This is a genomic window from Vibrio sp. 10N.247.310.23 (assembly GCF_041467155.1).
GTDB classification, from domain to species: domain Bacteria; phylum Pseudomonadota; class Gammaproteobacteria; order Enterobacterales; family Vibrionaceae; genus Vibrio; species Vibrio crassostreae_C.
Genome location: NZ_JBFSTZ010000010.1, coordinates 1 through 115,343 on the forward strand (window position 1 = coordinate 1; position 115,343 = coordinate 115,343).

General features: G+C 43.9%; 106 protein-coding genes, 3 pseudogenes and 1 riboswitch (1 of these 110 running past the window's edge). Of the genes and pseudogenes, 40 read left to right on the forward strand and 69 right to left on the reverse strand.

Translation table 11 applies throughout. From position 1 onward, the window contains the following. Window positions 1-311: 311 nt before the first annotated feature. The gene (locus tag AB6D93_RS09420) at window positions 312-611 is read right to left on the reverse strand and encodes a hypothetical protein (RefSeq protein WP_102332059.1); all 300 of its coding nucleotides are present in this window, start codon (window positions 609-611) and stop codon (window positions 312-314) included. A gap of 16 nt (window positions 612-627) precedes the next feature. Further along, window positions 628-1,401: a ParA family protein gene (locus tag AB6D93_RS09425; RefSeq protein WP_102332058.1), complete on the reverse strand. Its 774-nt coding sequence runs from the start codon at window positions 1,399-1,401 to the stop codon at window positions 628-630. Window positions 1,402-1,591: 190 nt separating this feature from the next. Between AB6D93_RS09425 and AB6D93_RS09430 the strand changes: the two genes are divergently transcribed. Continuing rightward, complete coding sequence (locus AB6D93_RS09430) at window positions 1,592-1,807, forward strand: Fic/DOC family N-terminal domain-containing protein (RefSeq protein WP_102332057.1); 216 nt, start codon at window positions 1,592-1,594, stop codon at window positions 1,805-1,807. Between the two features lie 576 nt (window positions 1,808-2,383). Here AB6D93_RS09430 and AB6D93_RS09435 read toward each other — a convergent pair. The 3 genes and pseudogenes from AB6D93_RS09435 to AB6D93_RS09445 form a co-directional block, all read right to left on the reverse strand. Then, window positions 2,384-2,641 carry a hypothetical protein gene (locus AB6D93_RS09435; RefSeq protein WP_102332055.1) on the reverse strand — a complete coding sequence of 86 codons (258 nt, stop codon included), beginning with the start codon at window positions 2,639-2,641 and terminating at the stop codon, window positions 2,384-2,386. Between the two features lie 54 nt (window positions 2,642-2,695). Continuing rightward, a pseudogene (locus AB6D93_RS09440) lies at window positions 2,696-2,989 on the reverse strand (type II toxin-antitoxin system RelE/ParE family toxin). Continuing rightward, window positions 2,977-3,234, reverse strand: coding sequence for a type II toxin-antitoxin system Phd/YefM family antitoxin (locus AB6D93_RS09445; RefSeq protein ID WP_102332054.1), 258 nt, complete (start codon window positions 3,232-3,234; stop codon window positions 2,977-2,979). The pseudogene AB6D93_RS09440 and the gene AB6D93_RS09445 overlap by 13 nt, the downstream one beginning before the upstream one ends. Window positions 3,235-3,374: 140 nt before the next feature. Here AB6D93_RS09445 and AB6D93_RS09450 point away from each other — a divergent pair, with 140 nt between their 5' ends. Continuing rightward, window positions 3,375-3,947, forward strand: coding sequence for a DUF2913 family protein (locus tag AB6D93_RS09450; RefSeq protein ID WP_102332053.1), 573 nt, complete (start codon window positions 3,375-3,377; stop codon window positions 3,945-3,947). Between the two features lie 11 nt (window positions 3,948-3,958). Here the strand turns inward: AB6D93_RS09450 and AB6D93_RS09455 are convergent, their stop codons facing one another. The 5 genes from AB6D93_RS09455 to AB6D93_RS09475 form a co-directional block, all read right to left on the reverse strand. Further along, the gene (locus tag AB6D93_RS09455) at window positions 3,959-4,195 is read right to left on the reverse strand and encodes a hypothetical protein (RefSeq protein WP_102332052.1); all 237 of its coding nucleotides are present in this window, start codon (window positions 4,193-4,195) and stop codon (window positions 3,959-3,961) included. Between the two features lie 174 nt (window positions 4,196-4,369). Beyond that, a complete protein-coding gene (locus AB6D93_RS09460) occupies window positions 4,370-5,536 on the reverse strand; it encodes a replication initiation protein (protein WP_102332051.1) in 1,167 nt (388 codons plus the stop codon). Beyond that, entirely contained in the window at window positions 5,533-5,850 is a 318-nt protein-coding gene (locus AB6D93_RS09465) for a hypothetical protein (RefSeq protein ID WP_102332050.1), read from the reverse strand. Before AB6D93_RS09465 ends, AB6D93_RS09460 begins: the two co-directional genes overlap by 4 nt. 335 nt (window positions 5,851-6,185) lie before the next feature. Continuing rightward, on the reverse strand, window positions 6,186-6,734 hold the full coding sequence (locus AB6D93_RS09470; RefSeq protein WP_102332049.1) for a phage regulatory CII family protein: 549 nt from the start codon (window positions 6,732-6,734) through the stop codon (window positions 6,186-6,188). 114 nt (window positions 6,735-6,848) lie between these two features. Beyond that, a complete protein-coding gene (locus AB6D93_RS09475; protein WP_029203682.1) occupies window positions 6,849-7,061 on the reverse strand; it encodes a hypothetical protein in 213 nt (70 codons plus the stop codon). 91 nt (window positions 7,062-7,152) lie between these two features. On the opposite strand from AB6D93_RS09475, the gene AB6D93_RS09480 reads away from it, so the two are divergent. Continuing rightward, window positions 7,153-7,779, forward strand: coding sequence for a phage repressor protein CI (locus tag AB6D93_RS09480; protein ID WP_102332048.1), 627 nt, complete (start codon window positions 7,153-7,155; stop codon window positions 7,777-7,779). Between the two features lie 331 nt (window positions 7,780-8,110). On the opposite strand, the gene AB6D93_RS09485 is transcribed toward AB6D93_RS09480, so the two are convergent. From AB6D93_RS09485 to AB6D93_RS09500, 4 genes are all read right to left on the reverse strand, one after another. Then, window positions 8,111-8,509, reverse strand: coding sequence for a hypothetical protein (locus AB6D93_RS09485; protein ID WP_235612476.1), 399 nt, complete (start codon window positions 8,507-8,509; stop codon window positions 8,111-8,113). Between the two features lie 516 nt (window positions 8,510-9,025). Further along, on the reverse strand, window positions 9,026-9,868 hold the full coding sequence (locus AB6D93_RS09490; protein WP_102332047.1) for a hypothetical protein: 843 nt from the start codon (window positions 9,866-9,868) through the stop codon (window positions 9,026-9,028). Between the two features lie 443 nt (window positions 9,869-10,311). Next, window positions 10,312-12,438 (reverse strand): P-loop NTPase fold protein, encoded by a 2,127-nt coding sequence (locus AB6D93_RS09495; RefSeq protein WP_102332046.1) that lies wholly within the window; start codon window positions 12,436-12,438, stop codon window positions 10,312-10,314. 315 nt (window positions 12,439-12,753) lie between these two features. Continuing rightward, window positions 12,754-13,134 carry a hypothetical protein gene (locus AB6D93_RS09500; protein ID WP_102332045.1) on the reverse strand — a complete coding sequence of 127 codons (381 nt, stop codon included), beginning with the start codon at window positions 13,132-13,134 and terminating at the stop codon, window positions 12,754-12,756. 133 nt (window positions 13,135-13,267) lie between these two features. On the opposite strand from AB6D93_RS09500, the gene AB6D93_RS09505 reads away from it, so the two are divergent. Further along, complete coding sequence (locus AB6D93_RS09505; RefSeq protein WP_102332073.1) at window positions 13,268-14,305, forward strand: tyrosine-type recombinase/integrase; 1,038 nt, start codon at window positions 13,268-13,270, stop codon at window positions 14,303-14,305. A gap of 111 nt (window positions 14,306-14,416) precedes the next feature. On the opposite strand, the pseudogene AB6D93_RS09510 reads toward AB6D93_RS09505, so the two are convergent. The 3 genes and pseudogenes from AB6D93_RS09510 to AB6D93_RS09520 form a co-directional block, all read right to left on the reverse strand. Next, window positions 14,417-14,557 (reverse strand): annotated as a pseudogene (locus AB6D93_RS09510) (L-threonine 3-dehydrogenase); the annotation flags it as partial. 139 nt (window positions 14,558-14,696) lie between these two features. Further along, window positions 14,697-15,728 (reverse strand): L-threonine 3-dehydrogenase, encoded by a 1,032-nt coding sequence (gene tdh / locus AB6D93_RS09515; RefSeq protein ID WP_017059546.1) that lies wholly within the window; start codon window positions 15,726-15,728, stop codon window positions 14,697-14,699. 110 nt (window positions 15,729-15,838) lie between these two features. Beyond that, entirely contained in the window at window positions 15,839-17,032 is a 1,194-nt protein-coding gene (locus AB6D93_RS09520) for a glycine C-acetyltransferase (protein ID WP_102332044.1), read from the reverse strand. 455 nt (window positions 17,033-17,487) lie between these two features. On the opposite strand from AB6D93_RS09520, the gene AB6D93_RS09525 reads away from it, so the two are divergent. Beyond that, entirely contained in the window at window positions 17,488-18,420 is a 933-nt protein-coding gene (locus tag AB6D93_RS09525; RefSeq protein WP_065584581.1) for a LysR family transcriptional regulator, read from the forward strand. Next, the gene (locus AB6D93_RS09530; RefSeq protein WP_017069423.1) at window positions 18,420-18,803 is read left to right on the forward strand and encodes a VOC family protein; all 384 of its coding nucleotides are present in this window, start codon (window positions 18,420-18,422) and stop codon (window positions 18,801-18,803) included. Before AB6D93_RS09525 ends, AB6D93_RS09530 begins: the two co-directional genes overlap by 1 nt. 111 nt (window positions 18,804-18,914) lie before the next feature. Here the strand turns inward: AB6D93_RS09530 and AB6D93_RS09535 are convergent, their stop codons facing one another. From AB6D93_RS09535 to AB6D93_RS09550, 4 genes are all read right to left on the reverse strand, one after another. After that, window positions 18,915-20,450 carry a PepSY domain-containing protein gene (locus tag AB6D93_RS09535; RefSeq protein ID WP_102332043.1) on the reverse strand — a complete coding sequence of 512 codons (1,536 nt, stop codon included), beginning with the start codon at window positions 20,448-20,450 and terminating at the stop codon, window positions 18,915-18,917. 111 nt (window positions 20,451-20,561) lie between these two features. Continuing rightward, window positions 20,562-20,912, reverse strand: coding sequence for a hypothetical protein (locus AB6D93_RS09540; RefSeq protein ID WP_102332042.1), 351 nt, complete (start codon window positions 20,910-20,912; stop codon window positions 20,562-20,564). Between the two features lie 270 nt (window positions 20,913-21,182). Continuing rightward, window positions 21,183-21,578 (reverse strand): cytochrome b562, encoded by a 396-nt coding sequence (locus tag AB6D93_RS09545; RefSeq protein WP_010428861.1) that lies wholly within the window; start codon window positions 21,576-21,578, stop codon window positions 21,183-21,185. Between the two features lie 144 nt (window positions 21,579-21,722). Then, window positions 21,723-22,469, reverse strand: a complete 747-nt coding sequence (locus AB6D93_RS09550; RefSeq protein WP_017059533.1) for a phosphatase — start codon at window positions 22,467-22,469, stop codon at window positions 21,723-21,725. Window positions 22,470-22,790: 321 nt separating this feature from the next. Between AB6D93_RS09550 and AB6D93_RS09555 the strand changes: the two genes are divergently transcribed. Beyond that, complete coding sequence (locus AB6D93_RS09555) at window positions 22,791-25,814, forward strand: HD domain-containing phosphohydrolase (protein ID WP_102332041.1); 3,024 nt, start codon at window positions 22,791-22,793, stop codon at window positions 25,812-25,814. A gap of 42 nt (window positions 25,815-25,856) precedes the next feature. Here AB6D93_RS09555 and AB6D93_RS09560 read toward each other — a convergent pair whose 3' ends face one another. After that, window positions 25,857-26,882, reverse strand: a complete 1,026-nt coding sequence (locus tag AB6D93_RS09560) for a DMT family transporter (RefSeq protein ID WP_102332040.1) — start codon at window positions 26,880-26,882, stop codon at window positions 25,857-25,859. A 91-nt stretch (window positions 26,883-26,973) separates the two neighbouring features. Between AB6D93_RS09560 and AB6D93_RS09565 the strand changes: the two genes are divergently transcribed. Together AB6D93_RS09565 and AB6D93_RS09570 are read left to right on the forward strand one after the other, a co-directional pair. Beyond that, complete coding sequence (locus AB6D93_RS09565) at window positions 26,974-27,921, forward strand: LysR substrate-binding domain-containing protein (RefSeq protein ID WP_065584578.1); 948 nt, start codon at window positions 26,974-26,976, stop codon at window positions 27,919-27,921. Between the two features lie 36 nt (window positions 27,922-27,957). Then, the gene (locus tag AB6D93_RS09570; RefSeq protein WP_004730185.1) at window positions 27,958-28,278 is read left to right on the forward strand and encodes a heavy metal-binding domain-containing protein; all 321 of its coding nucleotides are present in this window, start codon (window positions 27,958-27,960) and stop codon (window positions 28,276-28,278) included. A gap of 209 nt (window positions 28,279-28,487) precedes the next feature. Here the strand turns inward: AB6D93_RS09570 and AB6D93_RS09575 are convergent, their stop codons facing one another. Continuing rightward, window positions 28,488-29,753, reverse strand: a complete 1,266-nt coding sequence (locus tag AB6D93_RS09575) for a peptidoglycan DD-metalloendopeptidase family protein (protein WP_065584577.1) — start codon at window positions 29,751-29,753, stop codon at window positions 28,488-28,490. A gap of 161 nt (window positions 29,754-29,914) precedes the next feature. Further along, a complete protein-coding gene (locus tag AB6D93_RS09580) occupies window positions 29,915-30,754 on the reverse strand; it encodes a tetratricopeptide repeat protein (RefSeq protein WP_017067625.1) in 840 nt (279 codons plus the stop codon). A gap of 324 nt (window positions 30,755-31,078) precedes the next feature. Between AB6D93_RS09580 and AB6D93_RS09585 the strand changes: the two are divergent. Beyond that, window positions 31,079-31,547: pseudogene (locus AB6D93_RS09585) on the forward strand (cytochrome b). Window positions 31,548-31,627: 80 nt separating this feature from the next. On the opposite strand, the gene AB6D93_RS09590 reads toward AB6D93_RS09585, so the two are convergent. The 5 genes from AB6D93_RS09590 to AB6D93_RS09610 form a co-directional block, all read right to left on the reverse strand. Beyond that, window positions 31,628-32,062, reverse strand: a complete 435-nt coding sequence (locus AB6D93_RS09590) for a hypothetical protein (protein ID WP_017064806.1) — start codon at window positions 32,060-32,062, stop codon at window positions 31,628-31,630. Window positions 32,063-32,178: 116 nt separating this feature from the next. Further along, complete coding sequence (locus AB6D93_RS09595) at window positions 32,179-32,445, reverse strand: hypothetical protein (protein WP_017067627.1); 267 nt, start codon at window positions 32,443-32,445, stop codon at window positions 32,179-32,181. 235 nt (window positions 32,446-32,680) lie between these two features. Next, window positions 32,681-34,465, reverse strand: a complete 1,785-nt coding sequence (locus AB6D93_RS09600) for an ABC transporter ATP-binding protein (RefSeq protein ID WP_102332039.1) — start codon at window positions 34,463-34,465, stop codon at window positions 32,681-32,683. Beyond that, complete coding sequence (locus AB6D93_RS09605; RefSeq protein ID WP_102332038.1) at window positions 34,459-36,222, reverse strand: ABC transporter ATP-binding protein; 1,764 nt, start codon at window positions 36,220-36,222, stop codon at window positions 34,459-34,461. The genes AB6D93_RS09600 and AB6D93_RS09605 overlap by 7 nt, the downstream gene beginning before the upstream one ends. 228 nt (window positions 36,223-36,450) lie before the next feature. Beyond that, window positions 36,451-36,969 (reverse strand): NUDIX hydrolase, encoded by a 519-nt coding sequence (locus AB6D93_RS09610; protein ID WP_102332037.1) that lies wholly within the window; start codon window positions 36,967-36,969, stop codon window positions 36,451-36,453. A 302-nt stretch (window positions 36,970-37,271) separates the two neighbouring features. On the opposite strand from AB6D93_RS09610, the gene AB6D93_RS09615 reads away from it, so the two are divergent. Next, a complete protein-coding gene (locus AB6D93_RS09615; RefSeq protein ID WP_102332036.1) occupies window positions 37,272-37,532 on the forward strand; it encodes a DUF333 domain-containing protein in 261 nt (86 codons plus the stop codon). Between the two features lie 154 nt (window positions 37,533-37,686). Here AB6D93_RS09615 and AB6D93_RS09620 read toward each other — a convergent pair whose 3' ends face one another. Continuing rightward, complete coding sequence (locus tag AB6D93_RS09620; protein WP_102332035.1) at window positions 37,687-38,565, reverse strand: YdcF family protein; 879 nt, start codon at window positions 38,563-38,565, stop codon at window positions 37,687-37,689. A gap of 356 nt (window positions 38,566-38,921) precedes the next feature. Between AB6D93_RS09620 and AB6D93_RS09625 the strand changes: the two genes are divergently transcribed. From AB6D93_RS09625 to AB6D93_RS09635, 3 genes are all read left to right on the forward strand, one after another. Then, window positions 38,922-40,292 (forward strand): L-serine ammonia-lyase, encoded by a 1,371-nt coding sequence (locus tag AB6D93_RS09625; RefSeq protein WP_017059518.1) that lies wholly within the window; start codon window positions 38,922-38,924, stop codon window positions 40,290-40,292. A 415-nt stretch (window positions 40,293-40,707) separates the two neighbouring features. Beyond that, window positions 40,708-42,186, forward strand: a complete 1,479-nt coding sequence (locus AB6D93_RS09630) for a peptide MFS transporter (protein WP_102332034.1) — start codon at window positions 40,708-40,710, stop codon at window positions 42,184-42,186. Between the two features lie 200 nt (window positions 42,187-42,386). Continuing rightward, window positions 42,387-43,169, forward strand: a complete 783-nt coding sequence (locus tag AB6D93_RS09635) for a siderophore-interacting protein (RefSeq protein ID WP_102332033.1) — start codon at window positions 42,387-42,389, stop codon at window positions 43,167-43,169. 134 nt (window positions 43,170-43,303) lie between these two features. Here the strand turns inward: AB6D93_RS09635 and AB6D93_RS09640 are convergent, their stop codons facing one another. From AB6D93_RS09640 to AB6D93_RS09665, 6 genes are all read right to left on the reverse strand, one after another. Continuing rightward, complete coding sequence (locus AB6D93_RS09640) at window positions 43,304-44,206, reverse strand: multidrug transporter (RefSeq protein ID WP_102332032.1); 903 nt, start codon at window positions 44,204-44,206, stop codon at window positions 43,304-43,306. Window positions 44,207-44,358: 152 nt separating this feature from the next. Continuing rightward, a complete protein-coding gene (gene phnR, locus AB6D93_RS09645; protein ID WP_029235340.1) occupies window positions 44,359-45,063 on the reverse strand; it encodes a phosphonate utilization transcriptional regulator PhnR in 705 nt (234 codons plus the stop codon). Between the two features lie 68 nt (window positions 45,064-45,131). Further along, on the reverse strand, window positions 45,132-46,841 hold the full coding sequence (locus AB6D93_RS09650; RefSeq protein WP_372050087.1) for a putative 2-aminoethylphosphonate ABC transporter permease subunit: 1,710 nt from the start codon (window positions 46,839-46,841) through the stop codon (window positions 45,132-45,134). A gap of 21 nt (window positions 46,842-46,862) precedes the next feature. After that, window positions 46,863-47,972, reverse strand: coding sequence for a putative 2-aminoethylphosphonate ABC transporter ATP-binding protein (locus tag AB6D93_RS09655; RefSeq protein ID WP_017067332.1), 1,110 nt, complete (start codon window positions 47,970-47,972; stop codon window positions 46,863-46,865). Window positions 47,973-48,199: 227 nt separating this feature from the next. Further along, window positions 48,200-49,621 carry an FAD-dependent oxidoreductase gene (locus tag AB6D93_RS09660; RefSeq protein ID WP_102332030.1) on the reverse strand — a complete coding sequence of 474 codons (1,422 nt, stop codon included), beginning with the start codon at window positions 49,619-49,621 and terminating at the stop codon, window positions 48,200-48,202. A 200-nt stretch (window positions 49,622-49,821) separates the two neighbouring features. Further along, window positions 49,822-50,832 (reverse strand): putative 2-aminoethylphosphonate ABC transporter substrate-binding protein, encoded by a 1,011-nt coding sequence (locus AB6D93_RS09665; RefSeq protein ID WP_102332029.1) that lies wholly within the window; start codon window positions 50,830-50,832, stop codon window positions 49,822-49,824. Between the two features lie 350 nt (window positions 50,833-51,182). Here AB6D93_RS09665 and phnW point away from each other — a divergent pair, with 350 nt between their 5' ends. The 4 genes from phnW (at window position 51,183) to AB6D93_RS09685 (ending at window position 56,129) form a co-directional block, all read left to right on the forward strand. After that, on the forward strand, window positions 51,183-52,286 hold the full coding sequence (gene phnW, locus AB6D93_RS09670; protein WP_102332028.1) for a 2-aminoethylphosphonate--pyruvate transaminase: 1,104 nt from the start codon (window positions 51,183-51,185) through the stop codon (window positions 52,284-52,286). Next, entirely contained in the window at window positions 52,286-53,707 is a 1,422-nt protein-coding gene (locus tag AB6D93_RS09675) for an aspartate aminotransferase family protein (RefSeq protein ID WP_102332027.1), read from the forward strand. The genes phnW and AB6D93_RS09675 overlap by 1 nt, the downstream gene beginning before the upstream one ends. A gap of 92 nt (window positions 53,708-53,799) precedes the next feature. Further along, the gene (gene phnX, locus AB6D93_RS09680; RefSeq protein WP_102332026.1) at window positions 53,800-54,618 is read left to right on the forward strand and encodes a phosphonoacetaldehyde hydrolase; all 819 of its coding nucleotides are present in this window, start codon (window positions 53,800-53,802) and stop codon (window positions 54,616-54,618) included. Window positions 54,619-55,058: 440 nt separating this feature from the next. Continuing rightward, complete coding sequence (locus tag AB6D93_RS09685) at window positions 55,059-56,129, forward strand: OmpA family protein (protein ID WP_017064823.1); 1,071 nt, start codon at window positions 55,059-55,061, stop codon at window positions 56,127-56,129. Window positions 56,130-56,281: 152 nt separating this feature from the next. Here AB6D93_RS09685 and AB6D93_RS09690 read toward each other — a convergent pair whose 3' ends face one another. Continuing rightward, window positions 56,282-56,680: an OsmC family protein gene (locus tag AB6D93_RS09690; RefSeq protein WP_102332025.1), complete on the reverse strand. Its 399-nt coding sequence runs from the start codon at window positions 56,678-56,680 to the stop codon at window positions 56,282-56,284. Between the two features lie 200 nt (window positions 56,681-56,880). Between AB6D93_RS09690 and msrB the strand changes: the two genes are divergently transcribed. After that, a complete protein-coding gene (msrB, locus tag AB6D93_RS09695; RefSeq protein WP_102332024.1) occupies window positions 56,881-58,023 on the forward strand; it encodes a peptide-methionine (R)-S-oxide reductase MsrB in 1,143 nt (380 codons plus the stop codon). A gap of 98 nt (window positions 58,024-58,121) precedes the next feature. On the opposite strand, the gene AB6D93_RS09700 is transcribed toward msrB, so the two are convergent. Beyond that, window positions 58,122-59,489 carry a TrkH family potassium uptake protein gene (locus AB6D93_RS09700; protein ID WP_017065604.1) on the reverse strand — a complete coding sequence of 456 codons (1,368 nt, stop codon included), beginning with the start codon at window positions 59,487-59,489 and terminating at the stop codon, window positions 58,122-58,124. A gap of 19 nt (window positions 59,490-59,508) precedes the next feature. After that, on the reverse strand, window positions 59,509-60,165 hold the full coding sequence (locus tag AB6D93_RS09705; protein WP_019820412.1) for a TrkA family potassium uptake protein: 657 nt from the start codon (window positions 60,163-60,165) through the stop codon (window positions 59,509-59,511). A gap of 186 nt (window positions 60,166-60,351) precedes the next feature. On the opposite strand from AB6D93_RS09705, the gene AB6D93_RS09710 reads away from it, so the two are divergent. The 3 genes from AB6D93_RS09710 (at window position 60,352) to AB6D93_RS09720 (ending at window position 64,583) form a co-directional block, all read left to right on the forward strand. Further along, complete coding sequence (locus AB6D93_RS09710) at window positions 60,352-61,521, forward strand: mechanosensitive ion channel family protein (RefSeq protein ID WP_065585022.1); 1,170 nt, start codon at window positions 60,352-60,354, stop codon at window positions 61,519-61,521. An 86-nt stretch (window positions 61,522-61,607) separates the two neighbouring features. Next, on the forward strand, window positions 61,608-63,143 hold the full coding sequence (locus AB6D93_RS09715; RefSeq protein WP_102332023.1) for a mannose-1-phosphate guanylyltransferase/mannose-6-phosphate isomerase: 1,536 nt from the start codon (window positions 61,608-61,610) through the stop codon (window positions 63,141-63,143). A 15-nt stretch (window positions 63,144-63,158) separates the two neighbouring features. After that, a complete protein-coding gene (locus tag AB6D93_RS09720; protein WP_102332022.1) occupies window positions 63,159-64,583 on the forward strand; it encodes a phosphomannomutase CpsG in 1,425 nt (474 codons plus the stop codon). Between the two features lie 110 nt (window positions 64,584-64,693). On the opposite strand, the gene aroG is transcribed toward AB6D93_RS09720, so the two are convergent. The 4 genes from aroG to AB6D93_RS09740 all read right to left on the reverse strand — a co-directional run bounded on the left by aroG (window position 64,694) and on the right by AB6D93_RS09740 (window position 67,414). After that, window positions 64,694-65,746, reverse strand: a complete 1,053-nt coding sequence (aroG, locus tag AB6D93_RS09725; RefSeq protein ID WP_017061746.1) for a 3-deoxy-7-phosphoheptulonate synthase AroG — start codon at window positions 65,744-65,746, stop codon at window positions 64,694-64,696. A 313-nt stretch (window positions 65,747-66,059) separates the two neighbouring features. Then, window positions 66,060-66,275 (reverse strand): DUF3820 family protein, encoded by a 216-nt coding sequence (locus AB6D93_RS09730; protein WP_004730103.1) that lies wholly within the window; start codon window positions 66,273-66,275, stop codon window positions 66,060-66,062. Between the two features lie 13 nt (window positions 66,276-66,288). After that, window positions 66,289-66,960 (reverse strand): DUF3313 domain-containing protein, encoded by a 672-nt coding sequence (locus tag AB6D93_RS09735; protein ID WP_102332021.1) that lies wholly within the window; start codon window positions 66,958-66,960, stop codon window positions 66,289-66,291. A gap of 100 nt (window positions 66,961-67,060) precedes the next feature. Continuing rightward, window positions 67,061-67,414, reverse strand: coding sequence for a hypothetical protein (locus tag AB6D93_RS09740; RefSeq protein WP_017061749.1), 354 nt, complete (start codon window positions 67,412-67,414; stop codon window positions 67,061-67,063). 323 nt (window positions 67,415-67,737) lie between these two features. Continuing rightward, window positions 67,738-67,827, forward strand: a riboswitch (cyclic di-GMP riboswitch). Between the two features lie 72 nt (window positions 67,828-67,899). Between AB6D93_RS09740 and gbpA the strand changes: the two genes are divergently transcribed. Continuing rightward, window positions 67,900-69,366 carry an N-acetylglucosamine-binding protein GbpA gene (gene gbpA, locus AB6D93_RS09745; RefSeq protein ID WP_102332020.1) on the forward strand — a complete coding sequence of 489 codons (1,467 nt, stop codon included), beginning with the start codon at window positions 67,900-67,902 and terminating at the stop codon, window positions 69,364-69,366. A gap of 111 nt (window positions 69,367-69,477) precedes the next feature. Here the strand turns inward: gbpA and cyoE are convergent, their stop codons facing one another. From cyoE to AB6D93_RS09765, 4 genes are read right to left on the reverse strand one after another with little or no spacing between them, the layout of a single operon-like run. Then, the gene (gene cyoE, locus AB6D93_RS09750) at window positions 69,478-70,452 is read right to left on the reverse strand and encodes a heme o synthase (protein ID WP_102332019.1); all 975 of its coding nucleotides are present in this window, start codon (window positions 70,450-70,452) and stop codon (window positions 69,478-69,480) included. Beyond that, window positions 70,442-71,497 carry a heme A synthase gene (locus AB6D93_RS09755; RefSeq protein ID WP_102332018.1) on the reverse strand — a complete coding sequence of 352 codons (1,056 nt, stop codon included), beginning with the start codon at window positions 71,495-71,497 and terminating at the stop codon, window positions 70,442-70,444. Before AB6D93_RS09755 ends, cyoE begins: the two co-directional genes overlap by 11 nt. A 48-nt stretch (window positions 71,498-71,545) precedes the next feature. Then, complete coding sequence (locus AB6D93_RS09760; protein ID WP_016793603.1) at window positions 71,546-72,154, reverse strand: hypothetical protein; 609 nt, start codon at window positions 72,152-72,154, stop codon at window positions 71,546-71,548. Next, window positions 72,147-72,980 (reverse strand): SURF1 family protein, encoded by an 834-nt coding sequence (locus AB6D93_RS09765; RefSeq protein WP_029235784.1) that lies wholly within the window; start codon window positions 72,978-72,980, stop codon window positions 72,147-72,149. The genes AB6D93_RS09760 and AB6D93_RS09765 overlap by 8 nt, the downstream gene beginning before the upstream one ends. Before the next feature lies 1 nt (window position 72,981). Here AB6D93_RS09765 and AB6D93_RS09770 point away from each other — a divergent pair, with 1 nt between their 5' ends. Continuing rightward, entirely contained in the window at window positions 72,982-73,212 is a 231-nt protein-coding gene (locus tag AB6D93_RS09770; RefSeq protein ID WP_017066085.1) for a DUF2909 family protein, read from the forward strand. A gap of 19 nt (window positions 73,213-73,231) precedes the next feature. Here the strand turns inward: AB6D93_RS09770 and AB6D93_RS09775 are convergent, their stop codons facing one another. From AB6D93_RS09775 to coxB, 4 genes are read right to left on the reverse strand one after another with little or no spacing between them, the layout of a single operon-like run. Then, window positions 73,232-74,116, reverse strand: coding sequence for a cytochrome c oxidase subunit 3 (locus AB6D93_RS09775; RefSeq protein WP_009845661.1), 885 nt, complete (start codon window positions 74,114-74,116; stop codon window positions 73,232-73,234). Window positions 74,117-74,154: 38 nt separating this feature from the next. Beyond that, window positions 74,155-74,784, reverse strand: coding sequence for a cytochrome c oxidase assembly protein (locus AB6D93_RS09780; RefSeq protein ID WP_017064839.1), 630 nt, complete (start codon window positions 74,782-74,784; stop codon window positions 74,155-74,157). A gap of 11 nt (window positions 74,785-74,795) precedes the next feature. Beyond that, entirely contained in the window at window positions 74,796-76,457 is a 1,662-nt protein-coding gene (ctaD, locus tag AB6D93_RS09785) for a cytochrome c oxidase subunit I (RefSeq protein ID WP_102332016.1), read from the reverse strand. Further along, entirely contained in the window at window positions 76,454-77,656 is a 1,203-nt protein-coding gene (gene coxB, locus AB6D93_RS09790; protein WP_102332015.1) for a cytochrome c oxidase subunit II, read from the reverse strand. Before coxB ends, ctaD begins: the two co-directional genes overlap by 4 nt. A 454-nt stretch (window positions 77,657-78,110) precedes the next feature. Here coxB and AB6D93_RS09795 point away from each other — a divergent pair, with 454 nt between their 5' ends. Next, window positions 78,111-79,817, forward strand: coding sequence for a phospho-sugar mutase (locus AB6D93_RS09795; RefSeq protein WP_102332014.1), 1,707 nt, complete (start codon window positions 78,111-78,113; stop codon window positions 79,815-79,817). 107 nt (window positions 79,818-79,924) lie between these two features. Here the strand turns inward: AB6D93_RS09795 and AB6D93_RS09800 are convergent, their stop codons facing one another. From AB6D93_RS09800 to yegD, 4 genes are all read right to left on the reverse strand, one after another. Further along, window positions 79,925-80,557 (reverse strand): LysE family translocator, encoded by a 633-nt coding sequence (locus AB6D93_RS09800; RefSeq protein WP_017068640.1) that lies wholly within the window; start codon window positions 80,555-80,557, stop codon window positions 79,925-79,927. 150 nt (window positions 80,558-80,707) lie between these two features. After that, window positions 80,708-81,340 (reverse strand): fumarylacetoacetate hydrolase family protein, encoded by a 633-nt coding sequence (locus AB6D93_RS09805; protein ID WP_065585012.1) that lies wholly within the window; start codon window positions 81,338-81,340, stop codon window positions 80,708-80,710. A gap of 348 nt (window positions 81,341-81,688) precedes the next feature. Continuing rightward, window positions 81,689-82,765, reverse strand: coding sequence for a porin (locus AB6D93_RS09810; protein ID WP_102332013.1), 1,077 nt, complete (start codon window positions 82,763-82,765; stop codon window positions 81,689-81,691). Between the two features lie 491 nt (window positions 82,766-83,256). Next, window positions 83,257-84,609: a molecular chaperone gene (gene yegD / locus AB6D93_RS09815; protein WP_017064846.1), complete on the reverse strand. Its 1,353-nt coding sequence runs from the start codon at window positions 84,607-84,609 to the stop codon at window positions 83,257-83,259. Window positions 84,610-84,769: 160 nt separating this feature from the next. Here yegD and AB6D93_RS09820 point away from each other — a divergent pair, with 160 nt between their 5' ends. Further along, window positions 84,770-85,078 (forward strand): DUF1289 domain-containing protein, encoded by a 309-nt coding sequence (locus tag AB6D93_RS09820; protein ID WP_080582242.1) that lies wholly within the window; start codon window positions 84,770-84,772, stop codon window positions 85,076-85,078. Between the two features lie 134 nt (window positions 85,079-85,212). Here the strand turns inward: AB6D93_RS09820 and AB6D93_RS09825 are convergent, their stop codons facing one another. Beyond that, window positions 85,213-85,563 (reverse strand): HopJ type III effector protein, encoded by a 351-nt coding sequence (locus AB6D93_RS09825; protein WP_017061764.1) that lies wholly within the window; start codon window positions 85,561-85,563, stop codon window positions 85,213-85,215. A gap of 194 nt (window positions 85,564-85,757) precedes the next feature. Here AB6D93_RS09825 and AB6D93_RS09830 point away from each other — a divergent pair, with 194 nt between their 5' ends. Then, window positions 85,758-86,417 carry a PilZ domain-containing protein gene (locus tag AB6D93_RS09830; protein WP_102332012.1) on the forward strand — a complete coding sequence of 220 codons (660 nt, stop codon included), beginning with the start codon at window positions 85,758-85,760 and terminating at the stop codon, window positions 86,415-86,417. A gap of 59 nt (window positions 86,418-86,476) precedes the next feature. Here AB6D93_RS09830 and luxQ read toward each other — a convergent pair whose 3' ends face one another. From luxQ to AB6D93_RS09855, 5 genes are all read right to left on the reverse strand, one after another. Beyond that, entirely contained in the window at window positions 86,477-89,050 is a 2,574-nt protein-coding gene (gene luxQ / locus AB6D93_RS09835; RefSeq protein WP_102332011.1) for a quorum-sensing autoinducer 2 sensor kinase/phosphatase LuxQ, read from the reverse strand. Next, window positions 89,050-90,144: an autoinducer 2-binding periplasmic protein LuxP gene (locus tag AB6D93_RS09840; protein ID WP_029235787.1), complete on the reverse strand. Its 1,095-nt coding sequence runs from the start codon at window positions 90,142-90,144 to the stop codon at window positions 89,050-89,052. Before AB6D93_RS09840 ends, luxQ begins: the two co-directional genes overlap by 1 nt. A gap of 308 nt (window positions 90,145-90,452) precedes the next feature. After that, complete coding sequence (locus AB6D93_RS09845; RefSeq protein WP_102332010.1) at window positions 90,453-90,767, reverse strand: GIY-YIG nuclease family protein; 315 nt, start codon at window positions 90,765-90,767, stop codon at window positions 90,453-90,455. After that, window positions 90,768-91,424, reverse strand: a complete 657-nt coding sequence (locus tag AB6D93_RS09850) for a YceH family protein (RefSeq protein ID WP_017061769.1) — start codon at window positions 91,422-91,424, stop codon at window positions 90,768-90,770. Between the two features lie 56 nt (window positions 91,425-91,480). Next, window positions 91,481-91,681 carry a hypothetical protein gene (locus AB6D93_RS09855; RefSeq protein ID WP_017068647.1) on the reverse strand — a complete coding sequence of 67 codons (201 nt, stop codon included), beginning with the start codon at window positions 91,679-91,681 and terminating at the stop codon, window positions 91,481-91,483. 195 nt (window positions 91,682-91,876) lie between these two features. Here AB6D93_RS09855 and AB6D93_RS09860 point away from each other — a divergent pair, with 195 nt between their 5' ends. From AB6D93_RS09860 to AB6D93_RS09870, 3 genes are all read left to right on the forward strand, one after another. Further along, entirely contained in the window at window positions 91,877-92,191 is a 315-nt protein-coding gene (locus tag AB6D93_RS09860; RefSeq protein ID WP_004742367.1) for a DUF496 family protein, read from the forward strand. Window positions 92,192-92,388: 197 nt separating this feature from the next. After that, window positions 92,389-93,015, forward strand: coding sequence for a D-Ala-D-Ala carboxypeptidase family metallohydrolase (locus AB6D93_RS09865; RefSeq protein ID WP_017066096.1), 627 nt, complete (start codon window positions 92,389-92,391; stop codon window positions 93,013-93,015). Window positions 93,016-93,181: 166 nt separating this feature from the next. Beyond that, complete coding sequence (locus tag AB6D93_RS09870; protein WP_017061772.1) at window positions 93,182-93,418, forward strand: hypothetical protein; 237 nt, start codon at window positions 93,182-93,184, stop codon at window positions 93,416-93,418. Window positions 93,419-93,449: 31 nt separating this feature from the next. Here the strand turns inward: AB6D93_RS09870 and AB6D93_RS09875 are convergent, their stop codons facing one another. Continuing rightward, window positions 93,450-96,014, reverse strand: a complete 2,565-nt coding sequence (locus AB6D93_RS09875; RefSeq protein WP_102332009.1) for an ATP-binding protein — start codon at window positions 96,012-96,014, stop codon at window positions 93,450-93,452. Window positions 96,015-96,980: 966 nt separating this feature from the next. On the opposite strand from AB6D93_RS09875, the gene AB6D93_RS09880 reads away from it, so the two are divergent. Next, the gene (locus tag AB6D93_RS09880; RefSeq protein WP_017068649.1) at window positions 96,981-98,417 is read left to right on the forward strand and encodes a glyceraldehyde-3-phosphate dehydrogenase; all 1,437 of its coding nucleotides are present in this window, start codon (window positions 96,981-96,983) and stop codon (window positions 98,415-98,417) included. 239 nt (window positions 98,418-98,656) lie between these two features. On the opposite strand, the gene AB6D93_RS09885 is transcribed toward AB6D93_RS09880, so the two are convergent. Together AB6D93_RS09885 and hcp are read right to left on the reverse strand one after the other, a co-directional pair. Then, entirely contained in the window at window positions 98,657-99,718 is a 1,062-nt protein-coding gene (locus AB6D93_RS09885; RefSeq protein WP_102332008.1) for a hybrid-cluster NAD(P)-dependent oxidoreductase, read from the reverse strand. Between the two features lie 101 nt (window positions 99,719-99,819). Then, complete coding sequence (gene hcp, locus AB6D93_RS09890) at window positions 99,820-101,481, reverse strand: hydroxylamine reductase (RefSeq protein WP_102332007.1); 1,662 nt, start codon at window positions 101,479-101,481, stop codon at window positions 99,820-99,822. 273 nt (window positions 101,482-101,754) lie between these two features. On the opposite strand from hcp, the gene AB6D93_RS09895 reads away from it, so the two are divergent. Both AB6D93_RS09895 and AB6D93_RS09900 read left to right on the forward strand, forming a co-directional pair. Next, the gene (locus tag AB6D93_RS09895; RefSeq protein ID WP_017061777.1) at window positions 101,755-101,985 is read left to right on the forward strand and encodes a hypothetical protein; all 231 of its coding nucleotides are present in this window, start codon (window positions 101,755-101,757) and stop codon (window positions 101,983-101,985) included. Window positions 101,986-102,038: 53 nt separating this feature from the next. Next, the gene (locus AB6D93_RS09900) at window positions 102,039-103,202 is read left to right on the forward strand and encodes a carboxylesterase (RefSeq protein ID WP_017061778.1); all 1,164 of its coding nucleotides are present in this window, start codon (window positions 102,039-102,041) and stop codon (window positions 103,200-103,202) included. A gap of 393 nt (window positions 103,203-103,595) precedes the next feature. On the opposite strand, the gene AB6D93_RS09905 is transcribed toward AB6D93_RS09900, so the two are convergent. The 3 genes from AB6D93_RS09905 to AB6D93_RS09915 all read right to left on the reverse strand — a co-directional run bounded on the left by AB6D93_RS09905 (window position 103,596) and on the right by AB6D93_RS09915 (window position 105,713). After that, window positions 103,596-104,210, reverse strand: a complete 615-nt coding sequence (locus AB6D93_RS09905) for a LysE family translocator (protein ID WP_017061779.1) — start codon at window positions 104,208-104,210, stop codon at window positions 103,596-103,598. Between the two features lie 127 nt (window positions 104,211-104,337). After that, complete coding sequence (locus AB6D93_RS09910) at window positions 104,338-105,258, reverse strand: LysR family transcriptional regulator (RefSeq protein WP_017061780.1); 921 nt, start codon at window positions 105,256-105,258, stop codon at window positions 104,338-104,340. Further along, window positions 105,252-105,713, reverse strand: a complete 462-nt coding sequence (locus AB6D93_RS09915) for an Lrp/AsnC family transcriptional regulator (protein ID WP_017061781.1) — start codon at window positions 105,711-105,713, stop codon at window positions 105,252-105,254. The genes AB6D93_RS09910 and AB6D93_RS09915 overlap by 7 nt, the downstream gene beginning before the upstream one ends. Window positions 105,714-105,967: 254 nt before the next feature. On the opposite strand from AB6D93_RS09915, the gene yjeH reads away from it, so the two are divergent. After that, window positions 105,968-107,239 (forward strand): L-methionine/branched-chain amino acid transporter, encoded by a 1,272-nt coding sequence (gene yjeH, locus AB6D93_RS09920; protein ID WP_102332006.1) that lies wholly within the window; start codon window positions 105,968-105,970, stop codon window positions 107,237-107,239. Window positions 107,240-107,285: 46 nt separating this feature from the next. Here yjeH and AB6D93_RS09925 read toward each other — a convergent pair whose 3' ends face one another. Continuing rightward, window positions 107,286-108,743 carry a PLP-dependent aminotransferase family protein gene (locus tag AB6D93_RS09925; RefSeq protein WP_102332005.1) on the reverse strand — a complete coding sequence of 486 codons (1,458 nt, stop codon included), beginning with the start codon at window positions 108,741-108,743 and terminating at the stop codon, window positions 107,286-107,288. Window positions 108,744-108,833: 90 nt separating this feature from the next. Here AB6D93_RS09925 and AB6D93_RS09930 point away from each other — a divergent pair, with 90 nt between their 5' ends. Beyond that, window positions 108,834-109,493 carry a pyridoxamine 5'-phosphate oxidase family protein gene (locus AB6D93_RS09930; RefSeq protein ID WP_017061784.1) on the forward strand — a complete coding sequence of 220 codons (660 nt, stop codon included), beginning with the start codon at window positions 108,834-108,836 and terminating at the stop codon, window positions 109,491-109,493. Between the two features lie 82 nt (window positions 109,494-109,575). Continuing rightward, window positions 109,576-110,532, forward strand: coding sequence for an urea transporter (locus AB6D93_RS09935; protein ID WP_372135143.1), 957 nt, complete (start codon window positions 109,576-109,578; stop codon window positions 110,530-110,532). 10 nt (window positions 110,533-110,542) lie between these two features. On the opposite strand, the gene AB6D93_RS09940 is transcribed toward AB6D93_RS09935, so the two are convergent. Beyond that, the gene (locus tag AB6D93_RS09940; protein WP_017061786.1) at window positions 110,543-111,550 is read right to left on the reverse strand and encodes an AraC family transcriptional regulator; all 1,008 of its coding nucleotides are present in this window, start codon (window positions 111,548-111,550) and stop codon (window positions 110,543-110,545) included. Window positions 111,551-111,683: 133 nt separating this feature from the next. On the opposite strand from AB6D93_RS09940, the gene AB6D93_RS09945 reads away from it, so the two are divergent. From AB6D93_RS09945 to AB6D93_RS09960, 4 genes are all read left to right on the forward strand, one after another. After that, window positions 111,684-112,034: an MFS transporter gene (locus AB6D93_RS09945; RefSeq protein WP_017066493.1), complete on the forward strand. Its 351-nt coding sequence runs from the start codon at window positions 111,684-111,686 to the stop codon at window positions 112,032-112,034. Next, window positions 112,028-113,251: an HlyD family secretion protein gene (locus AB6D93_RS09950; RefSeq protein ID WP_017066494.1), complete on the forward strand. Its 1,224-nt coding sequence runs from the start codon at window positions 112,028-112,030 to the stop codon at window positions 113,249-113,251. Before AB6D93_RS09945 ends, AB6D93_RS09950 begins: the two co-directional genes overlap by 7 nt. Before the next feature lie 680 nt (window positions 113,252-113,931). Then, complete coding sequence (codB, locus tag AB6D93_RS09955) at window positions 113,932-115,170, forward strand: cytosine permease (RefSeq protein WP_065585003.1); 1,239 nt, start codon at window positions 113,932-113,934, stop codon at window positions 115,168-115,170. A gap of 9 nt (window positions 115,171-115,179) precedes the next feature. Further along, window positions 115,180-115,343: the start of a cytosine deaminase gene (locus tag AB6D93_RS09960; RefSeq protein WP_102332003.1), read on the forward strand. It continues 1,114 nt past the right edge of the window; the window shows 164 of its 1,278 coding nt (coding positions 1-164); its start codon is at window positions 115,180-115,182; its stop codon lies beyond the right edge, outside the window.

A 115,343-nucleotide genomic window follows, 5' to 3' on the forward strand; every position in this document is an offset into this window, starting at 1 on the left:
GAAAACAAGCCCTTATTCGAACTTATTCAAAGACAGAGAGATCAACGAGGAGGGAGCGACAAGGCGCTAAGACTCTTAGGGCAGTCAGGCCTAGCCCATAGGGTGACGCCTAAGGCAACGATAAAAGTCGTGATAAGACACATTTAAAGTGTTTGTCTTTACAAGGAAATGAGGCTCAGAACAGGTGACAAGACTCTTCAAGTGTCATGTTCATCAGTGTTTGAAGTTAAGTCCGAGGTAGGCCCTATGACAACGCTTAAAGTCTATAACGAGCCTTTATATAAGATATGTAGTACATATGTAATACATATTTAATTCATTTTGTTGATCAACTCAATGAGATCTTCATCATCGATCTTATCTCGATATAAAGCCAAGGCTCGGTACAGTTTCGCTGCAGACACATTTCTCTCTGTCTGCTCTTGCAGATTTGCTACCCAATCAGTTATCCGTTCTTTATCAGTCAGTGACATTCTAAGAGTCAGAGGAGGCACCTTATAAGATGTCGTCACCTTCTTTTTGACAGTCGTAATTCCAGTCGACTTACTTGAACCCTCGTTCTTGTCACTAGAGATAGCTGTTATAGCTCCTCGTTTCTTTAACTTGCTCATGTGTATTACCTATGTATTACATTAAATTTAAAAGAAACGCAGCGAGTTTTCGGTAATCGTTATTAACAAGAGAGCCCGATTTATAAAAGCGCACAGGAGAAGAAACGGCATTAGCTTGTCCGACATGCTCAGAACGACGCACAGATACTGGTAGCAATTTATCTTGTACTACCTCCAATTCCTCATCAATGAACTCATTAATAATAGCGTTTCTTGAATCGACCTCGTTCCTCAGAATCAGATAGTTGCCCTCGTCATCCTTAATTTCAGAGACAGCTTCGAGTAAAGGACTAATGCCGTCCAGTGAAAATGCACCAGAATCAACAGGGATCAAAATAAGGTCTGAGGCCTGGATTGCGTTAAGAGTCGTTAGGGATAAGTTTGGTGGAGTATCAAGAAGAATGAAATCATAGGTATCACCTAACTTCGCCAATTGCTTCTCTAAAATTCGTTCACGATTAATCTTTGTCAGTGATGTTTCGATGACACGTGACAACTGAACATCAGCGGGAGCAACATAGAGGTTTTCAATGGAGTTCCCATTAAGCTTTGCAGGTTGAATTAGATCGACAATGGACACAACTTTAGGTTTATCAAACAAAGCAGCAACCGTATCTTCAAACTTAAAATCACGTTGTCCCGTTAACGTTTTGGAGCAGTTCCCTTGAGGATCAAGGTCAATGACTAACACTTTTCGTTTTCGTGCAAGCTCAGCTCCTAAATTGACAAGAGTCGTGGTTTTTCCAACACCACCTTTTTGGTTCGCTGCGCTGATGATCTTTGTTTTCATAGTAGACACCTAATGTATTACATGTGTAATACACAATAATAAACATACATCGCCCTGTCAATGTATTACATATGTAATACACTTTTCATTAAAAGTTATCCAGCCGTTACTAATCAATAATATCAAGGCTATAAAAACCCTAAAGAAGATGGCACCAGCCGCGAGAGCTCTATCCACGTTGAATTAAGTTATTAGGCTTCTCACCAACCAATACCTGTTGTTTAACCTAACCTCAAGACTAGAATCAAAGTCGAGTTCTGAAATTGAAAATATTGTAACTACGACTGGTACACTGTTTAAGCATAAATCTGATTCCTCAAGTGCCGTATTTGGAGCGAGCATATCGACAAACAAGTCGACGTCCGTAGATCATAAGAACGAGCTTAAAGAATCAACGTACGAGTGAAAGCATTTACACGCCACCAGTAATAAGGATAACCCAGGGAATAAACAGCCTTCTCGCGCATGGTTATTTACCGCTGGAGCATCATTGGGATGATTTTAAAATCAATGTCGACCGCGCGCGAACTTAATCCCAAAGAATTGCTCAGTTTTACCTACTGGCGTGAGAAGCATCGCCAACAGGTTGAGCGCCACAGCAAAATTGAGTCACGCCCCAACAAATCGCGCCTTGGGCAGAATTTGACAAAACCCTGGAAGTGAAATCCCATTGTTCATTGCGACTATTACAGAGTGCCAAGAAAAAGGAGTGAACCTTCTACCCCATAGATTTAACAACCAAACTCAGGAGCACCTGGCTGGCTCGCCATTGAGCACCATCGATTTCTCATTTCGGTTATTAATAAGACGGTATTGCAAAGAATGGGAAGACGGCGGATATAGTAAATAAACGCATTGAGTATTTAGACCACCCACACCCGATTCTCTGGTACTAAGGTTGACTACGCTGTAGTCTACAAGTTTCGGAAAAAATTTTTTGAAAGGCAATCCCCGAAAGAAAACATCCCAATGAGCAGCCCATTTAGTCTTCTACTCTTAACACGACCTCGCCCTGATCTAACAACTCGACAATCGCTTGTTGGTAAGCTTCTTCGACGATGGTTTGTTCCCATACACGTTCGTAATCGGGTAAGACTTGCTGTCTAGAGATGGTCGACACCCCGAAGCTTAATGTGCCCTCGATACGATGTCGTCGAATGGTGACTAGCTTGGCCTCCGTCCACGAAGGTCCTGGTTGGGTGATGCGTCTAGATTGGAGTGCTTTTTTCTTTTTCGCCACGCTCATGCCTTAATAGATGTAGGCCATCAGCTTATCAGAAGTGGCACAAACGCTTTACTGTTTGCTCAGCAAAAATCGACGTAAACCTCGCTCCGCGCGCCTTACAAACAAGATGTACACCTTGTCACCCTCTGCTTGTAAAAAACGCGACAAGGGTTGATACGACTTTACTATAATTAAGGTGCTCAGGAGGCTGGCGCCCAGACTCCGGAAAGTCATTGAGGCCTTCAACTTCGTCGAAAATATTTTAAACCAATTGCCTGGCCGCAACCCGATTTTCAAGGGCAATGTATTCCGCGATATCTTAAGGTCAGATAACGCGGGCTCACTCCAAATCACTTCAGCCATTTAGACATTTTGTCCTTAGCTTCATCATGTCTCAGTGACGTGCCTTCTGAGATGACGCGCTCACCGCGAGCGATCCCTTCAAGGATAGCCCAACGGTTTTGCATAAACTGATAGTCGTCCACATCAACCAAATACGCGGAAGGTTTGCCATATTCGGTGATTAACACAGGCTCTTTGGTATCGTGTAGTTCCGCGAGGGTTTTGGTGGCTTGACGCTTAAGGGAAGTAACGAGCTCGACTTTCATAAGTTACTCAAAAAGCAGACCAATAAAGTGATATATTGTATCGTTTTCACTGTAGCAAGTTGCGTCACTTTGGTTTCGACCTTAGAGCCTTGCTATTCTTATGATAAGATACCCTCACCAATAAATAGTCAATGTGAACAATGTCAGAACATTCATATCATCAACTTCTTAAGTCGACCTTCGAAAACACTCTTCTCCACCTTTACTTCAAAGTAAACGTTGCCAGTCACTTTGTTAAAGAAGAGCAACGAAACAAAATCATCATTGAATTCTTGAAGCCAAAAATCAAACAAGCTCGATATAGCATTATCAAGAAAAAGCTTAAAACGGTTTGTTTGATGAAGAATAAGTTTGGTTCAATCGAAAAACACTTAGAGAGCGTTTTATCTCAATATTCAGCGATAGAAAGTCAAAACGACGTTGATAAGCTTTACGCCTTGTTAGAACACTTCGAGAAGAGCGGATTAGAAACAAAACTTATTGAAGAGACCCCTAAACAGGAAATGGACGTTGTTTATATCGACAGAGCACATATCGATAACTGCTTCGATAATGAAAACCGTCAGATTGCACCAATTTCGCTGTTTATACATACGAATGAATTAGACAGGTTCACTCAGTGCTTAGTCACCCAGCCTTATTTCACATTTGAGTTGTGCCAAACAAGTGAAGAGTTGAAGAACTATCACTATCAAGTTCACCCAATTAGCTAACACAACCAAATCTAAAAAGCAGGGCACTTCCAACCCATATCAAGATGTGTTTGACGCGACTTACCAAGTGGTACTACCGGCCTTTTCCTTTTATCATCACAATCAAGGGAAATCTTTTGATCTTCGAGCAGTAAGCTGATCAGGTATAAGCCTAACGCTGAATGATCTTGGCCATTTGTCTTCACCGCCACGGCTTCAACAATGAATTCAATTCCTGTTGACAGTGTCTCTGTATCTTTAAAAGACATAAATCCCCCCTCTTTATGTACTGTATAGATATACAGCAATCTGGGGTGTGTAAATCCATATTTGCACGAATTGAGACATTAATCGCATAAAATGGGGTTATGTCGACTCAAACTCATTATTAAATTTACCAAGAGATCTTATTTTGACTCGATAGTTACTCATTATTCTTCAACTCAAGGAAAAGCTGACTCAAGCACCGCCTTCTTCTTCCCTACTTCATACTCCGCCCAGTATAACGTTATAGGGGCAGATATCTGATGAACAGCATAATCACCACGATGCTCTGGCCCATTTTGCCTATTTTCGGATAAAGCAGACTTGACCCATTCAAACAAATAGATGTAACGACTGACGGTCTGGCGACACAGGTCCGCATTACGCGCCACCAAACCAATGGTGAGCTCCTGATTTTTGCGTAACAAAACCTGACATGTGCGGATAATTCGGCGAGTGGTCTTCGTCCTACGAAGGTTATGGGTTCTTCTGGCCGCTCTACGCTGCTTTTCCTGCAGACTTAATCCACTATCCAACCTCATCACACCTCGTTGGCAGTCTGACCGAGCACAATATTTATCCCAGGTCCAACGGGAAACACTTTTCACCACCGCCAACACCTCACAGCACTTCAGAGGCGGCTTATCCGGGGTGCCGGTATTTTTATAATGAGCGAAACTCTCGACACGGCGTTTAAAGCTCGTATAACTGCCCTTTTCTCTTTCTTCGTCGACAATGTCATACGCGTATCGGCGAGTGTGTTCAAACAAAGTACAGTTTCGAGAATAAGAGACATCAGTATCTTGACGAAGCCATGGCCGCGTTGTCTCCAGCTCAAGAGAATCCGCTAACTCATTGAGTTCATAGACACTCCGATGGAGTTCGGTCGTCTGCCACCAAGGATGAAAGGGCGTTTTGGCAACAGGGCCTGAATAACTCAAGTCCGCCTCAAGTCGTAATGCTAAGGCGCGATAAATGGCTTTGAGGTACTGAATGGGTTTGGATCGTGCTTGATCGCTGGTGCAAACCGGCACAATAGCGTAAAAAAGGTGGGCTTTATTACTGGTGCGGTTTCGAACGATTAGATTAGGGGGTGGCAAGCCTTCATCTTGCCAAATATAGAGGTTGGGGACAGCTCGATGGTCATGATCGATGTCAAACACCATCCACGCCTGCATATCTTTACGATTAACCTGCATATACGGCCATCTGACCGCATAGTTTCGAGGTCTGATGAGCATCGCGGTTTTATTGTCACTGCACCTCGAAAAATAAGGCGCTTCCTCAAGTAGCCGACTCAAACACGAAATGGATGAAGACGCAGCGTATTCAGAGTGAGCCGTCATCTCATCACCCTCGGTGCACCTTGCCCATACTCACCTTTAGAAAAAACAAAGCAAGAGAGATTGTCTTGAGCGTTGAGCGCCGTTACTGAATCAGTCCTCTTGACTCTCTCTGACAAGATTTGAGAGCCAGTCAAAGCCATTCCTTTCGAGCTTTCGTAGCCGCCACGGGTGTCAATTTTTATCGAACGCCTTTTCGAAGGACAACAGACTGCATCACGCCACTCTTCTTTACCTTTTAAGACTAAATTGAAGACTGCTTCAATACTGGTTTGAATAACTTTACCCTGTACGACCGCAAACACATGATGATTCATAAAGTTGACCTCGGCTAAATAACGCTCACCTTCTGAGAAACCAATAACGCAACTCTGGAAAATTAAAATGCGTCAAAGCCAACGTTGTCTGATTCTTTGTATTCGCTTCTCAAGGCCGAATAAACGAATTCGCAGTCGTACTTGTTCAAACACATGGTTCGAACGCCTTAATTGGGTCATTAACCTCGCCTGCTCAACCCATAATGAAGAAAGTTGACGATCACATAACTCGCGTCGAATACGCCTGATATACCTAAGGCCTCTACGCTTATCTTCCTCCGTCAATCCATGACCAGACGTTTCAGGACATGACTTATCGCACGGAGTAATAGACATCATTGCTCCGAATTGATGTTTGAAACAAATAAACCATTAGCGTCTGCCGCCTCCTCTATGGCTTTAAGCAGACAACCACCTTGATTCAGTTTTTCCAGGCTCCTGATGAGTTTTACCTGAATGCTGATGCTGGTGTGCGCGGTATGAATAATCTTATGTTTTTGAGTGCGAGTTAGGCGATGATTTCCTGCATACTCCAACGCCATTCGAGACAATTCACCCGAATAGATCGAGTTCTCTAATGCGCTTTGAACAAAGGTGTCTTCCGTGCTATCAGATGTTATATGAGCGGTGACCACCCCCAACCCAAGAAGCAAGCTGTTTACGATGGTATGATTGCCACTCACTTTGGCGAGAGTGATGGCTTCAACACAACTCAGGACATGAGGCTGCTCAGGGTTAAGTTTATTCCGCAGCATGGTCGGACTCATCCCTATAACCTCTGCCAGCCTAGCCATATTCTCTGACCTAGCAAACACGCAACACGCCTCATTAAAGGCCCCTTGTTTTGTGCGAGAGAACTCGCCTATTGAGTCAGTTCCGTTCATAACCAATACTCACTTGAAGACAAACGAGACGACAACGAAACTCCAACCAAGAATGTTTAGCCCCAACGGACAAAAATCTTTGGACGAAATTATGAAAGATAAACACATGGCTACTTACCCCATTCTCTCCAACGTTTCACGCGTTGCCATTTCTAGCAACATGACCATATTGATGAGAGGGGTTTCTTTACCTTTTGCTTTAGTTTTAATAGGTAAGCGACCATCAGCGACCCAATCCATAATGGTGCGCTTCGGCATTCCAGAGAACTGAGAGTATTGATCGTACGTCATGAAAGGCGTATTTAGGACTACTTGATATGAGAGCATAATGATATCCTGTTTAGTCATTGAATGTTTAATTTCGGAATGACGAGTTGCACCCCACCATTCCGAACTCAATTGCGATTATTGATCACATATGAATAACAAGCAACTTAAAATAGACCAAATATCGTATTTGGGAGGTAGGGATATTATCAAGAAGTTGATAGATATCACGAATTCAGACCGCCAACAGGATGTAGCAGACGTATTTGGCATCCCAAAATCAACAATCGCGACTTGGCGACAGAGAAACCTTACTCCCTTTGAAATTGCAGTGAGGACTCATTTGAGCACTGGAGTCTCACTTGAATGGTTACTTCTCGATAAAGGCGAACCGTACCCTAAAACACCAACCCAAAAGCATATTAATAAGAAGAACGAATCGAAAACTCTTTTCGATATCGACTGTTTCTCTATTGACGACGGTAAATTGGTTGGGAAAGGGATACTTGCATTCGATAAAACTCTTCTAGACGAGTTAGATGTGAGTAATGTAATAGCAATCAAAGATGGAACTACTACGTTCCTTATAAATAAAGAATCTCACCAAGCAGTAAGCGGTACATACCTAGTTAATATGGACGGCCTACTCTCGCTAAACGACATCCAGCGCTTACCAGGCAAAAAACTAGCAATCAGCTTTAACGGTTCGATTCTAACCGTCGAAGAAGATGAAGTAAGGGTTGTAGGTAGAGTCGCGTTAGTAATGGAAAAGCGTTAACTGTTGCACTCACCTGTTTGAGAGCACTGCAGCTAATTTGATTAATAGCGTCACCGATACTTAACGAGCCTCTTATCAGCCTCCCCTCTTGGGGAGTGGCACTTGCAAAGAAAAAGGCTACCTTATGGCAGTCTTCTTCTTTGGCCCAGTATTGGTCGTTGTGCAATCTCTAAGTAGTTCTGAAACATTTTTGGACAGAAACGTGCTAGCACTTTTTCTAAATTAGCAAATTATCAATAAGTGCAGGGCGCACAATTTACTTATATAGAGGCTCGGGCTTGTTCAACACTTGGGATTTAACGTTGGCTACGCAACGCTTAATCCTTATTTGTTAGGGCTTGTAGCCATATATTCTCAACCCTACCTTGTCCATCTCTACTTCGAAACTCCCGAGCATATTTAAATGCTCTAATATTGGCGTTAAATCCTGCGTTTTGTATTGCGTTGGTGCATTTTTATATGGCTTAAACTCAACTCGATAAGGCAATAAAAGCCATTCAATACGCCTGAATTCAAAAGGACCATTCAAAGCGCCGCAGTCGCCTACGTAATTGTCACCAAGTTGTTCTAAATCGGGAACGAAGCCATTTCGGCATTGCTGTTCACCCACAAGTTTCCACGTACATTGTACCATTTTCAAACTTGAGTCATTAACAACCCCGAACAGTTTTCTCCATTTAGAATCGGACATGCACTTGTATGAAAATTTAGCGATATCTTTGTTTAACACCGTATTCTCCTAGAGCCCTAACGCTTATTAGACAACAAATTGTTGTCTTTCATCCTTAGGTGAGGCATTCATTTTCATATTAACTCAACTGACAATCAATACCTTATGCCACATAAAGGGGAGTTAGCGTACAAGATGTCACCTAGTAACGGAATGATGAGTTATCAGCTCAATCGAATAAGTTTTAGTAGGGTAAACGCACGCCCTCTTAATAGTGTAGAGTCTTTAATCTAAGTGATTTTGGGGCAGATCTGAGCTAGCACTTTTTAGAAAAGTGCCATAAGTAAAACTTTAGGTCTATGAAGTCTCTGCCATTCGGTGAGCTTACTCGCCTTGAGAAAAGCATCAAGGCCGCCAACCTTTAGAGCAGATTGCACAATTTACTTATATAGCAACTCGGGCTTGTTAAACATCTGGGATTTAACGTTGGCTACGCAACGCTAAATCCTTATTCGTTAACTGTATTATTTTTTGTCTCTAGGCGGGACACTTCCTAATACTGAACGTGTATCTGGCTTACTTGGTGGCGGCGGTGGTGGTGGGTTTTTCTTGTTCGACATTGTTCAAGTCCTCTTTAGCGTTTTGGTGGTTTACCATTTTCAATAATTTTTCTTGGTTTTGGAGCTGTTGGTGCATTTGGCGGAGGTGGTGTAACACCTGATTTTGAGTTTGTAGCCATTCTCTCTGATCCTCCTGGAAATTTTGGTTATTTGAGGCTGCCTGCTCTATGTTATGACTCAGTTTATCAACTTCTTCAACAAGCGAGCGATTATATATCAGGGTTTCTTTACGTGGTGATGATGTATCAAGGTCAAAGCTTACAAATAGCGCGCTCGCTATTAAAAAAGGAATAGCTGAAACTAAAAGCCACCTAATAGAGTTGTGGGTGTGTGCGAACCTAGAATCATTCACTTTGGTATTGTGAGAAGAACAATCTCTCAATTGTTCATAGATGAATTGTGAAACCATGTCATCTACATCGACTATCGGCTGCTTATTATCGGGATATTGTTCATTATATTCGAAAATCGAAGACGCGTACTTTTGCACCTCTAGGCGATAATTATCCGTTTCTAATGGACTCGACATTCCTTTGTATTCACTTCCCCAAAAAGCAATAACCAAATGTCGAACACCGATTAGAGAAATAAAACCACTTACAATTGTTAACGCTGCGAATGTTGTTGCCACCTCCTTATATGAGGTGAAATCAAGCATTCTTAACATGTAACTGGCGATTGAATACCCAGTAAAAAATAGAGCAAAAGTTATTTGAATACGGGTAAATATTTTTTCGCGTGTTTCCATTTCATGAAAGTAAATTTTTTCATAAAACGAAAACAGTTTTTCTCTATCCACGAAACCTCCTATACAGTCAGCGCTTTATCGACGGACTTTTTCTGTAATTATATGCAACCAATCATAACGCTAATGATACTCACGCTCAATCTAATGCCCGTATTGCCTTGCGCCTAGGATGTGAACTTCAGAACTTGCCGAAGTAAGTTCTCAATTGATTCCAGCGATATTGAGCAATATGATTTTCAACAAATTCATGCCTCAAGTACGCATGGTCTAATCCTGATGAATTGGATTAGATTTGATAGGGGAAATACACGCCGTTAAAATATATAGAGTATTAACTCTGAACGATCTTGGGGCATTTTCGAGCTAGAGAATGACAAATATTAAGATTCAGATTCAGATTCAGATTCAGACATTTTGGACAAAAATGAGCTAGATTAGAAGCTCTAGCTCGGTTGGTTAAGATGAGGGAAGTGAGATCTTGAACTCTTGTGTAGCTAATCTATAACTACCTCACCGTCAGCTAAGTAGTGTGCTTTTCCATCAACAATTGAACGTGCAATGACGATATCTTCTCGAGACAATTCACTTTCTTTCACAGTCTGAGATTCTTTTTTGAGCCTATCTAAGTTGAGTACACTACATGCTTTATCTAGATTTACCGAGAGATAATGGCCTTTCACACTATCTGAACCAATCTGCCCTAAAAGGAACCAGCCAACTCTGAAGACATTGTCTTGGCCTATTTCCTTAATAATACTTAGTGCTGCATCCTCATCATAACGCCACAATGGTTTAATTACTTGATATTCCAAAGCTTTTGATTGAAATACATCATCAAGTAAAACTGCGCGAGCTTTAGGAATATATTCTTTAATCATTTTGTTAATTGTTTCTTCATCTAGCCAAGGAGGTTCATAATTTCTTTCATTATATTGAGCTTTAAGCAGAACGATTGAACTAGCTACAAACGGTAACAGAACACACTCTTGCATGACTGAGCAAACAAAAGCTTCTCTGTTCTCTGATTCGCGTAAAGTTCGGTTGAGTAACCTACAGATATTGCCGTAAAGATTGCTCTCAGCAAATAGCCCTGAGTGTAAAATACCAAACCCATCAAGTAGATCTTCTGACAACAATGTGTCCACAATAACTCGAATTAATAGGAGAAGTTCATCATCATTAAACTTTCTTCTGTCCAAAAACATTTCGAATAACTCAAGAAACCTTTTGATAGCTCCATTGGAGATTGCGCTTTCAAGAATATCAATACGTTGACCAGAGCTTTCAATAAAAGTTGCCACATCTTGGTCTGAAACCGAGCCTCTTGGTGTACTAATATGGAGCGCTGTAGAGAGTCTACTGATATGATCCACTCTTCCTGAAGCATCAGCGTCATAAACTTCGTAAGTTTGGTAGCTTTTTGAATCTAGCGAAGGGAAAATTTCCTTCAGTAAGTCTTCATATACGTTGTTTTCATTAATCAAAAGTGCATTATAGATACTAAGGCGTTGCTGCTTACAAAGGTCTGCCGCTTTTTCCTTGTCAAGTGACCCATAATCAAAATAGCCAGAGTTGCGTTTACCTGCATACAGAGCTGGATTTGACTTTATATGGCTATATATCTTGTGGGCTTTTGTTGCGACAACTGATAAAACAAAGAGATCAGTGACACACACTTGATTTTGAACAAGGTTGTAGACGAATTTAAAGTGGTTAAACACTCTCTTAACGTCACGCGGGCTGGTGATTATGTATCGTAGATATCGTTGATAAATATATGCTAATCGATTCTGTTCGTCTTGGTAGTGGGCAAGAGAGAAGTTATCTCCCATCATATCAAAATGTCTATCTACAAGCGCATCTAGATCTTTACTTGTGATTGTTGGTAGTGGAATCCTCAACTGCACAATCTTGTCTATATACTCATTTGCATTGTCGATATTATTAGAAGCCAATACCGACTCTAGGTAATTAGGTTCAAATGCTAAAATGAACGCTGTTCTAGGAAAGTCAGCCACAGCTTTTACCAGACGAAGAACTTGAAAGCACTCCTTAGGAGTTAAACGATCTATGTCATCGATAATGACCACGATTGGCCTATCAATTTTTCTTAAGCTTTCTTCTACTCGTGCCTTTTTACCTGCAATATCTAATTCCTTTAAGTCACTAAGCGATTGTGTTGCATCTCCGACACCCTTGAATACGTTTTCGACTAAACTGCCCCACGGCTCCACACCAGGAACCAATTTAGCTACGCTAAACAACTTAGAATAAGAAAGAAGTTCTTCAGCTACTCGCTTTCCTTCTTCTGCATGATCTGCAAGGCCCAATTGAGAAGTAAACTGAATTAAAAAATCCTGAAGTAACGACTCGGATTGACCGTTCGCCCAAGCGTTGTATTGAACTAAAACAGGGGGAAAATCCATTTGACTAAAGACTTCCTGCACCATGTTCAATATTGAGGTCTTTCCTTGTCCCCACTTCCCTTCCAGAGAAACCGTCAAACATGGAGCATCGGCTTCAAGAACTAAAAGGCTAGCTATTTCTTTTGCAAAATGTTGTCTATTTAGTTTATCTTCGCATTCAGACGCAATAGGTTGGTCATTGTTATAACTAGTCATATATCACACAAAATAAGGAGTATAAGAGCTTTAATATCTCATTAAAGCAATTATCAAGTTTTCGATAAAAAGTTCAGTGACTGGATATGCATATCCAGAACTAAGCAGCTCAACATAGTAACATGCACAACCAAGTACATAAGTATGCGTGAGAAAAATTAGAGCAAACAGATTACAAAATAAATGTTACGAGCAATTACTCTAAACAAGTTTGGGGCAAAAATGAGCTAGCCAACTTGCTAATTTAGAAGATCAAGCCGACAGTACGGACTGTAAGTTTCTGGTCTAACTGATTTATAAATTATCACCTCTACATTAAAACAACCCAAACACATTGTTTTTCCCATCTTGTTCAAGACCTTTAATCTGATGGTGTTTTGGCTCTCCACCAAACAATAAAATATACAACTTCCGGTCTTGATACGTCCCCACTACATAGTGGTCTTTTTGTATCACGTACTCGATAGTTTCGGCTTCCTCATCGGTGCACAGATATTTAATATCAACTAGCTTCACCCATTTCAAACCGATCACGTTCTCTGCTTCTATAAACCCACCAAATGGCGCAGTAAAACGGTTACCTAGCTTCAAAACTGCATCAATCATCCCTTGGTTCTTCTTACTTACCCCAATTGGACCATCACTGTTAATTTTGAAGTGACTGTATCCAGCAGTCACATGAATTGATTGATACATAGCAATAACCTATTAGCTTTCTTAGCACTTTGAGATAGGAGCCTAACCTGTGCTTTTTGTCCGATATAAAACATTGTTCTACGTTCTAGCCCCAATTATACTGTTTTTATATACAGTAATTTTAGGCTTTATTATGTCTATCCGCAATTTAAAAGATGGTTCTACTAAATCTTGGCTCTGCGAATGTTACCCGAATGGGCGAACGGGGAAGCGTGTTCGTAAAAAGTTTACGACTAAGGGCGAAGCAAAGGCTTTTGAGCTTCACACTATGAAGGAGATTGACGATAAGCCATGGATGGGAAGTAAACCCGATCACCGTAGAATGAGCGAACTGTTAGACACTTGGTGGACCATACACGGTCATACGTTGAAATCGGGTAAACAAGCTCGGGATCTAATAGCCAAGACAATTGAAGAATTAGGAAATCCAATTGCCTCCCACTTTAAAGAACGAGACTACTTAGACTATCGTGCAGCGCGAATACCCTACCGTGGCAAAAATAAATCTATTAAGATTTCACCAACAACACATAACACGGAATTGATTTATCTAAAGGGAATGTTCAAGAAACTAATTAAGTACAATCAATGGAAATACCCCAATCCACTTGAAGCTATCGAAACAATCAAAACAAGTGAGAAGAACCTAGCATATCTAACCAAGCCACAAATTGAAGAGTTCTTAGTTAACCTGAAAAATTGCAATCGAGTCATTACAGTCTCAATTCCACAGCTCATTGTAATCTCTAAGATTTGCTTAGCCACCGGTGCCCGTATAAGTGAAGCTCTAACTCTTACCCGTTCACAGGTAGCTGAATTTAAACTGACTTACACCGAGACAAAAGGTAAGAGAAATCGAAGTGTGCCCATCTCACCTGCTTTATATCAAGAGATCTTAGATATCGCGGTGAGCAACCATGAAATTTTCAACACTACTTACAAGGATGCCTGGCGCTACATTAAAAGGGCTCTACCTGGCCACGTTCCGAGTGGACAAGCGACGCATGTTTTACGGCATACTTTTGCTTCGCATTTTATGATGAACAAAGGGGATATTTTGGTGTTACAGCGTATTCTTGGACACACTAAAATTGAGCAAACAATGGCGTATTCACATTTTGCACCAGAACATTTGATACAAGCGGTACACCTCAACCCATTAGAAAATTAATGGCGACAAAATGGCGACACACACTGTAATCGACCGTTATTTAGCGGTTTTATTAGTCAAAAAGGCGACAGTTTTCACTGTCGCCTTTTACTATTTAGAGCCTGAGTTTATCTATTCCCAATCAAGAATAACCTTGCCAGAAAGCCCACTACGCATAGCATCGAAGCCTGCTTGGAAATCATCAATTTTAAAGTGATGAGTAATGATTGGTGACAGGTCTAACCCTGACTGAATCAAACTTGCCACTATATACAAAAACAAAAATAACCATTAAATATCAATAGATTAAATTTATCACCAATTAAAAATGGCTACAGAATGGCTACAGAATGGCGACAAAAAAGGCAACAGTTTTACCTGTTGCCTTCTGATATTCAAAACCGGTAGTAACCTACTCCCAGTCTAAAATCACCTTACCAGACATACCAGATCGCATCATGTCGAAGCCTTTCTGGAAGTCGTCCACTTTGTAATGGTGAGTAATAATTGGTGTTAGATCTAGGCCAGATTGAATCAAAGAAGCCATCTTGTACCAAGTTTCGAACATCTCACGACCGTAGATACCTTTGATAACCAAGCCTTTAAAGATGACTTGGTTCCAGTCTACTGCCATGTCTGATGGTGGAATACCTAGTAGAGAGATCTTACCGCCGTGGTTCATGTTAGTCAGCATGCTGTTGAACGCAGATGGGTTACCAGACATTTCTAGGCCTACATCGAAGCCTTCAGTCATGCCAAGATCAGACATTACGTCTTCAAGCTTCTCTTCCATCACGTTTACTGCGCGAGTCACACCCATTTTCTTAGCAAGATCTAGGCGGTATTCGTTTACGTCAGTGATTACAACATGACGAGCACCAACGTGCTTAGCAACAGCTGCAGCCATGATACCGATTGGACCAGCACCAGTAATTAGCACGTCTTCGCCAACTAGGTCGAAAGAAAGTGCTGTGTGTACTGCGTTACCAAACGGGTCAAAGATTGAAGCTAGATCGTCAGAGATTTCTGCAGGGATCTTAAATGCGTTGAACGCAGGGATCACAAGGAACTCAGAGAACGCACCAGTGCGGTTAACACCAACACCTGTTGTGTTACGACAAAGGTGAGTACGGCCGCCACGACAGTTACGACAGTGACCACATGTGATGTGACCTTCGCCAGATACACGGTCGCCGATTTCAAAACCACGAACTTCTTGGCCAATGCCAACAACTTCACCCACGTATTCGTGACCTACTACCATAGGTACTGGGATTGTGTTTTGTGACCACTCATCCCAGTTGTAGATATGTACGTCAGTACCACAAATTGCGGTTTTCTTAATACGAATAAGAAGATCATTATGACCCATTTCAGGTTTTTCAACCTCGGTCATCCAAATGCCTTCTTCAGGCTTTAGCTTAGAAAGTGCTTTAATTTTCATAATGTTACCTAGTTCATCTCGCCTAACTGTAAGGCGAGAATCAAAAATCTATATGTTCTACTGGGTGTTGCTCTATCTAATTAAAGGATGCTCGTGGCATCCCTTTAAAATTAGATGATACCCATGTCTTTACCAACTTGAATGAACGCATCGATTGCGCGGTCTAGTTGCTCACGAGAGTGTGCAGCAGACATTTGCGTACGGATACGAGCTTGACCTTTTGGTACTACAGGGAAAGAGAAACCTACAACGTAGATGCCTTTCTCTAGTGCGCGCTCAGCGAACTCAGCCGCTACTTTTGCATCACCAAGCATGATTGGGATGATTGCGTGGTCTGCACCGCCCATAGTGAAGCCAGCTTCTTCCATGCGAGTACGGAAGTGAGCAGAGTTTTCCCATAGTTGAGTACGTAGGTCGCCAGATTCCGCAAGAAGATCTAGAACGCGGATAGACGCAGATACGATTGCAGGAGCAACAGAGTTAGAGAATAGGTATGGACGAGAACGCTGACGTAGCCAGTCGATCACTTCTTTCTTACCAGAAGTGTAACCGCCTGAAGCGCCACCCATTGCTTTACCTAACGTACCAGTGATGATATCGATACGGTGTACAACGTTGTGGAACTCGTGAGTGCCCGCGCCGTTTTCGCCCATGAAGCCCACTGCGTGAGAGTCATCAACCATTACTAGTGCATCGTACTTGTCTGCAAGGTCACAGATAGCAGGAAGGTTAGCCACTACGCCGTCCATTGAGAACACACCGTCAGTTACGATTAGTGTGTGACGAGCGCCAGCTTCTTTAGCAGCGATAAGTTGCTGCTCTAGCTCTTCCATGTTGTTGTTCGAGTAACGGAAACGCATTGCTTTACACAGACGAACGCCATCGATGATAGATGCGTGGTTTAGTGCGTCAGAGATGATTGCGTCTTCTTTACCTAGAATTGTTTCGAACAAACCAGCGTTTGCATCAAAACAAGATGTGTAAAGGATAGTGTCTTCTTTACCTAGGAACGTAGAAAGCTTTTGCTCTAGTTCTTTGTGAGAATCTTGAGTACCACAGATGAAACGTACTGAAGCCATACCAAAACCGTGCTGATCCATACCATCTTTAGCTGCTTCGATAAGAGCTGGGTGGTTAGCAAGACCTAAGTAGTTGTTTGCACAGAAGTTTAGTACTTCTTCACCAGTCGAGATAGAAACCGCTGCTTTTTGTGCAGAAGTAATAATGCGCTCAGACTTGTAAAGACCTTCTTCTTTAACTTCTTCGATTTGAGTTTGAATCTGTTGGTAAAATGCAGAAGACATTGTCTCATTCCTTCCTAGTTATAATTTAGCAGCATCGCGCGCCGCTTTATGTAGGGATGTAAACGATCTCAACACGATCATTTACACTGTAAAACTTATGCCTATATTCTAGTTGAACATCCCCGTTCCGATTATCCCTTTAGTTGGAAAAACATTAATGAATCACAGGCACTAATAATAGTTCATCCCAGTGACATAGGGCACATTAACGCCCTTCACCTGCTTTTTTAAACGCCAAATTAGCTATAATTTCCGTCTAATTTCGCTTTCATATCAAATCTCAATTTTTCATCTCAGAATGCGCAGCAGCAACGCCGCTATACAGATGAGCTTCAAACACAACAACCTATCAGAGCAATCAAGTCAATCAATTAATGAAATTGATTCACAAATCAAAGTAAATCGCTCACAATGACCATTAAGTTCATCGTTGAAACTAGCTTAACTGGATACTTATGATTAACCCAAAACTCATCGCCCTGCTTCCGGATCTCGCCTCGTTCATTTTGGTGGTTAACGAAGGTAGTTTTACGGCTGCAGCAAAACAGTTAGGCGTGACACCATCAGCCTTGAGTAAGCTCATCACCCGCTTGGAAAAAGCGCTATCGGTGAAACTGTTTGAGCGTACCACTCGTACCCTTATCATTACGCAAGCGGGTCAATTGGTTTATGATCAGAGTGTGGTGATGATCAACGCAGCGCAACAAGCCGTTGAACTGTCTACCTCCGACCATACCGAACCTGCAGGCTCGATAACGGTAGCGGCGCCTGAAGCCTTCTTGAATTCGGTATTGCAGCCTTTCGTTGTTCCATTCTTAAATCAGTATCCAGAAATCCAACTTAAATTGAGAGCGGCTGACGGCGACATCGATATTTTACGTCAAGGCATCGACATTGCTTTCCGCCTGACTGATAAGCCCGACGAAAGCTTAGTATTGAAAGAGTTAGGAAAAACAAACCTCGTGTTGTGTGCAAGCCCTGACTATTTAGATGCCAAGGGGATTCCTCACCACCCTACCGAGCTGTCTGAACACGACTGTTTGTATCTTGCAGAGACAGACAAAGATCACATTTGGGATTTTCTTAAAGATGATGAATTTCACACAGTACCCGTCAGTGGACGTTACGCAGTTAACCACTCGCAGATGCGACTGAAAGGTGTGAAAGAAGGTCTAGGCGTCGGTATTTTCCATGACTTCGTGATTCAAGATGCGTTGGCTGAAGGCTCCGTGGTACAAGTGTTGGAAGATTGGACCATCAAGAGTAACTACCATGGTGCTATCGCGATGCAATTTGCTCAAACCAAGTATATGCCCGCACGACTGCGTGTATTCATTGATTACGCCATGAAGCACTTAGGTGACAAGTTGGCAGGAGAAATAAACTGATGCTGAAAGGAATACACCACGCGGCCATAATCTGTTCAAACTACGACGCGTCGAAACACTTTTACACTGAGATTTTGAAACTTGAGATAATTGCCGAAAACTATCGTGAGGCTCGCCAGTCGTACAAACTTGATTTAGCGCTACCTAATGGTGCTCAAATAGAACTATTCAGCTTCCCTAACGCGCCAGAAAGGCCTAGCTTTCCTGAAGCTCAAGGGCTAAGACACTTAGCTTTTTGTGTTGATGACGTTCAACAAATCAAAAGCTATTTGGAAGAACAAAGAATCGAAGTCGAACAGATCCGAATTGATGAATTTACAGGTAAAGCATTTACTTTTTTTGCCGATCCTGACGGGCTTCCGTTAGAGCTTTATGAAATCTAGAGCTTTATCAAATATAGAGCTGTACAAGTCTAACGTCTTCTTAATAAACAGAGCATGTCATCTGAATAATGAAACTGACCTCCTCAAAAAGGAGGTCAGTTTGTATATCAATTAACTCAATGCCGTCTTGAATTTCTCAACGCGTGAAAATAGTAACCAATCCAGCAGCATTGCTGTCACGATCGTCGCTCCCGCCAGTGGAAACAGTACTGAAATAACTATCACGATCACTAAACCTGTCTTCCAAAGCCCTGCATCGCCAAACTTCGGTGGCGTGCCAAGCTTTCTTTGACCTGAAGGTCTACGTATCCACCACATCACACCGCCAGTCACGGACACAACAATGAACGCCAAACAAAACAAAGCATTTAGAAGCTTGTTAATGATGCTGATGTCACCTTGATGCAATGAAATACCTACCGCTAACGTTTTGGCAATGAAGTTATAATCTTGCCATGTCACCTCACCCAGAATACGACCTGAGTATTGGTCGAGGTGCGTAGTACGATCCTGCGTTGGATCGATGATGTCACCGCCCATAGTGTTGGCTGTGACCGTGTAAACACCTGTTTCTGAACGCGGGAAATTCACCTTGTATTGAGTGAAACCAAGTGAGTATGCTTTTTCAGTAACGTCATCAATGTCGAAGTTGCTTGCTGACAACACATGTTGAGAGTGATCTTCACCCATCTTAGAGTGATCATGAGGTTCCGTCGCCTCTTCCACATAATGAACGTGTTCTGCTGGCTTATCTTGAGACAAAGGCAATAGTGTTTGCTCCAAGTTCCAAGGTAGCTCTTCTTCTGAGCCATGGTTGAGGGAAGCGTGCGTCTTATCAGACAACGGAATATCGTCCCACATTTGAGCAGGGAAAGTGCTCCATGCTTGAACAAGCTTACCGCCCCAAAAACCTGTCCATGCCAATCCAGACAGAATAAACAACAACAGAACGAGCGATAACACACCTCCAATGTTCGCATGCAGATCACGCATTAAAATACGCGTTCCTGAACCAAATCGAAGCTTAAGAAAACCAGCGCGGCTCGCGTTATCTCTAGGTAACCATAAGTAAATACCACTGATGAGCAACAGAATAGACAAGCTTATTGCGACTTCAATTAGATAATCACCCCAATCACCAATCAACAAAGTGCCGTGAATGTCATTCGCGAGTTGGTACAGGCTGTCGCTACGCGGAATCTCTCCGACCACTTCGCCCGTATATTGATTTACCGTGGCGAAGACCGATGTGCCGTCTACAAGTGCTACCGAAAAGCGGTTAGCCAGATCAGGAGCTTTGCTCGGAACAAACTGGGTAACCGAACCTTGTGGGTATTGAAGTTGTACTGCAGCTAACTGTTGTGACACTTTAATCGGCTCGCCCGATGCAACAATCTCTAGGGCTTCGTGGTGGAAAGTCAATTCGATTTCATCATCAAACAGCATCACCAAACCTGTAATGCTCAGCATTAACATAAACGGGATAACAAATAGCCCAGCATAGAAGTGCCAGCGCCATGTGAGGAAATAGAGGGTTTTATTGCGGTCTTTGCTTTTTATATTGGTTTCCGAACCGGTTGTTGCACTGCTTTTAGACTGCGAAGTTGCTTGTGCTTTCGCAGGGGTTTGAGATTCATTTCTCAACATTATAATTTCCTTTGACACACGCAAACATACCTTCTGAAAAATCAGAAAGTAATCTGAGCATGTTTAACTTTACTTAATACTTTATTTTTTAATTATTTTAATGGGTTAGGTTTAAGCAATAACAAAGGGAGGGCCGCGCGGGGCTTGCCTCGTGTAGCGTTCGCTTAGAGCCAAAAAAGCGTAGCTGTCGGAGACAATAGAACTCAGTCGAGTTGTCAGTAGTGTAGTGGGAAGTTCATCTTGGTGAAACGTGGATAAATGGCTAAACGGACACGGCTTTCCTTTATGAGTATTAGGTTCGCCTTCTTCGATTTGAACCAATTCAAAGCCATTGACCGTACATAACGACGCCCATACTCCCGCACTATTACCATGAGCATTGATAACAGGCATTAATGTTACCAACGCCCAGCTTAGTGCTGTTGCAAGTAACATAGAGAAGTTGAACGAGGTTCGGCGCATCATTCCAAATTTTTATAAATTTCCCTTATTATGAGGCACTTGGAATATAGGTACACGTAAAGATTAACATCAGGTTAAAAAATTGAAGCTAACGCACACTCTTTTTCGTTATAAACCGGTTACAGCATCAGAGCTAAGAAAGTATTGCGTATTTCTTTGCAGTAAGCCTTCGGGAAAATAGGCAATAAAAAACGCCGCCTTACTTCGTCCTCTCAAGAAGGAGATGTAAGTCGGCGCTATATACGTTACTTGTTTTTAGTCTTGGTTTGTTTAACCGAAGATCTTGCTCCAAATACTCGGATTACGCTTCTCGTGATACTCTTCACGAAGGCCGTCAATAGTACGAAGTTCTTGCTGTGCAGATTCAAAGTCACCTTGGTCTAGCTTCTGCTCAATGCTATCAATTGATACACTAATTTTTTTGAAGCCTTCCATGAAGTGTTCTTCTTTTTCAATTGGGTAAACACCCGTTTTCAGCTCAGCAACTAACGTGTCGATACGTACTATAGGCTTTTGCATCTCTTCGATGCTTTGAGCTTCAGCCGCTTGTTTGAATGCAAGCTTCATTTCTTGCATATTTTTCTTAAGATCGACATTAGCAAATGCGTTGCCAGACAATAACGCAGCAGCGATTAAGCCAGATAAAAGGATTGAGCGAGTTTTCATTGTTTCTCCAAGTGAAGCGGTGTCTTTGAAGTTAGAGCCGTCATTACTGTGGCACTTCGACTTTATTATTTTCGGCTAGTGTATACAAAAATCTTTCAGGCACAAAAATTGATTGTGTCGAAATGCAAACCCGCCGACATTCTCTTAAACAAGATCTGAATATTCTGGGATTTCATTACGACCGCGCAAGGCCAAAAAGGCTAGGAACTGCTTTGGCGAATGGGTAATCACTTTACTCGAATCTACGCCCACTTCATCTAACAATGCTGCGACTAAGTCTAAGCCACCGACATCTAAACAGAAATGCGCATCGCTGCCTGTTGTAATAAATGCACCCTTCGCTTTCGCTATTCTTGCAATCTCATAGCAGCGGTCAACACTGCCAACTCGGCTATTGCCTTTGAGTGTGGTGTTGTTGATCTCAATCGCCACGTTGTTCTCAACCGCACATTGAATAACAGCTTCGAAATCGAAATCAAAATTAGGATTGCCTAAGTGACCAAGCGCATCAATTCGACCGCCCTTAATCACATTCAACAATGCTTCTGTATGGGTAGCGACATCCGATGGGCGAAATACTGGCTCATGAAAACTCGCGATCACCCAATCCAAGTTCTTATCCACACTCGGATGAATGTCGATTTCACCCTGTGTGTTCATGATGTTTGACTCAACACCTCGAATAATTGCGACATCTTCAATAAAACGAGGGAGCACACGCTGATTGCTGAAGAACCAATAGTGTGGCGCGCCCGGCATTGATTCTGAATGATCAGTAGTACAAAACATGGCTAAACCATTTTGCTTTGCCGACTTGGCGTTTTCGATCAATGTGCTGTAAGCATGACCACTTGCGTATGTGTGGGTGTGAGTATCTACTTTGAGTTCCATGAATCAATGCCCTCTTCGCTCGGTCAAAATACGTTTTTCAGAAAGTAACTCTGAATCTCTTTCAGGAAAAGAATACTTCAGAAAATGAATGCCTAATGGCAACAATTCGGCCAGTTTATCAGCTGAAAGTGACAATTAGCACCCAAACATAAAGGTTTATTACTGGTTCATTTACACGACACGGGAATACGTGGCTAACCAGAGCCAGCCAGCGCTTGGTCTTATCTAAGTCGAACCGCACACACTCGGTAATTGCGCCAATTTTTTGCAACCTACCCAAGTTCGTCAATACTTAAACCAGCCTACAAACTGGAGTGTTAGATGAGAAGAAGACGATATCCGCTGAGTATCCACATCACTAGCCTTTTCCTAATTTTGACAACACTTGTCGGTGCGGTATTGATTTCGATTAGTTATCGGCACTCCCAAGAGCTGCTGCTAGGCACAGTGCGCGAGATCAGTAATGAGCACCGCGACAAACTGGAATCAGTATTTAAACAAGCCATTGCCCCTGTTATCACAACCTTAAATGTGATGGCGGTGAGCCCGTTTGTTGCTCATCAAGCTTCCGCTGTCGAAAAAGACTCTTGGCTTGCTTCGGTCGATATCATCTTCAAGCAAAACACCAATTTGGTCGCTCTATTTTATGGTTCTGAAGATGGTGACTTCAGAATCTTTCGTCCATTAAGCACCAATAAACAGAGAGCCGAAAACAGCGCGCCCGCTAAAGCGACCATGATGGTCAGCAGCACCAATCTAGACGGTGAAAACTTTATTACCTATCTTGATGGCGCACATCAAGTGATCAGTACTCGACAAGCAGAGAGTAAGTTCAACCCCACCACTCGTCCTTGGTTTCGTAACGCAAAGCCTGATGGCTCAATACAACTCTCTGAGCCCTATCTATTCTATTTCCTGCAAACCAATGGCATTACACTCTCTAGGCGTTCTGCCGATGGCAAGCATGTGGTTGGTGCCGACTTTACGTTGAGTTCCCTCTCTTCTCAGATCAGTGAATTAGCTTATTCTCCGCAAACCCGACTCGCCTTGTTCGATCAACATTTTAATCTTCTCGGTCAGCATCAACTTGAGCTATCAGTACCCAAGCCTGACTCCCAATCTGATGACACAAGTAAAACTGAGCAAACGAACAACCAAACGACGGGGAATCTCTCTGGCAGTGAGCAAGACCAAAGCTTCTTTAATGTGCCCAAACGTGAACAGATGGAAGCATTGAAAGCGTCCGTTATTGCGCCGCTTATCTCTGATGAAGAGAAGTTTAACCTCAATCTAAAAAACGTTGAGTACAACTTAAACACTTGGGCACTAACGCTAACGCCGGTTCAACTGACTCAAAATGTCACCTTATACTTGGCAGAAGCGACGCCACACAATGAGCTGCTCGCTGATCTTATCTCGATGCGAGACAAGCAAGTTGCGGTCGCGATTGGGATGTTGTTCATCTGCTTCGCTATCGTATGGTTTGTTGCTAATCGACTGTCTCAGCCGCTCAATACGCTGATGCAACTCACCGACAACATCGCTCGGTTCGACTTCAGGCGTACTCATTATCCCAAAAGCATGATTCAAGAAGTGGCTAACCTCGCCCACTCGATTGAGCTAATGGAACACACGCTTCATGATCTGATTACCCTACTTCGAGACACCGCCGGGAATCAGGAGTTTTCGATCTTAGCCAAGAACATTGCTCATCAAAGCTATTTAATTACCAAAGCAGAAACCATTGTCCTTTTCACTCAATCCAAAGAGAAAGACGTGTTTGATACGGCAGCCAACCTTGCCATTCTTCCTTTTAAGGCCGACATCAATGACTTCATCAAACACACGCCTTGGTTGCTGTGTCAGCTTAAATCTGGTGAGACGATCCATTTGAACCGAAAAGACAATGTTCTCAACTATTACCAAGATTCGATCTTCAATTCAGACCTGTACCTATTTCCACTATTAAACCGAGAGAAACTGTTGGTAGGGATTGTGGCAATTGGCTATGAGAGACCAATTACCAAGATGCAGGCAGACAAGCACGCCTTTTTAAGAGAGTTGCTCAGCTTTGCGGAAATAGCGAAAGACAACATCGACCAAATGCAGCAACAAAAAGACATGCTTAATGCCTTTATTGAGCTGATTGCATCGGCGATTGATACCAAGTCACCTTATACGGGCGGGCATTGCCAACGAGTGCCTGAGCTCACCAAATGGCTAACTCAAGCAACCATAGATGATGACCGCTATTACCCGCAATTCTCATTGGACAGTAAACAGTGGGAAGAGTTGATGCTCGCCGCTTGGCTTCATGACTGCGGCAAGGTGACCACGCCTGAATATGTGGTAGATAAGGCAACAAAACTGGAAACCATTTACGACCGAATCCACGAAGTGCGAATGCGTTTTGAGTTGTTGAAACAGCAAGCGGAAACCGATTACTGGAAAGCGATGGCGAACGGTGCACTACAAGAAGAACAACTCAAAATACTCGAACAAAGCCTGTCTGAACTGGATGAGGAGTTTGCCTTCGTTGCTGAGTGTAATCTTGGCGGCGAATCTATGACGGAAGAGCAGCTAGAACGCTTAGATCAAATAGCCAAACGCCAATGGAAACGTACACTGGATGATCAATTGGGTTTGTCTTGGTCTGAAAAAGAGAGATTTAACACCCAAAAAGAGTCGGTTGAGAAAGAGAGAACTGAGCCAACAAGTCAGGAAAAGGGTTTGCCTGTCATGGAGCCTCTGCTTGCCGACAAACCGGAGCATAAAATACCTTGGGACAATGGCTTTAACCCTGCCGATGTATGGCAAGAAGCGTTTGTACTTAAGCCCGGAGAAGTTAAATACAACCAAGGTGAACTGCACAATTTGAAAGTACGCCGTGGTACGCTAAACGATGAAGAACGTTTCATGATCAACGATCATATTATCCAAACCTTCACCATGCTCAACAAGTTGCCTTACCCGCCTTACCTTCAAAACATTCCGGATATCGCCAGCGGACACCACGAACGTATCGACGGTAAGGGATACCCAAGAGGCTTAAACGAAGACCAGTTACCTCTGCCGTCGAGAGCAATGGCAATTGCTGATGTCTTTGAAGCGCTCACCTCTAGTGATCGCCCTTATAAGAAAGGTAAACTCTTAAGCGAATCACTCAACATCATGACCGACATGGCCACCAGCGGTCATATCGATCCCAAGTTGTATTTACTGTTTTTGGAAAACAAAATCTACGATAAATACGCTGAGCGATTCCTAGAAATGAACCAACGCTGCGAGATTGACCCGCACGAACACATCGACCGAGTAAAAGAATACATACGCTCATTGTTCTAAGTTTTAAATTAACCATTCAGAGAATAAGCCATAACTCAATGGTTAGCTTTTAGCTGCCGAGTCCAATACCGCAACGTCCACTACAGTCGCTACAGCCACTGTGGTGTGCGGTTTTTGTTTGGCTTTCGCCTTGCTGTGTCTTTTTGCCAGCAATGTATTGGTGATGCTCGCCACGACAATCAGGTTAATGCCAATCATCTGCTGTGTAGAAAACACATCATCAAAGAACAAGCCCTGCCAAAGCGCGCTAAACAGCATGTTAGTAAAAATCAGAGGTGCCAACTGGGAGCCACTGTCTGCAAGCTTATACGCCTTGGAACGGAAGATTTGGGTATTGATGGTAAACATTGCAAGACCAAGTGATCCGAGAACAATCCAGCGTAAATCGTCAAAAGACAGTAACGCCGACACGAAGCCTTTTTCAGCACTTTCAAGCACATCGGGCACCGCAGAAAGTGAAGTAAACACCACCATTGGTATCACAATAATTGCCGCAACTAAAAAGGTCCACGTGTTAAGCTCTGCCGGAGTCAGGCTGGTTTTAGACGCTCGGTACAAACTCACTTGCGAGCCAGAATTAAATACCCCCGCGAGAAGCCCAAGCAGAAGCGCAGGTCTAAAGAACTCCGAACCCAACTCAAACTGCGACAAATCCCCCGCCATCATCACTACGCCAACAAAGGTGACAGCTAAACACACTATCGTCGTTGTATGAATCTTGGTTCTAAATATTAACTTTTCTAACAATGGAATAAACAGAGGCCCCGTACTGAACAACACAACCCCTTCAACAAGCGTTAAGGTTTGCAGTGAAGTAAGGAAACACCACTGACACGCCACCATAAAGATCGCCCGCATCACCAAAGGTTTCCACATTTCTCGTGTCGGCTTGCTGATTTTGTAAAAGGTCAGGAAAAGAAATAAAAACAGACTGGGTAACAAAAAACGCACAAAACTGAGTAACGAAGTGGGCATCACTTCAGATAGATACTTGGCCATCAAGCCACTTAAAGACAAACTGAACGTCGACAACAACATGAAAGTCGTCGCCTTGGTAATATCAGACATAATTATCACCTCCTATGACATCTATTTTAGAGGCGTGACGTAATGAAAAATAGCGAGTAATATTAACTATAACTGTAAGGAAAACTTACCAATGAAAAAACTCGTTCCGCTTAAATCCGTTTACGCTTTCATTGCTGTCGCTGAGACTGGCAGCATGACCGACGCCGCTCGGGTGCTGTACGTCAGTCACTCTGCGGTAAGCCAAGCGATAAAGTCGTTAGAACAACTGGTCAACAAGCCTTTGTTTCAACGAGTCGGTCGTCGTGTTGTTCTTAATGCCGCAGGTAAGCGATATTACCGCAAAGTCGCGCCCGCACTTGAGCAAGTGATAGAGGCGACCGAAGAGCTTGCCAGAACGCCTAACGACCACCGCATTACCCTCAACATGGTCAATTCGCTCGCGATGCACTGGTGGATCCCACGAGTTCCCGACTTCCAAGCTTTCGCTCCCTCACTTGATATCCGTATTTCGACGCTAACTGGCCCTTTCGATATTGAACAGGAAGGGGTCGATGTTGCGCTCGTACATGGCAAGCCCAATGAGTGGGAGCAATATTACAGCGAGAAACTGGGCGACGATGATCTGGTCTTGGTGTGCAGCCCTACTCTATTAAAAAACCAGACCGGATTGAGCGTCGAGCAACTCGTCAAACAAAACCCGACCATTGGCGTTTTTAACCTCAGGCGGCAACACGACTGGCAAGTGTGGTGCGACAATTACCAAATTCCACTGCCCACATTCCATAGCAATCTGACGTTCGATGTCTCCATTCAAGCGGTGCAAGCTTCAATTCGTTCGTTAGGCGTACTAGTAACGCATCGCTTGTTTGTGAAAGATGATATCAGCCATGGGATGCTTGTCGAATTGGGTAAACCGGTTGCTAACCCGCACCAAGATTTTTACTTTGTTTGCCCAAAAAACAAATTAAAACAAGAAAGTGTGCTAAAACTGAGAACATGGTTAAGACATGAATTCACACGCTCAGAGACAGCACTGAACGATGACATTCAAGAGCAAGACCAAACTATCAATCAATAAGCGAGTGACAGCTCAGCAAGCTTACAAGAGGCCATTATGATTATTACCACCACACAATCAGTCGAAGGCAAGCGCATTGTCGATTACAAAGGGGTTATTGCCGGAGAAGCCATTCTAGGGGTGAACGTTTTCAAAGATATGTTTTCAGGAATTCGTGACTTTGTGGGTGGACGTTCTGGCACCTACGAGAAAGAATTAGAAAAAGCACGCAACTACGCATTCAAAGAGTTGGAGCAAAAAGCGATTGAAGCGGGTGCCAACGCGGTGGTAGGTGTCGATATAGATTATGAAGTATTAGGGACGGGTAATGGCATGTTGATGGTATCAGCGAGCGGCACGGCGGTTGTCGTCGCTTAATCGCCTAGTCGCTCAATCGCTTGGTCACTTAGTCACTTAGTCACTTAGTCACTTAGTCACTTAAGATCTCAACACATGAGCACTTGGGCACATAAGATGTTGAGCACTTAATCTATTAAGCTATTGAGCAATCAGGCAGCCTAATGAAAACTCGTTCCAACCCTTTGATGACTAGCCACCAAAGGGTTAGAACAGTTATAAGCTGATACTTAGCTTGATGTTACTCGTGCAACCTTTTGCCCGGAGAGCATGTCATCAAACGAGGCAACTCTCGCCAAGAATGCACCTTTATTTTCAGGTAAGATAGAACTTGCTAAAGGTAAGTTCGCTTTCATCGAATCCACCGCTCTTCCACGCACCAGCACTTCAAAATGCAAATGCGGCCCGGTTACGCGACCAGTCGTGCCAGACAACGCAATTTTCTGCCCACGCTTAACCTGTTGCCCCTTCTTAACCAAGAATCGGCTCAAGTGCAGATAGCGAGTTTTGTAAACGCTGTTATGCTCAATCACTATGTATTTCCCCGCATACGGGTGGTTACGAATAGCAATAACTCGACCATCACCGGTTGAATAAACTGGCGACCCTACGGGTGTTGCGAAGTCAGTACCATTATGCGGAGATATACGTCCGGTCACTGGGTGCTTACGGTATGGGTTAAATGGCGAAGTAATTCTTCGGAATTGTTTGTCTATTGGGTAGCGATTGAACGCTTGCTCAAGGCTGTTACCCTCTCTGTCGTAGAAGCGTCCATCTGAAGCAAGAAACGCGGCCACTTCCTTACCTCGTAACCTAATCGATATGCCCTGGATCTCTGTTTTTCCTGTTAGATGGTCGCCTGTGTATTGCTCATTGACCAACACATTAAACTCATCGCCCGCTCTTAACTGCTTTGAGAAGTTAATCTTGTCTCTTAACGTTCGAGTAATATTGGCGATCTGGGCGGTTGTTAATCCCGCTTTGTATGCTGACGTTGAAAAACTGCCATGAACGGTGCCCGTATAGAGCTTTTCTTTCCATTCGCCAGGCATTTCATGGAATTGGTAATTAAAGCTTCCATCATCATTTCGAGTAAAGGCTGCTTGCTCAACCAAACTCTCGTGATAAATCAGCTCCACAAGCTGTTTTGAGTCACTATCCAAAAGCAACTCTAGATGGTCACCAGGTTTTATTGTGTCGAGTTTCAAAGACTCCAGATCCGCTTCCATCACCTTTTGAACGGTTCCATATGGCAGTTGCCATGACGAAAAGATGTTGCTTAGCGTATCGCCAACTTTCACAAAATAATGGACCTTAACCAAAGAGTTGGGAGTCGCTTGCGAGTCGATGACTTCCTTATCATTAGGTTGAGAACCTTGGTAAGGTGTTATTTTGATAGAGATTTCTGGTGCTGGTTTGGAGTGAAAAGAGAGCAAAGCAGCAAGGGAAAATGCGCTGATCGCAGTAACGATCAGACCAATACGGAGGAACTTCATAAAATACTTAGCGGTTATAACGAGGAACTTAGAAAGTGTTATAACATAACAATTAAATCAAAAAAATAAATGAAATGTAAGAAACCATAGCGCGATAGGTGTGAAAGTATGGTGAGCATGCAAAGCCCACCACCTTAGTTAACACGGATCTTTACCTCATATTACTCTTCACGAAGTACTTCGAAGCGTTCTAAGCCTCGCAGCATCTCAAAGTCCGGCTCTTCAGTTAGCAGCTCTCTCATGGACCCACTGGCTTCAATAGCGCGCTCTAAGTCATCGATAGCTTGACCTTCTGCCCCTAATCGAGCATAGGCGCAAGCACGTTGATACAAGGCATGAGCATTTTGGTCATCGACTTCTAATACACGGTTACAAAGACTCATTGCCCAGTGGTATTCCTGTATATCCATAGCAGCGTCAGCTTTGGCAGTAAGTGCTTCTAAATCTCCAGGACGAACCTTCAGTATTTCATCGTAGATTTCAATTTTTTGCTCTGCCGTTTGTGCGTTCTGTGCTCTCAACCATAGGTTATGAATCTCATTGATAATTTCAATTTCGCGGTTGTTGTCGGAAATGATTCTGGTCTTGCGCTTAAGATCCCGTTCAAGAACATTAAACTTCTTCTCATAGTCTTGAGCGATAGAATTAAGTCGCTTATCAGCCATGTCTTGAGTTGTGTGTTTAAGCTCTTTGATGGATTGCCAACCCACCAGCGCGATAAGAGAGGCCACACCAGCAATAATGTAGAAGAAATACGTTACGGTAACATTGGCGTAGTTCAGCGATTTATCCGCTACAGTCAATTCGCGATCCGTCATCTGAATGGTCAAGCGTCTTTCAAGGTCTTGCTGTTCCATTCGCAGTTGCTTCAGCTCATCCAATATATAGCGTTCCATCAGCGGTCTATCCAAATACTCCTGTTCCGAGTACTTAACATCTTCGCTTGCAAAACTCATCGTGCTGAACACCGAGATAACTGCAACCAATAAGATTCGAAGCATTATACATTCCTTATATGTTTATATTTAGACTAACTGTATCTCGTAATAGGCATACAAGCTAGGAAGTCGACAAGTTTGCTATGTCCATATTGGAATTAACACTCTAAAACATCATTGATAATTATAAAACACCTGAAGCAACATCATTAATTTCTAAATTATAAAAATACCGCGTAATACTGTTCTATATGATTAATTCGCGATGCGAATATACCGAAAAATGGTTTATTGCATCGAGATGAATCTTATATTAATAACGATCAGAACGAGGTTAATTTGAATAATCCACGATACGATTTAGTAAGCCGTGTACTGCACTGGGTAATGGCTTCTGTAATCATCTATGCAACAATCGCAGGGTATGTGATGCACTATGTCACCAGTCATCCAGAGCTGTTTTCTTTTCTGTCAGTGCTCAACATGTCATTGGCGACCGTTGCGACGCCACTGCTTGTGGTTCGTTATATCTGGAGCCACTTTCGCTCGTCGCCAAGCAATGCCAACCTCTGTGCCTGAAGGGCAAAAATGCGTTGCCAAGCTTGCACACTCTTTGATGTATCTTGTGATGTTTATGGTTTTCAGCACCGGCTACTTAATGCTAAAAGAACCGTACTCTTTATTTTGGTTAGTGAGCGTAAATAATCTAATTACCGACTCTGCAATCAACGGCTTCTTTTTCTATTTCCATCGTGCCAGTTGTATTGCCCTAGCCTGTTTAATTGTGCTGCATATCAGTGCCGCACTTAAACACCACTTTGTCTATAGGAACTATGTATTGAAGATGATGCTCTAGATTCAAAGAATTCAAGACAATTTGCACAAACAACAAAAAAGCCATAGCATGTTCGCTATGGCTTTCTTATTTCAATTTGATTACTTGGTTTGAGTATCAATCATCACTTGCCAGTATTCACATTTAGCCAAGAACTCTTTTAAATAAAGCTCTGGGTTAGCAAGTTTCTCACCGCCTTTAACATCAGCACCAGTCACACGCCAAAAGCCACGAGTGACCAAGTTTCGATGATAAATAAAATCGTTGAGTTCATTAGCCTTCAAAGGAAGTTGTTCACCAAACGTATTTTCGTAGCGGCTCAGAGTCGAGGCTTGTTCACTTGGCTTCTCCCTTAAAAAGGTATCCAAATCCAAACCTAATGACTGTTGCTGCTCTTTTGATAGGGCTTTAGCTAATTTAGAGATCACACTGAACAGAGCCAACTCAACTTTTTGAGACGCTAATAACGATGCACCTAAAAGTGCATGTTCGTTGGAAATATGTTGTTCTGTTGATGAAACGGTTGCTGTTGTCACTGTGTTAACCTCAAATAATCATAACGGGTGTTACTGAACTGGATAGAGTCTTTTCACTAAGCTGAATCTTATTCTTGTCATTAAGAAGAATCTTGCAGCTAAGCAGAGCCTTTCAACTAAGCAGAATCTTTTAGCAGAACGCGGTCAGCATCAATAATGGTGAAGCCCGATGCATCTTCATTCTTTTCGACTTGCACTAAACCTTTAAAACCAATCTGCGACAGCTTCTTCGCAAGTTGATCTGGTGCTGTTTCAAAAACAACATTCATAAAAGGTAAAGACTCAGTATCAACAAAACCATGCTCGTTAAACAGTTCCATTGCTTGAGATAAATGGTCTGAGTCGGTTAATTCAATAATTTCTACAACTTCTTCCAACAACATTTTCGATTCCATATTCGCCAGAAAGTGACTGACACAAGCCGGTTCTTTTTGCTTGCATACATCCCGATGCCCTAAGACACCCCTTTAGTAGTAGGGAGATCATAACATATTAATAATCGTAAAATATGTTTTATTTTCCCTAAGCTACTGGGAATACTAGAAAAGAATAGAAATTGGTGAAACATAAGCAACACCAATTCATAGTATCGATAACGGTAAACCTGATTTGAGGTGATCAGGCAACCGTTACTTGAGAATCGCCCGTTTCTACAATCGATTCTTGTAACAAGCCAGCATAAATACCATTGTGTGCCACCAACTGTTGATGATTACCTTGCTCAACAATTTCACCCTTTTCCAACACCAAAATCGTATCTGAGTGACGAACGGTACTCAAACGGTGTGCAATCGCAATCACAGTTTTTTCCTTGAAAAGGCGCTGCATTGCTTTTTGAATCAGGTCTTCGGTGATTGAATCTACCGAACTGGTCGCCTCGTCAAGCATCATCAATTGACCACCCTGTGCAACCGCTCTAGCGAACGAGATAAGCTGCGTTTGCCCTACAGACAAGTTGGAGCCGTTCTTTTCCAAGTGGAAGTCATAACCTTGTGGCAATTGTTCAATAAACTTATCGGCATAAACATAGCGCGCCGCCTGTTCAACCTCAGTTCTAGATAGATGCGTTTTGCCCAGCGCGATATTGAATTGGATGGTCTCTTCAAATAAGTGCACGTCTTGCATCATCATTGAGAACAAATGAGCAGAGTCTTCACTTGAGATCTGTGACAGCTCTATTCCATTCAACAAAATGCTGCCTTCATAGTCTTGGTAGGCTTTAGAGATCAGACGCAGAATCGTCGACTTGCCCGAGCCCGTCGAACCCACAAGCGCGATTTGATGCCCTTTCTCCAATACAAACGAGACATTCTTTAGAACGTAGGGAGAGTCGTCTTTGTAGCGGAAGCTTACGTTCTTAAACTCTAGGCTCACAAACTGTTCAAGCTGCTTCTCAACCTTGTTAGATGACAACAGGTTGCGCCCTTCTTCTTCAGTCGGCTCAACAAACAGCTCTTCAATATGGTCAAACGCTGCAAATGAACTCTGAATCGAAGCGATCTGCGAAGTAAAGTCACGAATCGGAACAAACACTTTCTCTAAGGTGTTGATGAACGCAATCAGCACACCCAAGGTGAGCGCCCCTTCTAACACTTGCTCAGAGCCATACCAGATCATAATCGCGATAGTGATGGAGGTGATGCCAGAGATAAACGAGAACAAAATCGCATCGTATTTATTGATCTTCTTCTGCGCTCTTAAAAACTCATCGGTATAGCCTTGGTAGCGTTGCTCGACTTGCTCTTCCGCTCGGTACATCTGAACGGTTTTCATGCCAAATAAGACTTCTTGTAAAAAGCCAATACCGCGAGCGAGAGAAGAACGAGTCACCTTATAGAGAGCACGAAGTCGGTTTCTCACATACACCGTCAAATACATCACTGGCGGCATAATGATCAATACAATCATCGTTAACTGCCAATCAATGAAGAACATCATCACCAACAGAGCAATGGTATTGATGCTGTCTTTAACTAGCCCTACAACCGACTGAACAAACGTCTCGCCGATGGTTTCCAAGTCACTGGTTAATCGTGAAAGCGTTACCCCAATCGGTGTGTTATCAAAATAGCTGCGTGGCAGTTTGAGCACGCGAGAAAACAATACTGAGCGCATGTCAGTTATCGTGTATTGACCAGTTTTACGCAGATTGTACGAATAGGTGGTATCCACCACATAACTCGCCACCAGCACGGCAACGAGATAGAAGACGTATTCGAGCAGACCATCCATATCCCCGTGACTCAGGTGAACATCGATCACTTGAATGATCAGCCAAGGGAACAACAAGCTCGTGATGACAGAAAGAGGAAGCATAGCGATGCCCAGAATCGCAGAGCCTTTGTATTTCTTAGCAAACTTAAAAAAGTGCTTGAGGTACTTGAGATCAACACGTTTTAACATGCTGCTGCCTCCGTTTCATTCTGCTGTAGTTGCCATGTATCGTAATAGTAATCACAGGTTTTCAATAACGTGGCGTGGTCGCCCTTCGCGATCACTTTACCTTCGTTCAACACGATGACTTCATCCATATATTCAAGGGCATTAACGCGGTGTGAAACCACAAGAACCGATTGATTTTCCAAACGTTTAAACAAACCTTCCAAGATCTTACGTTCTGTTTCATAGTCGACAGCCGATAGAACGTTATCCATGATGATCAGGTCGGTGGGTTGCAATAAAGCACGCGCAATACTTAAGCGCTGCTTCTGACCACCTGACAACATGATCCCTTTCTCACCGACTAAGGTTTGATCGCCGTGTTCAAAACGTGTCACATCACTAGCCAACTGGCTGAGCTCTAGCACTTCATCAACCTGACTCTTTGCCAAATCGGTATCTAGGCTACCAAAGCGGATATTGTCTTCGACGGTTGCTGAAAACAGGTAAGGGTCTTGAGTCACGGTTTTCACGTAACGGCGTAAGTCACTGCGTGAGAAGCTAGTGACATCTCTTTCACCAAGGAAAACAGAACCTTGTGGTACATCCAAGTGGTGGTTTAAGCAGTTCACTAATGTCGTTTTACCCGCTCCGATCCCGCCTAACACACCCACTTTCTTACCTGTTGGAATATCAAAGCTGATGTCATCGAGAATCACGCGTTCTTCACCTGAATAGCTGAAGCTGAGGTTGCGAACAGAAAACGTTTTTCCCTTCAGTGATTCAACATCTAGTTCAGTCAGCTTATCTTCATCAAGCTCCGGGACTTTGGCATTAAGAATGGTTTGTGCACTTTGAATACCTACCATGCCACGCTGATAAATGGTCGCGATTCTGCCAAGTTGCATCAATGGCATAGCGAGCAAAACCGAGTAAGTCAGAAAGGCGGTAATCTCACCAAGTGTGAGTTCCTGTCTCATTAACATGTAGCCACCAAGCCCAAGAATGATGATTTTCATCAGGTCATTGGCGTAGTCGAGTACCGGCATAAAGAAGACTTGAATGCGTGTAATTTTAAGGCGGCATTCAAGCAATAACTGGTTCAGCTTTTCAGTTTCGGCTTTCACCCAAGGTGACATCTGCTGGCTCTTAATGAGATCAATCCCAGACAGGTAACTCATTAGCTGAGCAGACAGGTTTTGTAGACGCTTCATGTGCTCTAAATGCAGTATTTTCATACGCTTGAAGCCCACACGGAAAATCACAAAAGCGATTGAGATAGGAATGATCGAATAAAGCGTTAATTCTGGTGAGATACGCCACATGTAAAGAGGCGTCAACGACAACGCAAGCAAGGCATTGAAGAACTGCAAGAAGCCGACACCAAACAGCAGTCGAATGCCACTAAGGTCATTGTTGATAATCGAGATCAGTCGACCCGAAGCAAAGCGTTCGTGAAAGCTGCTCGGTAAGCGATTCAACTTTTGTAGAAGTGTACTTTTAAGTGCGGCCTCTGTAATTCGCCCCGGATTAAGCGCATAGATACGAGACAGAATTCTCACCACCACCATGGCAACCGACATCCCGACCACAATCCAAACATAGGTTTGAAGCTGTTGGTGGCCAGTTGAAGAGGCATCATCAATCAAATCTATCGCCAATTGGATATAGCGAGGGATCTCTACTTGTAACCAGTTGACGAGAAAGATGAACACAATCGCCAATAAGTACGAGGTGCGATTCATGCGCAGATAATGGGCAATAAACTGTCTTTTATTCATAGTATTCTTTGTTTAGGGCAGGCTCACAGCGAGATTTAACGATATAACCGGGCAGTTAAGCTAGATAGGTTCATCGCTGAGGTAAAGATACATCAAAAACACTTAGTTGACAATATCAACCATATTCAATAATTAGTTTCGGGTATTAAGTTTTAGCATTGCTAGAAACAACTTTGCCGCCAAAAGTGGCGGCAAATAAATAGCTTAGCAGGCTAGTATTGATAACGGCTAAAGCATCTCTTTGGCAATCAAATGCAGCAAAAAGGTTTCACGTTCAATGCTCATGCCCTTTTTAGGGCTCTCGGCCATAGTCTTCTCGTTATGAGCAATTGCGTCATGAATATTAATCCACACCGGTTTCATCCCGTTTTTCACTTCATAATCTTCGTAAGCCGTTTCACCAAGCTCACGATCGATCTTGCATGAGTAGCAGTAAGAAATCATGTGCATCATGTCTGCATCATCTTTGTACCAAGGACGAAACTCTTCAAAAATGCCGAACGGCTTGATGCTATGGATATTCTTCGCGCCAGTCTCTTCTTCGAGTTCACGAACCATACCTGCGATCACATCTTCCCCTTCATCCAAACCACCACCAGGAATGGTGTAGTCGTGATAACGCTCTGTATACAGCATCAGAATGTCTTCACCATCTAACACAATGGCACGGGCAGCGTTGCGCTTATAGACCGTTTTATTGTCTAGATGGTCGATATCAGGATGGATGGTTGTTTTTAGGTGTCTCATGATTCTGACTGCTCTACTGAATTTGGCGGCATCATATCATAATCATCAATAGATTCGAGGTTCACAACCGCTAACCAGAACGGATCGGACGGGGATATTCCTACGGTAACTTGAATCCACTTAGCTTGATCTAACACTCAAAAAGTCGTTAAACATGAAGAAATATCAACCTATTTCAATATCTTGACCAAATTAGGACAACCTTTTCTGAAATCTAAAATATACTAATTTCATAGAGCTTCTCATTTGGTTCTGTAGAACTTAACGCATTCGATTATAGAGTTATCACGTAGGAGATAGACATGAAGAAAATTGGTTTGATGGCTGTATGTGCCGTTGTATTAGGCGGTTGTGCAAACGACTATGCAGAATATAGCGAGGGCCAACGTGTTTCAGTCGCTAACCCAGCAGCGGTTTATTGTGTTCAACAGGACGGTGAATTAGACACGGTTACTGAAAACAATCAGCGTACAACTTACTGTGTATTCGATGACGGTGAACGCATTGAGCAGTGGGAATACTACCGCAACCACCACGAGCAAGATTCAGAAACCCAAAGTTAATCACTGTAATACAACACATGAGCCTTTTGGCCAATGTGACGGGCGGTGATTACGTTCGCGTGAGCAGAAGAAGGCACAAAGCTTCGAGCTTACTGTCTGATTGCCTTTGCGAGTTTAAAGGCCGTTATTGGCATCACGAGAAAGAAATAATCACCTATCGCCACCAGCGATGTGTGAGATCCGATTCCGGATCTAAATAACGGTTCAATAAAGTCAGGTTAGTATCTAGTAGAGCTAGGTATTCCCTGACTTTTTTTACATCGGTACCCACTGAAGTCTGCTGGATACAGCGCTCCAATGCTGGGAGTAAACTCTCCACAATGTCAAAGTCAGATGAACGTCCAACGAGCTCTTTGGCAGTGATCAATGCTTCCAAAGACAGTCTTTCTGGCTCTCGTCTAACCAACTCTAAATCTCGCTTAAATGCGCCCGCACAAACACCTTCAAGATAAACTCGGTAGGTCGTCAGTACGTCCATCAACAGAAACAATTGCCCCTGAGCACTTTGATGTGGGTATGGCACCGCAACATGAGCCTCCAACCTGCGATCTATTTGCTGCTCTACCCCAAGTGCGGAACACTTCTCGATGAGAACTTTAAGCAAACCTTGCTCGCCCATGAGCGATTGAATCTCGAATATACGTTGTAAATGGTAGTCATTCGAAACGAATGTCACTTGCACACTTTGCCCGCGAGTAAACAGCCCGCTTGCAATCAACTCTGAGGCCAAGTTCTGTATGTTCTCGACAGTGTTGGTCGAGTGCTGCTCGAGCAAAATCGCCCCTAAAGAAAACGGATGTTCACGCTGCTTTTCAAGCTTTCTAAAGTACTGGTGCATCGCGTCGGCTTCAGACAGTGTTTGCCCTTTTGTTAGCCCACCACAAAATGCTACCGCAGTTTGCTGATTCGAGTCTTCTACCAAAGGCTCCGCCAGATACTCAACCAAAGCATCAACTCGACTGATTCCTTCATCAGTCAATTTATTCTCATTAAGTCGCTTACCCAGCACAATAAGGAGGTGATTAATGCTCATTTTATGTTCAAGTCTCGTTTTGGGGATTAGATGGAGTGAATTATGTATACAATACTTGTTAACAAAAGTATTTTGAAATTCTTGTATGTTGCTCGCAATAATGCTCACTATTGATAGCGACATCTTAGGTAATACAAGAATAAACGTGTCGCTTTACAGCAAACATAGCACGCTCTTGTATTTCATCGCTCTATGCTTGTTAGCACTAGTCGATAAAAGAGCCCTTTCAATCAATGAATACGCTCTATCGCATAACTGTTTCACCCACAGAACAGGTTCACTCAAAGAAGTGCAACTAACCAAATACAAATTTTACACAGAGTTCGTCCATCGAACCGTCTTCACAGGAAGTTACTATGCTGTCTATTTTTGATATCTACAAAATTGGGGTTGGACCATCCAGCTCCCACACAAATGGACCAATGATCGCTGGGTTTAACTTTACCCAAAAAATTGATGCTCAGCTTAAGCAAGTGAAGCGTATTCAAATCGACTTATACGGCTCGTTATCATTGACGGGTATTGGTCACCACACAGACAGAGCGACCTTGTTAGGTTTGCTAGGTAACCGCCCCGACACCATTAAAATCACCAGTGCTAACCAAGCAATGCGTAAGGCGATTGAAGATAAATCTCTATTGGTTAGCGGTAACCATGAAATTTATTTCGATGTAGAAAGCGATCTGCTCTTCCACAAGACCAACCTTCCGCTGCATGAAAATGGTATGACTATCTCTGCCTTTAACGAAAGCGGCAGCCTTCTGGATATGGAAACCTACTACTCGATTGGTGGTGGCTTTATCGCAACCGCTGATGAGCTACAAAACGGCAAACAGGAAGCAGAAACTCAAGTTGAGTTCCCTTTCTCTTCTGCTGATCAGTTGCTTGAACTATCCGAACAACAAGGACTGAGCCTTGGTGGCTTAATTCTACGTAACGAAGTTTCATTCCAAGGTATGGATGTGATTGACCAGAAAGCCGACCAAATTTGGAAGGTGATGTCTCTGTGTATGCAGCGTGGCTTTGACACGGAAGGCATCCTTGATGGCGGTCTAGAAGTCACTCGTCGAGCACCTGCTCTGCTTAAAAAGCTGGAAGCAAATGCCTCGATTGAAAACGATCCAATGGAGATCATGGATTGGATTAACCTATTTGCCTTTGCTGTAAGTGAAGAAAACGCAGCGGGCGGTCAGGTCGTGACATCACCGACCAACGGTGCGGCTGGGGTTATTCCTGCGGTATTAATGTACTACCATCGCTTCATCAAAGAGCTAGACACTAAGCAGCTTAAAGACTTCTTGGCAGTCTCTGGCGCAATCGGCATCTTATACAAAACCAACGCTTCGATTTCTGGCGCAGAGGTAGGTTGTCAGGGTGAAGTCGGCGTTTCTTCATCAATGGCCGCAGCAGGCCTAACTGCCCTACGTGGTGGTAGCAACGAACAGATTTGTATTGCAGCTGAGATCGCGATGGAACACTCACTGGGCATGACATGCGATCCGATCGGTGGCCTTGTTCAGGTGCCATGTATCGAACGTAACGCAATGGGTGCAATGAAAGCCATCAATGCATCGCGCATGGCGTTGAAACGTACCAGCAAGTGTCTTATCTCGTTAGACAAGGTTATCGAGACCATGTATCAAACAGGTAAAGACATGAACAAGAAGTACCGTGAAACTTCTCTAGGCGGCCTAGCCGTGATCCACATGGCACCACCTTGTGAATAAAAGACAGGAACACGAGTGGAGAAAGCCTCTATAGAGACAGTATTCTTGTAAACTTAGTTTTCAATATCTCAACAAAGCCAGCCACCAAGCTGGCTTTTTTATTGGCTAAAGCCCAACAGCTAATTGAAAGTGATACTCACTCAAAATAACTTACAGAATGACTACCTCTAACTTTCCCTTTATTAGTTCATTACTTAGCCACAAATGATGATGGCTAAATTTCATACCGCCATGCATCCACTTGCAAAATCTAACGTTGCAAATCTCATTCATGAGAAATATGAATGCACTCATAAGAAAAGATATATCGAGTAAAGTTCTGTTTGGGACAGATGTTTCAGTTTATGTATTACTACTAATGATATTATAATCGGGTAATTACACTACATATTAATACAAACGTGAGAATAAAATAATGTGGAATAGATTAAACAAATCAATGATGTTCTGCCAAATGATGTTCGGACTTTCGTTCTATGGCGTCATGGTGATCTTGACTCGTTTCTTCCTTGAAGATCTGAACTACAATGAAGCCGACACCATGATGGTTGTTGGTGCTTTCTCTGCAATCGGACCGCTATTTGCTATCGCAGGTGGCTTTATCGCCGACAAGTTTTTAGGCGCTTACCGATCTTTAACCATTGCCTTCCTAGGGTTCGCAAGTGGTTACGTTCTACTGGTACTTGGTGCAGCAGCAACCAATGTTCCGATGGCATTATGTGGTATTGCGTTAGCAAGTTATGCACGTGGTTTGATGTCCCCTTCTTACCCAAGTCTTTACAAACGCACGTTCAAAACTCAAGAAGATTTTGAGAACTGCTACCCAATCAACTACTCAGTAAACAATATTGGTGCTCTGTTAGGCCAATACCTGTTCCCAATGCTAGTACTTGTTGTTGGTTTCCACGGTGGTTTCCTTCTTTCAGCGGTTCTAGCCGGTGCTGCGCTTCTGATGATGATCTTTGTTCGCAAAGGCCTTGTTGAAGCAAGTGCTGAAATCGACCAAAAACCAGTAAGCACTAAAAACTGGGCAGCGTTCCTTGGTCTTTCTGCCGCTATGATTGGCTTGGTATTCTTCATGTTCTCGAACATGGATATTGGCCAAAACATCGTATACGCAATTGGCGGTGCAGCAATCGTCTACTTTGTTTCTTTGATGTTGAAATCGAAGAAATCAGACATGCTGAAAATGGGCACTATTTTAATCATCACATTCCTGACGACATGTTTCTTCGTGTACTACGGTCAGATGATGACTTCGATGACAATGGTAGCGATCAACACAATGCGTGGCGATCTATTTGGTTTCATCCCTGTCGCACCTGAAGCTTCAATGGCAATGAACCCACTATGGTGTATGGTTGCTGGCCCTATCATCGCGGGTATCTTCTCTAACCTAGAAAAGAAAAACATTAACTTCTCAACTGCAACCAAAGTCGGTTTCTCTTTCATCCTTACGGCTATCGCTTTCGGTATCCTTACGATGGCAGTAACGACAGTTGGTGACGATGTTCTGATCCGCCCAGAAGTCTTCCTAGCGATTCACTTCTTCCTAGCATTCGGTGAAGTGATTGTAGGTTCAATGGTTGTAGCCTTCATCCTGTCTGTTGCACCTAAGCACATTGAAAACTTCTCAGTAAGCTTGTTCTCTGTTGCTATCGCACTATCAGGCATTGTTGGCGCGGTATTCTCAACGTCTATTGCACTAGAGAAAGGTCAAGAGATCACACAAGAGATCGTGCAAACGGTTTACGGTGATTACTTCCAAATGCTGACTGTTCTTGCCGTCGTGATGGTAGGTATCGCAATGGCAGCATCGTTCATTATTCGTAAGATGCTAGAAGCTGCGAAAGCCGCTGAAGAAACGATTGAACTAGAGCAAGCAAACAGCTAATTCTGTTCGCTGAGTCAAACCAATCCTAAGAGCCCTTTAGTTTTCTAAAGGGCTCTTTTTTGTAGGATCCGTTTCTCAATAGGATCTGTCGTATAAGTTAGGTAGTACATGTGTAAATCAAAGTAAATGATAACTATTAGTATTGAGTGTTTTTTAGTTCAGGATTATGATGTGGAAATCCAAATCTAAGAGAGCCTTATATGAGCAAGCCTAGCCCTATCACATTAACCGTTACTCAAACCTCAACAATTACTCCAAACATGCAGCGCATAACGCTTAGCGGTGAGGGATTAAGTAAATACCCAACAGAATGTGCCGGCGGCTACATCAAGCTTTTATTCTCGCCACTTGGCACGACTGATTTAAGCCAGCTAAACGAAGGTGAGCGCCCAACCATGCGTACCTACACCATTCGTCAGTACAATCCTGTAGAGCAGTGGATTGAAGTCGATTTCGTTCGTCACATCACTAAAGATTTGCAGTGTGGCTTTGCTGCAAGGTGGGCAATGAACGCGAAAGTGGGTGACACTATTTCAGTGGCTGGTCCTGGTTTAATTCAGGGGCTTAACCTAGAGTCAGACTGGTTCTTCTTAGTTGCAGACATGACGTCCCTACCTGCGCTTTCTGCAAAAGTAAAAACGCTCCCAGAAACAGCGACTGGTCACGCTATCATTCAGATCAACTCAGCAGCAGATAAGCAGGTACTTGAGACTCCTCAAGGTATCAAAGTAACCTGGTTGATTGAAGATGAAACCTCAGAGTCACTTTCACAAACCGTGCGCAACACAGAATGGTTAGAAGGTCAGGTTTCAATATGGACAGCGTGTGAATTTGAAAGCATGCGTGAGCTAAGACAATACTTCCGCAACGAAAAAGAAGTCGCGAAAGAGAACATCTACATCAGCAGCTACTGGAAACGTGGTGTCACTGAAGATGGCCACAAAGTGTTGAAACAGCAAGATGCTCAAGATTTAGCGGGGTAAGTCTTTTACTACCTACAGCTTCTTACTAGATAAAGAGAAAACGCCCTTAACGAAGTTTGTTTCGCTAAGGGCGTTTTTTCATTTAACTTAATAGAGATACCTATTCACAAATCCCCAATCACTCAGGCGATCTTTTAAGTCAATGAGATAACTAAGCCAGCAATAATTAGAGATACGCCTACACCGCGAGTCGCGTGCCACTTTTCCTTTAAAAAGTAGATCCCCATCACTACGCCGAAAATGATACTCACTTGCCTAAGAGCAACAACCAAGCTGACATTTTCAGTCATGGTCATCGCAAACAGCACTAAGCCATAGGTCGAAGCCATCATAATGCCTGCAAGCGTGGCTTTCTTTCGCAGTATCCAAGCATTAGTAAACTCGATTCTTTGGTTGGTTACGAATAACCAAACACTCAACGGAATCACAATTGCCCAGAACTGGATACCTAGGTAGAAAAGCGCGGTGTGCTTGTTAGTTATAACTGGTGTGCTCAAAGGATCGAGTAACAGAAGCGCTTCTTTATCAATGATGGAATAGCCCGTGGTACCAATGGCCACGATTAACGCCCACAGTACGCCAAGGTTGAGATACGCTTTTAACCTAAGATCTGAAAACTTCTTAAGTGGTACAAACAAACAACCCAAGGTAATCAAGGTGAAGCCAAACCATTGATTAGGTGACAGCTCATAGCCTATCAACACCGTGCCTAAACCCACCATCAACACGGGCAGCGCTCGTGCCATCGGGTAAATCACCCCAATATCGGCCTGCTTGTAGGCTACACCTAAGCCGATTAAATAGATGATTTGGCAAATACCACTTAAAAGAAGTAGCTTCCAGAATAAAAGCGTGATATCCACAAAGCCGACACTGTAAATGAACCAAATCAAATAGGGAGTCAATATCGCAGCAGCGGCAAAGCCAGAGGCTAAGAAGAAAGACGAGCCCGATCCTTGATTCGATTTACCTAGAACGTTCCAACCCGCGTGAAGCAAAGCCGAAATAGTCACGATGACGATGGCAGAGAATTCCATTTCATTCCTAAATTATAGATGAATTAGCACAACGGCTGACAACAGATGATAAAAAGGCCTCCGAATAAGAGACCTTTGAACTTTTCAATTGGGCAATCCTGCATAATTGCAGATATGCTAACGTTCTAACGTTCTAACGTTCTAACGTATGACTAGCGCTCTAGCTGCGCGATTGACTCAATACTGATCGCGTCATGACGCCAATACTCAATATCACAGTCAATCAGATCGCCGTTTTGATTGTAGTTAACACGCTCAACAACCATTGCAGGTGAGCCAGAAGTCGCACGCAAGGCTTGCGCTGTCTCGCCAAGTAAAGACGTTGTGCTCACTCGGTAACGGATCTTCTGATACACCACACCAAAGTGTTCGCGGTAGATGTCCGTCAACGATTTAGACAAGTCATAATCAAGCAAGTTAGGGAACAACTCTGGTCGAATGTAGTTGGTCACATACACAACCGGCCTATCTTCAAGATAACGAACTCTGTCTACTCGATAAACGTCCGAGAAAGGTTGTAACTCAAGAAGCCGAGTCGCCTCCTTGGTTGCTAACATTCCTTTCGCCGCCACCAACTCAGTTTTCGGCTGTCGATTCTGCGATAGAGCCATATTGGTGAAGTTCAGCGTTTGTGTTGGATCGTAACGAAGCGGCTCGGGAGAGATAAACCAACCACGTCGGTCTTCTCGATAAATTCGTCCTTCCGCTTCAAGTGAAGACAAGGCTTCACGTAACGTAACTCGTGTTGTATCAAACGATTCAGCCAGTTTGCGCTCCGCAGGCAGCTTCTGTCGTGGTGTTAACATCCCCGACTCTATCTGCTCTACGATGACATCTTTGATTTTTACGTACTGCACTTCATTTCCTTTTATTCTTGTTCTTGTCGTCAGCCACTCCTTGGCCAACTGCAATATAAAATAGTTCGTTAGCGTTTACGCCAAGCCTGGGTGCGCTTCTCGAATAACTTGTTGATTAACATATGAATCAACTTCGCGCTCGCTGCCGATATCATGATCATCACCGCCATGGCAGCTGCTGCACCCGTTTGTCCCGCATCATCCATATTCAGTACTGAAACTGACGCAGGTATCGTATCGGTAGAATACAAGAATACTACCGCAGATGTCGTAGTAAGTGCATTAATAAACAGGTATGTCGCAATATCTAAAATCGCAGGCAAACAAACCGGCACCGTCACTTTAAAGAACAGCTTGTATTGCGGTAGGTTAACCGAAGCCGCCGTCGCTTCTATTTCCTCAGGCAGCTGTTTTAATGCGGTTAACGCTGTCATGTGGCCGACTGTGTAGTAGTGAACCACCGTATTAATCACCAAGAACGCCATCGTGCCATACAAGAAGTTGAGTGGGTTACTCAAATCATTAAAGTAGAAGATATAGCCCAAACCCAACACCATACCCGGAACGGCCATCGGTACCACACTGAGCATTTGCATTGCCTGACGAACAGGACCAAATGCGCGGCCTTTCTCAATGCAATAGGCGCCTAAGAAAATCAATACGGTACCGATAATCGCAGTCCAAGCGCCGAGGGTTAAAGAGTTGAAAAATGGCGTCCAACCATAAGTACTCATCTCTGCGAAGTTATAATTATTTAGCGTTAACGTTTTATTCCAAGGCCAGAAGGTGACCATCGAACCGTATATCGCCATGCCCAACACAATAACCACAGCAGCAGAGATGATGGTGCAATAGAGCAAACACACGCCATCACGTAGAGTGTTTGGCTCTGGTTGGTAAGCGACGGAGCGAGTATCAAACAAGCTCTTCTGCTTCTTTTGAACCCAGCGGTCAACGGTAAACGCAAGCAACGCAGGTAATAGCAGCAAGATACTGGTTACTGCACCCATAGAGAAGTTCTGTTGACCAACCACCTGCTTAAAGATGTCAGTCGATAACACGTTGTAGCTACCACCTATCACCTTTGGCACACCAAAGTCACAAACCACCAGCGTAAACACAACGATCAGGGTACTGATCAAGCCGTATTTTGCCGCAGGTAACGTCACCATAAAGAAAGTTTTTAACGATGAAGTATTGAGTGCACGTGCTGCCTCATAAAGGCGAGCGTCAGAGGTTCTTAATGAGGTGGTCAGAATCATCAAGGCGTGTGGAAACGTCCAAAATATCAAGCCCAGTGAGATACCAATCAAACCATAAACCGAGTTGCCCCCCAAGACTTCTTTAGCGATACCTTGGTTACCAAATAAGAAGATAAGACTGATTGCAGGAAGCAGTGACGGAGCAAGAATAGGCGCAGAACCCAGTACTTGAAAAAGCCCCTTAAAAGGCATGCATGAACGAGTTAGCGCATAGGCATAACCAAACGCCAAGACACCCACGATTACGGTCACTAGCAATCCAAGCGTGAAGGTATTACCTACCGATTGCCACAGGCTTTGAGACGCAAAATACGTAGCGAAATTCTGTAAACCTACAAATTCACCGTCTGCGTTCTGAACACTCTTTTTCAACATTGCCCACAGTGGCATCAGGATAAACAACGTCATGACCACAGACAAAAAGGCCAACAGCCCAAATAGAATTACGTTGTCTTTGCTTAACCGAGCCAGAAAAGGTTGTACTCGTCGTTGAATTAGCAGCTTAGATTGCATCATTTGAGTCGATTCCATGATTGATTACGCCGCCTCGTCTTTCATCACTTGCAGGCTTTTCGATGAGTAAGCTCTAAGGCCTTCTTGATCAAACGCCACGTAACGAATATCACTGCGACGCAGCTTCAATCGGTTGAACTCTTTGACGGGAACATCAACGATGATCTCTTTCGCCGTTGAGTCATGTTGCAATTGACACTCAACACGATAAAACGCCCCTAAGAATTCGCTTGATACGATTCTCACTGGCAAGGATTCACTAAAACGATCAACAAACTGGATTTGCTCTGGACGAACGGCAATATCAAAAACATCACCCAGATTTGGCGTGAGATTATCTAAGCCAGGTAACGGCAGCATTGACTCAGCAATACGCATCTTGCCTTGAGCCGCAACAGAAGCTTGAATAAAGTTCATGCTACCAACAAACTCAGCCACAAAACGACTGACAGGTTTTTGGTAGATCTCTTGAGGAGCACCGACCTGCTCGATAACACCATGATTCATCACGACAATACGGTCTGCCATCGTTAACGCTTCATCTTGGTCGTGCGTCACCATAATAGTGGTGATACCCAATTTGCGTTGCAGTTGGCAGATCTCATCACGTAGGTGTGTTCTTACCTTCGCATCCAACGCAGAAAGCGGTTCATCGAGTAGCAACAAGCCTGGAGACAAGGCTAATGCGCGAGCCAGAGCAACACGCTGCTGCTGTCCACCAGATAGCTGATTTGGAAATTTCTGACCAGACGTTGGTAAGCCAATGGTCTCTAACCAAGACTCAACCGTCTCAAGGGCTTCTTTGGTCGACATGCCTTGGTTTTTCAGACCAATCGCAATGTTTTCTTCCACAGTGAGATTTGGAAACAAAGCGTAAGATTGGAACACGATGCCAAAGTCGCGCTTTTCTGGTGGCAAGAAGGTCGTATCATTACCGTTCTGCTCAATAGAACCTGACGTTGGTAAGTCTAGGCCTGCAATCGCACGTAATAAGGTGGTTTTTCCACAGCCAGATGGGCCAAGGAAGCAGACGAACTCGCCTTTATCTATCGATAGGGAGATGTCTTTTAACGCTGTAAATTGGCCAAATTGCTTTACAACGTTTTCAATATTCAAATAAGTTTGGTTGCTCATACTACAGCACTCTCTATATGGTATATACCAAATTTATACTGAGAATATTGCAGTTGAGTGACAAATTTATAGAAGCTAAATGACAGTTATATTGCAGATATAATAAGCATTAAAAATTGCTATTTGTTCAACATTGAAAGTTAGTTCAACGTTGAAAGCCCTCAGTGACTTGCCCATAAATCACTGAGAGCCTCAATGTAAACTTCTAATTTAAACGCTAGATTAATCTATGATTCAACCTTGTCGGCTTTGCCCGCCGCACCTGCGAGTTTGGATAACTGTTTATCTAGCCACAATGGCGTGCTACCCGAATCTTCCGCGTTCTCTTTTCTTCGTACCGCATCACGCACTATCATCGCACCTACCCAACGGAATGGCTCTGGCGGGAAGTGTCCTAATGGGCCTTTAGTTAAACCGCTTCGCGTCCAAGCATTGTCGATATCGAGCACCATTGCTGACAAAATCTTCCCGCCCATACGGGTTTGAGCAACGCCATTGCCTGAATAACCAAGCCCATAATAGATGTTGCCTTGGCCTTTTAGATTACCGAAAAATGGCAGACCGGTGACCGAACGATCTGAGCCTCCTGACCAGTTGTAATCGAATTCACTTTGTTCCAATTTAGGGAACAGTTTTTGAAACGATTGATTGAGAATCGGCAGGTAGTTGGTCGTTTGGTTAAACATGCTTTCAACTTGATTGGCAAACGAGAACTTATTACCGCCTTTGCCCAACATGAGTCGTCCGTCCTGGGTATCTCGGTAATAGTGGACAAAGATACGCGAATCTACCACCGCTGCCCCTTTCTCTGGACCAAACTGCTTGAGCTTTTCAGGAATAGGCTTGGTCACCACCATATCGGAAGAGACAACCACTATGCTGCGTTTGAACTCTTTAAAGTGATCGAGCATCCACGCATTGAGCGCTAAGATCACTTTATCGGAAGTTATCGTCCCACCCTTAGTTTGGACGCGAACTGGTGAGCCGTAATCAAGAGAAGTCATTTCTGTATTTTCGTAAATTTCGACACCCAATTCGATCGCAACGCGGCGTAAGCCTCTCGCCAATAACGCTGGCTGCACACTACCCGCAGCTTCTGAGTAGTAACCCTCAATGTGGCGATCAGATCCCGCTTTATCAGCCAAAGAATTGTCGCACTTCTTCCAGCTATTGATACCCTGCTTAACCAGCTCATTAACAACAGGCTCCATTCCACCCTTTTGCGCTTCATTGGTCGCCGTGTAGTAAGTACCGCTTCGATATAGATGCGCGTCAATCTTGTGTTCGTTACAGAAGGCTTCAATCTCGTATATAACCTTTTCCGATTCCTTAACCAACCATTTCGCTTGTTCTTTTCCGTAGAGCTTTTTCAGCGTCGGATACTTAGTTGACCACGTCAGCATGCAACCGCCGTTCGCACCAGAAGCACCGCTACCACATAGACCTTTTTCAATCACGACAACATGCTTTTCGGGTTGCTGTTGTTTGATTAAAATCGCCGTCCATAAACCCGTATAGCCACCGCCAACAATGGCGATATCACAGTTGACGTCTTTTTGGAGCGACTTCGCCGAATCTAGCCCCTCATTGATGTTGCCAAACTCTTGTTCTAACGCTTGCTTGAACCAATATGAGTAGTGCTTTGTCATTTGTTGTACCTTACTTAAAACCTAAAGGCGTAAAACTAAAAAAGGAAGACCGAAGCCTTCCTTTACTGATCTCTAACTTCTAATGAGCTGCATATCTAATGGACTACGTGTCTAATAAGCCATATATCTAATAAACCATGTGTCTAATAAGCTCGGTAGATAATTAACCAAGGAGCTCATGAACTAAAAAGCTCAGCAGATTAAGATTTTGGCTCTGATTTAGCGTCAAACTTCTCAGACCATGTTTTAAGAACGTCTGCACGTTCACTGCCCATGCGAGCGAAGTCCATTTTTGCCATGTTCTTTTCTACATTAGGGAAGTTCTCTGCTTTGCCTGTCACATCTTGGTGACCAACAACTGGGTACATTTCGATGTAAAGCTCATTTGCCGCTTTAGAAATAGACCAATCGATAACACGTTGTGCTGCATCAGAAGGCTTAACAAGGCCTACCGCTTCAGATTCCCAGCCGATGCCTTCAGGTGTAATCACTGAAAGTGGAGCGCCTTGAGTTTTCAGCTTAGCGCCACGGCTCGCCATAGAAATACCGATAGCGACTTCACCCATGCCCGCTTGAACACATGGCTTAGAACCTGAGTGCGTGTAGTGAGCAATATTTTGGTCTAGCTTCTGCATGTAGTTCCAACCTTGGTCTTCACCCATGTTTTGTAACCAAGCCGAAACCTGCATGTAGCCCGTACCAGAAGATGCTGGGTTTGGCATAGCAATGTGGCCTTTATAGATAGGCTTCGTTAGGTCATCCCAAGATTTAGGTGCAGGTAAGTTAAGTTGCTTAGCCACCACTTCGTTGAAACAAACTGCATTGAAGAATGCATCATTACCGTACCAAGCTTGAGTAGACTGTGGGTCGTTAAGGTTAGCGCGTAATGCTTCTACACCTTGAGGCATATAAGGTTTCAGGATGCCATCTTCTTTAAGCAGTGCCATTGAAGAACCAGCAAGTCCCCAAACTACCTCTGCACGCGGGTTGTTTTTTTCGGCCAATAATTTTGCCGTCATGATCCCAGTTGAATCACGTACCCACTTGATGTTGATGTCTGGGTTTTCACTTTCAAATGCGTTTTTGTACTTCGCTAAAATGTCAGTTTCAAAAGCGGTGTAAACCGTCACTTCCTGTGCTGCATAAGCATTACCAGCCAATAGAGTAACTAAAGCTGCAAGTGATCCTTTCATAAAACGGTTTTTCATCATTTTCTCCAGTCAGGCCCGATGCCAAGGTTAGGAATTTCCAAGGTTAAAGTTGTTAAGGCTAGAAGCTCCATCTAGAGGCTTCTATATCCATAAATTCATTTAGGTTGTTAACACACACCTTTGCATTGGTATGTACCAGATTTCGAGTATTAAGCTAACTGGCTTTTATGACGATTAAATGAACAAAAAATGGCAATTTAAAGATCGGAAAATTTCTCAACACAAGTGACAAATTTGAATATGAAGCTTTTGTGAAAATAACGTTTGGGCTATTTACGACCGTTTAAATTGGTTGTTAAAGTAATTGCAAATACTGGTATAGTCCAAAATACAAATCACGAGAATTGAACATGAGAAACGAATACTTACTGCTGACACCGGGCCCTTTATCTACTTCTGAAACCGTTCGCCAAGCGATGTTAAAAGATTGGTGTACTTGGGATGATGAATACAACAAAGACGTTGTTGAAGTGATTCGTAGCAAGCTAGTGACTTTAGCGACTAAGCAAGCGGGATATACAAGCGTATTAATGCAAGGTAGCGGCACCGCTTCAGTAGAAGCAACAATCGGTAGCGTTATCTCTAACAACGGTAAGCTTCTTGTTGTTGATAACGGTGCGTACGGCGCTCGTATTGCTCAAATCGCAGAATACTTAAACATTCCATGCCATGTCGTTTCCCCAGGTGAAACATCACAGCCTGACTTGAACGAAATGGAAACGGCATTGGCCATGGATTCAGACATTACTCACGTTGCGATTGTGCACTGTGAAACCACGACAGGCATGCTGAATCCAATTGAAGACATTGCCAAATTGGCAAAACAGCACAACAAAACCGTCATTCTCGATGCAATGTCGAGCTTTGGTGGCATCCCTATGGATATCGCTGACTTAGGTATCGATTACATGATCAGCTCTGCAAACAAGTGCGTCCAAGGTGTACCGGGCTTCGGCTTTGTTATTGCTAAGCAATCGGAACTGGCAAAGTGCAAAGGCCAAGCTCGTTCATTAAGCCTTGATCTGTTTGACCAATGGCACTGCATGGAAAGCAACCTCGGTAAATGGCGTTTTACCTCTCCGACGCATACAGTGCGTGCTTTCTATCAAGCTCTACTTGAATTGGAACAGGAAGGTGGTATCGAAGCTCGTCATAATCGCTACCAAACAAACCAAACCACACTGGTTGCAGGTATGCGCTCTCTTGGTTTTGAACCTCTGTTAAATGATGAACTTCATTCACCGATTATCACCTCTTTCTATTCTCCAACTCATAGCGATTACCAATTCAAGGAATTCTATGACCGTTTGAAAGAACAAGGTTTTGTGATTTACCCGGGCAAGGTTTCAAACGCCGACTGCTTCCGAATCGGTAACATCGGTGAAGTGTATCCGTCAGACATTGAAGCTCTAATTGACGCAATTAAGAATGCTATGTACTGGGACATCAAATAATGACGATGGCCAATCAAGATTCTGTTCTAAAGGCGACACACTTTCGAAGCGAAGGCGATGTGAACACCACGCCAGCGCGTGAGAAATGGAACGAGTCGCTAAACGATGATGCGACTCAAGCGATGTTAAAACGTGACTCTGACGTATTTCTTCATCAAGCGATGTCAACGCCTTGTCTAGACACACTTGAAGCAGCTGAAGGCATCTACATTCAAGATGCGACGGGCAAGAAGTACATGGACTTTCACGGTAACAATGTTCATCAATTGGGTTATGGCCATCCACATATCATTAATAAAGTGACTCAACAAATGGCTTCATTGCCGTTTTCACCACGTCGCTTTACCAATGAAACAGCCGTTCAATGCGCTGAAAAGCTGACACAGATCTGCGGTGGTGAGTTGAACCGCGTGTTGTTTGCACCGGGTGGTACTTCGGTTATCGGCATGGCACTCAAACTGGCTCGACATGTCACCAACAACTTCAAGGTCGTTTCACTGTGGGACTCATTCCATGGCGCGTCACTGGACGCAATTTCAGTGGGTGGTGAAGCTTGTTTCCGCGAAGGCATGGGCCCGTTAATGGCTGGCGTAGAACGCATTCCACCAGCCGTCTCTTATCGTGGCGCTTTCCCGTTTAACGAGAATAGCGCAGTCAATGCAAACGAAACTGCATGCGACGTTCACTATGCCGACTATTTAGAGTATGTGATTGAAAAAGAAGGTGGCATTGGAGCCTTCATTGCCGAAGCAGTGCGTAACACAGACGTTCAGGTTCCAAGCAAAGCTTACTGGAAGCGCATCCGTGAGATCTGCGATAAGCATAACGTCATGTTGATCATCGACGACATTCCAAACGGTATGGGTCGTAGTGGCGAATGGTTCACTCACCAGGCCTTTGATATCGAACCTGACATTCTTTGTATCGGTAAAGGTTTTGGCGGGGGCTTGGTTCCAATTGCAGCCATGGTCACTAAAGACAAATACAACACGGCAGCGCAAGTATCACTTGGTCACTACACCCACGAGAAAAGTCCTATTGGCTGCGCAGCGGCACTGGCTACGATGGAAGTGATTGAGCAAGAAAATCTACTTGAAAAAGTACAAGCGGACAGCGCATTCGTGCGTGAACAACTGCTTCAAATGAAAGAGAAATACCCAGTCATTGGTGACGTTCGCGGCATCGGTCTGCTTTGGGGAGTGGAATTGGTCACTGACCATATCACCAAAAACCGAGCGTTCGATGAAGCAGAAGCAGTACTTTACCAATGTCTGAACGATGGCCTGAGCTTTAAGGTTTCACAAGGTAACGTGATTCAATTGAGCCCACCATTGATCATCAGCCGTAGCGAGCTAGAAGTCGCTCTGTCTGTATTCGAAAAAGCGATAGCCAAAGTCTGCAAAGATTTTGAATACCTTTAATTCTCGAAATCAACATTTAAACCAATAACCTTAAACAACCATTTGTTTCCCAGAACTTTGAACTGGGAGTGACACAAAAATAGGACACTATTATGAACACGACATCACCTATCCAAGCGGTTATCTTTGACTGGGCCGGCACTATCGTTGATTTTGGGTCGTTTGCTCCAACTAGCATCTTCGTTGAAGCATTCAAACAAGGTTTCGACTTTGACATCGACTTAGCTGAAGCGCGTGAACCTATGGGGATCGGCAAATGGGACCACATCCAAGCAGTGGGTCGAATTCCAGCTGTTGACGCTCGTTGGAAGGCTCAGTTCGGACGCTCCATGACAAGTGAAGACGTTGACGCGATCTACGCGGCATTCATGCCTCTTCAAAAAGCGAAAGTAGCCGATCACGCAGCACCTATTTTGAATGCGATAGAAGTGGTCAATAACCTAAAAGAGAAGAACGTGAAGATCGGGTCTTGTTCAGGTTACCCACGTGAAGTGATGGATGTTTTAATTCCTGCTGCTGCAGATTACGGTTACCGACCAGATAACGTGGTAGCGACCGATGACTTACCTCAAGGTGGTCGCCCTGCTCCATTTATGGCACTGAAAAACGTAATCGATCTAGGTGTAACTAGCGTTGCTGCGTGTGTAAAAGTAGACGACGCAGCACCGGGGATCGATGAGGGTCACAACGCAGGCATGTGGACAGTTGGACTTGTATTATCGGGGAACGAAGCAGGCTTAACGTATCAAGAATATTTAGATGCAGACGAGACAACACTTACAGCTGCACGTGAAAAAGCAAGCGTTAGGCTAAACGAATCAAACCCGCACTACTTGATCGATACCATTGCAGACCTACCAGGCGTCATTGCAGATATTGAACAGCGTTTACTGGCAGGAGAGCGCCCATAAGCAAAAGCGAGATGTTCACGTGACGTAAAGTACGTGAAAAACATCTCTAATCGCTTTAATTCAAATCCCTATCCAATCATGTACTCATTCGAGTTATACATATTGGGTGGGGATTTTTGTTTTATAAGCATGATAAAGCGCAAGTTTTTTACTTATTACCCGTAGCGCCACTGGTAAATAGACGAGGCTAGGCTATAGCTTAAACATAAACATTCCAACAAATGATAAAATCAACAATAAAGGCATCTTAAATATATAATATTTAACAATTTCATTGACTCCAATACGCAATCAGATTAACAATATAAGTACTGAGAAAGAAACAGGTTCACCTGAACCAACACCTTGATTTACTTATTATAAGCAGTGTCGTAACCCAATAAGTGATCGTTTTACTGGTAAGTTCAGATAAAAATAAGAGTTAATCCAAGGAAAAAATTATGAAAAAACTGTCAAAAATCATGTGTGCTGTTGTAGCCGCTTCAGGCCTAGCAGCAGCGCCTTCTATTGCTGCAACGACTTACGTGGGTGCAAAAGTGGGCGTGGGCTGGCTAGACAGCGCATGCGTAAGCGGTGAAAAGTGTGATGATGATGCAATTGGTGCAGGCATCTACTCTGGCTACAATTTTAATGACAAGTTTGGTATTGAGCTAAGCTCAGACTTCCTTGGCGACTACAAGACAAGCTTTTCAAAGAACGGCACAACAGCTGCGTTCAGCGATCCACTGATCGCAATCTCGCTAACTCCAATGTACCGCCTAGCAGTACAACAAGAGTTTGACGTATTCTTTAAAGCAGGTCCTGCTTACATTTCACACGGTGGCGAGGATGACGTCGTTCTTTCTGCTGGTATCGGTGTAGAGAAGCAACTATCTTCTGATTGGGCATTACGTGTTGAATACCAATACTTTGATGATTTCGACGACAACTACGTTCAAGACCTGAACTCGAACCTACTATCAGTTGGTGTTAGCTACAACTTCGGTACTGGCAACACAACAGCATCAGCGGCGGCTGCAACAGCTTCTGCAGTAGCAGTGACTCAAGCGCCATCTGAGCCAATCACAGAACCAGCAGTTGTTGTTGAAGAGAAGACAACCGTGGTTGTTACTAAAGCGCAAACTGAGAGCTTCTCTCAAGGTATGTTTGAGACAAACAGTACTGAACTGTCTACAGATGGTAAAATTGCATTAATGCCATTAGTTGAAGTACTTAAAGCTCACCCTCAATCATCAGTTGATGTTGTTGGTCACACCGACTCAACAGGTGCAGCTGAGTATAATCTAATGATCTCTAAGAAACGTGCTGCTGCTGTAGCCGCATACATCGAAGAGCAAGGCATTGAAGCAGACCGTATTACAGCGTCAGGTGAAGGCGAAGAGAATCCAATTGCATCAAACGCTACAGCTGAAGGTCGTGCTCAAAACCGTCGTGTTGACGCAACGATCCCTGGTTTTGAATACCAAGAAGAAGTCAAAGTTGAAGAAGTTATCGTAGAAGCTGCTGAATAATAGCACTCTACCTTAGTTAAAATAATAAGGGCGGAGCACTTTAAAGTGCTCCGCCCTTTTCTTTGTCTGGCTATGCCTAAAAACCGTAAGCGATAAGCCGTAAGCCGTAAGCCGTAAAGATTAGCCTACCGCCAAGCTGTACAATCAGAAGACTAGACGATTTCCCAACTATGAGTCATCTCTACGCCAGCACCCAACATTAGACATACAGAACAGTACTTTTCTAATGAATCCGCACACACCTTAGCGACCTGCTCAGGATCAAGGTTGTCACCAGACACTTCAAAGTGAATGTTAATCGCAGTAAAGATTTTTGGCGCGGTTTCACGACGTGTAGTTTCAAGTTTCGCGTTACAGCCTGTAATGCTTTGACCAGCAGATTTCAATCCATCTACCACATCAACAGAGCTACAGCCACCAGCAGCCATTAACACCATTTCCATCGGGCTTGGCGCAGTAGCACCGCCGCTTCCATCCATAACAATAGAATGGCCTGATTGAGATTGACCGAGGAATTTAAAGCCTTCGACCCATTTAACTTCTGCTTGCATGTTGTTCCTTAGATGTACGAAAACGTCATCATTATTTGGTATTTTATATCAATGCCTACACCCTACTACTGGCGGCATTTATGAGCAAGATTTTCTATTTGAGATATTTTTTTCATGAATAGTGTAATTTTTTCCATCTAAAACCTGTCTCTATTCGTACATTCAAAATCGAATGAGAAAAACGTCAAGATGAGGTATCTATGAATAAATTATCTAAAATATTGGTATCACTCGTGGTTACACTACCACTGATTTCGCTGTTTGTAAGCCAGACTGGCACTGCCAATACAATGGATAAAACGGCTAGTTCAGGTAAAACTGAAATCGCGACACTGGCTGGTGGTTGTTTTTGGTGTACAGAATCCGATCTAGAAAAACTGACAGGCGTGACCGACGTTATCTCTGGATACTCTGGTGGTGAACTGGAAAACCCAACCTACAAACAGGTCTCTTCGGGTAAGTCAGGTCACATCGAAGTGATCAACGTGACCTATAACCCTGATGTGGTTAGCTACGAACAGGTTCTTGACCAATTCTTCCGACACATCGACCCAACCGATGACAAAGGTTCTTTTGTAGACCGAGGCCGTCATTATCGACCGGCTATTTTCTATCATAACCAAGCACAAAAAGATGTTGCTCAGAACTTCATGATGGAGATCGACAAAGCTAATATCTTTGGTGCACCACTAAAAACAGAACTGATAAAATTTGAGAAGTTCTGGCCAGCAGAAGATTACCACCAAGATTATTACAAGAAGAGTAAGGTTCGTTATAACTACTACCGCTATGCTTCTGGCCGCGATCAGTACCTAGATAAGATCTTCGGTGATGATAGAAAGGACAACCCTAAAACACTACGTCAGATCATCGACAGTAAGAATGCGACAGCGAATGCTAAAACATACGTAAAACCGTCTGATGCAGAGATCAAAGCGAAGCTTACAGCACTTCAATACGATGTAACGCAAGAAGACGCTACTGAGCGCCCATTTGACAACAAATACTGGGATAACAAGCAAGAAGGTATTTACGTTGATATCGTAACTGGGGAGCCATTGTTCTCTTCAAAAGACAAATACAAGTCAGGCACAGGCTGGCCGAGCTTTACACAGCCAATCAGCGAGGCTTATGTCGTCACAACTACTGACTACAAACTGCTTTACCCAAGAACAGAGGTTCGCAGTAAGTTTGGTGATTCTCACTTGGGACATGTATTTAAAGATGGTCCAAAACCAACAGGCTTACGTTACTGCATGAACTCAGCCGCAATGCGCTTTATCCCAGCGGATAAATTAGCAGAAGAAGGCTATGAGGAATACGTTGAGATGTTTGAGGGCTAAGCATTCAGCATTTAACGAACAGCCTATAACAACAAAGCCAGCATATCGCTGGCTTTGTTTTTATTTACAGAGCTTTATTTATCAGCCCGTGAACCTAATTAACCAGTCAACACCGTGTCTTCTGGATATTTCAACAAGGAAGGTTCTGGGCGAGCTAGCATATAAGCCAAGGTCAGGGGGCCGATACGTCCAATCACCATAACAACAATCATGATGTATTTACCTGGCTCAGTCAGGTTCGCGGTTAAGCCAGCGGTTAAGCCAACCGTTGCAAAGGCTGAAATCACCTCAAACATGACTCGATCAAACGCTGCCTTTTCAGTAAGCATTAACAAAAACATCGCGGTGGTTAATAACGCCCCACTTACCACAATAATGGCCAATGACTTTGTTACCGCTTGCCAAGTCACAGTGCGCTTAAACATCACCACGTGCTTTTTCTGACGGAGGAAGGTCCACGTTGCGACAAAGGCTACTGCAAAGGTCGAAACCTTAATACCACCACCTGTTGAGGTAGAACCTGCACCAATCAACATCAGTACAATCATTACCAGCAACGCAGGCTGTGTGTACTGAGACAAATCCACACTATTAAAGCCAGCAGTACGAGCACTTGCCGACTGAAAAAATGCGGCTAGCCACTGTCCTTGAGTCGATAACCCTTCCATGGTTGCTGAGTTATTTCTTTCTAGCAGCCAGAACAATACCGTACCTACCAACAATAGAGTCGGAGTGGCGGTTAGCATAATCTTGGTGTGTAAATGAAGATGTCGAAAACCTTTACGCCAGTTACTCGATAGGTCGCCGACGACTGTGAAGCCTAGCCCACCGAAAATAAACAAGCCAGCTAAGGTGAAGATCACCAGCGGATCATCAACAAAACTCATCATACTGTCTGAAAACAGTGCAAAACCTGCGTTATTGAATGCAGATATCGCATGAAATAGAGCATAAAAACTGCCCGTTGACCATCCCATCTCAGGTACCCAGCGGAAGCAGAGCAATACAAAACCGATAAATTCAGCCACTAATGCAAAGATGATGATCTTCTTAACCAATTTACGAAGGTTAATCTTACGATCTTGGCCAAGCGCTTCTTTCGCGAGTGCTTGTTGTTTAAGGCTTAACCTAACACCGAACATGTAAAGCAGTACCGCAGATAGAGTCATCTGCCCTAACCCGCCGACTTGCATCAAGAACATCAGTAAGATTTTACCCGCCAAGGTGAAATGCTCACCGGTATCGACAACACCTAATCCTGTCACACTGATCGCCGAGGTTGCTGTAAACAGTGCATCCGTAAAACTTAGGCCTGTCACAGAGAATACAGGCATCGTCAACAATATTGCAGAGGGGATAAGTACGCCTAAGAAGCTCGTAAGGATAATCTTAGGTTCAGAGCCTTTACGTGGCTTTTTATCACTCTTAAGCGTGTAGAAAGTACCTTTTCGTTTTAACGAATTCATACTGTTACCTTATTGCCAATTACCAATTGCGTAGCTTTCTAGATAAGGTCTCTTTCGGCCCAGCGATGATCACCACATCCCCAATTTCTAAACTCACATCCAATTCTGGTGCTTTAGTGAGGTTCGGCCCTCGCTTGAAGCCAAGTACCTCAACACCATTTTCTTTACACAGCTTAAGATCGCCAAGTTTCTTACCCAACAGTTTAGAACCAATAACAATCTCCGTCATCGCTAAGCCACTGCCAAGGTCGATAAATTCGAGAACGCGTCTATCCAACATTTTACGCGCAACACGAATGCCCATATCTCGTTCAGGCATGATGATATGGTCAGCACCAATCTTAGAGAGAATCTTGCCGTGAAACTTATCGTTCGCCTTAACCCAGACTGCTTTTGCTCCAGATTCTTTCACCACCAAAGTCGTTAGAATGCTTGAGTTAACGTCAGAGCCTATCGACACCATCACCATATCGTAATCATCGAGTCTTAACTCTTTCACCGTCTCTTCGCTCGTGCAGTTCGCAACAATCGCTTGTGAAACAAAAGCCGCTGCTTCTTTCACTCGCTCTTCATCAATATCGACGGCCAGTACCTGTGCCCCTGAACTTTGTAGCTCTTTGCAAACAGACAGACCAAATCGCCCTAAACCGATAACTGCATATTGTTTGTCGCTCATTTGAAATCCTGTTTAGAAATTTTAATTACACGGGATAGCCAAACCTACATTAGTTTCTATCTCAAAAAAAGTTAGTTCTGCAAGAATAAGGTTATACTATTGTCATAATCGCTTGATTTATAAAGGTAGAGAACAACTCGAGTTTCTGCTAATTTCCAATTCATAATTTCTGCGGCAGCACACACAATGAATGAATTCATAACCCAAGTACAAACCTACATCAACCAGAGCCATAGTGATTGGGCAAACAGCGTCCTATGCATCACTATTGCGAGTTTTCTCGCTTGGGTAGCTTGGCGAATTATCCATAATCGCTTGGAAGTTCTGGTACAGAGAACCCACTTTCACTGGGATGACCTACTACTAGAGGCACTGAAAACCCCTGTCAGTACGTTACTTTGGTGTTGGCCAGCGACCGTATCTATCGGGTTGATTCTTCAAGATCAGTTTGGCAATGAAATCAACTGGTTAAAAACTCTCAAGCACATATTGATCATATGTACCTTCGTTTGGTTCACCTTACGAATGATCACCAATGCTGAAGCATACGTCTTAGAGCAAAAAAACAGGGATGAGACAACTGTACAGGCGATTGCAAAAGTAGCTCGTCTGTTCTTTATGGTCATGGGCGGCCTGACAATCATGCAAGCGTTTGGACTCAGCCTATCAGGCTTACTCACCTTTGGTGGTGTTGGTGGCTTGATCGTCGGTTTAGCGGCTAAGGACTTACTGTCGAATTTCTTCGGTGGCATGATGATTTACTTCGACCGCCCTTTTAAAGTCGGTGATTGGATACGTTCTCCCGATCGTCAAATCGAAGGCACTGTCGAACGCATTGGTTGGCGCATGACGATCATCCGCACTTTTGATAAGCGTCCTTTGTACGTGCCAAATTCGGTGTTCAGTAGTATTGTGGTAGAGAATCCATCGAGAATGTTGAATCGTAGAATCAATGAAACCTTTGGTCTTCGTTATCAAGATGCAGACAAATTGGCGCTCATTGTTGATGATGTAAGAACCATGCTCGAGACCCACCCAGATATTGATGCCAAACAGACGTTGATCGTTAACTTTGACAAATTTGGGCCATCAACGCTCAACTTCTTTATCTATACCTTCACAAAAACAGTCAACTGGATCAGGTACCACAAAGTGAAGCAAGACGTTCTGTTACAGGTTCTGGCGATTATTCATAAACACAATGCAGACATCGCGTTCCCAACACAGACACTCAAGATTGACCCTCAAGACTTTTCTAATGTTCAAGATCATAACAGCGTTCAAAGCCTAGGTGATAATCAGAATATTAGCGATCCCAAAGACATGTTGAACTCCCCTACGGAAGGTCATCGATAGTCATATCCTTCTTGGTTATCGATAAGTAATAAGCGTGAAGCGTGGTAATATGATGGCAGTATTCTAATGCACCTAATTACCACGCTATGATTTTACCTGTCATTCTAGCCGGCGGCTCCGGAAGTCGTCTCTGGCCACTGTCTCGCGAGCTTTACCCTAAGCAATTTCTCAATATTGCCGGCGACCAGTCAATGCTTCAGCACACACTTCAACGCCTGCAAGGCCTTGAAGAGCACTTGATGGATAGTAAATGCGATGCCCCATTCATTATCTGTAATGAAGAGCATCGCTTTATTGCCGCTGAACAAGCTCGATCAGCTAACATTCAACATAGTGGTATTCTGCTAGAGCCAGTCGGTAGAAATACAGCCCCAGCCATTGCGCTTGCCGCCCTAAAGGCTTTAAGTAAACCACCGCTTAATGAACAAAGCGCATCCGACCCTATCTTGTTAGTGCTGGCTGCTGATCATCACATCGCGAAAACCTCTGAATTCCAACAAGCGATTAGTCGTGGTGTTGATTATGCAAAACAAGGCAAGCTGGTGACATTCGGTATAACACCTAGCTCCCCAGAGACTGGCTATGGCTATATCAAGCAGGGAGAGCCTCTTTCCTCCAGTGCTCAAACTGATACTAATGGAACAGAGCAGCCAATCAATCACGCCTTCGCCATAGAATGCTTTGTAGAAAAGCCAGACACAGCAACAGCAGAAGAGTACATCCGCTCAGGACAATACTTATGGAACAGTGGCATGTTCATGTTTAAGGCATCACGCTATGTTGAAGAACTCGCCGAACACCACCCTGAGATAGTAGCGGCTTGTAAACTCGCTCTTGCAACGCAAAATACCGACCTCGACTTTATCCGTATAGACGCTGAAGCATTCAAAAGCAGTCCAAGTGATTCAATCGATTACGCCGTGATGGAAAAGACCTCGCACGCCGCGGTGATCCCGATGGATGTCGGCTGGAACGATATTGGCTCATGGTCCGCGATCTGGGATGTAAGCGAAAAAGATCAGCACAATAACGTCATTGAAGGTGATGTGTTAACCGTCGACTCTCAACACAACTACATCCATGCTGAAAATAAGCTGGTTGCGACGGTAGGTGTCGACAACCTGATTATTGTCGAAACCAAAGACGCTATATTGGTTGCAAATAAAGACAAGGTTCAGGGTGTTAAATCGATTGTCAGTCAACTAAATCAAGCGGGTCGCACAGAACATGTGCATCATCGTGAGGTGTTTAGACCTTGGGGTAAATACGATGTTATCGACCTAGGCAAGCGCGACAAAGTTAAACGTATCACCGTTAAACCCGGTCACAAGTTGTCGTTACAAATGCACCACCATAGAGCGGAACATTGGGTAGTCGTGGCGGGTACTGCGAAAGTGACCAACAATGAGAAAACCTATCTGGTTGAAGAAGATCAATCCACTTACATCCCTTTAGGTCATATTCACAGCCTAGAGAACCCAGGGGATCTCCCACTCGAGATGATTGAAGTACAAACAGGCAGTCATTTAAGTGAAGGCGACATCATTCGATATCAAGACAGTTATAGGCGAGACGTGCGCAAGCAACAAGTCCAATCATCAAAGCACAACCAAACGAAATAAAGCAGCGACAAATCGATGAAACCAACATTAGACCTAAACTGCTTTAAGAACAACGATATCCGCGGCGTCATTGGTAAACAAATCAATGAGCCACTCGCCTACCTGCTCGGTAAGGCATTTGGCGAATACGTCCTATCCGCTAAGCCTGAAACCTCACTCGATGGTTTGGCGCAGGTAGTGATTGGTCGTGATAACCGCAAAACCTCCCTGTCATTACAAGAAGCCATGACCAAAGGCTTAATCGAGTCAGGGATTACCGTCATTGATCTAGGTATGACTGGCACTGAAGAGGTCTACTTTGCGACTCGTTACCTAAAAGCGATTGGCGGAATACAAATCACAGCCAGCCACAACCCAATCAATTACAACGGCATGAAAATGGTCGGTGTAGACGCTAGCCCTATCAGTAAAAACAGTGGTTTAGATGAAATCAAACGACGCATTGAAGAACTTAATCAAGAGCTGAACTGCAATTTACCGTTCGTTCATGCACAACCAAGTAACTCTAGTAGATCGAACAGTATTCTTGCTCCGTACGTCGAGCACCTACTCTCGTACATAACCCCATCAAAGCTGTCACCGATGAAGATTGTGGTTAATGCTGGGAACGGTGTTGCAGGACATATCATTGATGCTTTAGATAATAAATTTAACGAACTCGGTGTCCCTATCACCTTCATCAAAGTTCATCATAACCCTGATGGAAACTTCCCAAATGGTATTCCAAACCCTTTGATTAGAGAGAACCAAGCAGCCACTCGAGATGCCGTTTTAGAGCATTCTGCCAACCTTGGAATTGCTTGGGATGGAGACTTCGACCGATGCTTTTTCTTTGATGAGCAAGGCAATTACATCGAGGGTTATTACATTGTAGGGTTGCTTGCTGAAGCATTCTTGGTCAAACAGCCTAACACGACTGTATTGCACGATATGCGCATGACCTGGAACACAATTGAAATCGCAAAAACGCATGGTGGAAAAGCGATTGGAATTAAAGCAGGACACGCACTGATCAAAGAGAAGATGCGTGAAACGAATGCCGTCTATGGGGGCGAAATGAGCGCACACCATTATTTTCGTGATTTTGGATATTGCGATTCAGGCATGATTCCTTGGCTATTGGTTATCGAGCTGATGTCGAAAACTCAACAATCTCTTCACCAATTAACGAGTACTAGTATAGATAGATTCCCCTCTTCCGGGGAGATCAATCGAAGAGTCTCAGACCCAGAGCAGGTCATGGCTTGCGTGTTATCGCACTACCAAGATCATGCCGTTGAGATCGATCACACAGACGGAATCAGCATGAATATGGGCTCATGGCGCTTCAACTTAAGAAAGTCCAATACCGAGCCATTAATACGCCTTAACGTTGAAACCAAACAAGATAAAGCTTTACTGTCACTTAAAGTCGACGAGTTACTGTCTTTTCTCATTTAAGAATACAGACACTTCCAGTTTTCAACTAAGATCCACAAAAAAGCCCTTATTAGCTGTTGCTAACTAAGGGCTTTGAATTTTCAGTAGCTTAATCGCTGACTGTAATTAGTCTATTTGTTACGACGAGCTTCAACAGCGTCTGCCAGCTGGCGAAGTACTGTTTCAGTGTCTTCCCAACCAATACACGCATCAGTAACAGATTGGCCGTACGTTGCAGCTTTGCCCTCAACCAGGTCTTGGCGACCTTCAACAAGATGAGATTCAATCATCACACCAAAGATAGCTTTGTCGCCACCAGAAATTTGTGCGCTTACGTCATCAGATACGTTCATTTGACGCTTAAACTGCTTAGAGCTGTTTGCGTGGCTGAAATCGATCATCACTTTTTGTGGAAGACCAGAAGCTGCTAGCTCTTCTTTAATCTTACCAACGTGTTCTGCGCTGTAATTTGGCTCTTTGCCACCACGTAGGATGATATGACAATCAGGGTTACCTGCTGTTTCAACGATAGCTGAGTGACCGTACTTAGTTACTGATAAGAAGTGGTGAGAAGCGCTAGCAGAGCGAATAGCATCTGTTGCAATCTTGATGTTGCCATCAGTACCATTCTTAAATCCAACTGGGCAAGATAGGCCAGAAGCCAGTTCGCGGTGAACTTGAGATTCTGTAGTACGTGCGCCGATTGCACCCCAGCTGATTAGGTCAGCAACGTATTGAGGCGTGATCATGTCTAGGAATTCGCTTGCCGTTGGCATGCCCATGTCAGTTAGGTCCAGCAGTAGCTTACGTCCTAGACGAAGGCCATCATTTAGCTTGAACGTATCGTTCATGTACGGGTCATTTATTAGACCTTTCCAACCAACAGTTGTACGTGGTTTTTCAAAGTAAACACGCATTACGATTTCAAGGTTATCACCCAGTTCGTCGCGCAACACTTTCAAACGTTTACCGTACTCAAGAGCAGCTTCTGTGTCATGAATAGAACATGGGCCGACAATAACAAGCAAGCGATCATCGCTCTCTTCTAAAATATTGTGGATCGCTTTGCGGCTTTCAAAGGTTGTAGAAGAAGCAACTTCTGTCGCTGGAAACTTTTCTAAAACAGCAACAGGGGGTAATAACTCTTTTACTTTGTTAATTCTTACATCATCAGTCTGGAACATTGCTTACTTCTTCCTTTTTTCTATCCTTGAGCTGAATGTACGTTGTCTCACGTCACTTTCTATCAGCACTAATCTTCTTGTTCCCTGTAACTTAACTAGTAAAAACTCTAGTTTCAATCACTAATTAAAAATAAACGCAATTTTTTTTGTGTTTTATATTTAAAACACCCTGTATACCATTATTTACACGCTATCGATTGCGTATTTTATAGCAAGGTAAGAAGAGCCATTCTTCAAGCTACATCATGCATGTAAAATTGTGTCGAACTCAAAAACAAAAAAGCTCACGTGATCAGCGTGAGCTTTTATTTAATTACATTCTTTTCAATGGCTTGACGACACTATCAAGCCCTTCAATTTTCAGAGCAAGGCACAGTTTCAATAAATCGCCGAGTTCACCAGACGGGAATCCCTTTTTATCAAACCACAGCAAATATTCTTCAGGTAAGTCAATCAGTGTACGACCCGCGTACTTTCCAAATGGCATCTGCATTCGAGCCAACTTAATCAGGTTCTCTTTCTCTAGCATTATTCGGTCTTTACTATGCGTCATCTATGTTGTGTAGAGTATCACCTAAACGTTCAACCCAATAGTTGATCGCGTCTTTGGCATCATCCAGCGAATCAATCATGGTTGAAAAATCTTTGTTACCCGCTTCACGGTCGATGGCTGCAAACAGTGGTGTGCCCTCTTGAGCATCACTGACCAATAACTCTACACTCGCACTCCCAACATTGGTGTGCTCACCAGTCGTGACCTTAGATATGGTTGACATCGCAAGGCCAAACGGCAGAACGCTGCTCGTTACAGCTAAGATCGGATTGGGCGTTTCAACGTTACTCAGAGCGATACTCAAGCGGAGCGTTTTTCCTGTCGGTTCATCGACAATCGTTTTATGAGGCGATATTTTATCTTCCAAGCGCGCAACCATGTGCTCAGTGAGTTCCTGAATCTCTTCCTGATCCAACGAACCTTCTTCTGCTAAAACAAAAATTTGGTCGATCACTACAGAATCGTAGTCATCTAACTTGGATTTCAAACGCTGCGCGTCACGTAGCCCAACCCTTGCCCAAACCAAGTCGACGCCTCCGTCAGGCCCAGCCTGAAAATCTTCGTAGCTGGTAAATTTAGTAGCGGTTCTAATTGGGCCGCCTGCACAACCAAGCAAGAAAATGCTGGTTGCAACAAGCAAAAGGACTTTTAAAGGGTTCATAACGCACTTAGTCAAAATTAAGGAATCTAATTAAGTATGACATACCCTATGTGAAAAGGTTGTAGAAAAAGGGGGTTAAAAATCAGAGCTAACTCTAAAATTAGTCATGTTGAACAGTGTGTGCGTACTCTACAATTACCTGATTTCCTTCAATATAAGCATTTTGGATCTCACCATCAACACTCATTCTACTTTTCAGGTAGACCACTTTAGGGCCCGATTCATTACCCTCTTTTAGCGAAGGGAATACATTCCTTGGTTCCAAATGAAGTAAACGACAAAAGTGACTAATGAAAGACATGGTTAATGGCGTCTCCCCTCTTAGCACTCTTGAGAAATCAAGCTGGTTCATGCCTAGCTTTTTTGAAAACTCCATCTGCGTAATTCGCATTCTCGATTTTTGTGACATCCACGTTTGATACAACGCGTCTCTGTCTAGTTCTGTGAATTCCATACCGACTCCTTTATATAATTCATACCAATCAATTGTCCGTTTTTTCATACATAGCGTGTCAGGGTTCGGTTAGTGGAAACCAAAGGTTTGGTTTTGATATGCGCACAATTGTTGTACAGAGCGAAGCGAAACAACCCAAATTCATTCACTAAAACGATTAGAGCAAATGCTTTCTTTATTTATATCAATAATTTATACGTTAACGAACTAAACATATAGCAAGTTAATTTGTATCAAGAATTAAAAGTTCGAGATTGGCATTCCACATTTCAATCGATTGATTCGCATTTATAAAACTGGTTGGCTACATTTCGATTGCTCAAACGCACTTCTGGCAAACTATTTGAAAGAATAAGACGCAAAGCCACCGGTCTGTCGACAAATATTCTGTCTATGATAGCGGGGCCGCCACTTAATAGAATTTAAGTGTAAATGCATGCCGGGGTGTTCTCTTTTTTGTCGGCCAAATACAGTAAGGACAAATAATGAAACAACTCCAAAAAAAATCACTCATCGCGCTATCGCTTCTTAGCGTAAGCGGTGCAAGCTTCGGTCACGGTTATGTCTCGGCATACAACAATGGCGTAGCTGAGAGCCGTGTTGCCCTATGTAAGTTCCCTGCGAGTGATACGCAAGAGAAAAACACCAACTGTGGTGGTATCCAATACGAACCACAAAGTGTAGAAGGCCCTGAAGGCTTCCCAGAAGTTGGCCCTGCTGATGGGAGAATCGCCAGTGCGCAATCTTCTTTAGCAGCAGCACTAGACGAGCAAAAGGCAGACCGCTGGGTTAAACGCCCTATCAAGTCTGGTTCTCAATACTTCGAGTGGACATTCACAGCTAACCACAAGACTCGCGATTGGAAATATTACATTACTCAACCCGACTGGAATCCAAACCAGCCGTTGGCTCGCAGCTCTTTTGACTTAACGCCATTCTGTGTTGTTGAAGGCAATATGGAACAGCCACCGATGCAAGTCAGTCACTTGTGTAATGTGCCAGAGCGTGAAGGTTATCAAGTGATCCTTGCGGTATGGGATGTAGGTGACACTGCAGCGGCTTTCTACAACGTTATCGACGTGAAATTTGATGGTGACGGCCCTATCATTCCTGATTGGGATCAAGGTGGTCAAATCAACCCGACACAAGACCTGAATGTTGGTGACGCTGTTTATACGCGTGTATTCGACCAGTCTGGTGAGAACGCTTCATACAGCACTGAGCTTGTGATTGAAACTTCTGAACAAGGCAAAGCCAATAACTGGTCTTACGCGCTTGCTTCTAAGATCAACCAAGAGCAGACGCAAATCAAAGCAGGTCAATTGAATGACCAAGGCGATTTCGCACCCGTTTACGGCACGAATCCTGTTTATCTAAAAGCAGGCTCTGGCTTTAACAGTGTCGAAATCGGCTACAAGATTGATACTCCAGAACCCGAGCATGATCTTGAAGTCTCGGGCTTAGAATCAGAGTACATTATCGATGAGAGCCAACCTACTCAGCTTGATCTTACGTTAGCGGCAACAGGCGATATCCAAGCTGAGCTTACCGTGTACAACCATCACCGTGAAGCACTTGCATCTCAGAAATCGGATCTAACAGACGGACAAGTTGAAGATGTTCAACTGACTCTTTCTAAGTCTGAAGCTGGCCACCACATGCTTGTGGTTGTGACGAAAGATGACCAAGGTAACTTAGTGGATCAGAACACGCTTGATTTCCACCTAATGGACGAGCAAACACCGCCACCAGCAGGCGACTACGACTTCGTGTTCCCAGAAAGCATTGAGTCTTACACAGCAGGAACAAAGGTTCTAAGCAGCGATGGTGGCGTTTATCAGTGTAAAGAGTTCCCATACTCTGGCTACTGTGTTCAATGGGCTCCAACAGCAACTCAGTACGAACCAGGTGTCGGTTCACACTGGCAAAGTGCTTGGAACAAAGTGGACTAAGTACTCGCTAGATACTTACTTTGTATTGGGTGAGTTTTAGTCATCAACCAAACAAAAACGGATGCCCAAAGCATCCGTTTTCTTATTCTGTAACAGCTGAAGCATCAGTTATCAAAGTAGATAGTGGTCCGCCAACAGAGCGACAAACAAGATCATGAGATGATAGATGGAGAACTTAAAGGTCTTCATCGCCATATTAGGTTCATCACGATATTTAAGTACCCAAGCGTGATAAATAAAACCGCCGTTGAGAACCAAAGAAGCGCTCAAATATATCCAGCTGCTCATGCCAACCAATACAGGCAATATACACACGATGCTAAGCAAAAAGGTATACAGAAGAATAGACGTCTTGGTGTATTCGATTCCGTGAGTCACAGGCAACATGGGGATGTTCACTTTGGCATACTCATCACGACGATGAATTGCCAACGCCCAGAAATGAGGAGGCGTCCAAATAAAGATGATCATCACCAACAACCAAGCATTTGAATGCAGCTCGTTGGTGACTGCCGTCCAGCCCAATAACGGTGGCATTGCGCCAGCTATCCCTGCAATTACGATGTTCTGTGGCGTCGCTCGCTTCAAGTACATGGTATAGATGACCGCATAGCCCAATAAACTTGCAAAGGTTAGCCAAGCCGTGAGTTGATTGACCCACACCACTAACGTAGCGAACCCAAATAAGCCGATACCTGCTGCAAAGCTAAACACACGCACACTACTCAGCTCACCGGATGGTAAAGGGCGTCGATTTGTTCGAGTCATCTGGCCGTCGATCTTTTTATCGATCAAATGGTTAAACGCAGCCGCTGAACCTGCCATTAACCCTATCCCAATCATTCCGAACAGAGTTTGTTGCAAAGGCAATCCATTCGGCACGGCCAAACACATCCCAACCAATGCTGTCAGCAACATCAAAACCACCACTTTAGGCTTAGTCAGCGTTAAATAAACTTTCCAAGTGGCTTTGTTTTTTTCAGCCTTTTCGTTACTTAAAGTTATGTCATTATTGGCTGTTATCTTATGAGTTAAGGCTGCGTCTTGAGCCACCACTTCATACTGTGTTGACGTTCTACTGACCATGATTACCTCCTTGTAATACACTGTTCTTCACCAAGCTCTCACTCGGTTTGCGTTGCCACACCACAAAATTGGTTACAACCATGCTGATGAGCAACATTGCTGCGACTAGGTTATGCAAAACCGCAACTGAGATTGGCAGGTGAAACCATACATTACTGATCCCAAGGCTGATTTGAGTAAACAACACTATTGCGACAATCATGCTCAGCTTTTGGTGAGGCACTTGGCCAAACTTCCATAACTGGTACACGACCATCAGCACCGTTAATGTCGCCACAATAGCCCCGAACCTGTGCATGACATGTATGGTAAGCCTCGCGGGATACTCCAACACACCAAACTCATAGTTATCGTGTCCGTGTTGAGCAAAATCGAACGCATTTTTGAAATCGAGGTAGCTCATCCAGTTACCTTCACAAATAGGCAATTGGGTACACACCAAAGCGGCATAGTTTGACGATGTCCAACCACCAAGCAGTATCTGCCCAACCACAATGAGTAACCCAAACAACGCCCAAAATTTAAGTGTTGGAGAATAAGAAGCCTCGCCAAAACGGCTTTGGAATTGAGACAAACGGCAGTAGAGCAGACACAACAGTGACAGCAACGTGAAGCCCCCCATCAAATGCGCCATAACCACAACGGGCATCAACTTAAGAGTCACCGTCCACATTCCAAGCAAAGCCTGAAAAATCACAGTGGCAGAGATAAGTAATGGAAGACCAACTGGTGTGATGTTCTTTTTAATACACCAAGCTACAACGACAAAGATAAGCAACCCTAATGTTCCTGCAAAGTAGCGATGGATCATCTCTATCCACGCTTTGTCTGCTTCGAGAGCTCGTTCTGGAAATTGCAGATTCGCTTCAGTCACCGCCAATACATCAGAAGGCACCGTGATCTTTCCATAACAACCAGGCCAGTCGGGACAGCCAAGACCGGCATCAGACAAACGAGTGTAAGCACCGAGTACAATCACAGTCAAAGTTAGGAATATAGTCACTCTCATAATCAACATGAGTAACTTTGGAGCTCCTTTTTGCATAGCTTATCTCCCTATCTAGAATCATCAACGCCGACTAATTACTGGCCTTTACCCCACTCTCGACAACTTGAGTAATTTTCGTAAATCATGAATCATGCCTTTAGATTGGCTGACTAACTGCGAAGGATCAGAAACGCTTTTATATTCCATAACCAATTGCCCGAGTGGGTCAATTATCACAATGGAAGCTGGCGCAAACTCGGTACTTAACTGATCACCACCAGCTAACAAAGATAGATCAGGCTTATCAAGAGAACCCGATAACGAATTACCTTCTGAGACGAAAACAACGGCGGTCACGCGTTCTTTGTTTTTTCCTAACGCTAAGTAGCTTTGATTCAAATAATGAAGCTGTTGTTCACACAAGCTTTCGCACTCCATCGGTGCGATATAACCTACTAACCAACCCTCTCCAGCCATGGGTACCGTTACGCCAAAATCCGCTAGCGTGACTCTTGGTTCTACCAATTCGCCTGAGTTAGTGACACCTGAGGTATACCAATTCTGGTCCAACACAGTTTTGGCGATAATCGCAGGCAAAGCGAAAATTAGAACGAGTCCGATTAATACCAAACGTCCCTTAGTACGACGGCTTCTAAGCTCAGCCATGTTTGCCTCGGTACTTTCCCTGTTCACTTGTGCTTGAGATTTATCCATCGTTGTTCTCCGTGATAGGTGTCGCTTTTAGGTACCGATAGCCAATCAACAACATCAAAAACAAAAGTACCGCTGCCATTACAAACCATTGAAATGAGTAACCGAAGTGCTTCTCAGATTTCATTGCCGTTGGACGCCATAACATTTCATAGGGCCATGAATCTAAACTCTGAGGTTGGAAGACAAAGGGCAGCACTTCTTGTCCTGTATACTGTGATAACGCTGCTATGTTTAGGTTTTGGATTCTATTCGGTGTCGTATTTTCTAAACCCAACTCATGACTTAAAGGATTAATTGAGCGTGTATACAAGCGCCCTGACATTTTGGTTGGTACAGTGATACTTCCTAATTGCGGTAGTTCTCTTCTGTCATTACTTGCCGGAACAAACCCAAGATCGATCAACAACTGTTTTTCAGCCACTAAGGACTGGTTTCCATCTTCAAAGCGAACCTCACCCAACATGTAAATCACATACCCCACCGTTCCTTGGTTAATCTGATTGTCTAACAAGACCACCAAACCACTTGGTGTTTCCAATTCAACATCAACCTTCAAACCATTTAAAAACTGCTGTTCAGATGTACCTTGGGCTTGTGTACGCGAGCCCTTCCATTCAGAGATAACCGTGTCCAATGACCTAAACGATTGCTGCGCTCTTTCTGATAGTTGCTGTTCATAACGTAATTTCTCGTTACCACGATCGAGTTGCCATAAACCTAACTTGATTAAAGCGCCGACTGAAACCACAGTTAAAACAACCGCTATCCAAAAACCTTTACTGCGGAACTTGTGTTCATCATCAATCAATCGGTTTGGAGTTATCACTATGGCGTCATCTACCTTTGTTCTGTTATTTAAAGTCGTATTGGTCGCTTTGCTGTTTTTTATCGCTTTCAATTTGATGAAAGGTCTAATCCAAATCGCCTCAGGTAAACACAATGGAAAAAGACTCAGTTACTTCTTGGGTCGTCGTGTCATGTGGTCAGCCGTTGTCGTGCTACTTTTATTACTTGCTTTGGGATCAGGAGTGATAACTCCTAACCCTCGCCCCTATTAATCCCCGATAGGCTCAGCAGTTAAAGCACATAGACAAATACAAACAGGCCTAACCAAACCACATCAACAAAGTGCCAATACCAACTGCCCGCTTGGAACGCAAAGTGGTCTTTCGGAGTGAAGTGGTCTTTCGCAACCCTTGCCAGCAACACAATCAAAAAGATCGTCCCTAAACAGACATGTAAGCCATGAAACCCAGTAAGCAAAAAGAAGGTATTACCGTAGATGCCAGACTGAAGTGTCAGCCCCATCTCTTGATAAGCGTGAAGATACTCTTCAACTTGGAAGAACAGGAAGAAGCCAGCCAGAACAATGGTTATCTCCAACCACACGATCAAAGCCATACGCTTATTTTGTTCAAGACTGATATGTGCCATGTGCAGCGTCACAGAGGAAAGCAGCAGAATAATGGTGTTCTTAAGCGGGATACCTTGCCAAGGCATAGCTTGTGTCGTTACGCCATCAGGGGTCGTCGTTAGTGGCCAAATTGATTGGAACATCGGCCACAATACTTCATGGGTCATTTCATTATTGCCCGCACCACCAATCCAAGGCACAGAAATCATTCGAGCATAGAAAAGCGCGCCAAAGAAAGCGCCAAAGAACATGATTTCGGAAAAGATGAACCAACTCATTCCTTGTCTAAAAGAACGAGAAATCTGCTCAGAATAGAGACCACTCAATGATTCTGTGATCACATTGCTAAACCAACCTGCGAGCATGTAAAGCAGCACAGCAAACCCGACTAACAACACCGCTTTGCCAAACACACCACCTGCGGCGTCGGTACCCATGTTTTGCACCGTCAAGCCAGCGCCAACCGCGACCAAAAACAGTGCTACAGCACCCACCAATGGCCAGTGACTTTGATGTGGAACGAAATACACTTCCTTTTTAGAACTCATCGCTCAACTCCTTATGTTGATACTGGTTCTGTAAATTCCTAGTTACTTGCGAGTACGTTAGGCTCAGATTTATTGGCCGCAGCACCCACCTCATTCGTGATATTGAATAATGTGTAAGAGAGCGTCAGCGTATGTATCGATTCTGGAATATCTGGCTCAATGTAAAATATCAAACCCATTTCTGCGCTCTTGTGCCCGTCCAATGGCTGCTGATTAAAGCAAAAGCATTCCATCTTATTGAAGTAGGTTGCCCCCATACCTGGAGAAACCGACGGTACGGCTTGGCCAACCAATGAGGCTCCAGAAAGGTTTTTGGCAATGTAGTTAGTTTGAACCACCTCACCAGGATGAACCTCTAACACTCGAACTTCAGGCGAAAACTGCCATGGCATATCTGGCTTGATGTGGGACATGAATTCGACTCGAACCGTACGAGAGTAGTCTGGCTGCATTCCCTGAGGTTGCACCGCTGAAACAGTATTAGTTTTGCCATTGATGCCTAAGGCCTCACACATGACATCGTAGAGCGGCACCAAAGCGAAACCGAAGCAAAACATCGCAACCACGCTCAACACCAAGTAGCCCGTCAGCTTTTTGGTCGATCGCTTATTAGACAGGCGCTTAGGTTGTTTTTTATCTTGATTGGGATCGCTTTGCTTATCACTCATGGTTCTGCCCTCTAATCCACTTTCGGCGGATGGGTAAAGGTGTGGTGAGGCGCTGGGCTTGGTACTGTCCATTCAAGACCTTCAGCTCTATCCCAAGGCTTACTTGGCGCAGGCTCTCCCCCTCTTACGCACTTAATCGCTAGCCATAAGAAAATTAGCTGAGACAACCCAAACGCAAAACCACCAATCGACACGACTTGGTTAACGTCAGCAAACTGAATCGCATAATCAGGAATACGACGCGGCATACCCGCTAACCCTAAAAAGTGCATCGGGAAAAACAGTACATTAACTGAAATCACCGACGTCCAGAAATGCCACAGGCTGAGCTTGTGGTCGTACATATGTCCGGTCCACTTAGGCAGCCAATAATAGGCAGCAGCCATAATCGAGAACACGGCACCGGTTACCAGAACATAATGGAAGTGAGCCACAACAAAATAAGTATCGTGGTATTGGAAATCAGCTGGCACGATAGCGAGCATCAATCCAGATAACCCGCCAATCGTAAACAAAACAATGAAGGCAATCGCAAACAGCATTGGTGTTTCAAAGGTCAAAGCACCCCGCCACATGGTCGCCACCCAGTTGAAGACTTTCACACCGGTCGGCACCGCAATCAGCATGGTGCAATACATGAAAAACAACTCGGCAAATACTGGCATACCCGTGGTGAACATGTGGTGCGCCCAAACCAAGAATGACAACAGTGCGATACTACAGGTCGCGTACACCATCGAGTGATAACCAAACAGACGCTTACCACTGAATGCAGGAATGATCGCCGAGACAATACCAAAAGACGGCAAGATCATGATGTACACTTCGGGGTGCCCAAAGAACCAGAATATGTGCTGGAACATCACCGGGTCCCCACCACCTGCGGCATCAAAGAAGCTCGTCCCAAAGTATTTGTCGGTCAGCACCATAGTCACCGCACCCGCGAGCACGGGCATCACGGCTATCAGTAAGAAAGCGGTAATTAACCATGTCCATACGAACATCGGCAGCTTGAACCAAGTCATACCCGGCGCGCGCATGTTCACTATGGTTACGATCACGTTAATCGCCCCCATGATCGAACTGATCCCCATAATATGAACTGAGAATACGAATAGCGCGGTACTGTCTGGACCATAAGTTGTCGAGAGTGGCGCGTAGAAGGTCCAACCAAAACTTGGGCCGCCCCCCTCAGTAAACAAAGATCCGATCAAGATTAGAAAAGCAAAAGGCAGAATCCAGAAACTGAGGTTGTTCATTCTCGGCAGCGCCATATCTGGAGCTCCGATCATCATCGGGATCATCCAGTTAGCCAAGCCCGTAAATGCTGGCATCACGGCACCGAATACCATGATTAAACCATGGACTGTAGTCATCTGATTGAAGAAACCTGGCTCAACGAGTTGCAAACCCGGTTGGAACAGCTCCGCACGGATCACCATCGCCATTGCGCCGCCCGTTAAGAACATTGCAAAGCTGAACCACAAATAAAGTGTACCAATGTCTTTATGATTGGTTGAATACAGCCAACGAGCCCAGCCTTTAGGTGCCGCATGTGAATCGTGATCATCAACAGGCAAATCATTATTGCCCAAGGTGCCTTCCGCAGAATGGCTCAGTACTTGATCTTCTGCTGGAGCCGATTTCACCGGCTTATTGATTGGTGAACTCATAACTGATCCTTAGCATCATTTTGTGCATCATCCGTTGAGCTTTCAGAACTGCCTTCTTGCTTCGCCTTATAAGCGTTGATATCTGAGGCCTGAACAATATCGCCGGTATCATTACCCCAAGCGTTTCGTTGATAAGTTACTACCGCTGCGATCTCTTTCTCGGTTAACTGATTATCGAATGCTTGCATCGCCGTACCGCCACGACCATAAACAATTGTGTCGATATGAACATCCACATCACCAAGGGCAATAGGACTTCCTTTGATGGCAGGGAATGCTCCAGGAATGCCCTCACCGTTTGCTTGGTGACAAACCGCACATCGAGTTTTGTAAACCTCTTCACCGATGGTATTCAACTCCGCCAAGGAAAGTGACGCACCTAATGCATCTTTTGCGGCTTGTTGTTCGGCTATCGCTAACTCTTTCTGCTCCGCTAGCCATGCGTCAAACTCATCTTCTTCCATGGCATGCACCACGATCGGCATGAAACCATGGGCACGACCACACAACTCTGCACACTGCCCTCGGTAAACACCAGGCTCATCTATCTTAGTCCAAGCCTCATTAATAAAGCCCGGAATGGTATCTTTCTTAACGGCGAATGCTGGCACCCACCATGAGTGAATCACATCATCGGAAGTCATCAAGAAACGGACTTTACGGTCAACAGGCAGTACCAGCGGCTTATCAACTTCTAGCAGGTAATGCGCGCCTTTCACTTCGAGGCCTTCAATCTCTTTGTCACTGGTCGCTAGAAGGCTGAAAAATTCGACGTCTTCACCAAAATAGCTGTAATGCCATTTCCATTGTGACCCGGTGATTTTAACGGTCAGATCTGATTGGGAGGTATCTTCCATCGCTATTAAGGTTTTGGTGGCGGGTATCGCCATAGCGATGAGAATGATGATAGGGATGATGGTCCAAAGAATTTCGACTTTCGTGCTTTCGTGAAAATGGGCAGCAACTGCGCCCTTCGATTTCCTGTGCCTCAAAATCGAATAAAACATCACACCAAAAACAACAAAGGCAATCGCACAACAGATGTAGAAGATCAGCATATGAAGTTCATACACCTTACCACTGATCTCAGTGACGCCTTGAGTCATGTTGTAATCACTGCTAGCGTGCACTAAAGGCGAAACTAAAAGCACAACAAAACTCTTCAAAAGCCACGCTAGCCTAACCAGTAATCTTTTCAAAAGATCTCTCCTTGTCCTTCCTAATTGGATACTTGCGACCTAAATGTCGTTGCGAACTGGACAACATTCATTGTTATTCCGGCTACACATGAAAAGGCTGAATCTCAATCTACAACTCACATGGAACTAGCCTGTGAGCAGGCTACTGACCTCATATAAACCCAAGAACTAATACGGTTCAAAAGCGTTGGAGGTTTCCATGAAAGATTCAAAAACGGCGAATTTGTTAAATTTTGTTATATTTATGTAAAAGGCTAGTTAGTGATATCCAATTATTCAAGGTAAGTTTACTTACTAAACAGTCAATTATTTGAAGTGGCTTAATCTACGTGCCCTCTTGCCGTTGGAATTTATTTTATATCGAGTTTTACGATTGCTTTCATGGAAATGAGAATTAATATCACTTAAATTAAATCAACGGTAAGTCATACAGACATTAATAGGTTTAGTGATTATGCAAGATGCAATGAATTGGTTAGCGAGAGACCCAGATCCAAGAACTCGTGAAGAACTTCAACACCTCATCGATGAGGGAATGCACGACGAACTTGAAGACCGCTTTACTCAACGATTAGAGTTCGGAACGGCAGGACTTAGAGGCAAAGTTGGATGCGGCCCAAATCGAATGAACCGTTTAGTCATACAGGAAACAGCAACCGGGCTCGGCCACTACTTAATCGAACATGTCGCTAATGCGACCATTCGCGGTGTGGTCGTCGGTTATGACGGCCGTTTAGATTCAAAGCAGTTCGCGATTGATACCGCTTCCGTACTCACGGCTTTAGGCATTAAGGTTTATCTAACCTCGAACGTCGCGGCGACCCCTATCGTTGCCTTTGGTATTGAGCACTTCAACGCCGCAGCTGCCGTTGTGGTGACGGCCAGCCACAACCCACCGGAATACAATGGTTTCAAAGTGTACTGGGAGAATGGCGCTCAAATCATTCCTCCTCACGATGCGGGTATTGCCGCTGAAATCGATATCGCATCGACCAAGCCGCTCCCTTTAATGAGCCTAAGTGACGCTGAGACGCAAGGTAAGTTGGTGTGGTTAACTGAAGGCTATTATCAAACGTACCGCGCTGCGATCAATCAGAGCCCATACGTGAGTGACGAGATCGAATCGGCGAACACCACCATCACCTATACCGCAATGCATGGTGTCGGCGCACAAATGGCCGAGGATCTACTTCACGATTCTGGTTTCCATAAGGTGTTCAGCGTCGCCGAGCAAAGAGAGCCCGATGGTAACTTCCCGACCGTCAACTTCCCGAATCCGGAAGAAAAAGGCGCGATGGATCTGGTGGTTAACTTAGCAAAAAGTGTCGATGCCGACATTGCTTGTGCCAACGATCCAGATGCAGACCGATTTGCGGTTGCAGTGAGAACAGATGATGGCTCATACAAAATGCTAACAGGTGACCAAGTCGGCGTGCTATTCGCTCATTATCTACTCTCAAAGCCACATACCAAAAACCAATTAGTTGGTAACAGTATCGTATCTTCAACATTGCTTGAAAAAGTAGCTCAATCCCACGGGGCGACTTATTTCCAAACGCTGACAGGTTTTAAATGGTTGGCGAATATTGGCATGCAATTAGAAGATGATCAGAACGAGTTCTTGTTTGCCTATGAAGAAGCGCTAGGCTACACAATTGGTACTCAAGTACGGGACAAGGATGGGCTGTCTGCCATCGTTGTTTTCGCTCAACTGGTTGAAGAGCTCAAATCTCAAGGTCGAACGGTCTGGGATCTTCTTGCTCAGATATCGTTGGAACATGGTGTACACACCAACGCACAACGCAGTATTGCGCTTGACCCGGATTCACCATCGATTGGTTCTAGGCTCCGCTCGGCACAGCCTAAAGCAATCAACGGTGTCGCTATCTCTGTAATTGAAGATTTGCATTCTTCTTTACGCTTCGTCATTGGAGGCAATACTGAAGCCATTAACCTGCCTGCAAGTGACGTACTCATCTATCACCTCGAGGATGGTTCACGCATTATCGTAAGACCTTCCGGTACTGAGCCAAAAGTTAAGATCTACTATGAGACGGTGACAAAATTTGAAGGGACAGAAACCTACGAAGACACTCGCCTGCGCGGTGAGAAGTACATGGAGAAACTGATTGAACAACACCAACAAGAGTTGAATTCATAGCGATTTAGCGCGTTCAACATGTAACGGTTAAATATAAAAAATGGACGCTCGTAGCGTCCATTTTTGTCTCAGCGGCTAACCACGAGAAGATGTCTGATTTGATTCGTCTACGAAGTAAAGAAAGAAGACAACATCCAGATAGCTAACACGATGAAAACTCCGCCCATGACTTTCTGTTGATAGGTACGAAACTTCGCGTTTTCTACGAGAGATTTACCAATCGTACCCACTAACGCCACCAGCAAAAAGTTAAACGTTAAGCCGAGAACATTCAGTAATAAACCCAGAACAAGCATCTGCTGACCGGAAGTCGCTTCAATATTCGTCGACACAAACTGAGGCAGAAACATCACAAAGAAAACCAACGCTTTAGGATTAAGCAGGTTACTGATTAGCGCTCTTTGATAGTAGGCTTTTGCTGCAAAGTTATCGCTTAACTCAGGCGCGTTACCCTGCTCTGTTCGCAGGCAGTCCCATCCCATCTTCAACAAGTACGCGCCGCCTAACAAATGTAGAGCTTTAAGCGCTATTGGGCTCATTGCGATCAACGCTGATACACCCATAGCCGCTAATACTGTCAGAATGATTCCAGAAGTCGCATTACCTAGGCTTGCAAACACGCCGACCTTACGGCCATAGCTCATGCTTGAACTCGCAATCAGTAACATATCAGGGCCAGGTAAAAGAAGAAGTGCAACAACGGCAGTCAGGTAGACAGGTAAAATGGTTAAGTCGATCATGAGGGTCAGCATTGATAAAAACGGAGGCGGATTTTATATCAATTACCAACACCCTTCCAGATGCAATCAGTTGTTCGACGTTTATTTAATCGAATTAAAAACCAACATTAAGCGACAAAGCCAATTTATTAACTAAATAGAAAAGACTAATTAACTTGCTACCCATTCGATCTCAATCAATGTCGTATCGCCACACTTTAGGCGACCAAGGAAGATATCGCCTCGATGTACGGCCCCAACACCTTTTGGCGTACCTGTCATCACAACATCGCCGTCTAGTAAGGTGGTATAAGAAGACAGCTCTTCTAGGATAGTTTTTGGAGAGTAAAGCATCTGCTCAACATGTCCTTTCTGAACACGAACACAGTTAATAAACAACTCTAGGTTTAAGTCTGCAAGGTCTAAGTTATCAATTGGAACAAAGCGACTAAATACGGCTGAGCCATCAAAAGCTTTGGCGCGTTCCCAAGGTAAGCCTTTCGCTTTTAAGCTACTTTGCAACTCACGCTTGGTGAGGTCTAACCCTAAGCCCACGGCTGAGTATTGGCCATTTTCAACGATAAAGCAGATTTCAGCTTCATAGTGCAGTGCTTCTTGATGAAACGAAGAAAGAGAGGAAGTCACGCTGGTGCTTGGTTTATTAAACACCACCATAGAGTCAGGAATCGCATTGTTAAGTTCTTCAATGTGATCGACATAGTTACGCCCAACACACAGTACTTTTGTTGGGGTTGCTGTTCGTTTCGACTTCATCAATTGTTTCTGATCTACAACGCTGCTCATAGTTTATCCCTGAACTATTTTTAGAGAGCAGAGTTTAGCGCATCATAAAATGAGAGTCTTCGACAAGATGATTACCGATCTCTAAATTCTGATCTTGAGCTCAATTCATTGATTTGAATACTTTTAGGTAAATATCGGTGTATACCTCGACCGACCCAGCAGGAATAGAGTCATCGGCTTACATAAATTAGAGAAAATGAAACTAAAGTAGGCAGTTAAATTTGAAGAGCATTAAAACGAAAGAAGCCCTCTCAAACCAAAGGCTTGAGAGGGCTTAGCATGGTGTCTAGGACAGTATCCTAAAAGGTAAACTTAAGAAGTAAACACTATGCTAAATAAGTCTGCGACTTATAGGTAGTAACGAGCACCAAGAGTCCACTTGTCGTCAGACTTGTAACCAGTTTCGTCGTTTAGATCGAATTGGTAACCAGTGTAGCCAACAAAGTTGCTAGTGAAGTTGTATTCAGCTTGTAGAGCTAACTCTTCACGAGCTGTAGTAGTTGTTCCACCTTTAAGAACTTCGCCTTCAACAACTTCGTAGTTCACACTTAGGTTCAAGCTGTTCGCAAGTGCGTAAGCTGCTAGTAGTTCGTAAGCATTGCTCTCTTCAAGAGTTGTACCACTTACAAGACCAGCGTTCATATTCTCATTAAAGCCGTAGATACCAGCTAGGTATAAACCAGAACCGTATGAACCGTATGCTGCAGATACTAGGTGAGATTCAGCAGTCTTAGAGACACCGCCTTCAGTGAAGTCGCCAGTGTTAAATGCATAGCCTAGTTTAACACCTGCAATAGAGTAACCAAGCGTTGCTTGAACACGATCACCGTAAGATGCAGTTGAACGCGTTGTAATAACTAAACCGTTGTTACCAACCGTTTCTGTTTCAGTAGTAACATCGTTATCACCCTGCCAACCTAGACCAAAACTAAATTCACCAGCTTCACCAAAATCAAAAGCATTGCGGTAGCTTACCATTTTGTCTGCACGACCAGTACCAAGTGCACCGTGGTTGTCGTATAGGAAGTCATTCGCAAAAGCAATGGGCATATCTGTTGCTGCAGCTACATCGTAGTATGGAGACCACTGTGTACCAGCAACTACACGACCAAGCTCTTCATGAGTCAAACCAACGTAACCAAGACGTGTTGTAAATGTGTCATCACCACCATCTAGGTAGTTAAGTGCCCATTCGCCTTTAGCGTCAGCAGTAAAGCCGTTACCCAGATCTTGAGTAGCGTTAAAGTTGATACGTGGAGAGTTTGTACCTACTGATGCATCGTCTTTTTCAGAACCGTTCACGTTTACTGAAACGTGGCCGCCTACAGAAAACGCTGTGCCGTCTTCGTTGTAAAGTTCTACAGCAACTGCCTGTGTACCAAATACTGCACCAGAAATTGCTAGCGCTAAAAGTTTCTTATTCATTGTCATATCCATTATGTAACTGGGTGAGTTATTCACTAACAACCTCGTGCTTACGGAGAAGTTGTTACCTGCATTTAACAAGTAGGCAAACACTAATATACGAATGACAAAAAAGTTGCATTAAAATATATAAAATAAAAAAAATCGCACTATAAAAAACAAAAATACCTTTTAAAACAATTGATTAACACGACAATTACTGGGATTTCCTTTCATTCTTTGAGATAAATACTTTGATTATTTTTGATTTTATAATCACTAAAAAAGCATTAAAAATCTAAACCCAAGGTAACTCATCAGACCATCGAGAGGCTCGCCTTTGCCTTTGAAACATTTTGTAACACGTAGAGCTCAGCTGAAATATTTAGCTTTGTGAAACAAATCCCAATATGAGCTAGGAAAAATCGTTCAATAGAAAGTTCATTAGAGAAAAACAAAAAAAGGGCAACCAATCAGCGACTGGTTGCCCTTCATAACTCATCATTGAACTCTTATTTGAAGCAAACCTCAGCCCAACGAGCTAAACCTGCAGTTACTGAACCGAAGTAATTACCACTCACAATCGGTACATTCGGCACAGCTTGTTGTACGGCTTCACGAAGTATCGGTGAACGAGCGGAACCACCCGTCATGTAGATTACGTCTGGCTTTTTCTGGCCTTGTTGAATCGCTTCTTTAACCAACTCAATCATCTTAGACTTTGGTGTTTCAATCGCTTCAACCATCTGTTCGACTGAGATATCTACCTCGACCAGTTCAGAGGCAACATTAATCGCAGCACGATATTGAGGGGATTCTGCCAGCGCAATCTTGGCCTCTTCCGCTCTACGCACAATACCGTAACCCAAAGTGTCGTGATAAACCTTCATCAAACGTTCTAGCTTTTGAGGCTCTGACGCTTCTTTACGAAGTAATTTTAATGCCGCTAGGTTTTCTCTTGAATAGAAGTTCTTTTGAGCTTCAACATTATTAATCGCAATTGGGTTCCAGAATTGAGTCAGTGGCATATCAATACCCGAAATGCCTTTGCTGCCCATACCAAAAGGTGACATCAGTTGTTTGAATGCAAGATAGATATCGAGGTCATTCCCCCCTACCCTTTGTCCACTGTGTGCCAGCAAGCTCTGGGTACGATCCGCTTTACCAGACCACGTTGGTCCCATTTCTAATAATGAGCAATCGGTGGTACCACCGCCAATATCAACAACCAATACTGTTTGGTTTTCAGTTAATGTGCTTTCGTAATCAAGGCCTGCGGCTACGGGCTCAAATTGAAAAGCGATATCAAGGAAACCGGCACGCTTAGCTGCGCGAGACAGTATGTCTTCAGCTTGTCTGTTCGCCTCTTCACCACCTCGACCGTGGAAGTTAATTGGTCGGCCGATAACAGCTTGCTTGATCTGCTCTTGAGTCGTGAGTTCGGCTTGATTCTTGATATTTGCCATCATGGCGCACACTAAATCTTCGAAAAAGCTCACCTGCACATCATGCAGTCCACTCGCGCCAAGGAAAGATTTAGGGGACTTAACATAATAAACATCGCGAGGGTCTTCTAAATATAAGTCCAACGCAGCCTGACCAAATGCCATGTCTTCTGGCACTAAGTCGATACTCTCTTCTCTGTTCAGCGCAATCGCACGTCGTAGTACTTGCTCACCGATCGCATCACTCGGCTTGATATTCAAGTGGCGGAATAGATGTTCAGAAACACTCTCACGAGTAGGCGCAAACACGGTTGAGGGAATATAGTGGTTGTTACCTTCTAGCGGTAACAGGCTTGGCTCTCCATTAACCATCGCCGCGACAGAACAGTTCGCTGTTCCATAATCAAATCCAATAAACATAATATCCCCCCACTCAACAAAAGGGGCGAGATGCTACATGAAAAGCCTAAAAATTACGAGGTCATTTCTAAATTTAACTGAGTAATTTCTTAGCTTAACGGCTCTTCAAGAAGAAACAAATATGCTACATTTCAGCCCAAATGAATCACAGGTTAGAGAAATGAAAACACCTTGCCGAGCGGCTTGTAAAAATAATGGCGGAATGTGTAGTGGCTGCTTTCGAACAATGGATGAAATTATAGGTTGGAAAGGCTTATCTGAAGAAGAGCAAACGTCGGTTATGGATAATCTTAGTGGCGCGAGTTCGACTCACCAATGTCCACAGTGTAATGAGCCAGCTCAATGCGATATCAGTGCGGGCAAAGAGACGTGTTGGTGTTTTGAGTTAGAAAAACGAGATACTAGCGATATTCCAAAGGCTGGAGTTTGTATGTGTCGTAAGTGCTTGTCTGCCCTGCCCGTTCAGTAGTTTAGAGCCCATTTAGTAAGTTACTGGATAGCAAGTTACTAGCCAGTTCAACATAGACAAAAAAAGCGAGAGGTTGTTTTCTCGCTTCAAAATACTGAGATTAAATTTCGACCTAATCGTTACCTGGTTAGTGTCTACTTCACTTTTGCAACCAGCGCAGGCTGAGAAAACTGGATACCATTCCAGCCATGAACCATAAAGTTACGAATATTTTGATGGTCGCTGTTCTCAGGAAAACCTAGCACGTCGTTACGATAAAATTGACCAAAACAAGCAAGTGTTTGCTCTGCTGATAGGCCTTGCTCTAAACCAAAAGCAAAAATCTTACACGAACCATTATTCTGCCCTGCAGCGTTCACTACCTCACCATTGCGAAATTCGCGCTCAGAAAAATCATAGTGAGCTTCGATCACTTGCATTGTATCTTCAAATTGCACGGCCTCTGGGGTTTCAGCCAGAGTATTCAATAAGGTTTCCAGTTCCATTTACTATTTCTCCATCAAGTATATATCTGTCAGCAGTGTATCTTGTTTTACGACAAGAGTAAGCCGTTGTTTACTTGAGATAGCGATTCACTTTTTTGTTGTACGCTGCTAATTACTTCAATGAAACTAATGACATAGTTTTATCAGGGCGTTATATTATTTTATCAAACGATTAACATTGTTCAGTAACGAATATGCATAAAGATAAAAACTTAGAACTGTTCAGATACCTAAAGCCAGGTACAAAAACAGCAGGTGTATTGGAATTTGGCCCAGACGACTCAATCCAGATCAGTACACTTTATATCGGACACAAAGAAGATCAGTACCTCATCCTAGAGCTTACGCAAAAAGCGACAGAAGCACTGACGCTGAGAAAGCTCACAAACGTTGATATTATTGTTCGTGCGATTACCGACACCGAACTTGGGCACATTGTCGCGTTCAAAACCAATGTACTGGCTCATATCACCTCTCCAGCACATCTAATCTTCCTTCGCCCACCCTCAAACTTTGCAACCAAGCCTATTCGTGAACACGAAAGGTATAAAGTACGTCTCAGCTGTGAAGTCACTTTTGATACCTTGTCGCTGGATGCCACACTAGTCGACTTTTCAGCGTCAGGGTGCGGTATCTATCTTACCCAGCAATCAGATATTGATGTCGGCTGGAAGATAAAAGTCAATTCTGACTTAAATGAGTACTTAGATGACGATCTTGTCTACAAGGTGGTAAGTAAGAAAAGGCAAAGACAAGGCCGGTTGCTAGGTATCCAATTCCCTGAACACCTAGATATGAGTGATGAGTTGAAAACGCTGCTATTGGAACAAGCCTTTGTCGCTGGCTCGATATAAAGGCAGAAAATTAGTTACTTCTCTTCAACAGACTCCATTAAAGAGCACTAAGTTAAAGCCTAGTGCTCTGTGTCATTCCAGTATGAGTTTTTGAAATGAACAAACGCTTGGTGGAGCGACTCTTCTTTAATCGGCTTTACAATCACGTAATTCGCCCCTGCGGCCATAAAGCTGTCTCTAGTTGACTCTTGAGCATCAGCGGTACACGCATAAATAGGGGCTGACACACCAATCTCACCTCTTAGCTGCTGAGTGGTTTCAACACCACCGAGATTAGGGAGTTGGTTATCCATCAAGATCAAGTCATAGGTAATCGTCTTAGCCATCTCAATCGCTTCTAAGCCATCTTTTGCCCAGGTGACGACCATGCCATATTTCTTACAGAAAGCCTGAGCAATAAAGGCGTTGGTGTGATTGTCTTCCACCAGCAACACATTCAAAGGTCGACTAAACAACGCCTCTGGCTCAACCTCAGCTTGTTGCTTAGCATCGACTAATAGCGGCTTGGCGTGTACGACTACAGGAATTTCTATCGTGAACTCTGAGCCTTGACCTATCACGCTGCGGACTTGAATGTCCCCTTCCAGCATATCGACCAGATTTTTTACAATTGTAAGTCCTAAACCAGTGCCACCATATTCACGAGTGGTGGTCTCTTCGGCTTGAACAAAGGGTTCAAAAACAGCATCAATTTTGCTTTCATCAATACCAATGCCAGAATCTTTCACTCGAACGATCAAGCTGGCGTGATCGGAGTTAAAGATACTCTCGATCTCAAAGCTGACGGAGATACCGCCTTGATGAGTGAATTTAAAAGCATTACTCAACAGATTAAACATGATCTGATTGAGGCGTACTTGGTCAGTATTGATTTCAATGTCATCAACCAAGTGATTCAAAATGGTAAATTCGACGGATTTATCTTCACACAGCGGTCGATAGATGCTGTCTAAGGTATTAACTAACTCCCCTAAACGGAAGTCTTTCTTTTGAATATTAAACTGCCCTTGCTCAATCTTTGAGAAGTCCAAGATATCGTTAAGTACCGCCAGTAAATGTTCCGCACTATTACACAGTACATCCACCTGCTCGCGATTATCTTCATTGTGCATAGAGCGCTTGAGCAGCTGAGACACACCGAGAATACCGTTGAGCGGCGTGCGAATCTCATGACTCATCTTAGCTAAGAAGTCTGCTCGCACATTCGCAAGATGCTCAGCTTCTTCTCTTGCTCGATCAGCCTGTCTTTCCGCCTCGATAAGCTTAGTAATATCTTGCCCTTGTACCACCACCCCTGTGATGCCGTGTTCCACGCGAATAGCAGACATGTTCCAACGAAACACCTTTTCACCAATGGGTACGTTAATACCCGTCAGTTTAGAACCCTGAACCACCATTTGAATATTAGGCAGCATTCGCTGCTCAAACTCTTGGGCAATTGGACCATAATTGTCATCAGCATCGAACAACGCCATGCGAGCGGCGGGGTTCATCTGAATCAAATCGCCTTTTTCAGACCAAACTAAGATAGGCGAATGAGCAAAGTTAAAGAGATCTTGGAATTTTTGATTCTGTTCAGATAAGCGCTCAAAGGTGTCTTCAAGAGTACAACCAATATGATGAAATTCGAAAATGTTAGAGCCATCGAACTTGTTGTACTCTTCGCTAGCACTTGCCGAACGAGTAAAGTCCATTAGCTTATCAAGCTCGGCTGAGACTCTCTTTTGAATCCAAGTTCGAGCAAAAAAAGACATCAATATGATCACCACAATCACCACGATGATCGCACGCTGATAATTCTCTTCTAACGCAACGAAATTATTATTTTTTTGAACAGCTCGAATGATTAAAGGAGTTTCAACAGCATTAATCTTAATGGTTGCGATGGTAACGAAATGACGCGGCAACTGTTCGTACATTTGGTAATTGAGGATGTCAGTAATGGTGTAGCTTTCATCACCACTGAATGTCGATGTCACCGGTGTACCGTGCGCTTCAATCACGATATTTTCGCTATTACTGCCCTGTTGGATTGACTCAGCCAAAGAGAAGTTGTTGTCAAGCACAATGGCGATATAGAGTTGACCAAGGACTTCCCCAGTAGCGTTATCAACAATAGGGGTACGGCGAGCCAACAAGTGACGCTTACCTATATCTGTCCTCAGTTTAATAAAATGCCAATTACTGCTGAACGAAACCTCATCAGAAATATGCTTTAAGTTGGACTCATCCAAACCATAAAATTGACTGTTGCCGTCTTCCCAAGCCAAACCATCGTGGGTTGAGACAAAGCGTAAATCTGGTGCATGATCCGGTTCACGTTGGTCAACACCAAAGAAAAAGTAGCTCAGAGTCTCGTCATTACCCGTATCAATGTACTCTCTGAGAGTTTCACTGTGTGAGCTACTGTCTTGATGGATTTGCAGCACCGACAAACGATAATCAAACATGTTTTGGATCAGGCTTGAGGTTTGCTGTACCGTTCGATTCGTCTCTTGCTGTACGATATTACTGCTGGTTTCATAATTATGAATAAGCACGCCAAGTGCCATCACGCCTATCACCAAAATAACGATACGCGTAATGAGTCTAGCTAAAGTGTTTCTAGGTGTACTGGCGTAACTTTTCTTCATTAGTGACCTGAGTACCTAAATGCTCGCTGTTTAAGTTCTGAAATACGTTCTGGGGAATCTTCCTTGGTGACAATTTCAAATTCACCAGAGTAAACGGTAGGCACTTCCAAACCAGCTAGATCCCACTTGATCGCCTCTGCCATTGCAATGCCTGTATCGTCGTTCATACGCATGACAGTAACATCTAGGTCGCCCCTTGCAATGGCTTCAAGTTCAGCAGAGCCGCCTCCCCAACCATTCACTAAGATGTCTTGGCCCGATTCACGAATCGCTTCCATTGCACCGAGAGCGACATCCGTTGAACATGCATAGATAAAGTCTAGATCCTTATCGTTCTCTATGCTGATTTTAGCCGCTTGGTAGCCACTGTCTTTGTTTGATTTTGTGTAAAACGAAGACTTAAGGGTAAAGTTGGTAACCGTATTCACTTCATGGATAAAAGTATCTCCACGCGCATCACTGATATAGCCTTGTGAGTAATACAAAACAGAATACTTACTGTCTGGCGGACTTACTTGTTTAAAATAGTCCGCCAGTTTTAAGCTGCCTGTCGCATGGTCAAAACCCACATACATAAATGGCTGTCTATCTGCCCAAGCTCGCACTGGCGTCGTGATATTTTGAAGAATCAGTTTGGTGTCTGTAGAGGTCAACACGTGCTCGATAAACTTGCGGTGGCGCGTGGTATCTAGCGTGAAAATCAAATAATCCGTCTTGTTTTCAATCGCTTCTTGCAACGAAATACTCTGCTGCGCGAGATCGGCATTAATACGGGTAAATACTTGATTTATTTGGTAGCGGATCTTCAGCCTATCGAGACGCTTCTCAAAAGCTTGAATATTGCGAACCCAGTAATCCGAGATCTGTTGACCCGGATACACCACGGAAATCGTAATTGGTTCGTCTTGGATTCTTCTCAGTGGCACAGGGTGATTTTGTACAGCCTCGACCATTTTATCGGTCAATGCTCTTTGTTCTGGAAAAGTGGAAAGATAATCTTGGTATTCCCAGTACCTATTGAGGACATGAGTACCATGGGAAAGAGCGGACGCAGAAAATACGGCAAGTCCAAACAACATCAGTAAACGTTTCATATTTTTCTCGTTTTATATGAGCTACTTTGGCTCATTTTTTAACCTAGCATGACACCATCTCTTTGTATGGCTAATGGATATTATGTAGGACAACGATGATAAATGATAGCGTCTAACACTAATTAGAACGACATTCTAAATGAGCAATATGTTAATTTGGAATGGAGATTAAGAACAACGAGTTAAATTATGATTTCAGCCCATTCACGGTAAGAGTAATTACCATTTAAATTCATAAGCTTAGCTAGAGCCGATATAGCTCCTTACACTATTAAGATTTAATCAATAACAAACATTTTAGCTATGAATTATGAGACTTCGATATATTGAATTTTGTCTTTTTGCCACTCAATAATCAGTTTGAGTGATACCAGTTTTTCTTTGCGGGATTTGGGCAACTGCTTGATCGCGTATTCGGTTTTCAACGCCTCACTTTTTGAGCCAACACCAAACCTCCAAACCAGCTTAAGTGGGCCTTTACCTTTTAAAGCTTTGGCGCCTTTACCGGTTTGATGTTGTTCAAATCGACGTTCTAGATTGTTCGTCACGCCACAATAAAGGGCATTGTGACGATTGCGGATCAAGTACACGACCCAATCCGCATTTTTATCAGCATCTGACATTTAAAGCAGTGATTCAACCAGAGCCTTAAGCTCTGCCACTTCTGCTCGTAGGCTTGCAACTTCAGACTCAAGCTCTTCAAACTTTTCACTCGTTGCAGAGGGGGCAGCCGCGCTTACTGATGCCATCGCAAACGCTTCAACGTCCACTTCACCGCTCAACAAATGCTGGTAGCGTGATTCACGTTTACCCGCTTCGCGTGGCAGCTTCACAACCAAGGCACCTGCTTCTCTTGCAGCGAGTTTGTCTAATGTTGCTTCTACTTCTTTCACATCACTAAAGTTTGCAAGGCGACCCGTTCGAGTACGAAGTTCACCGGGTGTTTGCGCACCGCGCAGTAACATACAGCAGATGATTGCACGCTCTTGCTCTGTAAATTGCAGATCGCCGAACTCAGTGTTGCAGAAACGATGCTGATACTTATTAACACGGCTATTGAAGCTGCTCTCATCACTCACCATGCGACGTCCGATTAAACCATCAACTGCATCTAAAACATCTGACTCAGAAAGAGAGAGAACAGGTTCACGGTTACTCTTTTGATTGCATGCCGTGGTTAAACTGTTCAGTGTCAGTGGGTAATGATCGGGAGTAGTGACTTCTTTCTCGATCAAACAACCGATAATTCTCGCTTCAATTGGGGAAAGTACTGTGTTCATCGTTTTTCCTTTTTATTATTTTGATAATTCCATCTCAACACCTAACAATGCAGTAACTAGTGTTCAGACAAAATTGGTACTCGTTTCTTTCTGCCCTGTTCATCAATCATTATGATCTTAGAACGGTTTAGCTCTATTTCCACGACTTCCAAATAAGTACGCTCTTGTACATACGCATCACGAAGCTTGTTTTGTTCTGCTGAAGATTCAGTGACATTGTCGTCCAATTCTTCGTTTTCCAATTGTTGTTGATTCATTTCACATTTCGTATCAATGCAGTATCTACATGGGATACTAACTTGAACGGTAAGATAAAAACAATCACACATCAGCGAGAGTGACGAATAATTAAACAACCTTACTTTTGCTTTGATCTAAAGACTGTTACATCATCAATTGATGTGCTTTAATCAGAAGCAGACAACGTATTTGACGAATAGGAAAAGGAATCTATGAGCAGCGTATTTGAAATTGTTAACCAAGCACGACGTAAGAACAAACTTAAGCGTGAACTTTTAGACAACGAAAAGAAAGTTCGTGACAACCGTAAGCGTGTCGACCTTCTTGATAACCTACTTGATTACATCAAGCCAGAGATGACCCACGACGAGATCCTAGGCATTATCAAAAATATGAAAGCTGACTACGAAGACCGTGTTGATGACCACATCATCAAGAGCGCTGAGATTTCTAAAGCTCGCCGTGACATCAGCCGTCGCATTCGTGAACTGACAGAAGAAGACAAGCAAATCCAAGGTAAGAAGTAATCTAACCTCGCCAATTTACTTGTAACAATGTTAGTAACCCACTCTTAGTAGTGGGTTTTTTTTACCTAAACTCCAGCGTCTATACTTAAGCATCTAAACCTAACCGTCTAGGCTTAAGCGTACCTAAGCAAAATGAATGAAACTCAACAGCAGTATCAAACTAAATAACGAGTGTACACTAGCGATGGAGAGACTTTATGTACGGAAGTATTCTGATAACCTTGGCGTTATCAACGACACAACCTTACCCTGAAAAATTTGAGAAACTTTATACCGAAGAAACCGAAATCACTTATGACGATCTCGTGGTCGATGTTCATGGCTACAAGGTTCCGACCCGATCAGCATTTCGAGGTTGGATGCTCCTCAATCACGCTCAAGACCAAGTGAGAGCAATCGGACAACAACTCAAGGACAATGGCGTTACTCAGAGCATGCCTCTGCATCTCGTTCTATTGCAAGGGACGGATTGGGCAATGAGTAATACAACCTTGTTTACCCTCCCAAATAAGAAACATGTGCCAAACATGATCAATACCCTGAAGTACATACAACAATATATTGAGCCTGAAATCGGTGTTGTTATACCAGTATCTGGAGAGCGAACCGATATCTACAATCAACAAGCTGGTGGTGCACTGCGAAGTAAGCACTTAGAGTTTTGTGCCTTAGACCTAGTGCCTGCAAATGACATTACTCGCGAAGATTTACACGTGAAACTTAAAAAGATTCATTCGGAATTCGGGCAAAAAAATAATGTTGGGCTTGGTTTATATTCAGGTGTTCGATTCCACATCGATACTTGTGGGTTTAGACAATGGTAAAGAAACACGATCAAGTCATAAAGACCTGCAATTCGCACGTGTCACTTAGACTCTAAAAACAAGCGAAATTACATAAGATTATGATTTTAAATGTAAATTAAAACTGGAACGCTAATTGATATTAATAACAAGTATCATAATTATTAATAGCAATTAGGAATTCAATATGAAGACGATGACTCAACGCTTTCAAACTCTGCTTTCTGTTTCAAACTTCAGTCTAGCTATCACAACCTTGCTTATGCTTCTCAGTATTATTGTTGCTTATCCAATGGCCGATCACTTCTCACTGCCAATTCAAATCGTCGCCCACATCAGCACCATCTTAGTCGCAGCCTTGCTGAACATCAGCTATGTCGGTCGTTGCCTTGCACAATACAACCTTGGATTGGAAGTTCGTTAAGTAGCGCCGCGCTAGCCTTGATACGGGAGCCCTAGACAATATCAAGGCTACTGAAAAGATCGTACAGCTGGTGAGATTTATAGGGTTTAGGTAAGTAGGCGTTCATACCGGCTTCAAAACAATCTTTGATGTCTTCTTCTAGAACACTGGCGGTTAAAGCTATGATGGGTAATGGTGTGACTTGTTGATCGGCTTCCCACTGACGTATCGCACGAGTCGCCGTTATGCCATCCATAACAGGCATCATGCAGTCCATTAAGACTGCATCAAACTGAGCACCCTGGGTGATGACATCCACCGCTTCTTGGCCATTACTGGCAATCAAATATTCATAACCCGCTTGCTCAAGGAAGAAGCTCGCTATTTTTTGATTCATCAGATTGTCTTCAACGATCAAAATGCGTCGATTCAGAGAGCGAACTTCTTCATCTTTTGCTTCCACTTGAGGCGTTTGCTCTTCGCCCACATCGAGAGATTGTAAGCTGGTTAAGAAACGTCGGCCCAAGAATGGCAAGGTATGAGTCGAGTGGACCGTTTCTCTGATTAGGTTGGTTTTAAATAGGTGATGCTGACAAACGATGACGCGAGCAAGAGGATATATCACCTTCAACGTCGCAAGATCTTTTTCCATAGAGTGGTGCAAGGTATGACAATAAAGTATGAAGTCACTTTCTTTTACACTTTCACTAAGAGCAGCAATGGATGACACCACATTGGCTCGAACATTCAAACGCTCACACTCTTTAACGAGCTGATCGAGGTAATTGAAAGAGTTCGAGATGATGGTCGCTCGGCTCAGGTTATCGAAAGTTTGAACAGGCGCTTCTACAACATCGACATACAAACAAAAAGTGAATGTAGAGCCCTCTCCTTTCACTGAACGCGCGGTAATGTAACCACCCATCAAATCAACAAGCTGTCGACAAATCGCAAGCCCTAACCCCGTACCGCCAAATTGACGGGTAATGCTGCCATCTTCTTGAGTGAAAGGTTCAAATATGGACTCTAACTTCTCGGGCTCAATCCCAATCCCGGTATCAGACACGCTGCATTCAAGCTTGCCCCTGCCCATAGACATAGGTGTATAAGCAATGTCAGTTGTAATTGTGCCCTTAGACGTAAATTTGATGGCATTAGAAAGCAGATTGGTCAGCACCTGTCTCACGCGGTACTCATCGAAAAACAGTTGTGACGGCGTTTGATAATCGATATTGATGTCGAGCTCAATATCCTTACTTATCGCTTTCGACTGAATCACACTCACAGAGTCATAAACCGCTTCTCGCAAATCAGCATTGTGTGGTGACAACATCAAGTTACCCGACTCGATTTTAGACAGGTCGAGTATGTCATTCAGCAGCACCAGTAAAGAGTGAGAAGACGATTCGATATCCCCCAGTACTTCTTGTTGATTTGGGCTCAGTTGGCTTTGAGATAAGATCTCAGCCATGCCAATGATCCCGTTAAGTGGCGTGCGTATTTCATGTGACATATTTGCTAAGAATGCGCTTTTGGCTTTGTTAGCCGAAATCGCGTCTTCTTTTGCTGTTATCAACTCTTTGTTGTGCAGATAGTTGCGTTCCATCACTCGATTTAGGGTTTCAGTGAACTCGGCAAGCTCATCGTTCCCTTGGATACGAATCACCTTTGGCTGGCCGTAGCTATCAGCGCATTCCGACACACCTTTCAAGATAATCGACAGGTTTCTGTTTAAGCGCAGAGATGTCGCAACCCCAAGCCACATCAAAACACCAGAAGCGATGAGTATAAGCAACGTCATGACCAAGGTTTGCCTTTTCTGCAACGCGATATTCTTGGTCAGTTCAAACTGTATTTGATTGGTGTAAGCGCCAATCGCGTTTGAAATAGCCCGTTTTTTAACCTCTAAGCTTTTCAAGTGTTGATATATTTCGGGTGATGAAAAGTCCCCTTTGAGGATTCGAGATGTAAATTTGTCTTGGAATTCATCTTTGGCGACAGCGTTTAGCAACTGTCTAATGTTTGGAGAACGCGTATCCGAACGGAAAAATGTATCTAATAGCTGTTGCTGCCTCTCTAGAGCAGCGACATAGCTAAGCAAGTATTGGTTTTTAAACTCTGGGGAGCGATTCAAACTGAAGCTTAACCACGCTTCTCTCTGAGTCCAAAACACATAATGCGTAAGATTGATAAACATCGCTTCAGCTTGACCGATATTTTCATCGACTAAGGCCATACGATATTCAGACAGCTCCATCAGCACGTCTTTTAACAAGTCGAAAGCGCGCTCTGTCAATTTTCTGCTGTCTGTCGTTTCAGGTGTACTAGCTAGGATCATCAACAACTTTTTCAATTCAGCTAACTGAGGGTCAATACTCCAATTGCTGTCGAACCGTTGAAGTCGCATTCCATACTGAGTCAGTCTATCCAGTTCTGATTGCAGTGTTAAAAGCAACTGACCTTTCTCAGGGGAATCATTAGACAGCACCAACCATCGATAAGCATCACTTGAAACCGTATTAAAAAATTGAAGCGCTTCGACCTTAATACGCGTTGTTTCAAGGTGATTCATCTTCTCATCGTTCTTAAGCACTTCATTCACTGTAAACCCGAACATAATGAGTACAGAAACCGTGGAAAGAAAAATAAGACGCCATCTAATTGACATATTTATCATTTTTATAACGACTCCCTTCCCGAAAGTAATTTACCTAGCCCAAATTAAGAATAGGACATTAACAGGGGGTTATTGATCAAATTGGATATGAACAAATGATACTCTGAGCCCAGAACGAAAAATTAGAATCAACAGGCATCCAAAACAGGGCTTTAAAGCGGAGGAGTCTGCTTTACTAAGTGAGATTGAGACAAGCCGATTTTAGACAAGTGAACGTTACGTGAGAGAGGTCTACTCGAGGAGGTTTCTACAAATGAGATGTAAGCAAGCGAGGTTTTAGTGAGCAAAATGTAAACAAAAGACGTTTTCTCCAGTTATTATCACCGGCATAACAAGTACACATCCACATTCTGCGGCTCAACTAGACTGTGAATAATGACTCTGCGTGCTAACAAAGTGGATAGTTAGGTTAAAATTGTGACATCCAATCGTTTGCGTGATGCACTTTTCACACTCAAGCTAGGCTTATTCAAAGGTCAAACATCAATACTCGTTAATTCCCTTATTTATCGTTTACTGTTTACGTGTAACTTGAGTTAGCGATCACACCTTTAATGTTCAATATGACCTGTATTACATATTATCCTTTGAATTGAGTATTTTTTGACGAAAAATAAGTGCTACAGATTATTAAAGTCAATAGTCTTTATCGACGTTCAAATCTTGATTTATGGCTAATATAAAGCCAATTTACAGATATTTTGTCTGCATTTATTTTTCCTAGCAGAATAACCCGTCGTACCTTACAATCCTGCCACATAAAAATTACAAGTTACACACAAGGTATATCAGCACATTTAAGTGGCAATAAAGACCACAGACTGATGCCTCAAATCCCCTATGCTGATTGGCTTCCCTACAACCGCCATGAATGCAGAAACTTAACGTGAAAGGTCCCGAGTAAAGATGAGTCCCGAAAAGCACCTCCTAGATTGGCAAACTAGTCAAACCATTGCTGAATCCATCGCTCCAACTTTAGGTCAGTTATACCGTCAAAAAGGCGTAGAAGTTATCCTCTTTGGTAAGACCTTAGTTAACGCGACAACTATCGACATCATCAAAGCTCACCGCATCGCAAAACGTTACACTGGTTCTCCTCTTACAGCAGAACAGACTCAACCTATTATTCAACACCTTCTCTCTATGGACTTATCTCCATGTCGTATTGATGTTGGTCGCCTTGCGCATTCATTCTGGCAAGATCGCGAAGACACACATGGGTTGGATGATTTCCTACAAACTGCACTTATCGAATCGCTTGAAGGCGATGCAATGACAGAACCTCGTGACGTTGTATTGTACGGTTTTGGTCGTATTGGCCGACTGCTAACTCGTCTGTTGATCGAGAAAAGTGGCCCGGGGTACCCACTGCGTTTACGTGCAATCGTTGTACGCGGCGGCAAAGATGGCGACCTAGAAAAACGTGCAAGCCTGCTTCGTCGTGACTCTGTACACGGCCAATTCAACGGCAGCATTGTTGTAGACCAAGAACGCAAAGCGATCATCGTTAACGGTAACTTCATCCAAGTTATCTACGCAAACAAACCAGAAGAAGTGGATTACACGGCTTACGGTGTTGAAAATGCACTTGTGGTTGATAACACAGGCGTATGGCGTGACGCGGAAGGCCTGAGCCAACACGTTGCGTGTAACGGTGCGAAGAAAGTGCTACTGACTGCACCTGGTAAAGGCGACATCAAGAACGTGGTATTTGGTGTGAATGAAAATGTTATTCAGCCAGAAGACACCATCATCTCTGCAGCAAGCTGTACTACTAACGCAATCACGCCAGTATTGAAAGCGGTTCACGACAAGTTTGGCGTGCTGTCTGGTCACATCGAAACGGTGCACTCATTTACCAATGATCAAAACCTAATCGATAACTTCCACTCGGGTGATCGTCGTGGTCGTGCTGCATCATTGAACATGGTACTGACATCGACTGGCGCTGCTAAAGCAGTATCAAAAGCGATGCCGGAAATGGAAGGTAAGCTAACAGGTAATGCGATTCGCGTTCCTACGCCAAACGTTTCAATGGCAGTTGCGAACCTAAACCTTGAGAAAGGCACAAACAAAGAAGAGTTGAACGAGTACCTGCGTGAAATGGCGCTGTCTTCTGCTTTGTCTGCACAAATTGATTACACAGACTCGACTGAGATTGTATCTACCGACTTGGTTGGCTCTCGTCACCCAGGTGTGGTTGACGGTGTGGCGACTATCGCACAAGACAACCGTGCCGTGCTGTACATTTGGTACGATAACGAGTTTGGCTACAGCTGCCAAGTTGTTCACTGTATGGAACAGATGATGGGTGTACGCTACAAGACATACCCAGAAGTTTAATTAACTTCGCTCTTGTAGATACGTCCATCGCAACAAGCTCCACAACATAATAACTATATCTGCGAAGTCTGTATGGACTTCGCAACCCCTTTTGTTTTACTCCCCCGTATAAACAAGAGGGTTGCCACTTAGATCTGCTCTCTCTAACTGATCTAGGTGGCCTTTTTACATCTAGCGCCCTAACTTTTATCGCTATAATAAGATCTTGTCTTCATCACTCTTGCACAGCTTTACGTCTGTTATAACTCAACCTCAACATCTGACTGAATCGAGCTTGAACATGCAAGCACGTAGCCCTGTTCAATCTGCTCTGGCGTCAATGTTTCTTGGCTGCTTGATTCCACAGATCCTTTGGTCACTTTGCATTTACACGAACCACAAATCCCACTACGACAAGCGATAATAATTGGAACGCCTGCTTTTTCTAATGAATCCGCCAATGGTGTGCCAGTTTCCGCTTCAACTTCAGCGCCGAACGCAGGCACAAATACCTTAACAGCACTATTCGTATCGTCAGCAATTTCGGCGTTTGACGCTTCTGATTGAGCATCCTGAGTAGCAGGAGTAAAGCTTTCTTGATAGAAGTTATCCATGTTGAACTCAAGCTCTTTCAGATAACTCTCAATATCTTGCATGAAGCCGACAGGCCCACACAGGTAAACCGTTCTATCTAAGATATCTGGGCTCAGTTTCACCAACCAGTTTTTATCTAAACGACCTTGAGGGGCGGTTGTTCCTTCGTTGTCTTTTAACAGCAGTTTTAAGTTGAAATTCGCATGTGATTCATCGAGCTGATGAAGTTCTTGAAAGTAGATAGTCTCAAGCTTGTTGCGTGCCATGTGGACGAAATCAATCTCAATGTCACTGTCACTGTCTTGAGACAGCCAATATTTTACCATCGCCATTACGGGTGTAATGCCACAGCCCGCACTCACTAGCGTTACTTTCTTTGTTGCCGTTGGCATGCAATCAATACAGTTAAACGCGCCTGCCGGCTTCAACACAGAAACCTCGTCACCTTCATCAAGCTCATCAACAATAAAGTTCGAAACCAAGCCACCTTCCACACGCTTGACCGTCAACTTCAGGCGGTTATCTTCGGGGCAAGAAGCCACGGAATAAGCACGGTAATCCGTTTTCGTCGGCATATCTAAACCCAAGGTGATGAACTGACCGGGCTTAAAATTGAAATGTAAATCTTGTGGAACACTGCCAAGCTCAAAGCTGACCGTATCTGGCGTCTCGTGCCATTTCTTTAAACACACTAAATTGATTGAATCGCTATCCGACCATGCATACATAGTTCACACACCTCACTGATACTAAAGAATTAAATCTAAAAAGCCCCGCCGCTGCACGTTCCTAGAGAACAGCAACAACGGGGCTTGGGAGTGGGCTTAGATTAAGCCGCTAAGATTGTTTTAAGATCTTGCTCTGGCGTTGAGATAGAACGCATATCGAACTCGTCTTGAATAATCTTTAGTAGGTTTTCAGTTAGGAATGCAGGCGCTGTTGGGCCTGTGTAGATACCTTTCACACCCAGTGCGAACAGAGTAAGCAGGATAACGATCGCTTTTTGCTCGAACCAAGAAAGAACAAGTGTTAGTGGTAGTTCGTTGATGCCACAATCAAACTCTTGAGACAGCGCAAGAGCAAGCTGAATCGCTGAGTATGCATCGTTACATTGGCCAACATCGAGCAGACGTGGAATACCGTTAATGTCGCCGAATTGGTTTTTGTTGAAACGGAATTTACCACATGCCAATGTCAGGATTACTGAATCTTCTGGCGCTTGAGCTGTGAAATCTGTGTAGTAGCTACGTTCAGATTTGTCGCCGTCACAACCACCCACTAGGAAGAAGTGTTTGATGTTGCCTTCTTTCACTTGTTCAACAACCGCAGGCGCTGCTTCCATCAAGGCGTTACGACCAAAACCGACAGTGATCATTTGCTCGATCTCGTCATGCTTAAAGCCTTCTTGCGCAAGAGCACAATCGATCACTGCACTGAAATCGTCACCTTCAAGGTGAGCAACACCCGGCCAGCCTACGATGCTACGCGTAAATAGGCGGTCAGCGTACGAGCCCACATCTGGGTTAAGCAGACAGTTAGATGTCATTACGATCGCACCTGGGAAGTTCGCAAATTCTTTTTGCTGGTTCTGCCAAGCGCTGCCGTAGTTACCCGCAAGGTGTGGGTACTTGTTTAGTTCAGGGTAGCCGTGTGCAGGTAGCATCTCACCGTTGGTGTAAACGTTAATGCCCTTGCCTTCCGTTTGTTGAAGGATCTTTTCTAGATCATGCAGGTCGTGACCAGAAACAAGGATACAGTGACCTCGCTTCGTCTTCACATTCACGGTTGTTGGTTGAGGGTGACCGAAGGTATCTGTCTCGCCTTTATCCAACATTTCCATGACCTTGTAGTTCATTAAGCCGATCTGCATAGACGTATCTAACAGTTGTTTTAGGTCTGATGGATCTGTGCCTAGGAACGCCATGATTTCATGGTATTCAGCGAAAATAGCGTTATCAGTTTGACCAAGAACACGTGCGTGATCCATGTAAGCTGCTGCACCTTTTAGACCGTATAGGCAAAGAAGGCGAAGACCAATCACATCTTCGTGTTGAGAGTCGTGACCACGGTTTACCGCCGCTTGAGGGGCAAGCGCCAATAGCTCTGAAGAGTCCGTTGGAAGGTCGAATTGAGCAGCAGCAGAAAGCGCTGGGATCTCAAAACCAATCAATGTCGCTGCCGCGCGAACCTGTTGCTCTAAACGCTGCTTGAATTCATGGGACTGTTGTGCGAATTCGATGATACGAGCAGGGTCGAAGTTAACGTTGGTTAGTGTTGCGAAAAACGCTTTTGGCGCCCACTCGTCGATTTCAGTATCAATAACATCACACGCACGGCCCAAATTGGCCCAAAAAGAAACACCTTGAAGAGAATGCACCAACACGTCTTGAAGGTCGGATACTTCCGAAGTTTTACCACACATACCTTGTGCGAAAGAACAGCCTTTTACGGTTGGGGTTTGAATTGTTTGTTCACATTGAATACAGAACATATAAGGGCTCCAGTAATTTTTATTAACTGTAAGTACTTTGCTTACAGTGACTTATTCCAACCCCTATAGAGCATCAAGCGTGCCAACTTTTAACATATTGATTTTATTAAACTTAGTTTTATTCCATGTTTTTAGTGCGTGATTATGACTACATATAAACTCCCTAACAGCACACATCCGTGTCATAGTGACTCTCAGAGATTTATTAACGGCGTTCATGTTTCGTTCAGAATAGAAGCGATAAAGTAACAACATAGAAAAAGAGGAATGAATATGAAAAATATATTAGTTACGATTGTTGCATTGTTTACTGGCCTTTTGGCGTTATTCACAAGCTTGATCCTTGCTATTCCTTTAGCTATTGCAGCTTTAATTACTGGCAAGCGCATTCAGAATCAAATGAAGAAACAAGGTTTCGCAGCTCATATGAACACTCGTCAGTCATCAACCAATGATGCCGGTGTTATTGAAGGTGAATACGAAGACCTTTCAAGCAAAAAGTAACCTAAACTTTAGTTTCAGACATAGTGAAAGCACAACAGATACAAGATTACATAATGCAAAGAAAGCCCCTCCTAGCACTGCTAGCCTTAACGACTTTAAGTCTCGTTGGTTGTTCCAACGAGACACCGATACCCGCTTACGAAACATCTCCAGACTTGCCTAGCTATCAGCAAGACAGCTTTGATGCCTACGTCAATGACACACAAGATTGGTTATTGAAAAACCGCGTGTTCATGACGGAAGACAAGCAACTCGAGATCCAACTCAATTCACCAACCGAGTATCAACCAACCTCGCCAAACGGCAAGGCGGTATTATTGGTTCATGGATTAGGCGACTCACCTTACTCATTTAAAGACATCGCTACCCATTTGGCAGAGCAAGGTTACTTAGTGAGAACCGTATTACTTCCGGGTCACGGCAGTCGCGTGGGTGATTTAATGCAGCCGAGCCTAGAAGATTGGCAAGGTGTGGTGGCTCATCATACGAAGTTACTTGAGCAAGAGTATGATTCTGTTTGGCTAGGCGGCTATTCAACCGGCGCGAACCTCGTGACTTCACAGGCGATGAACGATCCAAAGATCTCTGGGTTACTGCTGTTCTCACCTGCGTTTCAACCGAGCTCGTCTGCCGTTCAATACGCGGGACTAGCAAGCTACTTTGTCACTTGGGCGGATCAAGATCCTGAAGACAATGTGTTGCGTTACAACTCGTTGCCAATGAATGGTGCATCGGTTTACTACGAGACATCAGAAGTCGTACGTGGTGACTTACAAGATAAACACTTCGATAAACCAGTTTTTATTATGATGAGTGAAGGCGACAGCGTGATTGACACCAACTACGTTCAGCAAGCCTTTACTGAATCTATGCCGAATCCAAACAATGTGTTGGTTTGGCAAGGAGAGACGACTCTCGAGGATCCTCGCGCTGTTCAGTACAGCATGAAGATCCCAGAGCAACGCATCTCGAACGGCTCTCACATGGGCTTACTGTTCTCACCAAACAACCCTTATTACGGAATCAATGGTAGCGAGAAGATTTGCTCCAATGGTCAGGCAGAAGGGTTTGAAGAACAATGCAATGCAACCAGTGAGGTTTGGTACTCAGCTTGGGGGTATCGTGAAGAAGGGAAGAACCATGCGCGTTTGACCTACAACCCCTACTTCTCAGACTCGATGGCGAAGCTAGATGCCGTACTGAACTCTGAAGGCTAATAAGCTCAAGTCTTCCAAAAGCTAATCCAGAGAAATCAAAAAGGCTCACTAGATAACGTCTAGTGAGCCTTTTTTAATGAGTGTCGTTTCTGGTGAACGTCTAGGGTCTGTTGACCTTTAGAGCTGATTTTTGCAGCACTTTGTGGGAAATTTCTACAAGGCAGAGGCTTTGAAGTGTAGCTAGCCTACATGAGAAGCCGATAACGCAGTAGAAATGAACCACAAAGGCTGCCCGAAGGGTTCGACTAGAATCGTTTTATGCTTTGTTAAGAAGTATTAACTTAGAATGACTAGGCTACATACTCCTTGCCGCGCCTAAAACGATTCTATCTCGAACAAAATTTAACCACTAAAAGTTAACAGACCCTAGTTACTTATTCTTATCGTTTACTGCTATATCGTCCACACCACGCGAACAGCAAGCAGGATCAGCACCACGCCAGATAGTCGATCAATCAACTGAGCTTTCGAGCGAATACGTTCAACAATCAACGGGCTAGACAGTACCAAGGTGATAAAGGTGTACCAAAGGCCGTCGACAATCAGCGGCGTTGAGACAATAATCACTTGATTGGTCAGTTCATTACCTAGCGCTACAAATTGGCTAAACAGAGCGATGAAGAACAATGCGATCTTTGGGCTCAAGATAGAGATCAAGAAAGCCTCACGAGCAGACTGCATGTAACTCATCTTTTCACCCGCTTCTAATTTCGCGGCAACACCACCTTTCGAACGTAACGCATTAACGCCAAGATAAAGCAGATAAGCAGCCCCCGCTAAGCTAATACCTTTAAATAACATTGGGGATTGCTCAAGCACAACGGCTAAACCAACAATGGTTGCGAACGCATAAATACCGATACCAGCAGCGTGTGACCAAGCTGCGATAAGCCCGTTCATACGGCCACCAGCCAAACTGTGTTTAGCGATCATCGCCAAGCTTGGGCCCGGAGACATTGCACCCAACAAGCAAATCGCTAATAAAGAAAACCAAATTGTTACTGTCATCATTCCATTCCTAATAAAATAAAGCGTTCCAGCTGAACGCTCTACGCTTAATACTCAATACTTGGCACTTACCATAATTCGCAGGAGGTATTATTTGAAATCAAAGATTATCATCACACCTATGATTTCAAGTCATACTGATATTGTAACTCGACTTTTGCATGGCTTGGAATGCTTTTTCTCGCGCCCATTTGTGGGCAGAGTCGTTGTCATATTTAGGATGCCACATTAACCAATAGGTATGCATTTCCGTATCAAATGGCAACGAAAAGTAGGTAGTATCGAGGTGTCGACCTAGGTTATAGGCGATATGTTCTGGCACGATCATCAGATAGTCGTCTTGCAATAACACAGTACCAGCAGATGAAAAGAACGGAACCTGTAAAGCCACTCTTCGCTTCAGCCCTTGCTTCTTCAATGCTATGTCCGCGTAACTGTCTTTATCTCCACCACCCGTCACTTTGATGTGAGAGTAGTGAACAATATCTTCTGCACTCAAAACCGCTTGTTGAGCCAGCGGGTGCGACTTTCGCATCAAACACACCGACTTATCTTCACCAAGTTTGATACTTGAGACATGTTCTGGCTTTGTGGGAAACATACTGGAAGCCAAATGAATCCCAGACTCGTTCAGTGCTTCAAGGTAGTTTGGCTGCCACAATCGATAAGCCAAATTAATGTTCGGCGCTTCAGCAGACACCTCTGCCACAATCACAGGAAGAATATACTGAGCGACATAATCACTCGAAGACAACACCAATTCACCCTGCCAGTCTTGCGGCTCGAAGGGTTTATCATCTAACAGGTGGTCAAACTCGCCAAGCAGGTCGTCGAGTTTACCTTTGAGTAGCAATGCACGGTTGGTCGGCACCAGTTTGTTGCCGTCACGGACCAGCAAAGGGTCGCCACACAAATCACGTAACTGGCTGAGCTGACGGCTCACCGCGGATTGTGTGATATGCAAACGTTGGGCGGCACGGCTCACATGACACTCTTCAAGAAGTACATGCAGTGAACGCAGTAGGTTTAAGTTGATATTGCCTAACATGAATGCACCGTCGCATTCTGTTTGTTGAAAAACTCGGTCAAAACCGTATGAGTCATTAAGTGGCGAAGATCCGGGTAACTTTGCAGCTGATCGCGAACTCGGTTCAAGCTCTCCATGCTTTCCACTTCCACGTACAACATCATATCTGTCTCACCGCTAATAGAGTGGCACCATTGCACCTCATCAATACTCTGGATTTGTTTCGCGTAAGACTCACAACTATGGTCACTACTCGACATGTCGAACTTCAACAAGATATAAGCGCACACATTCTTCGTTTGGTTGGGTTCTGCCACTTGAGCGCAGTAGCCCGTAATCACTTTGTCGCTTTCCAGTTTCTTGATTCTGGCGTTCACCGCTGAGCGCGAGAGGCTGACATCTCGGGCGATATCGCTCACTGAGCATCGTGCATTGGTTTTGAGAATATCCAAAATCTGGCGATCAAATTTATCCATGCTTCTGATTCTTTTCATTTATTGTTCTATTTATAACGCCTAATTTGACACAACTTTCCTACTTATAACAGCCATTCTGACAGCCGACACTTTCACACTGAATCGGATTAATACCGTTAAAATGACGGTGTCTTACGACGTTTCGCTAGCTGTATTATTGATGTCAACAATGTATGCTCTCAATCATAACTTCTCACACACCAGAAGAAAGTTACTGGAAGACCGTGACCAGAATCAAATAGCTAGGAGAGCGAATGACACAACTCAAACAAGAAATCACGCTTATTTCAGGAATCGGACAACTCTCGACGACCTTGCTAGGCACTGGATTATTTATGATCCCTGCGATCGCAGCAGGCATTGCAGGACAGTTGTCTCTTCTCGCTTGGTTAATCCTGTTTATCGCTATTTGCCCGATTGCACTGACCTTCGCATCATTAGGAAAACGCTACCCGAATGCAGGTGGTACTGCCTATTTTGTGCGCCAGGCGTTTAGCGAGCGATTAGAAACAAGCGTGGCGTGGTTGTTTGTGAGTGTTATTCCTGTCGGTATTCCAGCGGCCATTGCACTGGCTGGTGGTTTTGCTCAACAATTGTTACCCGCACCTCTCGATACACCACTTGGTGCTCAATCCTTTACCGTCGCCCTGCTTATTGCCGTCAATTTGATGGGCAGTAAATCTTCTGGCCGACTGCAAACCGTGATCGCATTGTCGATTTTTGCCTTAGTCAGCGCTTTTGTTTGGAAAGCCGACATCACGGCAACCGATGTTGCTCTTCCTGCCATCTCATCCAATTCAATGTGGTCTATCGGCGCTGCTTTAGCTGTCATGTTTTGGTGCTTTGTCGGAATAGAAGCTTTTGCTCACATGGGAGAGGAATTCAAAAATCCACAACGTGACTTCCCAATCGCCATCATTGCAGGCTGTTTTGTTGCGGGGCTAGTGTACTGGGCTTGTTCAGTAGTGATTCTTAAGCTGGGTGCTTTCGGTTCATCTGAATTCGATGCCGCATCCATCCCTTGGGTAACAGAACAACTGTTTGGTAATGGCTTCAAAACCGTCATCAGCGTGCTGGGGTTCTTTGCTTGCTTTGCCAGCCTAAACCTTTACACACAAAGCCTGTCTCGGATGATCTGGGCTCAGGCCCGCCAACACAGCCCTGCAAGTCGAATGGCTCAACTGAACAGCCGCGGCGTACCGCTCTACCCAACGTTAGCAATTGGCTTTGTCGTGCTTATTTCGTGTGTGATTGGTGAGCTGTCTAATTTAGACCTTGAGTTCTTTCTCAAGCTCGCCAACGGTATTTTTGTTCTGGTTTATCTGCTCGCAATGTTAGCCGCTTGCCGATTACTAACAGGCGCATCTAGATACACTGCCGTGCTTTCATTGGTCATCTGTACCTTGGTGTTTATCTGTTTAAGTTGGTCGATGCTCTATGCTGTGACTGTTTTTGTGACATTGTCACTCCCTTGGCGGAAGTGGCTAGGTAAAGGTAAACCCACCGTCTCTATCGACAAGTTGTAACTCGATAAATGATGAATCGACAAGCTGTAAACGATACCTACCAATATCACTGATAAAAAAGCCGAGCGATCTGTTTGATCTTCGGCTTTATCTCAGCCAGACGGATATTTCCAAACCCTAGCACCGCCCCACTCCAATCACGAGCATCACTCGAACCGTACTCATAAAAATCAAACGGACGAATGATGATATTTTGAAGATCAGCTCGTCGGCTCCACTCATGTTCAGATATACCTTGATACCACTTCACGGTCACATGTAGCCCTGCCGCCTGACTGATCACTTCAAGATCACCGTTAAACTCGCTTTCAATCGCTTCTATCATCGCTTCATACTTGAGTTTGTATGACCGACGCATCTTTCTAATATGACGCAGCAAGTCGCCTTCTCGAACAAAATCCGCCAAAGCTTCCTGTGTGTGGGACGCCGTGTCTCCAGTGAGCGCGTCTTTGATCTCAAGACACTTCGCCACCAGACTTTCTGGTACCACTAAGTACCCTAATCGAAGGCCATTGAACATAACCTTACTCAGAGAGCCGACATAGATGATGCGATCATCGAACCCCAACTTTCCCGCCAACCCTTGCATGCAGGTATAAGGGCGATGAGCAAACTGGAACTCACTGTCATAGTCATCTTCAATGATCCATGACTGATGTTGATTGGCCCAATCGATCAGTTTAAGGCGCTGCTCAGTATTTAAAGTCGTGCCCATTGGGTATTGGTTACTCGGTGTGACATACAGAGCCTTAGCATTACTGGCCAACACTTTCTCAATATCCAACCCCACCTTTTCACGCACACTTACACCTTCTAACTCTAGTCTCAACAGATCGATAATTTTATGTACTTGTCGATAACCGGGTTCCTCCACGAGGATTTTGTCGCCCATCGCTAACGTTGCCATTAATCCGATTGAGATGGCTTGCTGCGCACCTGCGGTGATGATGATTCTGTCGGCATTACAATGAACGGAACGACTGCTTGCAAGATACCCACTCAACGCTCCCCTCAAGGCTGAGCTTCCCTGAACCTCTTGATTGCCCGCAATGTTCTGACGTGTAGAGTGACGTTGCAGCAACCTCTGCCATTTCGCAAAAGGGAACGCATCTAAGTCAGGAACTCCTGGGGCAAAGCTGCGGTTAATGTCGTTAGGTGTCGCTATGTTTGTACTCGGTTTACTGACTGTTTGTTTGACCTTCGGATCCTGAACACTGTTTGGCTTAGACAAACTTAGAAAGTGTTCTGGTTGTTCAACCGAGACATAAAACCCTGAGCCTTGCTTACTCTCGATATAGCCTTCAGTAACCAGTTGTTCGTACGCATAAATCACCGTATTTCGACTCACCGATAACTCGACAGCCAACTTACGTGTTGAAGGTAACTTACTGCCCTTGCTCCATAAATCTTGAACGATCTTCTCTCTTATCGCGTGGAACAAGGCGGTTTGACGCGTGCCGTGTTGTTCGTCTAACTGTAGATCACCGACATCGATAGGCTGCATAACTGGATCCAAATAGTGTTTAAAAGTGGCTCTATTTAATAGACCAGTTAATCGCTACATTAATCAAAAGGCAATGATTAAGGAGCGATTATGTTATCTAACACGAAAAGAACCACGATTAAAAAAGGGGCTCACAAAGCCGTATTTGAACAAGAGAAACTGCACCAAATTATTGATGAGAGCTTAATCGCACACATTGCATTGCAGGGCGAACAAGGACCAATGGTCATCCCGATGCTCGCGTGGCGAGTGGGTGATATAGTCTACATTCATGGAGCTAAAAACAGTCGCCTACTAAAAGGACTAAAAAAGGGAGAACCAACCTGTTTAACGTTCACCTTGTTCGATGGTTGGGTGCTGGCTCGTTCGGCATTTCATCATAGTGCGCATTATCGTTCTGCTGTGGTATTGGGGTCATTTTCAGTCATCGATGACAATCAAGAAAAGGATCGCTTGTTGAATATCTTTATTGAGCAAATCGCACCGGGCAGAACCGATGAAGTGAGGCTCAGTAATGAAAAAGAACTCACTGCGACCGAGTTGTTGGCGATACCTTTAACAGAAGCTTCCGTGAAGATTGGTAAACATGGAGTGAATGATGATAAAGCCGATATGGACATTCCAGTTTGGGCTGGCGTATTACCCTATAGAACTGTTGTTGGGCCGTTAGAAACCGTTCCAGAACAAGAAGGCATCATTGAAACACCAGATTACCAACAAGCTTATGGTGAACGCTGGTATCAGAATTAACACTCGAAGATGGTGAACTTGATAAAATTGTATACAATCTGAATTACAAAAATTTAACATGACTCAATAATGTAATCAGACGATGAAAACGAACAAGGATATTCTGCCGTTTCAAGGCTTGCTCAATGGCATTGGGCAAGTCTATTTCACACCGTCTATCATGACGTCGACTTTGCTGTTGCTTGCCATTTCTATTGAGTCACTGGCGCTGGCTTTTCTTACCTTACTTGGCGCCAGTTGCAGCTATGCATTAGCTTTCTATGGCTATATGTACACCAACACCAACACCAACACCAACACCAACACCAACACCAACACCAACAAGTCAGTTGACGACATTGATAGTGGAATGTACGCGCTAAATGGCGCTTTGATTGGTTTATTTATCGGTAACTTTTTTGGTGTGACACCATTATTGGCTTTAGTGACTGCGTTAGGTGCATTACTCACGGTGCCGATTGCCCACATCGTATTCAGTTTTGAGAAATATCACGGTTACACTAGCGCCTTTATCCTCACCACTTGGCTGATTTATATTATCCAATCAACCTTTGAGCTGTCAGCGTTTTCTGCACCTGATTCCGCACTGATGCCACTCATCAGTATTGAGGCTAACTCGTGGTTCAACCTGCCGACAGTGGTGATCCCGTTGTTAAAAGGGATAAGCCAAGTCAGCTTCATCGAAAATGCGTTGTCGGGGCTCGTTATCTTAGTCGCCATCGCACTCAACAATATCAAGCATGCCATTTGGGTTATGCTCGCAGTAATAATTAGCACCGTATTTAGCGGGTTGATTGGCGCTTCTAACGAACTGGTAGCCCAAGGTCTTTACGGGTACAACGCCATTCTTGCCACTTTAGCACTTGTGCCCTATCCGCGAATCCGTTGGCCGTTAATCCTATTAGGCATGCTGTTAAGCTGTCTCATCACACTTGGTTTTCATGAACTGTCACTGTTACCACTCACCGCCCCTTTCATTTTGAGTACTTGGGGGATGGTTTACTTGTCCAGCCTGATCCATAAACGAACCATAAGTTAGCTCTGAATAGTTACAGGCCAGTTTTTAGGCGCTCAACATATTGCTTGGGTGTCAAACCTCGATGTTTCTTAAACATCCGATTAAAGCTCGCGACATTGGTATAGCCGAGCCTCGTCGCGACTTTATCTATTGGCACTGAATACATCAACAACTCCACCGCCACATTACTTAACGCATAGCCCATAATGGTAGAAAAGTTGATGCCTAAGTTATGCAATCGACGTTGAAATTGCTGTTCAGATAACCCAAGCAAACTCGACACTTTATGCAGTGTTGGCAGGCCGAAATGGCGACTGTAATTGATCATCTCATAGGTCACCTTATGCTCATCCGCGGCATCAGGCATGTTGAGGTAATTATCTAAGTCATGAAAGTTCATTGCCAAGCTCATCTTGCCGCTAGAAGGGGCTTGATTGCTCGATAACCTCGACTGGCTTGGTATCCAGATTTCAGTTCGTGGCTGGCCCCACTGAATATTGCACCCAAAATACTCTTGATAGAGTTGAGTGTTCTCGCGATAACCTGCGATAGAGACGGCTGCGGGAGTAAAGTCGTCTCCCAAGTAACGCCTTAATATCTTCATCATAAAGATGGCAACTCGAATTGAGTCATGAACTTTACCCACCTCAGTATAAGCAGGATTGTCGTAGCACCATTTGATGAAATTACCGACTTGAGCGCCATATAGAAAAGCCCCGGACTGCAAACAGTGCAACCCGATGTTAACTCGGCGTATAGACGACGCCAGATCGTGCCCCGAGAAAAACCAGTTAGAGAGAGGACCTAGCCTTTCAATATCCACTCTATCAGCCAGCTTCAAGATAATATCGGAATCACCGGTTTGTTGTTCAAGTAAGCCATACCATTTGTCCACTTCACTTACGGGGATAAGGTTCATCGGGTTATTAAACACCGATTTAGGAATACCTAATTGCTCAGTATTCACAGCCTTATTAGTCGTTGCGTATTGGTAAATACCCAAAATACCCAATGCTCTTAAGAAGTTACAATTGTTCATTAGCCACCATACTTAGAAGTCACTATTACAGATCAAATCATAATGACATCATTATTAAAGTAATTGGTAAATTATCAACTTCTAAATCTGATATCAATAACACTCGGTGCTCAATTTAACCTAGGGTATATCAATGAGTTTAGTTAGTGTCCCATTTGTCGGAACCGGCGCAGATACCGCACTACACGTAGTTGCAGGCGTAGTGTTAGTCGCAACCATCGCTGCTGCATGTTACGGCTTCTGGCGTGTGCATGAATTACCAATCAACAAGGCTCACAGTAAAGAGCATCAACAACTCGGTTTGATCACCGCATTAACATGGATTGGTTTTGTATGGCACTGGGTATGGGTACTAGCAGTAATTTTGGCCTTCGTTGATATGGAAAAAGCCATCATCAATCTAAGAGACACATGGAAGTCACCGACCACAACCAAGGAGCAAACAACTTCCGACAAGCAAGATGAGGAGAGCCAAACATGTTAGAAGGCTTGGCAATTTGGGCACTGTTCATTTACTTACTCAGACTTGTTGGTATGCCTTGGAACAAAGGCACCAAGGCGTTTGCGTACCTAGGGGGTACATCTTGGTTGCTGTTTGTATGGGTTGGCCTACTCAATTTTACTCCGATGGATCTATCGGGAGGCTCAGTGGTTCAGTCTCCACATATTCAGCTGCGTCCCGATTCAACTAATGTGTCGGGAAAAACTTCCAAAGTCCACATCGACCCAAACCAGGATGTGACTGAAGGACAGCTAATTTACGAAATTGATGACACTAAATATGTCATCGCAAGAGACAAAGCCAGCGTTCAACTTGAGTCTGCAGAGGTCGCTTTAGACACAGCTCGTCAAGAAGTGAGCATTGCAAAAGTCAGCTATCAATCGGCGCTTGAAGACATCAAAGCTTCAGTCGCACAAATAGATTCGGCTAAAACAGACTTAGTACTGCAGTCAAAGACGCTTGATCGTTACCAGAAGCAAAACAAAGTGGTAGAACATACGATCACTGAAACTGACATCGACCAACAAACAGCAAAGGTAGACTTAGCGACGTATAACGTTACGACATTGGAATCTCAGCTTAGCAAGAAAGAAGTCGATGCCGAGAATGCGAAGTTGAACATCCACAAAGCTGAAACCAATGTGAGCAAGAAGCAAACTGAGGTCGATTCAGCAAAGGCAACACTGGCACAAGCACAATGGGACTTGAACAGCACCAAAGTCACGGCACCGACTGACGGCTTTGTAACGAACTTTATTCTTCGTGAAGGTCAGCGTGTTTCAATGATGCCTCGTATCCAGATGTATACCGAAGAGAAGTACGTGCTGATGCGAGTTAACCACCAAGCGATTCGTAATATTAAGGTCGGTCAACCTGCGGAATTTGCGACAGCGGTATACCCAGGAAAAGTGTTCTCTGCAACCGTAGAAGGCATTGTAGAAGCCACTGGTGAAGCGCAAGCAAGTTTGCTGGGTATCGATGAGCAGGTTCGTGTTACCACAGGCAAAAACCTTCAGAACAAGCACCACTTTGTTCGTTTAAAAATTGATGAGGCAGAGGGTTACGATATTCCTGTTGGCTCTGTCGGATTAGCGTGGGTAAGCGGTGAGAAGCCTATCAGCTTTATGGCGTTCCTAGACGTAATACGCGGGATCATCATTAGAATGAAGTCTCAACTGTACTTCTTCTACTCCATCTAATACTTCCTATTGGTGAAACAATACCCAAGCCCGTGCGCTCTTAGATCGCACGGGCTTTTTGTTTATTTCACCATTCGTCGCCAGAAAGAACACAAACCCGAAAAACGAATAAACACTCTAAAGTTGCAAATCGCAATTGCATTTTGCAATTGGGTATTTCAAAAACGCAAATTAAACGCTCAAATACGCACCAGATTGCTATAAAACTGCCGTTTTACGTGGTTTTAAAAGTTGGCACACTAACTGCAATGTATATATTGACCCTTCTTAAGCCGAGGGTCACCTAGCCAACTGACGTTGTTAGTGAACCTATTCTTGTTCACAAAATATATAGGCCAATTGCGATTATTGCGATTGGCTATTTTTTTGCCTGCAGTTTGGCCAACCGCCCTCTTTTTCGATACAGACACCCATTCAGACGTATAATAATAAGCATTCATAGCCAACCAAGAACAGCAGATAACCAACGCATTATAGAAAACGTTTTCTATTTGTTTTTTTTAAATAAAGACAGAAAATAACCCTATGTTTTACAAGATAATTACTGCAATAACTGGTTTTTATGGGCAATTATTGACAAAATTAGCATTGACTATGTGATTTATATCACCATAATGCGCAAGTTTGCCTGCAATACGGCGACCGTTAATTTTAATTTTGATCATTTGCGGAGGTAAAAAATGGCTGCTGATAATAACTACAGTCTAGGGCCGGTTCCTACATCGGCTAGGAAAGGAGTCGCTTCACTCACCATGGTAATGCTTGGACTCACTTTCTTCTCTGCAAGTATGTGGACAGGTGGTTCACTCGGGACAGGTCTTTCATTCAACGATTTCTTCCTCGCCGTTCTCATCGGTAACCTAATCCTCGGTATTTACACTTCTTTTCTTGGCTACATCGGCTCATCTACTGGCCTCTCTACTCACCTACTAGCTCGTTTCTCTTTCGGTACAAAAGGCTCATGGCTTCCTTCTGCTTTACTTGGTGGTACACAAGTCGGTTGGTTTGGTGTGGGTGTTGCGATGTTTGCTATTCCAGTACAAAAAGCAACGGGCATTGATACCAACACCTTGATTATCGTATCTGGCTTATTGATGACGGGTACAGTGTACTTCGGCATTAAAGCGCTAATGGTGCTTTCAGCGATTGCAGTGCCTGCAATTGCGATTCTGGGTGGTTACTCAGTACTGATTGCGGTAGACAGTGTTGGTGGACTAGAGCAACTGCAACTTATTAAACCAGAGACGCCAATGGACTTTTCAATGGCTCTTGCAATGGTTGTAGGTTCGTTCGTAAGTGCGGGTACGTTAACGGCCGATTTCGTTCGCTTTGGTAAAAAGCCAGCAAGCGCAGTATTAATTACTATGGTTGCGTTCTTCATCGGTAACTCGCTGATGTTTATCTTCGGCGCAGCAGGAGCAGCAGCAACCGGTCAGGCTGATATTTCAGATGTGATGATCGCGCAAGGTCTGCTGCTTCCAGCCATCATCGTGCTAGGCTTGAATATCTGGACAACCAATGAAAATGCACTTTATGCATCCGGTTTGGGTTTATCTAACATCACTGGTCGCTCAAGTACTACAATGTCAATCATTAACGGCATTATCGGTACGATTTTCGCACTTTGGTTATACAACAACTTCGTTGGTTGGTTAACCTTCCTTTCGCTGGCGATTCCACCAATTGGTGGCGTAATCATCGCCGACTTCTTCGCGAACCGTAAACGTTACAAAGATTTTGCAAATGCAGAGTTCCAAACCGTTAACTGGGCTGGCATTATCGCGGTAGCAACAGGCGTAGCCGCTGGTCACTTCCTACCTGGCGTTGTTCCTTTGAACGCAGTGTTAGGTGGTGCAATCAGTTACCTCGTGCTTAATCCTCTATTGAACAAAAAAGCTCTGAAATCTCAGGCCGCTTAAGGACACACTATGACAACCTTATTAATCAAGAACGCGAAACTTCAAGACCAAGAAGGCTTGAAACAGATTCTGATTGAAAATGGTCAATTTTCTCGCATTCTCGATAATGGCGCGCAAATCAATCATCAAGGCGACATCCTTGATGCTGAAGGTGGCATTGCAGTTACTCCTTT

Coding starts and splice junctions, on each gene's coding strand:
- AB6D93_RS09420 (WP_102332059.1), bottom strand. CDS start 611: ATGAGCAAGTTAAAGAAACGAGGAGCTATAACAGCTATCTCTAGTGAC.
- AB6D93_RS09425 (WP_102332058.1), bottom strand. CDS start 1,401: ATGAAAACAAAGATCATCAGCGCAGCGAACCAAAAAGGTGGTGTTGGA.
- AB6D93_RS09445 (WP_102332054.1), bottom strand. CDS start 3,234: ATGAAAGTCGAGCTCGTTACTTCCCTTAAGCGTCAAGCCACCAAAACC.
- AB6D93_RS09450 (WP_102332053.1), top strand. CDS start 3,375: ATGTCAGAACATTCATATCATCAACTTCTTAAGTCGACCTTCGAAAAC.
- AB6D93_RS09455 (WP_102332052.1), bottom strand. CDS start 4,195: ATGTCTTTTAAAGATACAGAGACACTGTCAACAGGAATTGAATTCATT.
- AB6D93_RS09460 (WP_102332051.1), bottom strand. CDS start 5,536: ATGACGGCTCACTCTGAATACGCTGCGTCTTCATCCATTTCGTGTTTG.
- AB6D93_RS09465 (WP_102332050.1), bottom strand. CDS start 5,850: ATGAATCATCATGTGTTTGCGGTCGTACAGGGTAAAGTTATTCAAACC.
- AB6D93_RS09470 (WP_102332049.1), bottom strand. CDS start 6,734: ATGAACGGAACTGACTCAATAGGCGAGTTCTCTCGCACAAAACAAGGG.
- AB6D93_RS09475 (WP_029203682.1), bottom strand. CDS start 7,061: ATGCTCTCATATCAAGTAGTCCTAAATACGCCTTTCATGACGTACGAT.
- AB6D93_RS09480 (WP_102332048.1), top strand. CDS start 7,153: ATGAATAACAAGCAACTTAAAATAGACCAAATATCGTATTTGGGAGGT.
- AB6D93_RS09495 (WP_102332046.1), bottom strand. CDS start 12,438: ATGACTAGTTATAACAATGACCAACCTATTGCGTCTGAATGCGAAGAT.
- AB6D93_RS09500 (WP_102332045.1), bottom strand. CDS start 13,134: ATGTATCAATCAATTCATGTGACTGCTGGATACAGTCACTTCAAAATT.
- AB6D93_RS09505 (WP_102332073.1), top strand. CDS start 13,268: ATGTCTATCCGCAATTTAAAAGATGGTTCTACTAAATCTTGGCTCTGC.
- tdh (WP_017059546.1), bottom strand. CDS start 15,728: ATGAAAATTAAAGCACTTTCTAAGCTAAAGCCTGAAGAAGGCATTTGG.
- AB6D93_RS09520 (WP_102332044.1), bottom strand. CDS start 17,032: ATGTCTTCTGCATTTTACCAACAGATTCAAACTCAAATCGAAGAAGTT.
- AB6D93_RS09525 (WP_065584581.1), top strand. CDS start 17,488: ATGATTAACCCAAAACTCATCGCCCTGCTTCCGGATCTCGCCTCGTTC.
- AB6D93_RS09530 (WP_017069423.1), top strand. CDS start 18,420: ATGCTGAAAGGAATACACCACGCGGCCATAATCTGTTCAAACTACGAC.
- AB6D93_RS09535 (WP_102332043.1), bottom strand. CDS start 20,450: ATGTTGAGAAATGAATCTCAAACCCCTGCGAAAGCACAAGCAACTTCG.
- AB6D93_RS09540 (WP_102332042.1), bottom strand. CDS start 20,912: ATGCGCCGAACCTCGTTCAACTTCTCTATGTTACTTGCAACAGCACTA.
- AB6D93_RS09545 (WP_010428861.1), bottom strand. CDS start 21,578: ATGAAAACTCGCTCAATCCTTTTATCTGGCTTAATCGCTGCTGCGTTA.
- AB6D93_RS09550 (WP_017059533.1), bottom strand. CDS start 22,469: ATGGAACTCAAAGTAGATACTCACACCCACACATACGCAAGTGGTCAT.
- AB6D93_RS09555 (WP_102332041.1), top strand. CDS start 22,791: ATGAGAAGAAGACGATATCCGCTGAGTATCCACATCACTAGCCTTTTC.
- AB6D93_RS09560 (WP_102332040.1), bottom strand. CDS start 26,882: ATGTCTGATATTACCAAGGCGACGACTTTCATGTTGTTGTCGACGTTC.
- AB6D93_RS09565 (WP_065584578.1), top strand. CDS start 26,974: ATGAAAAAACTCGTTCCGCTTAAATCCGTTTACGCTTTCATTGCTGTC.
- AB6D93_RS09570 (WP_004730185.1), top strand. CDS start 27,958: ATGATTATTACCACCACACAATCAGTCGAAGGCAAGCGCATTGTCGAT.
- AB6D93_RS09575 (WP_065584577.1), bottom strand. CDS start 29,753: ATGAAGTTCCTCCGTATTGGTCTGATCGTTACTGCGATCAGCGCATTT.
- AB6D93_RS09580 (WP_017067625.1), bottom strand. CDS start 30,754: ATGCTTCGAATCTTATTGGTTGCAGTTATCTCGGTGTTCAGCACGATG.
- AB6D93_RS09595 (WP_017067627.1), bottom strand. CDS start 32,445: ATGTTGTTGGAAGAAGTTGTAGAAATTATTGAATTAACCGACTCAGAC.
- AB6D93_RS09600 (WP_102332039.1), bottom strand. CDS start 34,465: ATGTTAAAACGTGTTGATCTCAAGTACCTCAAGCACTTTTTTAAGTTT.
- AB6D93_RS09605 (WP_102332038.1), bottom strand. CDS start 36,222: ATGAATAAAAGACAGTTTATTGCCCATTATCTGCGCATGAATCGCACC.
- AB6D93_RS09610 (WP_102332037.1), bottom strand. CDS start 36,969: ATGAGACACCTAAAAACAACCATCCATCCTGATATCGACCATCTAGAC.
- AB6D93_RS09615 (WP_102332036.1), top strand. CDS start 37,272: ATGAAGAAAATTGGTTTGATGGCTGTATGTGCCGTTGTATTAGGCGGT.
- AB6D93_RS09620 (WP_102332035.1), bottom strand. CDS start 38,565: ATGAGCATTAATCACCTCCTTATTGTGCTGGGTAAGCGACTTAATGAG.
- AB6D93_RS09625 (WP_017059518.1), top strand. CDS start 38,922: ATGCTGTCTATTTTTGATATCTACAAAATTGGGGTTGGACCATCCAGC.
- AB6D93_RS09630 (WP_102332034.1), top strand. CDS start 40,708: ATGTGGAATAGATTAAACAAATCAATGATGTTCTGCCAAATGATGTTC.
- AB6D93_RS09635 (WP_102332033.1), top strand. CDS start 42,387: ATGAGCAAGCCTAGCCCTATCACATTAACCGTTACTCAAACCTCAACA.
- AB6D93_RS09640 (WP_102332032.1), bottom strand. CDS start 44,206: ATGGAATTCTCTGCCATCGTCATCGTGACTATTTCGGCTTTGCTTCAC.
- AB6D93_RS09650 (WP_372050087.1), bottom strand. CDS start 46,841: ATGATGCAATCTAAGCTGCTAATTCAACGACGAGTACAACCTTTTCTG.
- AB6D93_RS09655 (WP_017067332.1), bottom strand. CDS start 47,972: ATGAGCAACCAAACTTATTTGAATATTGAAAACGTTGTAAAGCAATTT.
- AB6D93_RS09660 (WP_102332030.1), bottom strand. CDS start 49,621: ATGACAAAGCACTACTCATATTGGTTCAAGCAAGCGTTAGAACAAGAG.
- AB6D93_RS09665 (WP_102332029.1), bottom strand. CDS start 50,832: ATGATGAAAAACCGTTTTATGAAAGGATCACTTGCAGCTTTAGTTACT.
- phnW (WP_102332028.1), top strand. CDS start 51,183: ATGAGAAACGAATACTTACTGCTGACACCGGGCCCTTTATCTACTTCT.
- AB6D93_RS09675 (WP_102332027.1), top strand. CDS start 52,286: ATGACGATGGCCAATCAAGATTCTGTTCTAAAGGCGACACACTTTCGA.
- phnX (WP_102332026.1), top strand. CDS start 53,800: ATGAACACGACATCACCTATCCAAGCGGTTATCTTTGACTGGGCCGGC.
- AB6D93_RS09685 (WP_017064823.1), top strand. CDS start 55,059: ATGAAAAAACTGTCAAAAATCATGTGTGCTGTTGTAGCCGCTTCAGGC.
- AB6D93_RS09690 (WP_102332025.1), bottom strand. CDS start 56,680: ATGCAAGCAGAAGTTAAATGGGTCGAAGGCTTTAAATTCCTCGGTCAA.
- msrB (WP_102332024.1), top strand. CDS start 56,881: ATGAATAAATTATCTAAAATATTGGTATCACTCGTGGTTACACTACCA.
- AB6D93_RS09700 (WP_017065604.1), bottom strand. CDS start 59,489: ATGAATTCGTTAAAACGAAAAGGTACTTTCTACACGCTTAAGAGTGAT.
- AB6D93_RS09705 (WP_019820412.1), bottom strand. CDS start 60,165: ATGAGCGACAAACAATATGCAGTTATCGGTTTAGGGCGATTTGGTCTG.
- AB6D93_RS09710 (WP_065585022.1), top strand. CDS start 60,352: ATGAATGAATTCATAACCCAAGTACAAACCTACATCAACCAGAGCCAT.
- AB6D93_RS09715 (WP_102332023.1), top strand. CDS start 61,608: ATGATTTTACCTGTCATTCTAGCCGGCGGCTCCGGAAGTCGTCTCTGG.
- AB6D93_RS09720 (WP_102332022.1), top strand. CDS start 63,159: ATGAAACCAACATTAGACCTAAACTGCTTTAAGAACAACGATATCCGC.
- aroG (WP_017061746.1), bottom strand. CDS start 65,746: ATGTTCCAGACTGATGATGTAAGAATTAACAAAGTAAAAGAGTTATTA.
- AB6D93_RS09730 (WP_004730103.1), bottom strand. CDS start 66,275: ATGCTAGAGAAAGAGAACCTGATTAAGTTGGCTCGAATGCAGATGCCA.
- AB6D93_RS09735 (WP_102332021.1), bottom strand. CDS start 66,960: ATGAACCCTTTAAAAGTCCTTTTGCTTGTTGCAACCAGCATTTTCTTG.
- AB6D93_RS09740 (WP_017061749.1), bottom strand. CDS start 67,414: ATGGAATTCACAGAACTAGACAGAGACGCGTTGTATCAAACGTGGATG.
- gbpA (WP_102332020.1), top strand. CDS start 67,900: ATGAAACAACTCCAAAAAAAATCACTCATCGCGCTATCGCTTCTTAGC.
- cyoE (WP_102332019.1), bottom strand. CDS start 70,452: ATGGTCAGTAGAACGTCAACACAGTATGAAGTGGTGGCTCAAGACGCA.
- AB6D93_RS09755 (WP_102332018.1), bottom strand. CDS start 71,497: ATGCAAAAAGGAGCTCCAAAGTTACTCATGTTGATTATGAGAGTGACT.
- AB6D93_RS09760 (WP_016793603.1), bottom strand. CDS start 72,154: ATGGATAAATCTCAAGCACAAGTGAACAGGGAAAGTACCGAGGCAAAC.
- AB6D93_RS09770 (WP_017066085.1), top strand. CDS start 72,982: ATGGCGTCATCTACCTTTGTTCTGTTATTTAAAGTCGTATTGGTCGCT.
- AB6D93_RS09775 (WP_009845661.1), bottom strand. CDS start 74,116: ATGAGTTCTAAAAAGGAAGTGTATTTCGTTCCACATCAAAGTCACTGG.
- AB6D93_RS09780 (WP_017064839.1), bottom strand. CDS start 74,784: ATGAGTGATAAGCAAAGCGATCCCAATCAAGATAAAAAACAACCTAAG.
- ctaD (WP_102332016.1), bottom strand. CDS start 76,457: ATGAGTTCACCAATCAATAAGCCGGTGAAATCGGCTCCAGCAGAAGAT.
- AB6D93_RS09795 (WP_102332014.1), top strand. CDS start 78,111: ATGCAAGATGCAATGAATTGGTTAGCGAGAGACCCAGATCCAAGAACT.
- AB6D93_RS09800 (WP_017068640.1), bottom strand. CDS start 80,557: ATGATCGACTTAACCATTTTACCTGTCTACCTGACTGCCGTTGTTGCA.
- AB6D93_RS09805 (WP_065585012.1), bottom strand. CDS start 81,340: ATGAGCAGCGTTGTAGATCAGAAACAATTGATGAAGTCGAAACGAACA.
- AB6D93_RS09810 (WP_102332013.1), bottom strand. CDS start 82,765: ATGAATAAGAAACTTTTAGCGCTAGCAATTTCTGGTGCAGTATTTGGT.
- yegD (WP_017064846.1), bottom strand. CDS start 84,609: ATGTTTATTGGATTTGATTATGGAACAGCGAACTGTTCTGTCGCGGCG.
- AB6D93_RS09820 (WP_080582242.1), top strand. CDS start 84,770: ATGAAAACACCTTGCCGAGCGGCTTGTAAAAATAATGGCGGAATGTGT.
- AB6D93_RS09825 (WP_017061764.1), bottom strand. CDS start 85,563: ATGGAACTGGAAACCTTATTGAATACTCTGGCTGAAACCCCAGAGGCC.
- AB6D93_RS09830 (WP_102332012.1), top strand. CDS start 85,758: ATGCATAAAGATAAAAACTTAGAACTGTTCAGATACCTAAAGCCAGGT.
- luxQ (WP_102332011.1), bottom strand. CDS start 89,050: ATGAAGAAAAGTTACGCCAGTACACCTAGAAACACTTTAGCTAGACTC.
- AB6D93_RS09840 (WP_029235787.1), bottom strand. CDS start 90,144: ATGAAACGTTTACTGATGTTGTTTGGACTTGCCGTATTTTCTGCGTCC.
- AB6D93_RS09845 (WP_102332010.1), bottom strand. CDS start 90,767: ATGTCAGATGCTGATAAAAATGCGGATTGGGTCGTGTACTTGATCCGC.
- AB6D93_RS09850 (WP_017061769.1), bottom strand. CDS start 91,424: ATGAACACAGTACTTTCCCCAATTGAAGCGAGAATTATCGGTTGTTTG.
- AB6D93_RS09855 (WP_017068647.1), bottom strand. CDS start 91,681: ATGAATCAACAACAATTGGAAAACGAAGAATTGGACGACAATGTCACT.
- AB6D93_RS09860 (WP_004742367.1), top strand. CDS start 91,877: ATGAGCAGCGTATTTGAAATTGTTAACCAAGCACGACGTAAGAACAAA.
- AB6D93_RS09865 (WP_017066096.1), top strand. CDS start 92,389: ATGTACGGAAGTATTCTGATAACCTTGGCGTTATCAACGACACAACCT.
- AB6D93_RS09870 (WP_017061772.1), top strand. CDS start 93,182: ATGAAGACGATGACTCAACGCTTTCAAACTCTGCTTTCTGTTTCAAAC.
- AB6D93_RS09875 (WP_102332009.1), bottom strand. CDS start 96,014: ATGTTCGGGTTTACAGTGAATGAAGTGCTTAAGAACGATGAGAAGATG.
- AB6D93_RS09880 (WP_017068649.1), top strand. CDS start 96,981: ATGAGTCCCGAAAAGCACCTCCTAGATTGGCAAACTAGTCAAACCATT.
- AB6D93_RS09885 (WP_102332008.1), bottom strand. CDS start 99,718: ATGTATGCATGGTCGGATAGCGATTCAATCAATTTAGTGTGTTTAAAG.
- hcp (WP_102332007.1), bottom strand. CDS start 101,481: ATGTTCTGTATTCAATGTGAACAAACAATTCAAACCCCAACCGTAAAA.
- AB6D93_RS09895 (WP_017061777.1), top strand. CDS start 101,755: ATGAAAAATATATTAGTTACGATTGTTGCATTGTTTACTGGCCTTTTG.
- AB6D93_RS09900 (WP_017061778.1), top strand. CDS start 102,039: ATGCAAAGAAAGCCCCTCCTAGCACTGCTAGCCTTAACGACTTTAAGT.
- AB6D93_RS09905 (WP_017061779.1), bottom strand. CDS start 104,210: ATGACAGTAACAATTTGGTTTTCTTTATTAGCGATTTGCTTGTTGGGT.
- AB6D93_RS09910 (WP_017061780.1), bottom strand. CDS start 105,258: ATGTTAGGCAATATCAACTTAAACCTACTGCGTTCACTGCATGTACTT.
- AB6D93_RS09915 (WP_017061781.1), bottom strand. CDS start 105,713: ATGGATAAATTTGATCGCCAGATTTTGGATATTCTCAAAACCAATGCA.
- yjeH (WP_102332006.1), top strand. CDS start 105,968: ATGACACAACTCAAACAAGAAATCACGCTTATTTCAGGAATCGGACAA.
- AB6D93_RS09925 (WP_102332005.1), bottom strand. CDS start 108,743: ATGCAGCCTATCGATGTCGGTGATCTACAGTTAGACGAACAACACGGC.
- AB6D93_RS09930 (WP_017061784.1), top strand. CDS start 108,834: ATGTTATCTAACACGAAAAGAACCACGATTAAAAAAGGGGCTCACAAA.
- AB6D93_RS09935 (WP_372135143.1), top strand. CDS start 109,576: ATGAAAACGAACAAGGATATTCTGCCGTTTCAAGGCTTGCTCAATGGC.
- AB6D93_RS09940 (WP_017061786.1), bottom strand. CDS start 111,550: ATGAACAATTGTAACTTCTTAAGAGCATTGGGTATTTTGGGTATTTAC.
- AB6D93_RS09945 (WP_017066493.1), top strand. CDS start 111,684: ATGAGTTTAGTTAGTGTCCCATTTGTCGGAACCGGCGCAGATACCGCA.
- AB6D93_RS09950 (WP_017066494.1), top strand. CDS start 112,028: ATGTTAGAAGGCTTGGCAATTTGGGCACTGTTCATTTACTTACTCAGA.
- codB (WP_065585003.1), top strand. CDS start 113,932: ATGGCTGCTGATAATAACTACAGTCTAGGGCCGGTTCCTACATCGGCT.